Source organism: Pseudactinotalea sp. Z1748 (assembly GCF_049725185.1).
In the GTDB taxonomy this organism is placed as follows: domain Bacteria; phylum Actinomycetota; class Actinomycetes; order Actinomycetales; family Beutenbergiaceae; genus CALKWS01.
Genome location: NZ_JBMPQB010000002.1, coordinates 255,812 through 368,966, shown reverse-complemented (window position 1 = coordinate 368,966; position 113,155 = coordinate 255,812). Strand labels below are relative to the sequence as shown.

The 113,155-nt window shown below is 68.2% G+C and carries 112 protein-coding genes (1 of these 112 only partly in view); 30 read left to right on the top strand and 82 right to left on the bottom strand.

Annotated elements, in window-relative coordinates:
• Together ACO0LU_RS05995 and ACO0LU_RS05990 are read left to right on the top strand one after the other, a co-directional pair.
• On the top strand, positions 1-727 hold the 3' portion of the coding sequence (locus ACO0LU_RS05995; RefSeq protein WP_424790492.1) for an ABC transporter ATP-binding protein. Its footprint begins 1,007 nt before the window's first position; 727 of the gene's 1,734 nt are visible here — the last part of the coding sequence; the start codon falls outside the window, past its left edge; the stop codon is at positions 725-727.
• Positions 728-797: 70 nt separating this feature from the next.
• Complete coding sequence (locus ACO0LU_RS05990; protein ID WP_424790491.1) at positions 798-1,403, top strand: DUF1349 domain-containing protein; 606 nt, start codon at positions 798-800, stop codon at positions 1,401-1,403.
• A gap of 18 nt (positions 1,404-1,421) precedes the next feature.
• Here ACO0LU_RS05990 and ACO0LU_RS05985 read toward each other — a convergent pair whose 3' ends face one another.
• Positions 1,422-2,348, bottom strand: a complete 927-nt coding sequence (locus ACO0LU_RS05985) for an SURF1 family protein (protein WP_424790490.1) — start codon at positions 2,346-2,348, stop codon at positions 1,422-1,424.
• Between the two features lie 238 nt (positions 2,349-2,586).
• On the opposite strand from ACO0LU_RS05985, the gene pta reads away from it, so the two are divergent.
• The 5 genes from pta (at position 2,587) to ACO0LU_RS05960 (ending at position 7,735) form a co-directional block, all read left to right on the top strand.
• Positions 2,587-4,692, top strand: coding sequence for a phosphate acetyltransferase (gene pta / locus ACO0LU_RS05980; protein ID WP_424790489.1), 2,106 nt, complete (start codon positions 2,587-2,589; stop codon positions 4,690-4,692).
• Entirely contained in the window at positions 4,692-5,975 is a 1,284-nt protein-coding gene (locus ACO0LU_RS05975; protein WP_424790488.1) for an acetate kinase, read from the top strand. Before pta ends, ACO0LU_RS05975 begins: the two co-directional genes overlap by 1 nt.
• A gap of 180 nt (positions 5,976-6,155) precedes the next feature.
• Complete coding sequence (locus ACO0LU_RS05970; protein ID WP_424790487.1) at positions 6,156-6,647, top strand: GNAT family N-acetyltransferase; 492 nt, start codon at positions 6,156-6,158, stop codon at positions 6,645-6,647.
• A 67-nt stretch (positions 6,648-6,714) separates the two neighbouring features.
• A complete protein-coding gene (locus ACO0LU_RS05965) occupies positions 6,715-7,569 on the top strand; it encodes a sugar phosphate isomerase/epimerase family protein (RefSeq protein WP_424790486.1) in 855 nt (284 codons plus the stop codon).
• A 10-nt stretch (positions 7,570-7,579) separates the two neighbouring features.
• The gene (locus ACO0LU_RS05960; protein WP_424790485.1) at positions 7,580-7,735 is read left to right on the top strand and encodes a hypothetical protein; all 156 of its coding nucleotides are present in this window, start codon (positions 7,580-7,582) and stop codon (positions 7,733-7,735) included.
• Between the two features lie 83 nt (positions 7,736-7,818).
• On the opposite strand, the gene ACO0LU_RS05955 is transcribed toward ACO0LU_RS05960, so the two are convergent.
• From ACO0LU_RS05955 to ACO0LU_RS05940, 4 genes are all read right to left on the bottom strand, one after another.
• Positions 7,819-9,210, bottom strand: coding sequence for a class II fumarate hydratase (locus tag ACO0LU_RS05955; protein ID WP_424790484.1), 1,392 nt, complete (start codon positions 9,208-9,210; stop codon positions 7,819-7,821).
• Positions 9,211-9,350: 140 nt separating this feature from the next.
• Positions 9,351-9,872, bottom strand: a complete 522-nt coding sequence (locus ACO0LU_RS05950; protein WP_424790483.1) for a hypothetical protein — start codon at positions 9,870-9,872, stop codon at positions 9,351-9,353.
• A complete protein-coding gene (locus ACO0LU_RS05945; RefSeq protein WP_424790482.1) occupies positions 9,869-10,393 on the bottom strand; it encodes a hypothetical protein in 525 nt (174 codons plus the stop codon). Before ACO0LU_RS05945 ends, ACO0LU_RS05950 begins: the two co-directional genes overlap by 4 nt.
• Positions 10,393-11,517 carry a GuaB3 family IMP dehydrogenase-related protein gene (locus tag ACO0LU_RS05940; protein ID WP_424790481.1) on the bottom strand — a complete coding sequence of 375 codons (1,125 nt, stop codon included), beginning with the start codon at positions 11,515-11,517 and terminating at the stop codon, positions 10,393-10,395. Before ACO0LU_RS05940 ends, ACO0LU_RS05945 begins: the two co-directional genes overlap by 1 nt.
• Positions 11,518-11,668: 151 nt before the next feature.
• Between ACO0LU_RS05940 and ACO0LU_RS05935 the strand changes: the two genes are divergently transcribed.
• The gene (locus tag ACO0LU_RS05935) at positions 11,669-12,427 is read left to right on the top strand and encodes an exonuclease domain-containing protein (protein ID WP_424790480.1); all 759 of its coding nucleotides are present in this window, start codon (positions 11,669-11,671) and stop codon (positions 12,425-12,427) included.
• Between the two features lie 48 nt (positions 12,428-12,475).
• Here the strand turns inward: ACO0LU_RS05935 and guaB are convergent, their stop codons facing one another.
• Both guaB and ACO0LU_RS05925 read right to left on the bottom strand, forming a co-directional pair.
• Positions 12,476-14,002, bottom strand: a complete 1,527-nt coding sequence (gene guaB, locus ACO0LU_RS05930) for an IMP dehydrogenase (RefSeq protein ID WP_424788968.1) — start codon at positions 14,000-14,002, stop codon at positions 12,476-12,478.
• 27 nt (positions 14,003-14,029) lie between these two features.
• Complete coding sequence (locus ACO0LU_RS05925; RefSeq protein WP_424790479.1) at positions 14,030-15,178, bottom strand: MerR family transcriptional regulator; 1,149 nt, start codon at positions 15,176-15,178, stop codon at positions 14,030-14,032.
• 305 nt (positions 15,179-15,483) lie between these two features.
• Here ACO0LU_RS05925 and ACO0LU_RS05920 point away from each other — a divergent pair, with 305 nt between their 5' ends.
• Positions 15,484-15,774 carry a WhiB family transcriptional regulator gene (locus ACO0LU_RS05920; protein ID WP_424789016.1) on the top strand — a complete coding sequence of 97 codons (291 nt, stop codon included), beginning with the start codon at positions 15,484-15,486 and terminating at the stop codon, positions 15,772-15,774.
• A gap of 97 nt (positions 15,775-15,871) precedes the next feature.
• Here the strand turns inward: ACO0LU_RS05920 and groES are convergent, their stop codons facing one another.
• Positions 15,872-16,168, bottom strand: a complete 297-nt coding sequence (gene groES, locus ACO0LU_RS05915) for a co-chaperone GroES (RefSeq protein ID WP_424788970.1) — start codon at positions 16,166-16,168, stop codon at positions 15,872-15,874.
• 237 nt (positions 16,169-16,405) lie between these two features.
• On the opposite strand from groES, the gene ACO0LU_RS05910 reads away from it, so the two are divergent.
• From ACO0LU_RS05910 to ACO0LU_RS05895, 4 genes are all read left to right on the top strand, one after another.
• A complete protein-coding gene (locus ACO0LU_RS05910; protein ID WP_424790478.1) occupies positions 16,406-17,620 on the top strand; it encodes a class I SAM-dependent methyltransferase in 1,215 nt (404 codons plus the stop codon).
• A 4-nt stretch (positions 17,621-17,624) separates the two neighbouring features.
• On the top strand, positions 17,625-18,767 hold the full coding sequence (locus ACO0LU_RS05905) for a glutamate--cysteine ligase (protein ID WP_424790477.1): 1,143 nt from the start codon (positions 17,625-17,627) through the stop codon (positions 18,765-18,767).
• A 78-nt stretch (positions 18,768-18,845) separates the two neighbouring features.
• On the top strand, positions 18,846-19,232 hold the full coding sequence (locus tag ACO0LU_RS05900; RefSeq protein ID WP_424790476.1) for a PadR family transcriptional regulator: 387 nt from the start codon (positions 18,846-18,848) through the stop codon (positions 19,230-19,232).
• A gap of 3 nt (positions 19,233-19,235) precedes the next feature.
• Positions 19,236-19,793 carry a hypothetical protein gene (locus ACO0LU_RS05895; protein WP_424790475.1) on the top strand — a complete coding sequence of 186 codons (558 nt, stop codon included), beginning with the start codon at positions 19,236-19,238 and terminating at the stop codon, positions 19,791-19,793.
• 40 nt (positions 19,794-19,833) lie between these two features.
• On the opposite strand, the gene ACO0LU_RS05890 is transcribed toward ACO0LU_RS05895, so the two are convergent.
• From ACO0LU_RS05890 to glmS, 10 genes are all read right to left on the bottom strand, one after another.
• The gene (locus ACO0LU_RS05890) at positions 19,834-21,528 is read right to left on the bottom strand and encodes a glycoside hydrolase family 3 protein (protein ID WP_424790474.1); all 1,695 of its coding nucleotides are present in this window, start codon (positions 21,526-21,528) and stop codon (positions 19,834-19,836) included.
• 94 nt (positions 21,529-21,622) lie between these two features.
• Positions 21,623-22,672, bottom strand: a complete 1,050-nt coding sequence (tsaD, locus tag ACO0LU_RS05885) for a tRNA (adenosine(37)-N6)-threonylcarbamoyltransferase complex transferase subunit TsaD (protein WP_424790473.1) — start codon at positions 22,670-22,672, stop codon at positions 21,623-21,625.
• A 96-nt stretch (positions 22,673-22,768) separates the two neighbouring features.
• Positions 22,769-23,638 carry a sulfurtransferase gene (locus ACO0LU_RS05880; RefSeq protein WP_424790472.1) on the bottom strand — a complete coding sequence of 290 codons (870 nt, stop codon included), beginning with the start codon at positions 23,636-23,638 and terminating at the stop codon, positions 22,769-22,771.
• Positions 23,635-24,114 carry a ribosomal protein S18-alanine N-acetyltransferase gene (gene rimI / locus ACO0LU_RS05875; protein ID WP_424790471.1) on the bottom strand — a complete coding sequence of 160 codons (480 nt, stop codon included), beginning with the start codon at positions 24,112-24,114 and terminating at the stop codon, positions 23,635-23,637. The genes ACO0LU_RS05880 and rimI overlap by 4 nt, the downstream gene beginning before the upstream one ends.
• Positions 24,115-24,192: 78 nt before the next feature.
• A complete protein-coding gene (tsaB, locus tag ACO0LU_RS05870; protein ID WP_424790470.1) occupies positions 24,193-25,032 on the bottom strand; it encodes a tRNA (adenosine(37)-N6)-threonylcarbamoyltransferase complex dimerization subunit type 1 TsaB in 840 nt (279 codons plus the stop codon).
• On the bottom strand, positions 25,007-25,570 hold the full coding sequence (gene tsaE / locus ACO0LU_RS05865; RefSeq protein WP_424790469.1) for a tRNA (adenosine(37)-N6)-threonylcarbamoyltransferase complex ATPase subunit type 1 TsaE: 564 nt from the start codon (positions 25,568-25,570) through the stop codon (positions 25,007-25,009). The genes tsaB and tsaE overlap by 26 nt, the downstream gene beginning before the upstream one ends.
• A complete protein-coding gene (gene alr / locus ACO0LU_RS05860; RefSeq protein WP_424790468.1) occupies positions 25,563-26,771 on the bottom strand; it encodes an alanine racemase in 1,209 nt (402 codons plus the stop codon). Before alr ends, tsaE begins: the two co-directional genes overlap by 8 nt.
• Positions 26,768-28,381 (bottom strand): bifunctional ADP-dependent NAD(P)H-hydrate dehydratase/NAD(P)H-hydrate epimerase, encoded by a 1,614-nt coding sequence (locus ACO0LU_RS05855; protein WP_424790467.1) that lies wholly within the window; start codon positions 28,379-28,381, stop codon positions 26,768-26,770. The genes alr and ACO0LU_RS05855 overlap by 4 nt, the downstream gene beginning before the upstream one ends.
• The gene (locus ACO0LU_RS05850; protein ID WP_424790466.1) at positions 28,378-28,728 is read right to left on the bottom strand and encodes a holo-ACP synthase; all 351 of its coding nucleotides are present in this window, start codon (positions 28,726-28,728) and stop codon (positions 28,378-28,380) included. The genes ACO0LU_RS05855 and ACO0LU_RS05850 overlap by 4 nt, the downstream gene beginning before the upstream one ends.
• A 34-nt stretch (positions 28,729-28,762) precedes the next feature.
• A complete protein-coding gene (gene glmS, locus ACO0LU_RS05845; protein WP_424790465.1) occupies positions 28,763-30,622 on the bottom strand; it encodes a glutamine--fructose-6-phosphate transaminase (isomerizing) in 1,860 nt (619 codons plus the stop codon).
• A gap of 140 nt (positions 30,623-30,762) precedes the next feature.
• Between glmS and coaA the strand changes: the two genes are divergently transcribed.
• Both coaA and ACO0LU_RS05835 read left to right on the top strand, forming a co-directional pair.
• Positions 30,763-31,734: a type I pantothenate kinase gene (gene coaA, locus ACO0LU_RS05840; protein WP_424788988.1), complete on the top strand. Its 972-nt coding sequence runs from the start codon at positions 30,763-30,765 to the stop codon at positions 31,732-31,734.
• A gap of 7 nt (positions 31,735-31,741) precedes the next feature.
• Positions 31,742-33,274: a carboxylesterase/lipase family protein gene (locus ACO0LU_RS05835; RefSeq protein ID WP_424790464.1), complete on the top strand. Its 1,533-nt coding sequence runs from the start codon at positions 31,742-31,744 to the stop codon at positions 33,272-33,274.
• Between the two features lie 54 nt (positions 33,275-33,328).
• Here the strand turns inward: ACO0LU_RS05835 and ACO0LU_RS05830 are convergent, their stop codons facing one another.
• The 5 genes from ACO0LU_RS05830 to ACO0LU_RS05810 all read right to left on the bottom strand — a co-directional run bounded on the left by ACO0LU_RS05830 (position 33,329) and on the right by ACO0LU_RS05810 (position 38,689).
• Positions 33,329-33,976 carry a DedA family protein gene (locus ACO0LU_RS05830; protein ID WP_424790463.1) on the bottom strand — a complete coding sequence of 216 codons (648 nt, stop codon included), beginning with the start codon at positions 33,974-33,976 and terminating at the stop codon, positions 33,329-33,331.
• A 170-nt stretch (positions 33,977-34,146) separates the two neighbouring features.
• On the bottom strand, positions 34,147-35,499 hold the full coding sequence (glmM, locus tag ACO0LU_RS05825; RefSeq protein ID WP_424790462.1) for a phosphoglucosamine mutase: 1,353 nt from the start codon (positions 35,497-35,499) through the stop codon (positions 34,147-34,149).
• Between the two features lie 145 nt (positions 35,500-35,644).
• A complete protein-coding gene (gene rpsI, locus ACO0LU_RS05820) occupies positions 35,645-36,142 on the bottom strand; it encodes a 30S ribosomal protein S9 (RefSeq protein ID WP_424790461.1) in 498 nt (165 codons plus the stop codon).
• A 24-nt stretch (positions 36,143-36,166) separates the two neighbouring features.
• Positions 36,167-36,610 (bottom strand): 50S ribosomal protein L13, encoded by a 444-nt coding sequence (gene rplM, locus ACO0LU_RS05815; RefSeq protein ID WP_424790460.1) that lies wholly within the window; start codon positions 36,608-36,610, stop codon positions 36,167-36,169.
• A 261-nt stretch (positions 36,611-36,871) separates the two neighbouring features.
• On the bottom strand, positions 36,872-38,689 hold the full coding sequence (locus ACO0LU_RS05810) for an ATP-binding cassette domain-containing protein (protein ID WP_424790459.1): 1,818 nt from the start codon (positions 38,687-38,689) through the stop codon (positions 36,872-36,874).
• Between the two features lie 108 nt (positions 38,690-38,797).
• Here ACO0LU_RS05810 and ACO0LU_RS05805 point away from each other — a divergent pair, with 108 nt between their 5' ends.
• Complete coding sequence (locus ACO0LU_RS05805; RefSeq protein ID WP_424790458.1) at positions 38,798-39,199, top strand: hypothetical protein; 402 nt, start codon at positions 38,798-38,800, stop codon at positions 39,197-39,199.
• A gap of 58 nt (positions 39,200-39,257) precedes the next feature.
• On the opposite strand, the gene truA is transcribed toward ACO0LU_RS05805, so the two are convergent.
• Positions 39,258-40,139, bottom strand: a complete 882-nt coding sequence (truA, locus tag ACO0LU_RS05800; RefSeq protein ID WP_424790457.1) for a tRNA pseudouridine(38-40) synthase TruA — start codon at positions 40,137-40,139, stop codon at positions 39,258-39,260.
• 78 nt (positions 40,140-40,217) lie between these two features.
• On the opposite strand from truA, the gene ACO0LU_RS05795 reads away from it, so the two are divergent.
• Complete coding sequence (locus tag ACO0LU_RS05795; RefSeq protein WP_424790456.1) at positions 40,218-40,976, top strand: ROK family protein; 759 nt, start codon at positions 40,218-40,220, stop codon at positions 40,974-40,976.
• A 93-nt stretch (positions 40,977-41,069) separates the two neighbouring features.
• Here the strand turns inward: ACO0LU_RS05795 and ACO0LU_RS05790 are convergent, their stop codons facing one another.
• The 10 genes from ACO0LU_RS05790 to ACO0LU_RS05745 form a co-directional block, all read right to left on the bottom strand.
• The gene (locus tag ACO0LU_RS05790) at positions 41,070-41,912 is read right to left on the bottom strand and encodes an alpha/beta fold hydrolase (RefSeq protein ID WP_424790455.1); all 843 of its coding nucleotides are present in this window, start codon (positions 41,910-41,912) and stop codon (positions 41,070-41,072) included.
• A gap of 141 nt (positions 41,913-42,053) precedes the next feature.
• Positions 42,054-42,668, bottom strand: coding sequence for a 50S ribosomal protein L17 (rplQ, locus tag ACO0LU_RS05785; protein WP_424790454.1), 615 nt, complete (start codon positions 42,666-42,668; stop codon positions 42,054-42,056).
• A gap of 27 nt (positions 42,669-42,695) precedes the next feature.
• Positions 42,696-43,691, bottom strand: a complete 996-nt coding sequence (locus ACO0LU_RS05780; protein WP_424790453.1) for a DNA-directed RNA polymerase subunit alpha — start codon at positions 43,689-43,691, stop codon at positions 42,696-42,698.
• Between the two features lie 152 nt (positions 43,692-43,843).
• Positions 43,844-44,251 (bottom strand): 30S ribosomal protein S11, encoded by a 408-nt coding sequence (gene rpsK / locus ACO0LU_RS05775; protein WP_424789001.1) that lies wholly within the window; start codon positions 44,249-44,251, stop codon positions 43,844-43,846.
• Positions 44,252-44,314: 63 nt separating this feature from the next.
• Positions 44,315-44,692, bottom strand: a complete 378-nt coding sequence (gene rpsM / locus ACO0LU_RS05770) for a 30S ribosomal protein S13 (RefSeq protein ID WP_424789002.1) — start codon at positions 44,690-44,692, stop codon at positions 44,315-44,317.
• Positions 44,693-44,844: 152 nt separating this feature from the next.
• Positions 44,845-44,958, bottom strand: coding sequence for a 50S ribosomal protein L36 (gene rpmJ / locus ACO0LU_RS05765; RefSeq protein ID WP_424789003.1), 114 nt, complete (start codon positions 44,956-44,958; stop codon positions 44,845-44,847).
• A gap of 76 nt (positions 44,959-45,034) precedes the next feature.
• The gene (gene infA, locus ACO0LU_RS05760; protein ID WP_022917277.1) at positions 45,035-45,256 is read right to left on the bottom strand and encodes a translation initiation factor IF-1; all 222 of its coding nucleotides are present in this window, start codon (positions 45,254-45,256) and stop codon (positions 45,035-45,037) included.
• 257 nt (positions 45,257-45,513) lie between these two features.
• Complete coding sequence (locus tag ACO0LU_RS05755; RefSeq protein WP_424790452.1) at positions 45,514-47,946, bottom strand: hypothetical protein; 2,433 nt, start codon at positions 47,944-47,946, stop codon at positions 45,514-45,516.
• 253 nt (positions 47,947-48,199) lie between these two features.
• Positions 48,200-50,818 (bottom strand): LuxR C-terminal-related transcriptional regulator, encoded by a 2,619-nt coding sequence (locus ACO0LU_RS05750; RefSeq protein ID WP_424790451.1) that lies wholly within the window; start codon positions 50,816-50,818, stop codon positions 48,200-48,202.
• Positions 50,819-50,824: 6 nt separating this feature from the next.
• On the bottom strand, positions 50,825-53,290 hold the full coding sequence (locus ACO0LU_RS05745) for a LuxR C-terminal-related transcriptional regulator (RefSeq protein ID WP_424790450.1): 2,466 nt from the start codon (positions 53,288-53,290) through the stop codon (positions 50,825-50,827).
• 624 nt (positions 53,291-53,914) lie between these two features.
• On the opposite strand from ACO0LU_RS05745, the gene rfbA reads away from it, so the two are divergent.
• Complete coding sequence (gene rfbA / locus ACO0LU_RS05740; protein WP_424790748.1) at positions 53,915-54,781, top strand: glucose-1-phosphate thymidylyltransferase RfbA; 867 nt, start codon at positions 53,915-53,917, stop codon at positions 54,779-54,781.
• Between the two features lie 93 nt (positions 54,782-54,874).
• Here the strand turns inward: rfbA and manA are convergent, their stop codons facing one another.
• Both manA and ACO0LU_RS05730 read right to left on the bottom strand, forming a co-directional pair.
• Positions 54,875-56,068, bottom strand: a complete 1,194-nt coding sequence (manA, locus tag ACO0LU_RS05735) for a mannose-6-phosphate isomerase, class I (protein WP_424790449.1) — start codon at positions 56,066-56,068, stop codon at positions 54,875-54,877.
• 219 nt (positions 56,069-56,287) lie between these two features.
• Positions 56,288-57,937 carry an oligosaccharide flippase family protein gene (locus tag ACO0LU_RS05730; RefSeq protein WP_424790448.1) on the bottom strand — a complete coding sequence of 550 codons (1,650 nt, stop codon included), beginning with the start codon at positions 57,935-57,937 and terminating at the stop codon, positions 56,288-56,290.
• Between the two features lie 297 nt (positions 57,938-58,234).
• Here ACO0LU_RS05730 and ACO0LU_RS05725 point away from each other — a divergent pair, with 297 nt between their 5' ends.
• Complete coding sequence (locus tag ACO0LU_RS05725; RefSeq protein WP_424790447.1) at positions 58,235-59,545, top strand: polysaccharide pyruvyl transferase family protein; 1,311 nt, start codon at positions 58,235-58,237, stop codon at positions 59,543-59,545.
• Positions 59,546-59,567: 22 nt separating this feature from the next.
• The gene (locus tag ACO0LU_RS05720) at positions 59,568-60,761 is read left to right on the top strand and encodes a glycosyltransferase family 4 protein (RefSeq protein WP_424790446.1); all 1,194 of its coding nucleotides are present in this window, start codon (positions 59,568-59,570) and stop codon (positions 60,759-60,761) included.
• Here the strand turns inward: ACO0LU_RS05720 and ACO0LU_RS05715 are convergent.
• Positions 60,723-63,767 carry a hypothetical protein gene (locus ACO0LU_RS05715; protein WP_424790445.1) on the bottom strand — a complete coding sequence of 1,015 codons (3,045 nt, stop codon included), beginning with the start codon at positions 63,765-63,767 and terminating at the stop codon, positions 60,723-60,725. The genes ACO0LU_RS05720 and ACO0LU_RS05715 overlap by 39 nt on opposite strands.
• A 293-nt stretch (positions 63,768-64,060) precedes the next feature.
• Here ACO0LU_RS05715 and ACO0LU_RS05710 point away from each other — a divergent pair, with 293 nt between their 5' ends.
• Together ACO0LU_RS05710 and ACO0LU_RS05705 are read left to right on the top strand one after the other, a co-directional pair.
• Positions 64,061-65,113: a glycosyltransferase gene (locus tag ACO0LU_RS05710; RefSeq protein WP_424790444.1), complete on the top strand. Its 1,053-nt coding sequence runs from the start codon at positions 64,061-64,063 to the stop codon at positions 65,111-65,113.
• Positions 65,114-65,246: 133 nt separating this feature from the next.
• Complete coding sequence (locus ACO0LU_RS05705; RefSeq protein ID WP_424790443.1) at positions 65,247-66,062, top strand: phosphatase PAP2 family protein; 816 nt, start codon at positions 65,247-65,249, stop codon at positions 66,060-66,062.
• Here ACO0LU_RS05705 and ACO0LU_RS05700 read toward each other — a convergent pair.
• From ACO0LU_RS05700 to ACO0LU_RS05665, 8 genes are all read right to left on the bottom strand, one after another.
• Positions 65,959-66,210, bottom strand: coding sequence for a PqqD family protein (locus ACO0LU_RS05700; RefSeq protein ID WP_424790442.1), 252 nt, complete (start codon positions 66,208-66,210; stop codon positions 65,959-65,961). The genes ACO0LU_RS05705 and ACO0LU_RS05700 overlap by 104 nt on opposite strands.
• Positions 66,211-66,313: 103 nt before the next feature.
• Positions 66,314-67,081, bottom strand: coding sequence for a hypothetical protein (locus ACO0LU_RS05695; protein WP_424790441.1), 768 nt, complete (start codon positions 67,079-67,081; stop codon positions 66,314-66,316).
• 181 nt (positions 67,082-67,262) lie between these two features.
• Positions 67,263-67,700 carry a lasso peptide biosynthesis B2 protein gene (locus ACO0LU_RS05690; RefSeq protein WP_424790440.1) on the bottom strand — a complete coding sequence of 146 codons (438 nt, stop codon included), beginning with the start codon at positions 67,698-67,700 and terminating at the stop codon, positions 67,263-67,265.
• Entirely contained in the window at positions 67,681-68,871 is a 1,191-nt protein-coding gene (locus tag ACO0LU_RS05685; protein WP_424790439.1) for an asparagine synthase-related protein, read from the bottom strand. The genes ACO0LU_RS05690 and ACO0LU_RS05685 overlap by 20 nt, the downstream gene beginning before the upstream one ends.
• A gap of 66 nt (positions 68,872-68,937) precedes the next feature.
• Positions 68,938-69,069 (bottom strand): lasso RiPP family leader peptide-containing protein, encoded by a 132-nt coding sequence (locus ACO0LU_RS05680; protein ID WP_424790438.1) that lies wholly within the window; start codon positions 69,067-69,069, stop codon positions 68,938-68,940.
• A 185-nt stretch (positions 69,070-69,254) separates the two neighbouring features.
• Positions 69,255-70,337: an asparagine synthase-related protein gene (locus tag ACO0LU_RS05675; RefSeq protein WP_424790437.1), complete on the bottom strand. Its 1,083-nt coding sequence runs from the start codon at positions 70,335-70,337 to the stop codon at positions 69,255-69,257.
• A 186-nt stretch (positions 70,338-70,523) separates the two neighbouring features.
• The gene (locus tag ACO0LU_RS05670) at positions 70,524-70,643 is read right to left on the bottom strand and encodes a lasso RiPP family leader peptide-containing protein (protein WP_424790436.1); all 120 of its coding nucleotides are present in this window, start codon (positions 70,641-70,643) and stop codon (positions 70,524-70,526) included.
• Between the two features lie 123 nt (positions 70,644-70,766).
• A complete protein-coding gene (locus ACO0LU_RS05665; RefSeq protein ID WP_424790435.1) occupies positions 70,767-71,936 on the bottom strand; it encodes a nucleotidyltransferase family protein in 1,170 nt (389 codons plus the stop codon).
• Positions 71,937-72,134: 198 nt separating this feature from the next.
• Here ACO0LU_RS05665 and ACO0LU_RS05660 point away from each other — a divergent pair, with 198 nt between their 5' ends.
• From ACO0LU_RS05660 to ACO0LU_RS05640, 5 genes are all read left to right on the top strand, one after another.
• Positions 72,135-73,847: an ABC transporter ATP-binding protein gene (locus tag ACO0LU_RS05660; protein ID WP_424790434.1), complete on the top strand. Its 1,713-nt coding sequence runs from the start codon at positions 72,135-72,137 to the stop codon at positions 73,845-73,847.
• Between the two features lie 31 nt (positions 73,848-73,878).
• Positions 73,879-75,003 (top strand): glycosyltransferase family 4 protein, encoded by a 1,125-nt coding sequence (locus ACO0LU_RS05655; protein ID WP_424790433.1) that lies wholly within the window; start codon positions 73,879-73,881, stop codon positions 75,001-75,003.
• A gap of 122 nt (positions 75,004-75,125) precedes the next feature.
• Positions 75,126-75,767, top strand: a complete 642-nt coding sequence (locus tag ACO0LU_RS05650; RefSeq protein WP_424790432.1) for a PIG-L deacetylase family protein — start codon at positions 75,126-75,128, stop codon at positions 75,765-75,767.
• The gene (locus ACO0LU_RS05645; RefSeq protein WP_424790431.1) at positions 75,768-76,718 is read left to right on the top strand and encodes a glycosyltransferase family 2 protein; all 951 of its coding nucleotides are present in this window, start codon (positions 75,768-75,770) and stop codon (positions 76,716-76,718) included.
• Between the two features lie 39 nt (positions 76,719-76,757).
• A complete protein-coding gene (locus ACO0LU_RS05640; protein ID WP_424790430.1) occupies positions 76,758-77,924 on the top strand; it encodes a class I SAM-dependent methyltransferase in 1,167 nt (388 codons plus the stop codon).
• A 44-nt stretch (positions 77,925-77,968) separates the two neighbouring features.
• Here ACO0LU_RS05640 and ACO0LU_RS05635 read toward each other — a convergent pair whose 3' ends face one another.
• From ACO0LU_RS05635 to ACO0LU_RS05620, 4 genes are read right to left on the bottom strand one after another with little or no spacing between them, the layout of a single operon-like run.
• On the bottom strand, positions 77,969-79,162 hold the full coding sequence (locus tag ACO0LU_RS05635) for a polysaccharide pyruvyl transferase family protein (RefSeq protein ID WP_424790429.1): 1,194 nt from the start codon (positions 79,160-79,162) through the stop codon (positions 77,969-77,971).
• Positions 79,159-80,001 carry a sugar phosphate nucleotidyltransferase gene (locus ACO0LU_RS05630; protein ID WP_424790428.1) on the bottom strand — a complete coding sequence of 281 codons (843 nt, stop codon included), beginning with the start codon at positions 79,999-80,001 and terminating at the stop codon, positions 79,159-79,161. Before ACO0LU_RS05630 ends, ACO0LU_RS05635 begins: the two co-directional genes overlap by 4 nt.
• A gap of 27 nt (positions 80,002-80,028) precedes the next feature.
• Positions 80,029-81,279 carry a class I SAM-dependent methyltransferase gene (locus ACO0LU_RS05625; protein ID WP_424790427.1) on the bottom strand — a complete coding sequence of 417 codons (1,251 nt, stop codon included), beginning with the start codon at positions 81,277-81,279 and terminating at the stop codon, positions 80,029-80,031.
• On the bottom strand, positions 81,279-82,313 hold the full coding sequence (locus ACO0LU_RS05620; RefSeq protein ID WP_424790426.1) for an NAD-dependent epimerase/dehydratase family protein: 1,035 nt from the start codon (positions 82,311-82,313) through the stop codon (positions 81,279-81,281). The genes ACO0LU_RS05625 and ACO0LU_RS05620 overlap by 1 nt, the downstream gene beginning before the upstream one ends.
• 186 nt (positions 82,314-82,499) lie before the next feature.
• On the opposite strand from ACO0LU_RS05620, the gene ACO0LU_RS05615 reads away from it, so the two are divergent.
• Genes ACO0LU_RS05615 through ACO0LU_RS05605 form a run of 3 tightly spaced genes read left to right on the top strand, consistent with a single transcriptional unit; the run spans position 82,500 to position 88,053 of the window.
• Positions 82,500-84,536 carry a glycosyltransferase gene (locus ACO0LU_RS05615; protein WP_424790425.1) on the top strand — a complete coding sequence of 679 codons (2,037 nt, stop codon included), beginning with the start codon at positions 82,500-82,502 and terminating at the stop codon, positions 84,534-84,536.
• Entirely contained in the window at positions 84,533-85,870 is a 1,338-nt protein-coding gene (locus ACO0LU_RS05610) for an O-antigen ligase family protein (RefSeq protein WP_424790424.1), read from the top strand. The genes ACO0LU_RS05615 and ACO0LU_RS05610 overlap by 4 nt, the downstream gene beginning before the upstream one ends.
• Positions 85,867-88,053, top strand: coding sequence for a glycosyltransferase family 4 protein (locus tag ACO0LU_RS05605; protein WP_424790423.1), 2,187 nt, complete (start codon positions 85,867-85,869; stop codon positions 88,051-88,053). Before ACO0LU_RS05610 ends, ACO0LU_RS05605 begins: the two co-directional genes overlap by 4 nt.
• On the opposite strand, the gene ACO0LU_RS05600 is transcribed toward ACO0LU_RS05605, so the two are convergent.
• The 33 genes from ACO0LU_RS05600 to rpsL all read right to left on the bottom strand — a co-directional run bounded on the left by ACO0LU_RS05600 (position 88,013) and on the right by rpsL (position 112,636).
• Positions 88,013-89,149, bottom strand: coding sequence for a glycosyltransferase family 4 protein (locus ACO0LU_RS05600; RefSeq protein ID WP_424790422.1), 1,137 nt, complete (start codon positions 89,147-89,149; stop codon positions 88,013-88,015). The genes ACO0LU_RS05605 and ACO0LU_RS05600 overlap by 41 nt on opposite strands.
• Positions 89,150-89,217: 68 nt before the next feature.
• Positions 89,218-91,020 (bottom strand): hypothetical protein, encoded by a 1,803-nt coding sequence (locus ACO0LU_RS05595; protein WP_424790421.1) that lies wholly within the window; start codon positions 91,018-91,020, stop codon positions 89,218-89,220.
• Positions 91,021-91,031: 11 nt separating this feature from the next.
• Positions 91,032-92,201, bottom strand: a complete 1,170-nt coding sequence (locus ACO0LU_RS05590) for a glycosyltransferase (protein WP_424790420.1) — start codon at positions 92,199-92,201, stop codon at positions 91,032-91,034.
• Positions 92,202-92,656: 455 nt separating this feature from the next.
• Positions 92,657-94,093, bottom strand: coding sequence for a sugar transferase (locus tag ACO0LU_RS05585; protein WP_424790419.1), 1,437 nt, complete (start codon positions 94,091-94,093; stop codon positions 92,657-92,659).
• Between the two features lie 574 nt (positions 94,094-94,667).
• Positions 94,668-95,510 carry a type I methionyl aminopeptidase gene (gene map, locus ACO0LU_RS05580; protein ID WP_424790418.1) on the bottom strand — a complete coding sequence of 281 codons (843 nt, stop codon included), beginning with the start codon at positions 95,508-95,510 and terminating at the stop codon, positions 94,668-94,670.
• A gap of 11 nt (positions 95,511-95,521) precedes the next feature.
• Complete coding sequence (locus ACO0LU_RS05575) at positions 95,522-96,136, bottom strand: adenylate kinase (protein ID WP_424790417.1); 615 nt, start codon at positions 96,134-96,136, stop codon at positions 95,522-95,524.
• Positions 96,133-97,437, bottom strand: a complete 1,305-nt coding sequence (gene secY, locus ACO0LU_RS05570; RefSeq protein WP_424786286.1) for a preprotein translocase subunit SecY — start codon at positions 97,435-97,437, stop codon at positions 96,133-96,135. The genes ACO0LU_RS05575 and secY overlap by 4 nt, the downstream gene beginning before the upstream one ends.
• 182 nt (positions 97,438-97,619) lie before the next feature.
• A complete protein-coding gene (rplO, locus tag ACO0LU_RS05565; RefSeq protein WP_424790416.1) occupies positions 97,620-98,114 on the bottom strand; it encodes a 50S ribosomal protein L15 in 495 nt (164 codons plus the stop codon).
• A gap of 3 nt (positions 98,115-98,117) precedes the next feature.
• A complete protein-coding gene (gene rpmD / locus ACO0LU_RS05560) occupies positions 98,118-98,300 on the bottom strand; it encodes a 50S ribosomal protein L30 (protein WP_424786288.1) in 183 nt (60 codons plus the stop codon).
• Positions 98,297-99,025 (bottom strand): 30S ribosomal protein S5, encoded by a 729-nt coding sequence (gene rpsE, locus ACO0LU_RS05555; RefSeq protein WP_424790415.1) that lies wholly within the window; start codon positions 99,023-99,025, stop codon positions 98,297-98,299. Before rpsE ends, rpmD begins: the two co-directional genes overlap by 4 nt.
• A 37-nt stretch (positions 99,026-99,062) precedes the next feature.
• Positions 99,063-99,434, bottom strand: a complete 372-nt coding sequence (gene rplR / locus ACO0LU_RS05550) for a 50S ribosomal protein L18 (RefSeq protein WP_424790414.1) — start codon at positions 99,432-99,434, stop codon at positions 99,063-99,065.
• Between the two features lie 3 nt (positions 99,435-99,437).
• Positions 99,438-99,977, bottom strand: a complete 540-nt coding sequence (gene rplF / locus ACO0LU_RS05545) for a 50S ribosomal protein L6 (RefSeq protein WP_424786291.1) — start codon at positions 99,975-99,977, stop codon at positions 99,438-99,440.
• 16 nt (positions 99,978-99,993) lie between these two features.
• Complete coding sequence (rpsH, locus tag ACO0LU_RS05540) at positions 99,994-100,392, bottom strand: 30S ribosomal protein S8 (protein ID WP_424786292.1); 399 nt, start codon at positions 100,390-100,392, stop codon at positions 99,994-99,996.
• A 56-nt stretch (positions 100,393-100,448) separates the two neighbouring features.
• Positions 100,449-100,634 carry a type Z 30S ribosomal protein S14 gene (locus tag ACO0LU_RS05535; RefSeq protein WP_424790413.1) on the bottom strand — a complete coding sequence of 62 codons (186 nt, stop codon included), beginning with the start codon at positions 100,632-100,634 and terminating at the stop codon, positions 100,449-100,451.
• A 1-nt stretch (position 100,635) separates the two neighbouring features.
• Positions 100,636-101,220, bottom strand: a complete 585-nt coding sequence (gene rplE / locus ACO0LU_RS05530) for a 50S ribosomal protein L5 (protein ID WP_424790412.1) — start codon at positions 101,218-101,220, stop codon at positions 100,636-100,638.
• Positions 101,217-101,564 carry a 50S ribosomal protein L24 gene (gene rplX, locus ACO0LU_RS05525; protein WP_424790411.1) on the bottom strand — a complete coding sequence of 116 codons (348 nt, stop codon included), beginning with the start codon at positions 101,562-101,564 and terminating at the stop codon, positions 101,217-101,219. The genes rplE and rplX overlap by 4 nt, the downstream gene beginning before the upstream one ends.
• A 3-nt stretch (positions 101,565-101,567) precedes the next feature.
• Positions 101,568-101,936 (bottom strand): 50S ribosomal protein L14, encoded by a 369-nt coding sequence (gene rplN / locus ACO0LU_RS05520; protein WP_424790410.1) that lies wholly within the window; start codon positions 101,934-101,936, stop codon positions 101,568-101,570.
• A 91-nt stretch (positions 101,937-102,027) separates the two neighbouring features.
• Positions 102,028-102,336 carry a 30S ribosomal protein S17 gene (gene rpsQ, locus ACO0LU_RS05515; RefSeq protein ID WP_424790409.1) on the bottom strand — a complete coding sequence of 103 codons (309 nt, stop codon included), beginning with the start codon at positions 102,334-102,336 and terminating at the stop codon, positions 102,028-102,030.
• A 14-nt stretch (positions 102,337-102,350) separates the two neighbouring features.
• Positions 102,351-102,593 (bottom strand): 50S ribosomal protein L29, encoded by a 243-nt coding sequence (gene rpmC, locus ACO0LU_RS05510; protein WP_424786298.1) that lies wholly within the window; start codon positions 102,591-102,593, stop codon positions 102,351-102,353.
• Positions 102,593-103,012: a 50S ribosomal protein L16 gene (rplP, locus tag ACO0LU_RS05505; protein ID WP_424786299.1), complete on the bottom strand. Its 420-nt coding sequence runs from the start codon at positions 103,010-103,012 to the stop codon at positions 102,593-102,595. Before rplP ends, rpmC begins: the two co-directional genes overlap by 1 nt.
• Before the next feature lie 3 nt (positions 103,013-103,015).
• Positions 103,016-103,873, bottom strand: a complete 858-nt coding sequence (gene rpsC / locus ACO0LU_RS05500; protein ID WP_424790408.1) for a 30S ribosomal protein S3 — start codon at positions 103,871-103,873, stop codon at positions 103,016-103,018.
• Positions 103,873-104,244: a 50S ribosomal protein L22 gene (rplV, locus tag ACO0LU_RS05495; RefSeq protein WP_424786301.1), complete on the bottom strand. Its 372-nt coding sequence runs from the start codon at positions 104,242-104,244 to the stop codon at positions 103,873-103,875. The genes rpsC and rplV overlap by 1 nt, the downstream gene beginning before the upstream one ends.
• A 52-nt stretch (positions 104,245-104,296) precedes the next feature.
• Entirely contained in the window at positions 104,297-104,578 is a 282-nt protein-coding gene (gene rpsS, locus ACO0LU_RS05490; RefSeq protein WP_424786302.1) for a 30S ribosomal protein S19, read from the bottom strand.
• A 15-nt stretch (positions 104,579-104,593) separates the two neighbouring features.
• A complete protein-coding gene (rplB, locus tag ACO0LU_RS05485; protein WP_424786303.1) occupies positions 104,594-105,430 on the bottom strand; it encodes a 50S ribosomal protein L2 in 837 nt (278 codons plus the stop codon).
• A 39-nt stretch (positions 105,431-105,469) separates the two neighbouring features.
• Complete coding sequence (gene rplW, locus ACO0LU_RS05480) at positions 105,470-105,775, bottom strand: 50S ribosomal protein L23 (protein WP_424790407.1); 306 nt, start codon at positions 105,773-105,775, stop codon at positions 105,470-105,472.
• Positions 105,772-106,455 carry a 50S ribosomal protein L4 gene (gene rplD, locus ACO0LU_RS05475; RefSeq protein WP_424790406.1) on the bottom strand — a complete coding sequence of 228 codons (684 nt, stop codon included), beginning with the start codon at positions 106,453-106,455 and terminating at the stop codon, positions 105,772-105,774. Before rplD ends, rplW begins: the two co-directional genes overlap by 4 nt.
• Positions 106,456-106,460: 5 nt before the next feature.
• Positions 106,461-107,126, bottom strand: a complete 666-nt coding sequence (gene rplC / locus ACO0LU_RS05470; RefSeq protein ID WP_424790405.1) for a 50S ribosomal protein L3 — start codon at positions 107,124-107,126, stop codon at positions 106,461-106,463.
• A gap of 10 nt (positions 107,127-107,136) precedes the next feature.
• Positions 107,137-107,445 carry a 30S ribosomal protein S10 gene (rpsJ, locus tag ACO0LU_RS05465; RefSeq protein WP_424786306.1) on the bottom strand — a complete coding sequence of 103 codons (309 nt, stop codon included), beginning with the start codon at positions 107,443-107,445 and terminating at the stop codon, positions 107,137-107,139.
• Between the two features lie 338 nt (positions 107,446-107,783).
• On the bottom strand, positions 107,784-108,152 hold the full coding sequence (locus ACO0LU_RS05460) for a hypothetical protein (RefSeq protein ID WP_424790404.1): 369 nt from the start codon (positions 108,150-108,152) through the stop codon (positions 107,784-107,786).
• Positions 108,153-108,303: 151 nt separating this feature from the next.
• Positions 108,304-109,494 carry an elongation factor Tu gene (tuf, locus tag ACO0LU_RS05455; RefSeq protein ID WP_424790403.1) on the bottom strand — a complete coding sequence of 397 codons (1,191 nt, stop codon included), beginning with the start codon at positions 109,492-109,494 and terminating at the stop codon, positions 108,304-108,306.
• A 122-nt stretch (positions 109,495-109,616) separates the two neighbouring features.
• Positions 109,617-111,719, bottom strand: a complete 2,103-nt coding sequence (gene fusA / locus ACO0LU_RS05450; RefSeq protein ID WP_424790402.1) for an elongation factor G — start codon at positions 111,717-111,719, stop codon at positions 109,617-109,619.
• 72 nt (positions 111,720-111,791) lie between these two features.
• Positions 111,792-112,262: a 30S ribosomal protein S7 gene (rpsG, locus tag ACO0LU_RS05445; protein ID WP_424786310.1), complete on the bottom strand. Its 471-nt coding sequence runs from the start codon at positions 112,260-112,262 to the stop codon at positions 111,792-111,794.
• Entirely contained in the window at positions 112,262-112,636 is a 375-nt protein-coding gene (rpsL, locus tag ACO0LU_RS05440; RefSeq protein ID WP_424786311.1) for a 30S ribosomal protein S12, read from the bottom strand. The genes rpsG and rpsL overlap by 1 nt, the downstream gene beginning before the upstream one ends.
• Between the last annotated feature and the right edge of the window lie 519 nt (positions 112,637-113,155).

Sequence of the window (113,155 nt, the reverse complement as noted above, 5' to 3'; positions counted from 1 at the left end):
TCAGCAGATCAGGACCGAGGACCTGCGGTACGCCTACCGGGAAGGCCAGGATGTGCTGCACGGCATCGACCTGGACCTGCAGCCCGGTGAGCGGCTGGCGGTGGTGGGCCCCTCCGGGGCCGGCAAGTCCACCCTGGGCCGGATGCTGGCCGGGATCCACCCGCCCACCGGCGGCACAGCGGCCGTGGGCGGGGTGCGGCTGGTGGACCTGCCGCTGGAGGACCTGCGCAAGCAGGTGGCCCTGGTGACCCAGGAGCACCACGTGTTCGTGGGCTCACTGGCCCAGAATCTGCGCCTGGCCAAGAACGAGGCCGACGACGACGAACTGCACCGGGCCCTGGCTGCGGTGGACGCACTGGGGTGGGCCCAGCGCCTGCCACGCGGTCTGGACACCGAGGTCGGCTCCGGCGGAGTCGCCCTGAGCCCGGCGCAGGCCCAGCAGGTAGCACTGGCCCGGTTGGTGCTGATGGACCCGCACACCCTGGTGCTCGATGAGGCCACCTCGCTGCTGGATCCCCGGGCGGCCCGGCATCTGGAGCGTTCCCTCTCGGCCGTGCTGCACGGACGCACCGTGGTGGCGATCGCACACCGGCTCTACACGGCCCACGACGCCGACCGGGTCGCCGTCGTCGACGCCGGCCTCATCTCCGAGATCGGCCCGCACCACGACCTGGTCGAGGCCGGCGGGGACTATGCCGCCCTGTGGGAGTCCTGGAACCAGGAGTAGCCCGGCGACCGCCGGGGACGCGCTCTGGCAGGCTGTGCCCATGGACAACCGGCTACGCAAGGAGACACCGATGAGCGGCCCCCGCCTGGATGGCCTACCCGCACTCACCTGGAGCCACGGCCCCGGTCAGTGGGATCTCACCGACGGTGTCCTCACCCTGACCCCTGCGGCCCGGGTGGACTGGATCAACTATGCCTCCGTGGGTGACCAGCCCTCCCGGCAGACCGCCACCAGCCTGGGGTTCGTCCCGGAGGGGGACTTCCAATTCTCCGCCCGGGTGCAGGTCCCCGGTCCCCGGACCACCTTCGACGCCGGTGTGCTGACCCTGTGGGCCGACGCCGAGCACTGGGCGAAACTGTGCTTCGAGTACTCCCCACAAGGTGAGGCGATGGTGGTCAGTGTGGTCACGAACGGCTACTCCGACGACGCGAACTCCTGGGTGGTCGAGGGTGACACCGTCCATCTGCGCATCTCCCGGATCGGTCCGGCGTATGCCATGCACGCCTCCAGCGATGGAGACAGGTGGGACTTCGTGCGCGTGTTCCGGTTGGCCACCACCGACGCGGTGGCGGTGGGGATGCTCGCCCAGGCACCGACCGGTGACTCCGGCACCGCACTTTTCAGTGACATCACGTTCACCGAGACCACGCTCGCCGCACTCCGTGACGGCTCCTGACCGCGCCGCCGTTTCTACTCAGGGGGCGGGCACACGCGCGCGCACGGAGTCGTCGTCGGCGTGTTGTGTGCTGGCAGCATCGGTGGGTCCGGCCCGGTCTGCCTCCTCCCTCTCGTCGTCACCGCCGGGTGCACCACCGGGCCAACCGGCCGGAGCGGAGCCGTGGCCCTTCGCGGCCTGCTCGCGGTCGTACCGGACCTCGTCGCGCACCATGCGCCACCATAGGAACAGGGCGAACCCTCCGAAGATCCACCACTCGGCGGCGTAGGCCAGGTTCTGGACGTTCAGTCCGGCGTCGGCGATCTCCGGCGGGCCGACCTGTGCCATCGGTGGCCCGACCTCGGGTTCGGCGGAGATCAGGCGCAGGTGCGCCGAGTAGATCGGACCGCCCCACACGTTCACCAACTGGGCTGAACTCACCGCGTCCACCAGGTGTGGCTCGGGCAGCCGGGCCCCGGCCCCCTCCGAGGGCGCCAGGTGCGCGAGCACCCGCACCGGCTCGCTCGGCACCTCGGTGAGCAGGTCCGGATCGGCCTCGGGCACCCAGCCGCGCACCACCGGAACCACGGCTCCGGCGTGCTCGCCCTCACCGAGCACCAGCGCGGTGAGCACCCAGTACCCCATCTCACCCTCGTGGGAGCGTCCGACCACGAAGAACTGATCCTCCTGCTCGTACACCCCCTCGGCGATCACACGCACGCCCACCATCTCCTGGACGAGTTGGGTCTGCGGACCCACCACCTCACCCAGCGGCTGCGGCGGTGCGCTCTCACGTTCGGCCTGCTCCATCGCCGCAACCTGGTCCCCGCGGACCTGGGCGCGGTCCAGTTGCCACATCCCCAACCGTACGCACACCAACGCGCCGATCAGGAGGATCACCAGGATTCCGAGCAGGCGAGGCTTGGTCGCTGCTCGCAACCACTGCCGCCACAGCCCTTGATCCATCCGCCCAGCCTACGCCGCGTCGCAGCCGGATTCACCACGCCGAGGGCGTCACCGACGGACTGCCCCCACGCCGCCACCGCGCACGATTCCGCGTGCACCTGCGATCCACGCATCCGCTGGCCGCGGCGCCCCGCACACCGTCGGCCAGTCCACACCCGCTCCGGCCGCGTGAGCATCCGGTGGCCGATAGCCTGCGGGGTAGGCCGCCACACTGAACTCCACCCGAGGGGCAACTCCCATGGTCTCCAGCGTCTACGTCACCTCGCCCGAGGGGCACACCGGGAAGTCCTCGGTGGCTCTGGGACTGGTGGATCTGTTCGTGCGGCGGGTCACCCGGGTGGGCGTCTTCCGTCCCGTGGCCCGCAGCGGCACCGAACCGGACTCGGTGCTCCAACTGCTGCTCAGCCATGACGGCGTGGACCTGACCTACGACGAGTGCGTCGGGGTGACGTATGAGGACGTGCACGCCGATCCCGACGCGGCGCTGAACACGATCATCCACAAGTACAGGCAGGTGGAACGACAGTGCGAGATGGTGGTGATCGTCGGCTCGGACTACACCGACGTGGCCGGCCCGACCGAACTGGCTTTCAACGCCCGCGTCGCAACCAACCTGGGTTCGGCGGTCGTGCTTGTCACCTCCGCAGTGAACCGTCCTCCGGAAGCGGTGCGCTCGATGGTGGACGTGGCCACCGCCGAACTGCACTCCGCGCACGCCAAGGTGGTTGCGGTGGTCGCCAACCGCGCCGACCCCGACAAACTGCCCCAGGTGCGCGAGGCGCTGGCCGACCTGCCGCTGCCGGCGTGGGTGATGCCCGATATCCCGCTGCTGTCGGCACCGCTGGTGCGCGACCTGATGCAGGCCGTCGACGGCACCCTGATCGCCGGTGAGGAGGCGCTCCTGGAGCGGGAGGCCGAAGGGGTGATCGTGGGCGGGATGACCATGGAGCACATCCTCGACCGGCTCACCGAGGGGGCGATCGTGATCGTGCCCGGCGACCGCTCCGACGTGATCCTGGCGGTGCTGTCGGCGAACCGTGCCGAGTCCTTCCCCACCCTGTCCGGTCTGATCCTCAACGGCGGCTTCCGCCCGCCCGAGCCGGTCCGGCGGCTGCTGGACGGGTTGTCGCTGCAGCTTCCGGTCATCACCACCGACCTGGGCACGTACGAGACCGCCAGCGAGGTCGCCGGGACGCGGGGACTGCTCTCGGCCGGCACCCAGCGCAAACTCGACCTCGCCCGCGCCACCTTCGCCACCCATGTCGACGGCGAGCAACTCCTGGATGCGGTCGACATCCCCAGGACCGCCGTGGTGACGCCGTTGATGTTCGAGTACGACCTGCTCGAACGCGCCCACCGGGCCGGCAAGCACGTGGTGCTGCCGGAGGGCACCGACGACCGGATCCTTCGCGCCGCCTCCTCCCTGCTGGCCCGCGACGTGGCCGCGTTGACGCTACTGGGTGAGGAGTCCGAGGTGCGCGGGCGGGCGCGCCGCCTTGGCCTGGACCTGGACGCCGCGCAGGTGCTCTCCCCGACCGATCCCGACCTGAACGAGCGCTTCGCCGCCGAGTACACCGCGCTTCGCGCCCACCGGGGCATGACCATGGACCGGGCCCGGGAGATCGTCACCGACGTGTCCTACTTCGGCACCATGATGGTGCACCTGGGTCTGGCTGACGGGATGGTCTCCGGGGCACAGCACACCACCGCACACACCATCCGGCCGGCCTTCCAGATCATCAAGACCGTCCCGGGCGTCTCGATCGTCTCCTCGGTGTTCTTCATGGCCCTGGCCGACCGGGTGCTGGTGTACGGCGACTGCGCGGTCAACCCCGACCCGACCGCCGAGCAACTCGCTGACATCGCCATCTCCTCAGCCCGCACCGCCGCCCAGTTCGGGGTGGACCCCAGGATCGCGATGTTGTCCTACTCCACCGGAGAATCCGGGTCCGGGGCCGAGGTGGACAAGGTACGCACCGCCACCGAACTGGTGCGCGAGCGCCGCCCGGATCTCGTGGTGGAGGGGCCGATCCAGTACGACGCGGCAGTGGACGTGTCGGTGGCCAAGGCGAAACTGCCCGGTAGCGCCGTGGCCGGGCGCGCCACGGTGTTCATCTTCCCGGACCTGAACACCGGCAACAACACCTACAAGGCGGTTCAGCGCAGTGCCGGTGCGGTGGCGGTGGGACCGGTGCTGCAGGGTCTCAACAAACCTGTCAATGACCTCTCCCGCGGGGCACTGGTGCAGGACATCGTCACCACGGTGGCGATCACCGCCGTGCAGGCCGAGGCCGCTGCTGCAGGCCGGCCCGAGCAGGCGGCGCAGACCGAAGGGATCGGCTGATGGTGAACGAGGACGGTTGCGCCGGCGGCGCGACCCCGGGCGCGGACACCCGCGACGACGACGCACCCGCTGCCGGCAGCGCGTACGGACCCAGCGGGGTGGTCCTGGTGATCAACTCCGGCTCCTCCTCACTGAAATACCAGGTGGTGGACACCGGCACCGAGCAAGCCCTGGCTACCGGCCTGATCGAACGCATCGGCCAACCGATGGGCATCTGCACCCACTCCAACGGGGGCCGGGCCCAGCGCACCGAACAGCCGGTACCGGACCACGAGACGGCAATGGCGCTGATGCGGTCCGCTTTCGACGAGCACGGCCCGGATCTGGGCGAGGCGGACCTGGCCGCGGTGGGCCACCGGGTGGTCCAGGGCGGGGCCCGGTTCGGGGGGCCGGTGCTTATCGACGACGAAGCCGTCGACATCATCGAGAGCCTCGTCGACCTGGCGCCACTGCACAATCCCGCGAACCTGCAGGGCATCCGCGCCGCCCGGGAGTACTTCCCGCAGATGAGCCACGTGGCGGTCTTCGACACCGCGTTCCATCTGACCATGCCCGATTACGCCGCCACCTATGCCATCGACCGGAAGGTGGCGGCCGAGCACCGTATCCACCGCTACGGCGCGCACGGTACCTCCCACCAGTACGTCTCCCGGGAGGCCGCCCGGTTCCTGGGCATGGGGCCCGAGGAGGCCAACCTGATCGTGCTGCACCTGGGCAATGGGGCCTCGGCCACCGCGGTGCGGCAGGGTCGATCGGTGGATACCTCGATGGGCCTGACGCCCCTGGAGGGACTGGTCATGGGCACCCGCTCGGGCGATATCGACCCGGCGGTGGTGTTCCACCTGGCCCGCACCGCGGGGATGGGCATCAACGAGATCGACGAACTGCTGAACCGCCGCTCCGGCATGCTCGGCCTGAGCGGGCATGCCGACATGCGCGACGTGGACGCGGCGATCACCGCCGGTGACGCCGATGCCCGCCTGGCCCGTCAGATCTACACCTACCGCATCCGCAAGTATGTGGGGGCCTACACCGCGGCACTGGGGCACGTGCACGCGATCGTCTTCACCGCCGGGATCGGGGAGAACGACACGGCGGTGCGCGCTGAGTCCCTGGCCGGGCTGGAACGCATGGGCATCGAGGTGGACCCCCAGCGCAACACCGCACCGGTGCGGGGCACCCGGGTGATCTCCGCCGACGACTCCGCGGTGGCGGTGCTGGTCGTACCCACGAACGAGGAACTGGAGATCGCCGGCCAGGCGCTCTCGGTGGTGCACGGCTGAGGCCGGTATCTGCGCTGCGGTGCCGGGCACCGATGCGCCCCCTCCCGCGACCGGGGCACCGCCCGGTACGCGTGCCGCTACGGCCCGGGCGGTGGTCGCGATGAGGATGTCAGGCCCCGAGTTCGCTGCGCCGGCGTTCCCGCCGAACTACCATGGGGGTGATTCCAGGGAGGTGGCCAGGTGACCGAGGACAGGGCAGACGTGGTGCTTCGTGAGGTGACCGACTCGGATCTTCCGGTGTTCTTCGGGCATCTGCGCGATCCGCAGGCCGCCGCGATGGCCGCGATCGCCGATGATCACCCCAACGATCAGCACGCCTTCGAGACCAGATGGGCAAAGTTGCTCCGCGATCCCGAGGTGCATGCGCGCACCATCACCTACGCCGAGGGTGACGAGGTACTCGGCCACATCGTGGGCCTGCCTGTGGACGGGGAGTTCCGGGTCTCCTACTGGGTGGACCGGGCCCACTGGGGGCAGGGGGTGGCCACCGCAGCGCTGCGCGCGTTCCTGGACGAAGTGCCGATCCGGCCGATGGTGGCCCGCGCCCCGCGGCACAATGACGCCGCCGTGGTGGTCCTCAAGCGTAACGGCTTCCAGATGGTGGGCGAGGAGTCCGGGTACGTGCTCGAACGCGGCACCGTGATTGATGAACTGATTCTGCGCCACGCCTGAGACGAGCCCGGTGGCGCGACGCGTCCGGCCATTTTGATGCACCAGCCCCAGAAGCGAGAGGAAAATGATGCCCACGATCGGTGTGCAGGCCATGATGCTGCGCGACCACGCCAAGGAGCACGGCGTAGGTGAGTCCCTGCGCCGGGTGGCCGAACTCGGTTACCGCGCGGTGGAGATGTCCCAGATCCCGATGACGCCGACGAACGTGGAGGCGATGGAGCGAGCCCAGCAGGACCTGGGTATCGACATCGCCTCGCTGTCCGCCTCCTACCTGCCCCAGCGTGGTTCGGACAGTCTCAGCGAGGATCTGGACAAGATCAGCACCGACTGCGAGCGCCTGGGCGTGCGGTACCTCCGCATCGGGATGGCACCGCTGCAGTACCTGACCAGCATCAGCGATGTGGCCGACTTCTGCGCCGGTGTGGACAAGGTCGCGGTGGAACTGGCCCAACGGGGGGTGCGATTGTACTACCACAACCACCACGTGGAGTACGGACGCCTGGAGGGGCGCACGCTGCTGGACATCATCTACGATTCCGCGCCGAACCTGGGCCTGGAAGTGGACGTGCACTGGGTGCAACGCGGCGGGGACGACCCGGTGCGGGCGCTGCGCCGTTACGGTGAGCGCACCGAGTTGGTGCACCTGAAGGACTACCGGATCGCGATCATGCCGCCCGAGGCGATCGAGGCCCGCGCGGCCGGGGACTTCGCCGCCTTCGGTGAGGCCTGGCGGGACCTGGTTCAGTTCGCCGAGGTGGGGGAGGGCACCCTGGACTTCCCCTCGATCATCACCACCTCGGCCGAGATCGGCGCGGAGTACCTGTTCGTGGAGCAGGACCAGTTCTACGGCCGGGACGTGTTCGAGTGCCTGCGTATCTCCCGCGACAACCTCATCGCCATGGGCTTCGGGGAGATGTTCTGAAACTGGAGTGATGGACCGGTCCGGTGACTTCGACGCCGCCACGGTCTACCTGAACACTGCCTCGATGGGGCTGCCTCCGCGCACCACCCGGGACGCGTTGGCCCGCACGCTGCGGCAGTGGGCCGAGGGCAGGGCGGCTCGGCGACGTCTCGGTGCGCGCCGATGAGTCGGTGGCGCCCCTGGTGGCACCGCTGACGTCGGGCGGCCCGCCCGGGTGGGGCCGGCGCCGTCAGTGGTGCGTGATGGCGGTCAGGGGTGGGTCATCGTGGTGACGTCCAGGGCGGCGTCGAGTTGGTCCGGTGTCACCTCGCCGCGCTCGACGTAACCCAGGTCCTCCACGGCCTGCCGCACGGTGATCCCCGCGGTCACCGAGTGCTTGGCGATCCTGGCCGCCGCCTCGTACCCGATCAGCCGGTTCAGCGGGGTCACGATCGAGGGTGAGGACTCGGCCAGTTCCCGTGCCCGCTCGACGTTCGCGGTGATGCCGTCGACGCACTTGTGCGCCAGGTGCTCACTGGCCCGGGCCAGGATCGTGGTGGACTCCAGGATGTTGCGGGCCAACACCGGCAGCATCACGTTGAGCTCGAAGGACCCGGTGGTTCCACCGAAGGCGATCGCCGCGTCGTTCCCGATCACCTGGGCGCACACCATCAGCACCGCCTCGGGGATCACCGGGTTCACCTTGCCCGGCATGATCGAGGAACCCGGCTGCAGATCCGGGATGGCGATCTCGGCGAGCCCGGTGTTGGGTCCGGAGCCCATCCAGCGCAGGTCGTTGCAGATCTTCACCAGCGACACCGCCACGGTGCGCAGGTGCCCGGAGGCCTCCACCAGGGAGTCCTGGGCGCTCTGGGCCTCGAAGTGGTTGGGCGCCTCGGTGAGCGGCAGTCCGGTGTGCTCGGCGATCAACTCGGTGACCCGGGCGCCGAACCCCACCGGAGTGTTGATCCCGGTGCCGACCGCGGTGCCCCCCAGGGGCAGTTCGGCCAATCGGGGAAGGGCCGAGCGCACTCGCTCGATCCCGTTGCGGATCTGCTGGGCGTAGCCGCCGAACTCCTGCCCGAGGGTGACCGGGGTCGCGTCCATCAGGTGGGTGCGGCCGGCCTTGACCACCTCGGCATACTCGGTCGCCTTGGCCTCCAGGGAGGCGGCCAGGGTCTCCAGCGCGGGCAGTAACTCGGTGGTGACCGCCTGGGTGGCGGCGATGTGGATCGAGGCGGGGAAGACGTCGTTGGAGGACTGCGAGGCGTTCACGTGGTCATTCGGGTGCACCTCCACCCCGGAGCGACTCGCCAGCGTCGCGATCACCTCGTTGGTGTTCATGTTGGAGGAGGTGCCCGAGCCGGTCTGGAACACGTCGATGGGGAAGTCGTGGTCGAGGTCACCGGCGATCACTCGGTCAGCGGCCGTCACGATCGCCTCGGCCCGGTCCTGGTCCAGCACGCCCAGTTCGGCGTTGGCCAGCGCAGCGGCACGCTTGACCTGAGCCAGTGCAGCGATGTGGTGCCGGGAGATGGGGATCCCCGAGATCGCGAAGTTCTCCACCGCCCGCTGGGTCTGAGCGCGGTAGGTGGCGTTCTTGGGCACCCGGACCTCGCCCATGGTGTCGTGCTCGATCCGGTACTCGGTTTCCTTGCTCACAACTGTCGCCTTCACACTCGGGGAACGTCGCCGCCAGCCTATCTCGCAGGGCCCTGCGGCGGCGCCTCAGCGGTACCGGGTCGAGGCCTGGGCGGGGCGTACGCGACTACCGGTCGGAGCCTGCCTGATAGCGGCCCCGTTCACCGCTCGCGCCGGCCGGTCCCGTCGGCCTCGGTCAGCGGCCACAGCAACCGCAGTTCCAGAGCCGGGGCCCGAGAGGCACCCACATGCCAGGGCCGTGGCGATGCATCAGGCGGGTACCACCGGGCCCGGGAGCCGTCGCTGTCGATGACCACTCCGGGAGCGGTGCGGTAGTCCATGGTGCGGGTGAAGGCTCGCGGTGCCCAGGGACGGTAGGCCTGCGGCGGGTAGGTGCGGTGCGTGCGCAGGTGCACACGACGGGCGGTGGAGACCACCACCGAGTCCTCCTCGGACCACCACGCTCCGGCGTGTTCGACGGTGAGCACGTCCTGCCCCTCGTCAAGACTCACCTGCAGTGAACCGGCGCAGCCGCTGACTGAATCTGCGGTGAACCACTCATCGAGTGGCTTGCCGCCGGGCCAGTGCCCGAACATGACCGGGACACACGACGCCGGGCCCTCCGGGGGGAGTAGCAGGGCCTCGATCGCGGCGGCCAGCTCGCCGAGGTTGCCGGTCGTCATGGCGTACGCGTTCCGCGCTCGGAGGCACGCGGAGCGAGTGGATCCATCGAATCCCCGGTGAGCCACCGGCCCAGCGCCGTCACCGATTGGTCGGTGTAACCGTCTACGCCCACCATGGCGGTCGTCACGATGTCTCCGTGCTGGGGCGAGGCCTCCGGAGTCCCGGCCACCCGGTGCTGCTCGATCACCGCCGGCCCCGGTAGGCGGGCGACCAGCACGGCGGAGACCGGGCTGGTGCGGGCCTGGTCGAAATCGGAACGGGGATAATTCCATGGCCGGGTCCGGCCCGCGCGGTGCCACAGTGCGATGACCTCGGTAGCATCCAGTCGGTCCGCCTCGGTGATGCGCACCTGCGGGAGGTGTACGCCGCTGCTCCCGGCGTCGCCGTCGGCCATCACATCGGACCCGCGAGCCGCGCCGGCAGACCCCCCGGACGTCACACCCGGCGAACCCGGACCCGCAGCGGAGGAACCTCCACCGGCCGGACCCAGGCCGGCCGCATCCCCGCCGGGGGCGGACATCACCGCGGGTGGTAGGGCGAGACGACAACCTCCACGCGCTGGAACTCCTTGACGTCGGAGTACCCGGTGGTGGCCATTGCCCGGCGCAGCGCGCCGAACATGTTCACGGTGCCGTCGGCCTTGGTGCCCGGGCCGAGCAGGACCTCCGCCATGCTGCCCACCGAGCCCACCTGCACCCGCTCCCCACGGGGGAGCTGAGGGTGGTGCGCCTCCGGGCCCCAGTGCCACCCTCGGCCCGGCGCCTCATCTGCCCGGGCCAGTGCCGCACCGAGCATGACCGCATCGGCCCCGCAGGCGATCGCCTTGACCAGGTCGCCGCTGCGGCCCACACCACCGTCGGCGATCACGTGCACGTACCGGCCGCCGGACTCATCGAGGTAGTCACGCCGGGCTGCGGCCACATCTGCCACAGCCGAGGCCATCGGGGCGTGGATGCCCAGGGTGGTGCGGGTGGTGTGCGCCGCTCCCCCGCCGAAACCGACCAGCACCCCGGCGGCGCCGGTGCGCATCAGGTGCAACGCGGCAGTGTAGGTGGAGGCCCCGCCCACGATCACCGGCACGTCGAGTTCATAGATGAAGCGTTTGAGGTTCAGCGGCTCGGCCTGGCCCGAGACGTGCTCGGCGCTGACCGTGGTGCCGCGGATGACGAAGAGGTCCACGCCGGCCTCGATCACGGTGCGCCAGTGCTCCTGGGTGCGCTGGGGCGACAGCGACCCGGACACGGTCACCCCGGCGTCACGGATCTCCTGCAGCCGCTGGGTGATCAGTTCAGGAATGATCGGGGCCGAGTAGATCTCCTGCATCCGCTCCGTTGCGCCGGCGGCCGGCAACTCGGCGATCTCCTGCAGCAGTGGTTCGGGGTTCTCGTACCGGGTCCACAACCCCTCCAGATCCAGCACACCGATGCCACCGAGTGTGCCGAGTTGGATCGCGGTGGTCGGGCTCATCACCGAGTCCATCGGGGCGGCCAGCACCGGGAGGTCCACGTAGTAGGCGTCGATCTGCCAGCCCACCGACACCTCCTCGGGGTCCCGGGTACGCCGGGAGGGCACCACGGCCACGTCGTCGAAGGAATAGGCCCGCCGGCCCCGCTTTCCGCGTCCGATCTCGATCTCGATACTCACGGGTCAAAGGCTACTCGGTCCCGGTGCGGACGGGTGGGAGTGCACAGGGGCGTCGGCGATCCCGGTCCCCGCCGGGCGCGGCTCAGTGGCGATGTCGGTGCCCTGTGCCATGGTCGGGACATACCGATCCACCGGCACCAGCGAGGTTGACATGACCGCCCTCACCCAAGGCCCCCTCCTCGGGTTCGACACCGAGACCACCGGCGTGAACCCGTTCCGGGACCGAATCGTCACCGCCGCGCTGGTGGGACGGGGTCCGCACGGCACCGAGCAGCGCACCTGGCTGATCAACCCCGGGGTGGAGATCCCCGAGCAGGCGGCCGCGATCCACGGGATCAGCACCGCACACGCACGCGCCAACGGGATGGACCCGAAGCAGGCCCTGGCCGAGATCTCCGCCGAACTGACCGCCGCCTTCTCCCGGGACGTGCCGGTGGTGGCCTTCAACGCCACCTTCGACCTGACCATCATCGAGGCCGAACTGGAACGCCACCGGCTGCCCACGATCGGTGAACGGCTGGGCCGCCCGCTGTCGCCGGTGATCGATCCGCTGGTGCTGGACCGGGCACTGGACCGCTACCGCCGGGGCAAGCGCAAGCTGGTGGACCTGTGCCAGGTGTACGGGGTGGAGGACGCCGGCAACCTGCACACCGCCGACGTCGACGTCGCCGCGACCCTGGATGTCCTGGCCGCGCAGGCCCACCGCCACCCCGAACTACTCACCCAGGACCTGGACCAGCTCCACCAGTGGCAGGCCGGGCAGCACCGGGCCTGGGCGCAGAACTTCAACTCCTGGCGCGCCTCCACCGGGTTCGAGGGTCCCGGCGCCAGCCTGCACTGGCCCCTGGGCAGGGAGGACGACGACGCGCCGGCCGTGCCCATGGCCTCCCACGACCGTTCGGTCGCCTGAGCAAGTCCGACGGGGCCGGCGCCGGGAGTACCGCTCGAGCAGCCTGCGTCAGCGACGCCCGCCGTAGTTGGGTGCCTCGGCGATCATCTGCACGTCGTGCGGGTGGGATTCCTTCAAGCCCGCCGGCGTGATCCGCACGAACGATCCGCGCTCCTTCAACTCCGGAACCGTACGGGCACCGACGTAGAACATCGACTGGCGCAACCCGCCGATCAACTGGTGCACCACCTGGCTCAGCGGTCCCCGGTAGGGCACCTGGCCCTCGATCCCCTCGGTGATGATGTCGTCATCGGAGACATCGCCCTGGAAGTAGCGGTCCTTGGAGTAGGAGCGGCGCTCCCCCCGGGTCTGCATCGCCCCCAGGGAGGCCATGCCCCGGTAGCGCTTGTACTGCTTGCCGTTGACCAGCACCAGGTCACCGGGGGATTCGTCGGACCCGGCGAACAGACCACCGAGCATCACCGAGTCCGCGCCCGCCACCAGTGCCTTGGCAATATCGCCGGAATACTGCAGTCCGCCGTCAGCGATCACCGGCACCCCGGCCGGGCGGGCAGCCAGCGCCGCTTGGTGGATAGCGGAGATCTGCGGCACCCCCACCCCGGCCACCACCCGGGTGGTGCAGATCGATCCGGGGCCCACCCCCACCTTGACCGCGTCGACGCCGGCGTCCACCAGCGCCTGGGCTCCCTCACGGGTGGCGATGTTGCCGCCGACCACCTGCACGTCCTTGGTGGCCGGATCCGACTTCAGCCTGCGCACCATGTCCAGCATCAACCGGGCGTGGCCGTTGGCGGTGTCGACCACCAGCACGTCCACACCGGCTTCGGCCAGCGCGGTGGCCCGCTCCCAGGCGTCACCGTAGAAGCCCACCGCCGCTCCCACGCGCAGACGGCCCTCCTCGTCCTTGGTGGACAACGGGTACTGCTGGGACTTCACGAAGTCCTTGACGGTGATCAGACCGCGAAGCACGTTGCGGGCATCGACCAGCGGCAGTTTCTCGACCTTGTGCTTGCCCAGCAGCGCCGCGGCCTCGGCCCGGGTGATGCCCACTCCCCCGGTGACCAGCGGCATCGGCGTCATCGCCTCATGGACCTTGGTGGTCTCGAAACTCTCCCCGGGCACGAACCGTAGATCGCGGTTGGTGATGATGCCCAGCAGCACGCCCTCGGGATCGACCACCGGCAGACCCGAGATCCGGAATTGCGCGCATAGCGCGTCCATCTCCGCCAGGGTGGCGTCGGGGCCGATCGTGAGCGGGTTGGTGACCATCCCGGATTCGGACCGCTTCACCAGGTCGACCTGGGCGGCCTGGTCCTCGATGGCCAGATTGCGGTGCAGCACACCCAGCCCACCCTGCCGGGCCACCGCGATGGCCATCCGCGCCTCGGTGACGGTATCCATCGCTGCCGAGATCAATGGCATCGACAGCGGGATCCGACGCGTCAGGATGGTGGAGGTATCGGCCTCACTCGGGATGACGTCGGTCTCCCCGGGAAGCAGCAGCACATCGTCGTAGGTCAGTCCGACGAACGCGAAGGGATCAGGGGCGGTGGCGGCGGGCTGAGGTTCGGTCACACCCCAAGTCTACGTGGCCGTCGCGGTCTAGGGTCGGGCGGTCTGGGTGAGCAGGCTCATGATCTCATGTAGCGCCCCACTGAGGGTGCGGGCGCGGTGCAGGCCGTCCCGAGGGGCGATGGTGTCGGTGAGGGCGATCAGGAAGACCTCATCGCCCCGCTCGCACAGGACCCGCACCAGGTTCTCTGCGATCTCGGACTCCCCCAGGATCACTGTCAACATTCCCTGCTGGCGGGCTACCAGGTCCAGCAGCGCCTGGCCGCCATCAGCCTCCAGGCGTTGATGCGCCACCCGAACGTGCGCTCCACGCAGCGTCATCTCGGTGGCGAGCACGTGGGCGTCGGTACTCATCGACGGTACACACTGCACCAACGCCTGGATCCGATCCGGCTCCGGCTCGGAGGTGGCCTCGGCGAGCACGGTCAGCATCTGGGCACGCAACAGCCGTTCCGGGTCGCGCCCCGGGCGATCCGGCTGCGGGCGCTGGGCGACCATCTCGATCGCGGGGCGCACCGCCATCAGCCAGCCGTCCAGCAGACCGTGCTCACGTCCGGCTCGCCTGATCAGGCGCGCCAGCCGCCGATGATCCCCGTCGATCGCGGCCGCGGCCACGGTGAGCGGGTCGGCCACCATGGGCTCCTCGTCCTCCGGACCGGCTCCGGCCGGCGCATGACCCTTCCGGCCGTTCTGCGCAGGCGGACCAGCAGCGGGCGTGGTGTCTTCGGCCGAGCCAGGACGGCCGGCTGGTGCGGCACCGTTCCTCGCGTCCGGTCCCCCGGCTGGTGCGGCACCGTTCCCGGCGTCCGGTCCCCCGGCTGGTGCGGCACCGTTCCTCGCGTCCGGTTCCCCGGCTGGTGCGGCACCGTTCCCGGCGTCCGGTTCCTCGGCCTGCGCCTCACCGTCGGGCACATCGGTACCCCGCAGCGCAATCTCGGCGGCATCTGCCGGTGCCACACCCTCCAAGGTGAGGCGGCGCATCGTCTCCAGCCTGGCCAGGTCCGATGCCTCGTACCGGCGGTGACTGCCGGCCACGTGACCGGATGGCCCCAGTCCGTACCGCCGGGCCCAGGTACGCAGTGTGGGAGCGGCCACTCCCAGGCGGGCCGCGACCCCGGCAACCGTCAACCGGATGCCGTCGCCAAGATCCTCCGGGGGCCCCGGCGACGTTGATGACACCGACCCACCTCCCCTTCCTGTCCGGGCCCCCCACGGGCGACTTGTCCGGGCCCACCCCACACGGGCGTCCTGTCCGAGCCCACACGGGCGACCTCTTCGAGCCCGAGCACGGGCCATTCCTGCCCTAGAGACTAGGCGGCGGATCAGCTTTGAACAAGTTGGCTCGCACGCATGAACAAGCACCGGGTGCGACTGAACAATCTACGAGAAGGTTCGAATAGTTTGCGCATCACCCTTGAATAACTTCTGGAGCGGTTGTAGCGTGTGTCCCGTTGAACTCATCCACCACCGATGGAAGGACTGAGATGGCCGAACTATCCAGACTCCCCGGACCCGTCATGGAACGTTGGGAATGGCAGTACGAAGGCGCGTGCCGGGCAACCGGCTCCGAGCAGTTCTTCCACCCCGAAGGCGAGCGCGGCGCATCGAGGCGTCGCCGCGACGCCAACGCCAAGGCGATCTGCGCCGAGTGCCCGGTGATCCAGCAGTGCCGTGAGCACGCCCTGAAGGTGCGTGAACCCTACGGCGTCTGGGGCGGACTCACCGAGGACGAGCGCACCGACATCCTGGCCGCCCGGATGCCCGCCGCCAGCTGAGTACCTCCCGGACCCCGAACGCAACCGAGCCCCGGTTCCCACCGAAGGGAACCGGGGCTCGGTATTTTGCTCAGCAGCCGTAGCCGCTAGCGGCGGGTCACTTCTCGACAATCGCCAGAACGTCGCGCGCCGAGAGGATCAGCAGATCCTCACCGCCGTACTTGACCTCGGTGCCGCCGTACTTGCTGTAGACGACCTTGTCGCCAACCGTGACGTCCAACGGGACGCGGTTGCCGTTGTCATCGATCCGGCCCGGGCCCACCGCCAGGACTTCGCCCTCCTGGGGCTTCTCCTTGGCGGTGTCCGGGATAACCAGACCGGACGCGGTGGTCTGCTCGGCCTCGAGCGTCTTGACGACGATCCGATCCTCGAGCGGCTTGATGGAGACCGACACTACGGACCTCCCCTTCGCATGTGATGGGAACCAGGACAATGGACCGCTACCAACCACGCACCTCCGCCGTCGCGGGGGTCGGACATGCACCGCTGGTGAACGGTCGGGACCCCGGGTGGGGCCCCTCGGGGTCCAATCTAGATTGCCGTTAGCACTCGGTCAAGGTGAGTGCTAATCATGTGGTCCACGTCGCTCCACCGAACCGCTGCACCGGTGCGCCCTGGCAGAATCGTGAGTATGGATCCTGCCGCGCTCGCGCGCCTGCTCACCCCGGAAGGTTGGGCGCTGCTCGGCCAACTCCCCCCGTACTCCGAGGACGCAGCCCTGCGCATCTCCGAGGGCTTGCGCGCCCGGGGCCTGGACCCGGATCTGGTGGCGGCCGCCCTGACCCAGTCCAGGCTACGCGCCAAGGCGGTCGAGAAGTTCGGCGAGTTCGCCTCCGGCATGCTGCTCACAGCCGAAGGGCTGGAGCAGGCCACCCGGTTGGAGGTGGCGGCGCTGCATGCGCGCCGTTACGCCGAGGCCGGGGCCGGCCTCGTGGCCGATCTGGGCTGCGGTCTGGGCGCGGACTCCCTGGCGATGGCGGGCCTGGGCCTGCGGGTGCTGGCGATCGAGAAGGATGAGGCCACCGCCGCCTGCGCCCAGATGAATCTGCGCGCATTCCCCGAAGCACAGGTGCGCCACGCCGATGGCCTCGAACTGGACCTGCTGGCCGAAGGCGTCGACGCGATCTTCACCGACCCTGCCCGGCGCACCCGGCGCGGCAACCGCGTCTTCGATCCCAAGGCCTACTCCCCCGACCTGGACACGGTGCTCGCCCTGGCCGACACGATTCCCGACCTGGGCATCAAGGTCGCGCCGGGGATTCCCTACACCGCGCTACCCAGCCACACCCACGCCCAATGGGTCTCGGTGAACGGAGCGGTGGTGGAGGCCGGCCTGTGGTTCGGTCGGCTCGCCACCGAGGGCGCCGGCCGCAGCGCGATCCTGCTCACCGACGCCGGTACGCACCACCTCGGGTGGTCCGGAGATGCCGATGCCCGCGCGACCCAGGCGCCCGACGGCCTGCTCGCCGCCTATCTGCACGAACCCGACGGGGCGATCATCCGCGCCGGACTGGTCGCCGACGTCGCCGACCAGCTGGGCGGCCACCTGGTGGATCCCTCGATCGCTTACATCACGACCGCCCAGCCGGTAACGACTCCCTTCGCCCGCAGTTACCGCGTGCTGGACCATTTCGGTTTCGGCTTGAAGCGCCTCCGGGCCTACCTGCGCAACCGGAACGTGGGGCGGGTGACCATCAAGAAACGCGGTACCGCCGTCGTCCCCGAGCAGTTGCGTCAGCAACTGCAACTCTCCGGCGACGCCTCCGCCACGATCGTGCTCACCCGTCTACAGGGTGAGCAATCGGTGCTCGTGGTGGACCCGCTCGAGACCGCGGGACGAGAATGAGGGCGTGAGACTTGAGTTCGCCCCCTCGTCCCGGTCCAGCCTGGGGGTTGAGTGGGAACTGGCGATGGTCGACGCCGACTCCGGAGACCTGCGCCAAGTAGCCCAGACGGTGCTCGACGCGGTGGCCCCGGACGACGGCTCCCAGCACCCGACCATCCGTCAGGAACTACTCCTGAACACGGTCGAGGTGGTCACCGGGGTGTGCCGGACCACCCCGGAGGCGATGACCGACCTGGCCGGCTCGGTGGACCTGGTGCGTTCGATCACCGATCCGCTGCGGGTGGACCTGATGTGCGCGGGCACCCATCCGTTCGCCGACTGGGGCGGCCAGAAGGTCACCGACAAGGAGCGCTACGCCACCCTGATCGATCGCACCCAGTGGTGGGGCCGCCAGATGCTCATCTACGGGGTGCACGTGCACGTCGGCATCGAGGACCGGGACAAGGTGCTGCCGATCCTGGGGGCACTGCTCACCTTCTACCCGCATCTCCTGGCGCTGTCGGCCTCCTCGCCGTACTGGTCCGGCCGCGATACCGGATACGCCTCGAACCGGTCACTACTGTTCCAACAGTTACCGACGGCGGGGCTGCCGTTCACCGAGATCCGCACGTGGTCGCAATTGGAGCGGTACGTGGCCGACATGCTGCACACCGGCGTGATCGAGGACTTCACCGAAGTGCGCTGGGACCTGCGGCCGGCCCCGCAGTTCGGCACCATCGAGATGCGCATCTGCGACGGGCTGTCCAACGCCACCGAACTGGCCGCGATCACAGCGCTGACGCACTGCCTGGTGGAGTACTTCTCCCGGATGATCGATGCCGGTGAGGCACTGCCGGCGATCACCCCATGGTTCCTGGCCGAGAACAAGTGGCGTGCGGCTCGCTACGGCCTGGAGGCGATCATCATCCTGGACGCCGACGGCCGCGAGGAACTGGTGACCGAGCACCTGCAGCACGTGCTGGAGGTGCTGGCTCCGATCGCGGCGGACCTGGGTTGCGCGAGCGAACTGGCCGGAGTGCGCCGGATCATCGATACAGGTGGCGGCGCGGCCCGCCAGCGCCGGGTAGCTCGGCGCAATGACGGACGACTCGACGCGGTTGTGGCCCACCTGGTCGCGGAGTTCAAGGCTGGCCACCCGATCGACTGAGGCACCTCGGGCCGCAGGCGGGCCAACCGGAACTCTCAGTAGTTGACATTACCTACTAGCCGTCTTAGCCTCCTAGCCATGCAGGAGGACGTCACCCGGGACCCGCAGTTACTCAAAGGGGTGCTGCCGATGTTGGTGCTGGCCCTGTTGCACCGGCAGGAGTCCTACGGCTACGAACTGGTGACCCGGCTGCGCGCGGCCGGTCTGGAATCCATCGCCCCCGGCACGGTCTATCCGGTGCTCACCCGGTTGGAACGCGAGGGCAGGTTGGCCTCCCGACTGGAGGCCTCCAACTCGGGGCCCGCGAGGAAGTACTACCTGCCCACCGACGCCGGCAGCCAGGCATTGACTGCCGGCCGGGCATCGTGGGGCCATCTCTGCGACGTGGTGACGAAGATCCTGTCCGAGACCCCTTCGCCAGGTCGGACCGACCGCCCAACCACAACCATCCCATCTGGAGCGTGAGGTATGAACACCGAACCAGACGACCCAGCGGAACTGTCCCTGACCGACCGTTGGCAACGCTTCTGGTACCTGCAGACCGTGGGGCTGTGGCTGGACCCGATACCCCGTAGGCGGCGCAAGGGCGTGCTGCGCGAACTCAAGGCCAACCTGGGGGTGGCTGCTGGTCGCGACGGGATGTCCGCGGCGATCAGCGACCACGGCAGACCCCGTGCGCTTGCTCGCCAGTACCTGGACGCCGAGCCTCACGGCCGGCCCACCTGGCACCACGGGGCCGCGGCCGTATCCGTGGCCCTGGTGGCGTGGTTCTTCGCCTGCGCGACCTACGTGTTCGGGAGCCTGAACACCCTGCTCGGTGCCGGTCTGGCCGAGCCGGTCCGGATCTCCTTCCTCGGCGTCCAGATCACCACCGAGGCCCACGACGCCTACCTCGGGGCTACCTTCACCGGTGTCTCCTGGGGGAGCCTGATCGCGTTCGCACTCATCTTCGTCCTCGCTGCCCGCCTCTGGCGCCTCCTCCCCCGCCACCAGCACCGCCGCACCACCGCACCAGTCGCCCGCTGAGACCGGCCAACTGCGGTGAGACCGGCCTCGCACGCCCAACTCACGCACAGGCACTGGCGGGCAGGCCCTCGACGGCGAACGCGAGCCGTCCCGGGGCATCGACCGCACCGGTGAGCACGTCCACCAGCGCCTCCAGGCTTCCGGCGGTGCGCCCGTGGGTCGCGATCAAGGTAGGGGCGTCGGCGCCGGCCAGTTGCCAGGGGCCGTCGAGGGCGATCGCCACGTCACCACCGGCCGCCGACGTACCAGCGCTGATCAACCTGATCGAGGTGTCCGCGGGCTCCTCCAGGGGCACCACGTCCAGGCCGGCCCGCTCGGCGGCTTCGGCGAACGCGGTCCAGTCCGCACTCGTGCCGCCGCGCAAATGCAACCGTGGGCCCACCAGTTCCCCCGAGCACTCCCCCGCCGCCACGGTGATCGCCGCGGCGCTCAGATCCCGTGCTGCCTGCGCGGCCGAGCCCACGTCGCCGCCGTCGACCTCCCCGGCCTCCTCGGCCAGCCCGGCCTGCCAACGTTGCAGCGCGATCACCCGCCCTGCGGCCTCCTGCACCCGATCGCGGTCCAGCGAGCCGTCCTCGAGCGCGGCCATGATCGCCGCGTGTGCACCGGCGGTGTCGGCCGGGGTCAACAGCAGGTCCGCACCCGCGTCCAGTGCTTCCACCGCGATCTGCCCGGAGGTACGAGTAGCGGTGAGGGCTCCCATATCCAGCCCGTCGGTGATCGCCACACCGGTGAAGCCCAGGTCCTCCCGCAGCACTTCATAGGCGCGCGGCGACAACGTAGCCGGCACCCCCTCGTCCCAGGCCTGTGCCGCGATGTGACCGAGCATCACCATCGGTGCCCCCGCCTCGATCGCATCGGCGAACGGGACCAGGTCACGCTCGGCCAGGTGTTGCTCGCCCGCATCCAGTACCGGTAGGTCGTCGTGGGAGTCCACGGTCAGGGCCCCATGGCCGGGAAAGTGCTTCACCGAGGTGAGCACGCCGCCGGCGGCGAACCCGGTCAGCGCCGCTCGCACCGTCTCGGAGACCCGCTGCGGGTCATCACCGGCGGCACGCATGTTGATCGTCGGGTCCGCAGCACCGATCGAGACGTCAGCGACCGGGGCGAAGTTCATCGTCACCCCACTGGCACGCAGTTCGGTGGCCATCGCCGCCATCGCCGTGGAGACCGCCTCGGGATCGGCGGCCCCGGCGGCGGCGAACGGCGGGAACGTCGTCCAGTCCCCGCTCTCAGCCGACATCCGCTGAACCTGCCCACCCTCGTTGTCCACCGAGATCACCGCCGGCCAGTCCCGGCCCATCTCGGCCTGCCGCTCCTGGACGGCAGCGGCGGTGTCCCGGACCTGGTCGGTGGAGGTGATGTTCTCGGCGAACAGGATCACCCCGGCCAGGTGATAGGCCTGCACCAGCGCGGCGGCCTCGCCCGGGTGCGTCCCGGAGTACCGGGCGATGATCACCTGACCGGCCAGTTCGTCATCGTCCATCTGCTCGGCCACCTCGGTGGCCGCCGCCAGGTCGGACTCCGCGGGACCCCAGGTCAGCGTCGGTTCCGGGTCCGGCTCGGGCGACGGCGTCGGGGTGGGTGTGGGCTGTGCGGTTTGCTCGGGCGCGGGGTCGGTCGCGCCGGTGTCGGGTTGGTCGCCGGGCGCGGCGCACCCGGCGACCAGGATGAGCGCGGCGAGGCCGAGGGCGGCCACTGGGCTGCGCCGTGAGCGGGATCGACCGTGGTGCATGCCCCTACTCTCGCACCTGGTGCGCAGACCCGGCTGGTGTGACGAACGACGTCGACGCGCCACTACCCACGGATCCGGCACCCACCGGCGGCGCTCAGGTGCTCGCAAGTACCTGCGTCAGTTCCATCGCCGAGTCGGTGGTGAAGTCCCATGGGGACGGCTCCAACCCCGAAGCCACCACCGCCGAGCCCAGGGCGGCGATCATGGCGCCGTTGTCGGTGCAATAGCGCACCGGCGGCAGGCGCAGAGTGATCCCGGCCTCGGCGAACCGCTCGGCCGCCAGGGCGCGCAACCGGGAGTTGGCCGAGAAGCCGCCCCCGATCACCACGGTGTCGACCTCGTGCTCGCGGCAGGCGGCCACCGTCTTGGCGATGAGCACATCGGCGACAGCCTCGGAGAAGGAGGCGGCGATGTCGGCGGCCGGGACCTGCGTGGCGGCATCCTCGAAGGATTCCACCACCCGTGCTACCGCCGTCTTCAGTCCGGAGAAGGAGAAATTGTAGGCGTGCACGGCCTGGTCCTTGGGCCGGCTCAGCCCGCGGGGGAAGGCGAACGAGGTGCGGTCACCGTCCTGAGCGAGCCGGTCCACGTGTGGTCCCCCCGGGTAGGGCAGCCCGAGCAGCCGGCCGACCTTGTCGAAGGCCTCCCCGGCGGCGTCGTCCAGGGTCTGGCCCAGTTCCACCACATCGGTGGCGATGTCACGTACCAACAGCAGGCTGGTGTGACCACCGGAGACCACCAGGCCGATGAAGACCGGCGGGAACGGGCCGTGCACCAATGCGTCCACTGCGACGTGGCCGAGCACATGGTTCACCCCGTACAACGGCACCCCCAGGCCGAAGGCCAATGACTTGGCCGCGGCCACTCCCACCGTCAAGGACCCCACCAGCCCGGGCCCGGAGGTCACGGCGATCGCGTCGACCTCGCTCAGCGCCACCCCGGCCTGCTCGAGCGCGTGGTTCAGCGTCGGTTCGAATGCCTCCAGATGAGCCCGGGAGGCCACCTCCGGGACGATCCCGCCGAACCGCGCGTGATCATCCATCGAAGAGGCGGTGACGTCGACAAGCAGATCGAGCCCTCGCACCAGGGCGAGGCCGGTCTCATCGCAGGAGGTCTCGATGCCCAGAACCAGGGGAGTGTGCACCTGCCCAGGGTACGCATTCCGGCGGTGCCACCGGTGCGAGCGTGACCGAGGCCACTGAGGCGCTGCTTCCCCACGACGAACGGAGCCGGTGCCCTCTCAGGTGCCGGACGGCTCCAGCCCGGTGGCCACGGGCCGGTCGGAGTCGGCGCACCACTGAGACCATGAGCCGGGGTAGAGGGCGGCGTCGATGCCGATCGAGTTCAACGCCGCCACCTCGTGGGCCGCGGTCACTCCGGACCCGCAGTAGACCGCCACCTGATCACTCTCGCGCACCCCGACCTGCTCGAAGTGCTCACGCATCTCGGCGTCGGTCAGGAACGTCTGGTCCTCGTGCAGGTTCTCAATGGTGGGAGCGCTGCGAGCACCGGGAATGTGCCCGGCTACGGGATCCACCGGCTCGCGCGCCCCGGTGTAGCGGTCCCGGTCGCGGGCATCGAGCAGCACACCGCGACGGGCGATATCGGCAGCCCCCTCGGCATCGGTGAGCGGCATGTGCCCGGGCGAGAGGGTCACACCGCCTGCGGCCACCGCGACCGAGCCGTCCTCGAGAATGCCCCCGCTGCGACTCCAGGCTCGCAACCCGCCGTCCAGGATCCGCACGTCGGATAGCCCTCCCCAGCGCAGCAGCCACCATGCCCGTGCCGCGGCTGTGCCCCCGGAGTCGTCGTAGACGACCACGGCATCGCCATTGTTGATGCCCCAACGCCGGGCAGCGGCCTGCAGGTCGTCCGCGTCGGGCAACGGGTGGCGCCCACCCGGTCCCGGTGGGCCGGCCAGATCCCGTGCCAGATCCACGAAGTGCGCACCCGGGATGTGCCCGGCGATATAGGCGCGGTGACCGTCCGGCTCCGCCAGGGACCAGCGCACGTCCAGGACCACCAGGTCGGTGCGCATCGGTGACATCATCTGCGCCAGTTCCTCGGCCGTGACGAGAACGCCCCGGCGCAAGGTGGTGTGGTCACTCACGTCTGCCTCCTCTCCGATCCCACGGGACCCGGCCCGCGCAGCCGCAGCCGCATGGTCAGGGCGTCGGTGCCCTGATAGTAACCGCGCCGGCGCCCCACGGGCCCGAATCCCAAGGAAGCGTACAGGGCCTGGGCGCCCGGATCATCCGCACGAACCTCCAGGTACACCTCCGCGCACCCGGCCGCCTCGGCCTGGTCCAGCAGGGCCTGCATCAACGCCCGGCCGAGGCCGCGGCGCCGATGGGCCGGGGCGACTCCGACCGTCATGATGGTCGCCTGTTCGGCGAGGTCGATCCCGGCGTAGCCGCCGAGTTCCCCGGCACGCTCGACGACGACGTAACGTCGGCCGGGGATGGCAAGTTCCGTCTCGTAGGTGGCCCGGTTCCAGGCCCCGGTGCCGAACAGCACCGGCTCCAGATCGAGCACGTCGTCCAGGTCGGCGGGGGCCATCGGGCGGATCAGGGGCGCGGCAGACATGTGCCCATGCTGCCGCGCCCGGTGGCTCAGCGCTCTGCGGCAGGGCGGGTGTGCGGCATCCAGATCAGCTGGATCAGGTCAGGAGGCGCGCTTGCGGCCGGCGCTCTGGTGCACATCGGGCCGGCGCAGGTACCTCGGCTCCAGCGAGAGGTCCCCATCGTGGGAGCGCCGGTGCACCATGATCTGCGCGAGCAGCGCCGGGTCCACCGGCGCACCGGGTGCGAGCGCACCATCCGGAACCGGGCCGGCCTCACTGCTTCCGGCCGCACCGGCTGGTGTGGCGCCGGCGGCGGGTGTGAACACATCGGCATACAAAGCCGCGGCCGGTCCGAACACGGCACCGGCCTCGATCAGGTCGGCATGGTCGGCGGCTACCTGGGCCGGTGCCGCCACGGCCGGACCGGCCACCGCCGTCACATCCTCGGCGCCCACCCGGTACCGGGCGTAGTAGACCTCCCGGCGCTTGGCATCGGTGACCACCAGCACCTCCGGTGGGCCCAGCCCGCCCGTACCGCCGGCGCTGACAACCGACCCGCCGGCACCGGATTCGAGCGCCAGGGCGTCGAGCGAGCAGACCCCGTAGGCACTGATGCCGCGGGCACGAGCGAAACCGCGCGCGGTGACCAGCCCGACCCGCAATCCGGTGAAGGGTGCCGGCCCGGTGCCCGCCACCACGGCACCGACCTGATCGGCATCGGCTCCCGCCTCGGTGAGGACCTGCTGGATCATCGGGACCAGGGTCTCGGCGTGCCGGCGGCCATCGCCGCTGCGGGCCCGGGCGAGGACCTGCACCGGTTCCTCCCCCGGCCCGGTCCGGCACAACGCCACCGCGGCATCGCTGGAGGTATCCAGGGCCAGCACCAGGCCCTCGCCGGCGTCGGCCTCGGTGTGCTTACTCACCATTGTGTCCCTCGACATCGGTCCTCCCGGTCATGTCCTCCGGTGCCACATCGGCCCACCGGGCCCCATGGGCGCTGATCGTGGCCCACCGGGGTTGCTCTCCTACATCGCCGCCGGCGCCGCGCATCCGGTGGATGATGATCTCCAACCGGTCCTCGGCCAAGCCCTCCACCAGGCCCGCGCCCCATTCCACCACGGTGACCGCCTCGGCCAGGGTGGTGTCCAGGTCCAGGTCATCGACCTCGGCGAGGCTGCGCAGCCGGTAGGCGTCCACGTGCACCAGCGCGGGTCCGGGGCCGGTGGCGGCGTGGGTGCGGGCGATGATGAACGTCGGTGAGGCGATCCGCCCGCGCACGCCCAGACCGGACCCGATCCCCTGCGTCAGCGTGGTCTTGCCGGCGCCCAGGTCCCCGGTCAGCACCACCATGTCGCCGGCCCGCAGCATGCTGCCCAGACGACGACCGAACTCGGTGGTGTGGGCGCTGGTGGGCAGGTCCAGGCGATGCACCCAGCGGGCGCTGTCGCCACCGTCCGAGGCGGTCTCTGACTCACTCATCATCGACGCCGAGGGCGTTGAGGTACGTGCGCGGAATGCGGGCACCCATCCGCGCCACGATCTCGTAACTGATCGTGCCTGCGGCATCGGCCCAGTCCTGGGCGGTCGGTTCGCCGTTGGCACCGGTGCCGAACAGCACCGCCCGTTCCCCGGGTACCACCTCGGGGTGATCGGGCCGTGCGGGACCAAGGTCGATGGTGAACTGGTCCATGCACACCCGACCGGCGATCGGCACGGTACGCCCACCCACGCGCACCGGCCCGACGTTGGAGGCGTGCCGCGGGATGCCGTCGGCGTACCCTAACGGGATCACGGCCAGCCTGGTCTCCTCGGTGGTGGTGTAGAGGTGGGCGTAGGAAATGCCCTGGTCCGCCGGTGCGTCCTTGACCAGCATGACCTCGGACTCCATCCGCATCGCCGGGACCAGGCCGAACCCATCGGCGCTGCGGTACTGCGGCGCCGGCGTCAGCCCGTAACTGGCGATCCCCGGACGGACCAGATCGAAGTGGGTCTGCGGCGCGGTCAGGGTGCCCGCGGAATTGGCCAGATGGCGCACCAACAACCGGGCACCGGCGGCCTCGGCCAGGTGTACCGCGTCTGTGAACGCCTGCACCTGCGCCGCGATCGAGGGGTGACCGATCTCATCGGCTCGGGCCAGGTGGGACCAGACCCCCACCACCTGCACCGCCCCCTCGGCCTGGGCGCGCATGGCCGCGGCCACCAGATCCGGCCAGGCCTGGGCGAAGACCCCGCCACGGCCCATCCCGGTGTCGATCTTGAGGTGGATACGCGCGGTGCGTCCGCTGCTGCGCGCAGCCCGGACCACCTCATCCAAGGCCCAGCCGGCCGAGACCGACAGATCGATATCGGCCCGCACCGCCTGCTCCAGCGGTGCTCCCGGGGTGTACAACCAGACCAGCATCGGAGCGGTGATCCCGGCCTCGCGGATGGCCAGTGCCTCACTGAACTGGGCCACGCCCAGCCAGGTTGCCCCCGCCTGCAGCGCCGTGCGGGCCACCGGGAGCAGACCGTGTCCGTAGGCGTCCGCTTTGACCACGGCCATCACCTCGGCGGTGGGTGCCACCTCGGCCAGGGTGGCGACATTGGCGCGGATGGCTGCCAGGTCCACGATGACCTCGGCCGGATGGTAGTGCGCCCCACTCGCTGTGCCGGCGCCCGGCGCCGGGGTTCGGGTGCTCATCGGTTCGGGTCCGTCCGGAGCATATCGGCGATCGCGCGCGGGACGGCTGCGGCCAGGTCAACCGAACGCAGCGGACCACCGGCCAGGTGCGCGGCCCGCCCGTGCACGACGACGGCGGCTGCGGCTATCGCGGCGACGTCGCCGGGGTGGGCCTGGGCGAACATCGCCCCGAGAACCCCCGCCAGTGCATCGCCCGAACCGGCCGTGGCCAGCCAGGGCGTGCCATCGGCCTGGCTGTATCCGGGACCGCCGTCGGGCGGGGCGATCACGGTAATGGCGCCCTTGAGCAGCACGGTGGTCCCGGTGCGCCGGGCCGCCCGGTGCGCCCAGGTCCATGGGTCGGCCTCGATCTGTTCGCGCCGGACCTCATCCCCGAAGCGCCGCAGCAGCGTCTCCAGTTCCCCCGCGTGCGGGGTCAGCACCACCGGTTTGCGGGCCAGTACGGCCGGGGCGTCCGGCAGGTGGTCCAAGGCGCCGGCGTCCAGCACCACCGCCACCGCGGCATCGCCATCCTCGGGGCCCTCCTCGCCCAGGCCCCAACCGCGCAGGGCCCGGCGCATCGCCGCGGCGAGGTCGTCGTCGTCGGCCATCCCCGGTCCGATCACCAGGGACTGCACGCGCCCGTCCTCCGGCACCACCTCCGGATGGGCGCCGATCACCGCATCGGCTACCTCGCGGCGGCCCAGGTAGCGCACCATGCCCACGCCCACTCCCAGGGCGGCCGCCGCGCACAGCAGTGCGGCGCCGGGGAATCGCGGTGATCCGGCGACGAGGCCCACCACGCCCCGGGTGTACTTGTGGTCGGCTGGTTCGGGAACGGGCCACAGGTCGGCCACGTCGGTGGGCGTGAGCCGGTGCACGGTCGACTCCTGCGCGGCGAAGGACCCGCCAAGGCCCAGGTCCACCACCTCCACCCGGCCGGCGTGGTGGACTCCTGGGGGGATCAGCAGGGAAGTCTTCGGTGCACCCATCGTGACGGTGAGGTCGGCACGGAGCACGCCGCCGGCCCGCTCATCGTGGTTACCCGGTCCGCCCGGACCGGTTTCGCTCTCGCCGGTCGCAGGAGGTGGAGGGGCGGCTCGGACCGGGTCCGCTCCGACACCGCTCGGCACGTCCACCGCCACCACGAGCGGGTCCACCGGGGAACCGCTGCGGATCGGCTGCAGAGCCTGAACCACCTGCGCAGGTAGGCCGCGCAGCGCGCCCTGCACGCCGATGCCGGCCAGGGCGTCCACCCACACATCGGCCCACTGCCCGAGCCGGGACATATCCTCGGCGCCGACACCACCGGCGAGGTCCACCAGTTGCGCACCCGCCCGCCGGGCCGCGGCCAGCCCCTCGGGGTGGGGCCGCTCGTGGGCCAGGACGCACCGCACCTGAACGCCACGGTCGATCAGGTCCGCGGCCGCGAACAACCCGTCGCCGCCGTTGTTCCCCCCGCCCACCAGCACCAGCGCCCGTGCTCCCGGGACCGCGATGTGGTGACGGCGCAACAGCGCGACCGTGCGCGTGGCCAGGGCGAAGGCAGCGTTGCGCATCAGCGGGCGGCCCTCGGCCAGGGCCGGGGCCTCGGCGTCGCGAACCGCCTGGGCGCTGTAACCGCGGATCATCGCTGCGCCAGTGCCATCGCCGAGGCGATCCCGGCGTCGTGGGAGATGGACAGCAGCCAGTTGCGGATCCCCAGGTTCTGGGCGGCCGCGGCCACCGAGCCGGTCAGTTCCACCTGCGGTGGGCCACCGGCGATCCGGAGCACGGTGGCGTCCTGCCAACTCATCCCACTGGGGGCCCCCATCGCCTTGGCGATGGCTTCCTTCGCGGCGAACCTCGCCGCCAGGGATGCATCGGGCAGGTCCCGCTCGACGGGGGTGAACAGTCGCTCACGCAGTCCGGGTGCCCGGTGCAGGGTGGCCATGAACCGCTGCACGTCCACCACATCGATCCCCACGCCCACGATCACGTGTGTTCCTCTCCTCCGACGCTCGCCCCGGGGATCACTCCACGGTGACCGACTTGGCCAGGTTACGCGGCTGGTCCACGTCATACCCCTTGGCTGCGGCCAGAGCCGAGGCGAAGATCTGCAGCGGCACCACGGTCACCAGCGGCATCATCAGCGTGGGGGTGCGCGGCACCCTGAAGATGACGTCGGCGTAGGCGGTGACCTCCTCGTCCCCCTCCTCGGCGATCACGAGGGTGCGGGCGCCGCGGGCACGGATCTCGGAGATGTTGGACACCACCTTGGCGTGCAGGGTAGGGCGGCGCGGTGTGGGCACGATGACGAACACCGGCTGGCCCTGCTCGATCAGCGCGATCGGACCGTGCTTGAGTTCCCCGGCGGCGAACCCTTCGGCGTGGATGTAGGCGAGTTCCTTGAGTTTCAGCGCCCCCTCCATGGCCACCGGGTAACCCACGTGCCGGCCGAGGAAGAGCACCGAGGTCTCATCCTGCATCGAGCGGGCCACGTCGCGGACCTCGTGCTCGCGGTCGATGACGGTCTGGATCTTGGCCGGGATCGCCGCGAGTTCCTCGAGGTAGCCGGCGACCTCGTCGATGTACTTGTACCCGCGCAACTGGGCCAGGTACAGCCCGAGCACGTAACAGCCGGTGATCTGGGCCAGGAAGGCCTTGGTGGAGGCCACGGCCACCTCCGGGCCGGCGTGGGTATAGAGCACCGCATCGGCCTCGCGGGCGATGGTGGAACCGTGGGTGTTGACGATCGCCAGCACCTTGGCGCCCTGCTCGCGGCCGTGCCGGATGGCCATGATGGTGTCCATCGTCTCCCCCGACTGGGAGATCGCCACGATGAGCGTCTTCTCGGAGACCACCGGGTCGCGGTAGCGGAACTCGTGGGCCAGTTCCACCTCCACCGGGATGCGACACCAGTGTTCGATGGCGTACTTGGCCACGTGCCCGGCGTAGGCGGCCGTGCCGCAGGCCACCACCACGATCTTGTCCACGCTGCGCAGCACCGACTCACTGATGCGCATCTCATCGAGCATCAGGGTCCCGTCCGGGCCGATCCGGGCGCGCAGCGTGTCGGCGACCGCCTGGGGCTGGTCGTGGATCTCCTTGTCCATGAAGGTGTCGAACCCGCCCTTGACTGCGGCGTCGGCGTCCCAGTCGACGGTGTAACGGTTGGCGTCGGTGACCGGTTTGCCGTCGGCGTCGATGATCTGCACCTGATCACCGGTGATGGTGACGATCTGATCCTGACCCACCTCCATCGCCTCACGGGTGGAGGCGATGAAGGCTGCCACGTCGGAGCCGAGGTAGTTCGCCCCCTCCCCCAGGCCCACCACCAGGGGTGAGTTGCGGCGAGCGCCCACCACCGTGCCGGGTTGCTCGGCGTGCACCGCGAGCAGTGTGAAGGCACCTTCCAGGCGGGCGGTGACCGTACGCATCGCCTCGGTCAGGTCTCCGGTGTCGGCATAGGCCTGACCGAGCAGGTGGGCCACTACCTCGGTGTCGGTCTCGGAGGTGAAGGCCACACCCTCGGCCACCAGCGCCGTCTTGAGCGGGTGGAAGTTCTCGATGATCCCGTTGTGGATCACCGCGAGGCGTCCGTCCGCGGAGGTGTGCGGGTGGGCATTGGCGTCCGTGGGTGCCCCGTGGGTGGCCCACCGGGTGTGCCCGATGCCCGCACTGGCCGGCGGCAGCGGGTTCGCCTCGAGGTCACCGAGCAGGTTGGCGAGTTTGCCGGCCCGCCTGGCCGTGGCCAGTCCCTGCGAGTTCACCAGCGCGACACCGGCGGAGTCGTAGCCGCGGTACTCCAGGCGCTTCAAGCCCTCCAGCACCACCTCCAGGGGACTGTCATCAGCGGTAGGTGGGCCTGCATATCCGACGATTCCGCACATGAGGCACACTGTATAACCCGCGTCCCGGCGGTGCCGTGAAGCCGGGTACCACGATCGGCAACATCACACCGGAGGCGGCCCAGTCCGGTCCCCACCGGTCCCCACCGGTCCGCTCGGGGTGGGAGAGTAGGTGCGTGGTGATGACCGACTTCGCTGATCTGGCCGACCTGCCCGGGGAATCGGCAGAGCCCTATGTGGAGTTCGACCGGGCCAACTGGAGCCGGCTCTCCGCCTCCACCCCACTGCCCCTGACCGCGGCCGACGTGGACAACCTGCGCGGGCTGGGCGACCCGATCGACCTGGATGAGGTCGACACGGCCTACCGGCCCCTGTCCCGGCTGCTCAACCTCTACGTGGCGGCCAGCCAGCGGCTGCGCGAGGCCACCACCACCTTCCTCGGGGAGAAGAACGGCCCCACCCCGTTCGTGATCGGGGTGGCCGGCTCGGTGGCGGTGGGCAAGTCCACCGCCTCCCGGGTGCTGCGCGAGATGTTGGCCCGCTGGCCGGAGACACCCCGGGTGCAACTGATCACCACCGACGGGTTCCTGCACCCCAACGCCGAACTGGAGCGGCGCGGCCTGATGGAGCGCAAGGGGTTCCCGGAGTCCTACGACCGGCGCGCGCTGCTGAACTTCCTCGCCCGCGTCAAGGGCGGGGCGGACGCGGTGGCGGCGCCGGTGTATGACCACCTGACCTACGACATCGTTCCGGACAGGCAGATCGTGGTGCACCGCCCGGACGTGCTCATCGTGGAAGGCCTGAACGTGCTGGCACCGGCCCGGGTGAGCGCCGACGGCGAACCCTCCCTGGCGGTCAGCGACTTCTTCGACTTCTCCATCTACATCGACGCCAAAACCGCCCACGTGCGCGAATGGTACGTGGAACGATTCGGGCGGCTGCGCCGGACCGCGTTCGCCCAGGAAGCCTCGTACTTCCACCGCTACGCGGACCTGGATGACGCCCAGGCCCGCGCCAAAGCCCTGGACATCTGGAGCCGGATCAACGAGCCGAACCTGATCGAGAACGTCCTGCCCACCCGCGGTCGGGCCACCCTCGTACTGCATAAGGACGCCGAGCACCGCCTTGCCCGGATCCGGTTGCGAAAGATCTGAGACGTCCATGAGCAGCGTCAACCCCGCACCGGGCCCGGAGCCGAAGGAGCGACGGTGCGGCGGGCAGGTGCCGGACACCGATCCGGTGACCACGGAGGCCGGTTCGGTGGCGGGCAGGTCCGGACCGGATGTGCTGACGTTCCGCGGCATCCCCTACGCTGCGGCCCCCGAGGGTGCGGCCGGCTTCGCCGCCCCGCGGCCGCATCCGGGATGGGAAGGCGTGCGGCCGGCGCTGGCGAACGGGCCCACCCCCACCCTGGGTCCCACCCGGGCCACCCACACGGTCCCCGAGGTGCACGTACCGGGCTCGGAACGCCTCAACCTGAATGTCTTCACCCCCACCACCGACGCGGCAGCGAAGTTGCCCGTCTACGTCTGGATCCATGGCGGGGCCTACGTCGGCGGCGCGCCCGGGGGCGCCTGGTTCGACGGCACCGGCTTCGCCCGCCGGGGCATCGTCACGGTGTCGATCACCTACCGGCTGGGCTTCGAGGGATTCGGCCACGTGCCCGGGGCTCCGGACAATCGAGGGCTGCTGGACCAGATCGCCGCCCTGGAGTGGGTGCAACGCAATATCGCCGCTTTCGGTGGGGACCCCGGGCGGGTGACCATCGGTGGGCAGAGCGCGGGAGGTGGCTCCGTGCTGGCCCTGCTGGCCAGCCCGGCCACCGCGGACCTGTTCGGCAGGGCCATCAGCCACTCGGCACCACTGCCCGACATCACCGCGGAGACGGCCGCCGAAGTGGGGCAGCAGGTGGCCCGTGCCTGCGGGGTGGAGCATTCCGTGGCCGGCTGGTCCGCCGTGGCCCGGGAGCAGCTCGTGACCGCGGAGCGGGCGCTGATCGGCGGCGGGCTGTGGGAGGGGCTGCGGCACCTGGGACGGGTGTTGCGTGAACGGGAGAACGTCACCTGGTTCGGGCCGGTATTGGGAACAGAACCACTGGGTTCGGAACTGAGGACCGACCTGGCCGCAGCGCAGCGACCGTTGCTCCTGGGTGCCACCAGCCACGAGTTCAATCATCTCGCGACGCTGGTCCGGACCGACCTCGGCCCGGGCCTGACCTCCCGGCTGCTGCGTGGCCTGGGGATGCCTGCCGCCCGGGCCAGGGCGTACCCGGCCGCGTTTCCGGATCTGACCGGCACCGAACTGGTCGGCCAGGCCATCACCGACCGTCTGTTCCGGTACCCGGTGGTGCGCATCGGCGCCGCCCGCGCCGAGACCTCGGCTCCGACCTGGGCGTGGGACTTCCGGTGGCGCTCACCGCTGACGGGCCTGTCCTCGCACTGCCTCGACCTGCCCTTCGCCTGGCACAACCTCACCGCCGACCGGGTGGCCCGGGCCGCCGGTGCGGAACCCCCGGTGGGCCTTGCCGATGAGATGCACGGGGCGATCGGCGATTTCATCGTCGACGGTGATCCCGGGTGGGCCCCCTTCACCGCGACCGAGCCGATCGCGCGGGTGTTCGACACCGAGAGCTGGACCGGCCGGGATCCTTACCGCTTCGAGCGGATCGCGGTGCAGGTAGAGCGCGGCCGCTGAGGTCCTGTCGGCCTCGCCGGGGTGCCCGGACGGTCGGTGCGGCGTAAGCCCGTCTCAGCCGCCGTCACCGACGGCGACCTCCTCGCGGGGGTTCGGCAGCACCGGCGGCGCCGGCTCGGGCGGTGGGAAGAACCTGCGCATCCCCAGGTCGATCAGGGTTCCCAGGACCACCCCGGCCACCACGCCGACCAGCACGCCCAGCAGGGGCCGTCCGTACAGCAAGGCGCCGGCCCCCACGCCCAGCGCCACCGAGTACAGCGACCACATCACCGAGGCCACCGCGGCGAAGCCGATGAAGCGGCGCCGTGGGAAGCCGAGTGCGCCGGCGCTCAGGTTCACCGCCACCCGGCCTACCGGGATGTACCGGGCCGCGAGGATGAACGCACCGCCGCGCTGGTGGATCGCCTTGGACGCCCAGGCCAGGGTCCGCCGGCCGCGAGGTCCGCGGAAGAGGCGCAGGCTGTGCACCTCGACCTTGGTGCCGATCAGGTAGGCGAGAAGGTCCCCGCAGAAAGCACCGAGTGCGGCGGCCGGGATCAGCAGCCAGAGGCTCTGTCCTTCGCCCTGGGCGTTCAACGAGGCCATCGCGATGACCAGGGACTCACTCGGGACGGGCGGGAAGATCCCGTCGATCAGACAGAACGCAAGAAGGACCACCAGGGACCACGGCGACGCGGCACCCTCGAGGATCAGGTCGATCACAGATGAACTCCTCGAGCGTGGTGCCGATGACCATGACGCCACCGCACCCGGTGGCGACGCCGCCAGCGTATGTCACGGAGAGGTCTCAGGCACCACCAGTTCGTGTGCGAATCCCTGGTGCCGGCGAAACTCCTGGTCAGCGCGTACGGGTTGGGGATAGCCGATCCGCTTCAGGCCAGTGCCAGGCGCGCGCGGACCACATCGGCCAGTACCCGGGCCTCCTCCTCGGCCTGGTCCTGCTCGGCGGCCTCCACCATCACTCGTACCAGCGGCTCGGTGCCCGAGGGGCGCAGCAGCACCCGGCCGGACTCGCCCAACCGGGCCTCGGCGGCCGCGACGGCCGTACGCACCTCCGCATCGGAGTCCACCCGCGTCTTGTCCACTCCGCTGACGTTGATGAGCACCTGGGGCAGGCGCGGGACGGCACCGGCCAGGTCGGCCAGGCTACGCCCGGTCTGGGCCACGCGTGCCGCCAGGTGCAAGGCGGTGAGGAGGCCGTCCCCGGTGGTGGCGTGATCGGCCAGGACCAGGTGTCCGGACTGCTCCCCGCCCAGGCTGAACCCGCCGGCGCGCATCCGCTCCAGCACATACCGGTCGCCGACCCCGGTCTGCACCGTGGTGATGCCGGCCTCACGCATGGCCATCAGCAAGCCGAGGTTGCTCATCACCGTCACCACCAGGGTGTCGTAGGCCAGTGTGCCGGCCTCCTTCATGGCCTGGGCCAGGATGCCCATGATCTGGTCGCCGTCGACCAGTGCGCCGGTGTGATCGACCGCAAGACACCGATCGGCGTCACCGTCGAACGCCACCCCCAGGTGCGCCTCGGAGGCCACGGTGACCGCCTGGAGCTGCTCGGGATGGGTTGATCCACACATCTCGTTGATATTGCGACCGTCGGGAGAGGCGTTGATGACCACCACATCGGCACCGGCGTCCCGCAGCGCCTGCGGCCCGACCTCGCTGGCCGCGCCGTTGGCGCAGTCCACCGCGATGCGCAGGCCCCGAAGCGGGGTGGAGGTGGTGCTCAGCAGGTGCTGGACGTAGCGGTCGCCACCCACCCCACGGTCCAGCACGACCCGTCCGACGGCGTCCCCCACCGGAAGTTCGACCGGGGCGTGGAGGGCAGCCTCGATCGCGTCCTCCACATCGTCATCGAGTTTGTGCCCGCCCCGGGCGAAGAACTTGATCCCGTTGTCCGCCATCGGGTTGTGCGAGGCGGAGATCATCACGGCCAGATCCGCGTCCTCCACACTGGTCAGATGCGCCACCGCGGGGGTGGGCAGCACTCCCAGGTCCTCCACATCCACACCGGCGCTGGAAAGCCCGGCGATGGTGGCCGCGGCCAGGAACTGGCCGGAGACACGGGGGTCACGCCCCACGATCGCTTTGGGCCTGCGGTCCTCGAACCGGCCGTGCGCGGTCAGCACCGAGGCGGCGGCCATGCCCAGGCGCAGCGCCAACTCGGCGGTGACCTCCCGGTTCGCCAACCCCCGCACTCCGTCGGTTCCGAAGAGTCGAGCCATCGTTCACTGTCCTTCCGCTACCACGCCGCCGACGGCGCACGCGGGCCCCGCGCGACCACGCAACGCAGCGGCCCCGGCGGGTGGGTACCCGCCGGGGCCGATGATGCCACGTCCTAGCCCGCGAAGGCCCGCGATCGGGCGCTGATCAGCGCTTGGAGTACTGGGGAGCCTTGCGGGCCTTCTTCAGCCCGGCCTTCTTCCGCTCGATCACGCGGGCGTCGCGGGTGAGGTAGCCGGCCTTCTTCAGCACGGACCGGTTGGTCTCGGGGTCGATCTCGTTCAGGGCACGGGCGATCGCCAGGCGCAGGGCGCCGGCCTGACCGGAAGTACCGCCACCGTCGATCCGGGCGATCACGTCGAAGCGGCCGAGCATGTCGATGGCCACCAGCGGCGCGCTGACCGACTGCTGGTGGATCTTGTTCGGGAAGTAGGTCTGCAGGTCTCGCCCGTTGATGTTCCAGGTGCCCTCACCCGGGATCAGCCGGACCCGCGCCACGGCCTGCTTGCGCCGGCCCAGCGCTGCACCCGGTGCGGAGCGCGACGTGCCCTGCCCGGTGGGGGCCTCGGACTCGGAGGTGTACTCGGTGGGTACGTCCTCGACGTCCGCCACTGCGGTGTTCTCGGTCACTGGTTCTCCTCGCATCTACAGATCGCGCAACGCCGGGCGTTACTGCGCCACCTGGGTGATCTCGAAAGTCTGGGGCTGTTGAGCGGCGTGGGGGTGCTCGGCGCCGCGGTAGACCTTGAGCTTGCGCAACTGCGCCCGGCCCAGGCTGGTCTTGGGGATCATGCCGCGAATGGCCTTCTCGACCGCTCGCTCGGGGTGCTTGTCCAGCAACTCGGCGTAACTGGTGGCGCGCAGACCGCCGGGGTAGCCGGAGTGCCGGTAGGCCGTCTTCTGCTCCGCCTTGCTTCCGGTCAGGGCGACCTTGTCGGCGTTGATGATGACGACGAAGTCACCGCCGTCGACATGCGGGGCGAAAGTCGGCTTGTGCTTACCACGCAGCAACGTAGCGGCATGGGTTGCGAGCCGACCGAGGACGACGTCGGTAGCGTCGATGACGTACCAGGCGCGCTCGGTCTCGCCTGCCTTGGGGGTGTACGTACGCACGGTGTTGGCCTTCGTTCTGGATCGGTGCTGCGGTCTGGTCGGTCCGGGCGTCACGGGCCCGTCTGGCTGGGCACACATCCGCCCCGCCGAACCGGTGGTCGGTCGTTAGCGTCGATGCCCGCGCGTGGTGGTGAGTGGGAGGCACCGACCGGCAGCACGGACGCACAACAACACGTCACTGTACTGCCAGGCCGGCCCGGTGGTCAAAGCCGCAGGGCCGTCCAACCGGCCCGCACGAGCGATATTGCTCACGTTCTGCCCTCAGCGGCGGCGGGCTGCGCCGTCATCGTCCCATACCGGGGCGGTGGTCTCGCTCACCCTGCCATCGGCGCCGACGTGCCAGAAGCGGTCGAAGGAGCGGGTGAACCACCTGTCGTGGGTGATGGCCAGGACCGTTCCGGTGAACGCCTCCAGCCCCTGCTCCAGGGCCTGGGCCGAGTGCAGGTCGAGGTTGTCGGTGGCTTCATCGAGCAACAACAGCGTGGCGCCGGACAACTCCAGTAGCAGGATCTGGAACCGGGCCAGTTGGCCGCCGGAGAGGGTCTGGACCTGTTGCTCGGCCGCGGCGGCCAGTTCGTACCGGTCCAGTACCCGGCCGGCATCCTCACGGGCGATTCCGTTCCGGGTGCCATCACCGCGGTGCAGCACCTGCAGCAGGGTCCGTCCGACCAGGTGGGCGGGGGCGTCCTGCTGGGCGAACCAGCCCGGGCGTACCCGGGAACCCAGCCGCGCGGAGCCGCTGTGCGCGACGGCGGCGGGTAGGTGCTCGCTGGCTGGGGCGTTACCGGTGTCGGGATCGGTACCACCGCCGGCCAGCAACCGGAGCAGGTGGGACTTACCGGTGCCATTGGCCCCGAGCACGGCGACTCGCTCACCGAACCAGACCTCGGCGTCGAAGGGTTCGGTCAGGCCGGTCAGGGCGAGCCGGTCCAGCACCACTGCTCGCTTGGCGGTGCGTGCGCCCCGCAACCGCATCTGCACGTGCTGGTCACGAGTCACCGCCTGGGGTGGCCCCGCCTTCTCGAACGCCGCGAGGCGGGTGCGGGCCGCTTGCAACCGAGAGGCCATATCGGAGTTGTAGCTGGCCTTCTGCTTGTACATCTGCACCAACGTCCGCAACTGGGCGTGCTCGGAGTCCCAGCGCCGGCGCAGTTCGGCGAGCCGGCTCATCCGATCCGCGCGCGCCTGGGCATAACCCGCGAAGCCACCGCCGTGGCGCCATGCGGTGGACCCGGCCGGCCCCGGTTCCAAGGTGAGTACGGCGGTGGCGACCGCCTCGAGCATCTCGCGGTCGTGGCTGATGAAGAAGACGGCCTTATCAGTTTCACCCAGCCGGGCCTCCAACCACCGCTTGGCAGGCACGTCAAGGGCATTGTCCGGCTCGTCCAGGATGAGGATCTGCGCGCTGGAACGCAGCAGCGCCGAGAGCACCAACCGCTTGGACTCACCACCGGAGAGGGTGGACAGGCCTCGGGACGCGGCACGATCCCAGGACTGGGCGAGCACGTCGGAGCAGATCTCATCCCACTGCGCCTCGAGCTGGTACCCGCCCACGTCGGCCCAGTCTGCCAACGCCTGGGCGTAATCGAACTGGGCGGCCTGGCTCTCGGCCCCGGTCATCGCCGCCCCGGCTCGGGCCAGCCGCTGGGCGACCTCGCACGGACGCGCCGGCGCATGGGCCGTCAGCAGGTCCTGCACGGTCGGTTCCCGCTCGGAATCGGGCGGGCCGGGCAGCGGGGCGGCAGCGCTGCCCGGGACCTCGTCGCCGCCTGGGTGACCCGCACCCCGGGCGCCAGCCATGCACGCCCCGGGCGCCTCGTCGTCAGCCGTCGCAACCAGTGTCGCCGCGCGGCGACCCACCCACTGGGCCATCACCCCGATCTCGCCCGCCGTGGTCACCGCTCCCCCGTGCGGCGTTATCTGCTTGGTGGCGATCCGGATCAGGGTGCTCTTGCCCGCGCCGTTCGGACCGATCAGCGCCACCCGCTGGCCCTCGCCCACGTGCGCGGAGACCTCGTTCAGCAGCACCCTGCCGTCGGGGAGGTGATAGGTGATCCCGGCCAGATCGAGGTGCGCCATGGCCCCAGGATGGCGGTCCGGTGGCGGTGGGCCAAGCCGTTTTACCGGTGCCGGTGCGCCGTACCGTCTGCGGATGCGCGGCCGTGCCGGCAGTGTCAGTGTGGGTGGATGGACGCGAGCACACCCATTCCCGAGGAACTCTCCCCGGCCGAGCCCAGCCCGGAGGAATTGGCCAACGCCGATCAGGTCTCGGACCTGCCCCCGTCGGACACCACCGCCTCCCCCGAAGAGGATGGTGAGCCCGAACCCGATGACACCGGTGAGGCCGATCCGGATGTCGGGGCCACCGGAACGATCCGGCAGTTGCCCGCCGAGGACACCCTGGAGGACACCGGCGGTCGGGACCTGGTGGACGAGGGTTTCAACGCTCCGGACGCACCGGGGCCCTTGTATGAGCAGACCGTGGCGGATGAGATGAGCCCGGACGGCATCGATGAGCGCGTGGAGATCGAGGAGCCGGAGGTGTGGGAGACACCGGCATCCGACGACGAGGCCGACCCCGCGCTCTGACCCCCGGTCACCTACTGCGACACCGGGAAAGCCGCCGCGGCACCTCCCGCTCGAGACCTCAGGGGAGTTCGCGCACGGCACGGGCCTGCGTGGCGCGCGCACCCAGTTCATGCGTGGGCGGGTAGATGATCTCCTCCAGGCACAGTCCGTGCGCGGGCATCACCATCACCGCCGGGTCCCGTCTGCGGGCAGCGAGCACCGCGGCGGCCCATCCCGGTTCCTGGCGGCCCTGCCCGATGGCGACCACCGCCCCGACCAGGGCACGCACCATCGAGTGGCAGAACGCATCGGCCACCACGGTGCCCTCCAGCACGCCCTCGGTGGGACGTTGCCAGGAGAAGCCCTCCAGTGTGCGGATCGTGGTGGCCCCTTCCCGTGGTCTACAGAACGCGGCGAAGTCGTGTAGTCCACAGAGCATGTCGGCTGCGGTGTTCATCGCCTCGCAGTCCAGTGGTCTGGGCACGATCACCGTGTCCCTTCGGCGTAGCGGATCGGCGAGGGCGGGACGGTCGCACAGCCGGTAGGAGTAGCGCCGTCGCAGGGCGGAGAACCGGGCATCGAAGTCGGTGCTGACCACGGTGGCGCGGCGTACCACGATGTCCGGTGGCAGCACACCCGCCAGGCGGCTGAGGGCCGCCTGAGCGGGGGCCCGGTCGGAACGGCCGGGTAACGACTCCCACGCAGCCGCGTCGACGTCGGTGTGGACCACCGAGCCCCTGGCATGCACGCCGGCATCGGTGCGCCCACCCACCACCAGCCGCGGTGGTTCGGTGCGCAGGATGGTCCCCAGCCCGCGCCGCAGTTCCCCCTCGACGGTGCGCAACCCTGGTTGGGCGGCCCACCCGGAGAACTCGGTGCCGTCATAGGCCAGGTCCAGCCGGATGCGCACAGCCGGTTCGTTGCCGGCCGGTGGCGCAGCGGGCCTGTCTGGTTCGGACACGGGAACAGTTCATCACATCGTGTCCGCTCCGCACGTTCACATCGGGCCCGCTTCACGCTGCGCCAGTAGCATCAGGGGGTGACTTCCGACCCGGTGACCCTCTCGGTGGATTGCGGGGGCGGCGGCATCAAGGCCTCGGTGCTGGACGGGGTCGGCACGATGCACGCCCAGCCGGTACGCACCGCCACGCCCTACCCGCTGCCACCGGAGAGCCTGCTCGAGGTGATCGCCGACCTCGCCGAACGGTTGCCCCCCACCGACCGGATCACCGTAGGCATGCCGGGCATGATCCGCCACGGTGTGGTGGTGCACACCCCCCACTACATCACCCGGGCCGGCCCGCGCACGAAGGTGCTGCCCGAACTCAGAGCGGCGTGGACAGGCTTCGACATGCGCCGCGGGGTACAGGAGCGGCTCGACCAGCCCGCCCTGATCCTCAACGACGCCGAGGTGCACGGAGCCGGCGTGATCGCCGGCGCAGGCCTGGAACTGATGCTCACCTTCGGCACCGGGCTGGGCAACGCAGTGTTCGACGGCGGCCGGCTGGCCCCGCACGCGGAGCTGTCCCAGAGCCCGGTGCGCTGGGGCCTGAGTTACGACGAGTACGTCGGCGAGCACGAACGGTTGCGGTTGGGGGATGCGATGTGGTCGCGGCGCGTCCGCCGCGTGATCGACGCGTTGCGCCCGGTGTTCCTGTGGGACCGGCTCTACCTGGGCGGTGGCAACTCCCGCCGGATCACCCCGGTGGTGCTGGCGAAGGCGGGCGACGACGTGGTCGTGGTGCCCAACAGCGCTGGAATCGTGGGAGGCGTGCGGGCCTGGTCACTGCCGGGCTGAGGCAGGGCCTGGTCACTGCCGGGCTGAAGCAGGGCCTGGTCACTGCCGGGCTGAGGCAGGGCCTGGTCACTGCCGGGTTGGGACAGGGCCTGGTCACTGCCGGGTTGGGACATCCGGACCAGCACTCGGGGCGAGGTCCGGACCGGACTCGCGCACCTGGGCCACCAGCGCGGCCAGCACGGCGTTGAACAAGTCCGGGCGCTCCAGACTGACCAGGTGCCCGGTACGGGGCAGGACGATCAGCCGACCGGTTCGCACTGCGGCCCAGAACCGGGCCTGTTCCGCCCGGAAGTGATCCCATGCCCCGTTGACCAGCCACACCGGGGCCTCGATGCGGCGAAGATCCGCGATCGGATCCACCTGCGCGATCGCCGTCAGCGCCGGCACCATCACCTCCAGCGCCACCCCTCCGGCAGCGACGTCCCGGGCGGCGTCCGGGCTCAGCATCCTGGTGGTGAGCGTGTCATTCAGCCAGCCACCCCGGTCGGGCAACCGATTGATCAGCCCGGCCAGGCGCCGGTAGGCCGCCAGCGGCGCCCCCCGCGGACGCACGCTGCACCCGGCCGCGAGCACCGCATCAACCGGACTCGCTGTTCGAGCGGCCCAATCCAGCGCCAGATAGCCGCCCAGCGACAGCCCGACCAGGATGCGTCTCCCGGCGGGCAGTTCCTGCCACGCCTGCTCGATCACCTCCCGGCACGCCGCGAGCGAGAACGCACTACTGATATGCGTGCCGTGGCCGGGAAGGTCGATCGCGCGTGCGGTCACCCCCAGCGCCTCGAGGTGCTCCAGTTGCGCCCGCCACATGGTCCCCGAACTGCGAATACCGTGCACGAACAGCACCGACGGTTGGGCGGGCTGGTCCTGCTCGCCTGGCTGGGCGGGCCCCACGTCGAGAGCCGGTTCGCGCTCAGGGTCTTGCTGGTCCACGGCCATGGCACCACTGTGCCACGCCCTTCACGCCGCCCCCCGAACCATCGAACGCGCTCAGCGGTCAGCGGTCTGGGGACAGAACACGCAGGCCCGCTGCCGGAGTGGTCCGGCAGCGGGCCCGCGAAAGCGCTGACTAACGTCGGGTCAGGACTTGCTGGCCTCGCCGGCGTCGTCCTTGGCTTCGGTCTCGTCGGCCTCGGCGGGTGAGTCGGCCGACGGGGCCGAATCCGGGCTGTCCGCCGACTCCGGGGAATCGGGGCTGTCCGGGCTGTCCGTAGTGTCCGGGCTGTCCGTGGTCTCCTCGGCGGAGGGGGCCTCGGCGGCCTGCTTGGCGGCGGCTTCCTTCGCACCACGCTTGGTGGCGCCCTCAGCCTCCTTCACGGTGGCCTGCTTCGGGCTGTAGGGCTCGGTAACGAGTTCGATCACGGCCATCGGCGCGTTGTCACCCTTGCGGGGGCCGACCTTGATGATCCGGGTGTAACCACCGGGACGTTCGGAGAATCGTGGAGCGATCTCGGTGAACAACTCGTGCACCACGTCCTTGCGGGACAGCACGGCGAGCACCTGACGACGGGCAGCCAGGTCACCGCGCTTGGCCTTGGTGATCAGTCGCTCGGCGAACGGGCGTAACCGCTTGGCCTTGGTCTCGGTCGTGCGGATGCTGCCGTGCTCGAACAGCGACTGGGCCAGGTTGGCCAGCATCAGGCGCTGGTGTGCCGGGCTACCGCCGAGACGGGGCCCCTTCGTGGGCTTGGGCATGGGAATCTCCTAGGGTGCGAGCGACGCTCAGTTGTAGTCGTAGTCGTCGCCGTCGTACGAGGCCACGAGGGAGGGGTCGAAGTCGCTCGGGCTGTCCTTCAGGGACAGACCCAGACCGACCAGCTTCTCCTTCACCTCGGTGATCGACTTGGCGCCGAAGTTGCGGATGTCCAGCAGGTCGGCCTCGCTGCGAGCCACGAGCTCGCCGACGGTGTGGATGCCCTCCCGCTTGAGACAGTTGTAGGACCGGATGGTCAGATCCAACTGCTCGATCGGCATCGCCAGGTCCTCGGCCAATGCGGCGTCGGTCGGGGAGGGTCCGATCTCGATCCCCTCGGCCTCGGTGTTGAGTTCGCGGGCCAGCCCGAACAGTTCCACCAGGGTGGAACCGGCCGAGGCCAGGGCGTCACGCGGGGACATCGAGCGCTTGGTCTCCACGTCCACGATCAACTTGTCGAAGTCGGTCCGCTGCTCCACACGAGTGGCCTCGACCTTGTAGGTCACTTTGAGCACCGGCGAGTAGATCGAGTCCACCGGCACACGACCGATCTCGGCGTCGGCCTGCTTGTTCTGCACCGCGGAGACGTACCCGCGGCCCCGCTCGACGGTCAGTTCGATCTCGAGTTTGCCCTTGGCGTTGATGGTCGCCAGGTGTAAGTCCGGGTTGTGCACCTCCACACCGGCCGGGGGCGTGATGTCGGCAGCGGTGACGGTGCCGGGGCCCTGCTTGCGCAGGTACATCACCACAGGCTCGTCGTGCTCGGAGGAGACCACGATGTCCTTGACGTTCAGGATGATCTCGGTGACGTCCTCCTTCACACCGGAGATGGTGGAGAACTCGTGCAACACCCCGTCCACGCGGATGCTGGTCACGGCCGCACCCGGGATGGAGGAGAGCAGCGTACGACGCATGGAGTTACCGAGGGTGTAACCGAAGCCCGGCTCAAGAGGCTCGATGACGAAACGGGACCGGAATTCGTCGACGACTTCTTCGGTCAGTGTGGGGCGTTGTGCGATGAGCACTGGTGATTCCTTTCAGCAAACGTCCGCTATATGACGTCGTGCAAGACCCCGGCCCATCTGTCCGAACCGGGGGTGAAACTAACGGTGGTGGGTGGGCCGCCCCGAGGGCGGCCACACCGACGGTGCAGGCTTGCGCCCGCACCACACCGGACTCAGACCCGGCGACGCTTCGGCGGGCGGCAACCGTTGTGCGCTTGCGGGGTCACATCCTGGATCGATCCGACCTCCAGGCCGGTGGCCTGCAGCGAGCGGATTGCGGTCTCCCGGCCCGAGCCGGGGCCCTTGACCAGCACGTCCACCTTCTTCATGCCGTGCTCCTGCGCCTTGCGGGCGGCAGCCTCGGCGGCGAGCTGGGCAGCGAAGGGCGTCGACTTACGCGATCCCTTGTAGCCCACCTGGCCGGAGGAGGCCCAGGAGATCACGGCACCGGTGGGATCGGTGATGGTGACGATGGTGTTGTTGAAGGTCGACTTGATGTGGGCCTGACCGGCGGAGATGTTCTTCTTCTCCTTGCGGCGCGGCTTACGCGCACCGGCGGCTTGGCGAGTCTTGGGGGGCATCTACAAATCTCTTCTCTTCGAGGTCGTCGATCCGCGTCCGCTCGGAGGCGGGGAGCGGACTGCTTAGCGAGCGGCCTTCTTCTTGCCGGCCACGGTGCGCTTGGGGCCCTTGCGGGTCCGCGCGTTGGTCTTGGTGCGCTGTCCGCGCACCGGAAGGCCACGGCGGTGCCGCAGGCCCTGGTAGGTCCCGATCTCCACCTTGCGGCGGATGTCTGCGGCCACCTCACGGCGCAGATCACCTTCGAGTTTGTAGTTGCCCTCGAGGTAGTCGCGCAATGCGACCAGATCCGCGTCATTGAGGTCCTTGACGCGCAGGTCCGGACTCAGGCCGGTGGCCTCGAGCGTCTCGGCAGCGCGGGTGCGGCCCACGCCGAAGATGTAGGTGAGCGCTACCTCGAGCCGCTTGTCGCGGGGGAGGTCGGCGCCGACGAGTCGTGCCATATTGTCTTCTCACTCCTGTGAGTCATCGGAGGTCTTCCACATCGCCGTCCCGCGGGCTGCGGGCCCCGGCCTCCGAGCCGAGGGCTGCGATCGACGGGCGATCGCTGGCGGTGTGCAGTTGTGGTGGCCGCGGACGGCCCGAACGCAGGGTGTCAGCCCTGGCGCTGCTTGTGACGCAAGTTGGTGCAGATCACCCGCACGACGCCGTTACGACGGATCACCTTGCAGTTGTCACAGATCTTCTTGACGCTCGGCTTAACCTTCATGATGCTTCCTCTGCACCGCCGCGCACGCTCGGGAACTCCATGGGGGTCCCATTCGCGGCGGCGAGATCGTGGTCTGTTACTTGTAGCGGTAGACGATTCGACCGCGGGTGAGGTCGTAGGGGCTCAACTCGACCACCACACGGTCCTCGGGGAGGATCCGGATGTAGTGCTGCCGCATCTTGCCCGAGATGTGGGCGAGTACCTTGTGGCCGTTGCTCAACTCGACGCGAAACATCGCGTTGGGCAACGCCTCGACCACGTGGCCTTCGATCTCGATGACCCCGTCCTTCTTCGCCATATCCTCCGCTAACTGCAGTACCTGTCTGGATCCGATGAGGCGCGTGCGTATGACTGTGCTCCGTGTGCTTCCGGGCCCGGTCACCCGGGGCGGGAGCGTGGCGGAGCGCGCCCAACGGTCAATCTTACGGCATGATCCGCCCGGATGGAACCGGCCCCGATCGGTTCCGATGCGGTCTACCTCACACCGCCGTGCACCGTCGTCCCGGCGGAGCGACGACGCAACGCGCCCGGGCCGGTCAACGCACCTCGACCCGGTCAGACCAACCAGATCACGCTGCCCTCCCAGGAGAGTTCCGCAACGGTGTGGGTGGCTTCGCGGTCGCCGTAGGTGATGCCGAAACTGTTCGCCCCGGCGGTGATCGACGTGGCGAGTTCAGCCCCCGCCTCGACCTCATCGTCGACGATCACACTGAAGGACACCTCAGCGGTCTCGTGCGCGGCCAGGTCCGGCACATCCCACCTCACGATCGTCGATTCAGTGATCCCGACCAGACGCAACCCCTCAGCCAGCGGCTCCACCAGTTCGGCGTGCTCGAGCACATCACGCAACTGGGCGGTCACGGTGGCACCGGAGATCTGCGCGTGGGAGGTGTTCTGCACCGTCCAGGTGTAGGTGATCTCATCGCCGGCCTCGACCGCACCGGCAGGCGGGTCAGTGCTCATCGAGGCCTCGAACCCGGTCGCGTAATGCACCAGTTCACACCCGGAGACACACTCCCCACCGGCACCCTCAGTGCTCACCGACAACGGCAACACCGCATTCGGGGCATCCGCGAACCGCAGGTTCGCCCGGAACCGCACCGACGCCGACTCCTCCGCAGCAAGCTCGGGCACCGACCACCGCACCACCCCGGCGTCGGCATCGAACTCCGCACCCTCCCCGACTGCCTCGATATCAGCAAAGGGCATCAGCCTGGACACATCGGCAACCACCACCCCATCGGTGATCAACACACCAGAGACGTTCTGAGCGCTCAGGTGGTAGTTCAACTGCCCGTTCGGGCGCACCGTGCCCTCATTCGGGATCGTCACCGCATTGGCCTGCGCCGCCCGAGCACTGACCTCCCACGCAGGCTCAGCAACCGAGTGGGTGAGCGTGCAGCCGGTGCACAGCGCGCCGGCCCGTTGTGGCGTCGCCACGCTGGTCAGGGTGGCCCCGGAAGCGTCGTCGTCCACGGTCACGGCGTAGGAGACCGAGGCGGGATGGCCCCGGTGCACCGGCGGGCGAACCGTCCAGGTCAGGACATCCCCGTCCAGGCTCAACCCCGCCGGCAACGGCTCGACGAGGGTGGCACCACTGCGCACCTCCGAGAGGTCCACACTCGCCGCGACCCTGGTCACGGGACGCAGATCGAGCGCAGCGGCGGTGAGGGTGTAGGTGATCTGCTCACCCGGTGTCACGGTGGATCCGGACGCCGGCTCTGCGCTGTGGGACAACTCCCAGGTGGGCTCGGCGACGGTGTGCACCAGGGTGGCGGGGTCCACCAGCGACCCACCGTGGCGGGCCGTCCCGGCACTGATACCCATCCGGACCATCTCGCCCGGGGTCGCGTCCTGGTGAACCTGCGCGACGAAGGAGATCTCCGCGCTCTCCCCCGGGGCCAGGTCCGGGATGTTCCAGTGCAGCACCGACCCGAACATCTCCAGCGCCTCATCCAGAGGTTCCACCAGATCCGCGGCCTCCAGCAACGGACCGCTCTGGTGGCGCAGGTTCGCCCGCATGTGCGCTCCGGTGAGCTGGCCGCCGGAGATGTTCTGCGCTGTCCAGGTGTAGGTGATTCGCTGCCCGGCGGTCACCTCACCGGCCGCCGGGTCGGCGGTGACCGAGGCGTCGAACCCGACCACGTGGTAGCCGAGTTCGCAGCCCGCCACGCACTGCCCGCCGGCACCCTGGGCGATGAAGCCGAGCGAGACCTCGCTCCCACGCGCTGGGGCCCGGAGTCGCACCTGGAAGCGCTGGGTGAGGGACTCACCCGGCTCCATCTCGGGCACGTCCCAGGTCAACCGGTTGGTGTCGGCGTCGTAACTCACGCCCTCCCGGAGGGTGCCCAGGTCCCAGTGCTGGCCCATCCCGGTCAGGTCCGCTACCACCTGGGCACCGGAGACCGTGACATCAGAGGTGTTCGTGGCCGTCATCGACGGAACAATCGCCGCGTTCGTCAGCAGGGTCGAGCCGGGCTCCTCATTCGGGGTCACGCTCAGGTCCCACGAAGGCTCGCCAGGCACTGCGTGGGTCATGGTGCAGTCGGTGCAGGTACCGCCACTGCTCTGCGGCGCGGCCACCGAGGTCAGCGTGACGCCGGAGGCATCGGGGTCGACCACCACGGAGAAGGACACCGAGGCTGGGCGGATCTTGTGCACCGGGGTGCGCACCTCCCAGATGAGGTCATCACCGGTCAGGCTCAGCTCGCGATGCAGAGGCTCGACCAGGCTCGCGTGAGCCAGCACGCCGGACAGGTCCACAGTGGCCGCCACCCCCCTCACCGGGCGGGTCTCTCGCGCGGCGGCGGTCAGGGTGTAGGTGATCTGCTCACCTGCTTCGACCGTGGCACCGGACGTGGGCGTGGCCTGCTGGGACAACTGCCAGGCACCGTCCTGCGCCGGGGCCGCCTCGGCGTCGTCGATCGCATCCGCCGACGCCGTCGTGATCCCGACGCCGAGCAGGAGCAGCGACAACAGTGCTGCCATGAACGTGCGAACTCTGCCGCATGCTGAAGGAGCCGACCGGTGTGACATCTGTGTCCTTTCCTCTCGCGCCCGGCGATGTTGCCGGGCGCCGGTGACGCCGGCCAGAAGCGAGGGCAACGGCGCACCACGGGTCGGACACAGACTAATCGCACCGGTCTGGCCGACGGCGCAAAACAAGGATCACAGGATGGTCACGGCCCGCCGGGCAACGATGATCGGCAAGGTCGTCAACGAACAGCCGGCGACAGTCGCCTCAGATGGCCTGCGTGCGCCGGTGTGCGTGGGCGCCTGCGGTCCCCGGACTCTCCCCCGGGCGCCCGTCGTCGTCGGTGAGCAGTCCCAGCGACTTCGCGCGCTGGAGAGCATCTTCGCGGGCATGCACCCCGAGTTTGCGATAGATGTTGCGCACCTGGGACTTCACCGTGTTCTCCGAGACGAACAGCCGCCGGGCCGCCTGGCTGAGCGGTGCACCGGTGGCGATCTGGCGCAGCACCTCCAGTTCCCGTTCGGAGAGCCGGACGGGTTCGCGCGGCTCGGGAAAAACCTCAGCGCCGGCAGTCACGGCCTGCACTGCGCCCGGCGGTATCACATGGGGAAACTCCTGGTCCAAGCCCACCAGGTCGGCTCTTGGCACCAACGCGAAGAACCGCACGATGCCGGAGATCTCAGCCAGGCTGGCGGCCGCCTGGAGTTCATCGCCCGCGACATCCATCCGGTGCAGGCGTCGCGCTGCGCAGGCTCGCATGAGGTGGAGTTGCAGACTATGCCGGATGTCGGCGACCGATAGTCCATCTATGTGCTCGGTCATCGTGAGAACTGCGTCATTGCGCCCCTCGAACAAGGCGAGCCGGGCACGGCATACGATCGCCCAGACCTGCTCGGCATCGACGCCCTCCAGCACGCGGTAGGCGCGTTCGAACTGGCTACGAGCGATGCACAGGTCCACGATGGCGTTGCGGGCCGCGGCTCCGGTGATCCGGGCCCCGTGGCGATGCGGGGTCAACGTAGCGAGCGAGCGCTCCAGCATCGACAGGGTCTCTTCCTGCACCCGTGCGTCCCCCCGGTGCAGCGCGTATCCGGCGTGCAGATACTGCTGGATCGCCTCCAGTCCCGGCAGCGCCGGGACGTGCTCGACCGCCGCGGGCTCGGTGTCGCCGGCTTCCAGCCGGTCCCCGGCGATCAGTTCTCTGACGAGCACACTCGCGAGGCGTTCCAGATCAGCCGGGACGCCTCGGGACACAAGCCCGGCGACCCGGTCGAGCCACTTCTCGGCGGAGTTGAGATGACCGAGCATGGCCAGGCACAGTGCCAGTCCACTGCCGGCTTCACGCTTGGCTCCGGTCATCCCCCGCTCCCGGGCCCACTGGTAGGCCTGCCTGAAGACATAGGCCGCACTGGGCACATCCCTGGTCAACAGCAGAGTGATGCTCCACTGCAGCAGCATCTCCGGCATCTGCTCCAGCACGCTGTCTGCCCACGCCGAACGCTCCACCCCGTGCCCGGACTGCTCTATCACCTGCCGGAACGTCTCGTACTCCCCGGAGACGCGCATCTGCAGGGTTTGGCTGAGGGTGAGCCGCTGATTCTCATAGCGTGCGGCGAAGTCGGCCTCCATGTGCCCGGACCGGAACGCGTGCCAGGCACGCTGCCTCGTATCGACGTTCAGGATGTAGTCCCGGACCACCAAGAGCTTGGCACTGGCGCGCACGATCTCATCGGGAAACTTGCGCAGGATCCGCCGGGCCTCGTCGGTAGGACCGGTGACGAACTCCAGCCAATAGTCCTCCACGAGGACGGCGGCTCGTGCCCAGTCCTCGGCTTCGACGAAGTGGGCGATGGCGGGCTCGGCGATGTTCCGCCGGTCATACCAGTCAGCCAGGATGCGATGGTAATGGCGGTAGTTCACCGGGTCATGGCGGCGGGTGACGGCCTGGACCGCGGCACGCAGTCGCGGGCGGATACGATAGGCCTGCCCGCTATCGGACTGCACCTGGTCGATGATCCCCGCCTGGTGGATCACCGGGAATACGGTCTGCCAGTTGTCCTGACCGATCAGTTTCCGGCCGAGGTCAGGACCGAAGGTCTGCGCGCAACTGAGCGCCGCCAGCACCGGCCGGAAGCGCTGCATGTCCGGATCCTCCAACACGATCCTGCAGTAGCGCTCGATACCGTGCCAGTCCGGGACCAGCGCGCCATCGGCGTCGCGCGACCCATCGCGCAGGAGTGCCCGGATCACAGCGGGCCAGCCGACGACTGCCTCAGCGATCTCGCGGGCCTGGGTCCGGGTCATCGTGTAGCCCGCCTCGGTCGCCATCGTGGCTACCCCTCGAGCGTCCAGGGCGAGTTGGGGCATCCGCAGTACGGCGGACTCCGCGTGGGCGTTGGCGATCGCCACGATGGCCCGCTCCATCCGCACCATGACCACCACACGCAGCCGTTCGAACTGGTTGAGCAGTTCACCCAACTCATCGTCTACGCTCTCGTCGCTGACATAGGTGAAGTTGTCCAGCACGAGCGTGGTGGGCTGCAGCGTACGGCCCAGCACCTCGTAGATGAGCGTCAACGGGTCGGTCCCGGCCGGCGGGCTCGTCCCGGTGAGGGCGCGATGCACCTCGGACCAGAACTGCTCCGGGCCGGTCGCGTGCATCGGCAGGCCCACCCAGACGTAGCGGGTGTGCGCCCCGGTCTGGCCGCGAACCCAGGAGGCGACCGCACTGGTCTTACCGAATCCCCTCGGGGCGCACAGCACCGCGATCGCGGGGGCATTCTCCATCGTCTCGCGCAGTGCGCGGCTGATGGCAATGGTGGAGGTGACGCGCGGGAGGCGAGGTGGTTGGCTGGTTGCGGCTTCTTCCTGGACCTTGCGTATCAACCGCGATCAGCCTTCGTATTCGGTGTGGATGCCACCCCGGCCGGCGACGTCCAGTGCCTCGTTTCGGCTCGCGACACCAAGCTTGCGATAGATCGAGCGCAGATGGGTCTTAACGGTGTTGGCCGACAGGTCGAGGGATCGGCCGATGCCGACCGGCCCGGCGTGCCGCTCCAGCGCCCGCAGGATCTGTGCCTCCCGCATGGTCAGCGTCGGCAAGTCCGCCGCATCGGCCGCGTCGGCCTTGACCGCGTTCGGGTTGGTACCCGGCCACAACGCGTGCGCGCCGGGCATACCGTCAGCGAGCGAGTCGAACACGTACCTGTGCATCAGTTGGAAGGGGCGGCGCTGCCCGGTCGCCCGGGCCAGCCGCACGGCACTCTGGAAGGCCTGGCGCGCCTCGCCCGGGGCATTCATGGCGTGCATGGCACTGGCCATGATCACCATGGATTCCAATTGCGAACGCAGCGAACTACCCGGGGCCGATAATGAGCGCCTGGCCAGTTGGACGGCCTGGCGGTAGTCCTGCCGGGCGTTGTGCACTTTCGCCTGAGCGGCCCAGGCGATGGCGTTGTCCCCGAGGTGGTCGGCGACCTCACCGGCTACACCGATCATCCGGGCGATCAACAGCAGTTCGACCAGCACGCTTTGCAGCACCGCGTCCGCCAGGGAGTTCCTGGGGACGTGACGCAGCGCTGCCCGCAACTTGTTGGCTTGACGGAAGACCTCCTCGGGGTCATCGGCGAAGGCGGCATAGTGAGCACGGGCGAACTCCCCCACCACCCACAACTCGGTGCGGTGGCGGGGCTCGACGATCGCGGCCACGCGCATCGACGCGTCCGGCGCGCCGGCATCCACCGCGATCAACGCCTCCGCAAGGCGCACGGCGACGCCAGCCAGGTCACTGGGATCAACGACGTGACTATCGGCGAGGTACGACTGCAATGCCGCATCCTGCAGGGCGGTGCGCGCGAGGTCCGGCTCCCCGGCCAGCGCGTGCACCAGGGCGACACCGGCTGCCCCCAACGTGGTCGCCTTAGTGCCATGGTCCAGGCCGAGTTCACGTGCCTGACCGAAGGCGTAGATCGCCGCGTCGTGGTGGCCGCTCAACATCGCGGCCACACCCCACTGGATCAGCACGATGGACTCCGCGTCGGCAGGGTCGGCAGCGCCGCCTGCCTCACTGATGACGCCGGAACGGCTGAGCAGTGCCTCGGGCACCACCCAGGTGTGTCCGCTGATCAGGCGCTCGTGCATTGCCGCAAGGTGCTGGCGGGCCACGCGGATCCAGGGGTCGTGCTGACCGTGCGGCAGCGGGAGGTGGTGTATGGCCTCGACCAGAGTCTGCGGCGTTTCGGTGAGCAAGTGGAACCACTGCCGGTCGATGACGTCCAACGCGGTGGACCACTCCTGGGCATTGACGGCGTGCGTCAACGCTTCACCGGGGTCCTGCTCGGCACCGGGGGCGGTCAGTAACGCCCGGTGCACCTGCCGCCCGATGTCCGGCGCGGTCTCGGCCATCACCTGTAGCAGCGCCCGGCGAATCGCGGCCGGATAACCATATCGGACCCCACCTTTGTCCCGATCCTCCCAGAGCAGGCCGGTATTCCGTATGTGGGCGAGTATCGCGGCGGCATCCTGCTCCGAAGCACCGTCCTCAGCCTTGGGGGTGATCACCCGGAGCATGTCGATGTCGAACCAAGCCGGAACCGCGGTGCGCAGCAGAAAGGTGCGAATATCGCTGAACCGCAGGTCCAGGACCATCGCGCCGATGTACCCCTGGATCAACTGCTCGTCGATACCGCCCTCGACGGTGGCGCCCCGCAAACCGGCCCGAATCGCCGCCGGCCAGCCGCCGAAATCGGTGCTGATCTGTTGGGCCTGTTCCCAGGCGAGGTCCAGGCCGGCCATGGCAGCCAGTTGCTGCACCTGCTCAGGACGCATGCGTAGGTCGGAGGGACCAACGATGCTGCCATCGACCGACAGGCTCCCCATCGTCTCGAGCGTCCGGAGGGTACGCCCGGCGGCCACCAGGTAGAACTGTTCGTTGTTGCGCACCAGTTCGATCAGGTCGTCGTCGATTCGGGCAGCACCCTCGGTCAACCCGGCCTCGTGGAAGTTGTCCAGCACCAGGCGCAGCGGCTGGCGCAGCGCGCTGATCCCATCAAGCACCCGGCTACGGGCGTCATCCGTTCCGGTCACCTCGGGGAGGGTGCCGGCACTGCGCAGAGTCTTCTCGAGGCCCGCCCAGAACTCAGCCTGGGTGTTGCTGCGGGCGTCCAGGGAGCAGTACACCGCCGTGGCCGCGTCGGTGTAGTGGCGCAGCCAGTACACCAGCACGGACGTCTTTCCGAAGCCGCGCGCGGCTCGTAGCACCGTCAGCGGCTGGACCTCCCGGAGCGTTTTCAGAGCGATGTCGCTGACCATCGCGGGCTCGGTCACCCGCGGCAACCGGCCGAAGACGTTCGAGGCCATGCCAAGAGCAGACATTCAGCACACGCCTGATTGCAGCGGTGCCGGTGATTCCGAGCAGCACCCCGCCCGCAGCCGGTCCGCCGATGCAGACCGCCGATTCTGGGTCGTCGCTGCCGTTGTGATGGTCCTACCCCCGATACTCATTGATCCTCGCTAATCGCTCCCCTGCCAACAGGGTTCGCTCTCTGCTATAGTCCGCCGCTCGCGCACTCACGGCAAGGGCTATTGCTCGATTCGTAATTACTGTTTGCGTATCCATGACGTGCACAGTCGCTCCACGGCCCATCGCGGCGGGGCCAGCCGTGCTGGAGGTGCTGCGCTCCATCCAGGAGAGCCCGCGATTCGACTGCTACCGCGTCATCCGCCCTCGGACCGATCCACATGCGCCACGCTCCACTCAGATCAAAGCGTCGGCAGACACTCCGCCAACGATCCTTGACTAATCCTATTGTTTCCATTTCTGCCCCGAGTGTTCTCTGTCACGAATTCGGGGTGATTCCACCCCGGGAGGAGGGTGATGCCGCGGAGCCGGGAGGGTGAACCGGGGGTGAGGTAGCGGATCACCCGCTAACTCCGCTTTCAGCACTAAGGACACCGCTGATCCGGATGCGGAAGACTAAAGGGATGCGCGGAATCATCCTGGCCGGCGGGTCCGGCACACGCCTGCATCCGATCACCCTGGGAGTCAGCAAACAGCTCGTCCCGGTCTATGACAAGCCGATGATCTACTACCCACTGAGCACGCTGATCCTGGCTGGGATCCGGGATGTGCTGGTCATTACCACCCCGCACGATGCCAGCCAGTTCCACAGGCTGCTCGGCGATGGCTCGCAGTTCGGTATCAGCATCTCCTACGCGGTTCAGCCCGAACCGAACGGTTTGGCGCAAGCCTTCGTCCTCGGAGCCGACTTCATCGGCGATCAGAGCGTCTCCCTCGTCCTGGGCGACAACATCTTCTACGGGCCCGGACTCGGCTCCCAGTTGGGCCGCTTCGAAGGAGTCGAGGGCGGCGCTGTCTTCGCCTATCGGGTTTCCGATCCCACGGCCTACGGGGTGGTGGAGTTCGACGAGGACGGCCGGGCGCTCTCCTTGGAGGAGAAGCCTGCTCGTCCCAAGTCGAACTACGCGGTGCCGGGCTTGTACTTCTACGACAACGACGTCATCGAGATCGCCCGGAACCTGGAGCCCTCCGCCAGGGGCGAGTACGAGATCACCGACGTCAACCGCACCTACCTCAGCCGGGGATCACTCCAGGTCCACGTCCTGCCGCGGGGTACCGCGTGGCTGGACACCGGTACCTTCGACTCACTGCTCGCCGCTTCGGACTACGTCCGCACGATCGAGCACCGGCAAGGATTGAAGATCGGGGCGCCGGAGGAAGTGGCGTGGCGGCGGGGCTTCCTGAGCGATGAGGAACTCCGCGAACGCGCGGAGCCGCTTCGCAAGTCCACCTACGGCGACTATCTCCTGGGGTTGCTGGACTCCCCCTGATGTGGCTCGATCCGCGCAGGCTCGCGCTACCTCTCGTGCAGGTACTGCCCCGCCTTGACCATCATCACCCGGGCCCTCGTACGCCGTCGGCAGTCAGGGAACGGTGGCCTGCACCACTTCCGCACTGCCCATAGCCTGCACCGGCTCTGCGGTGGCGGGAACGAAGAATGCGTCGCCAACCCCAGCCGCAACCGTTTCAGACTCGCTGGTGCGGAATCGACCCGCTCCGGAGATGACGAGCACCAACCGCGGTCCGTGGCCGGGAAAGTCCGTCCAGCCTTCGTCGGTCAGCGTGGTCACCGACAATTCGAAGTCCTCCACCGGGGCATAGAACACCCGGGTGCGGCCGACGACCTCCGGCGCGATACGCACGGGCGGAGCGGCGACGCAGTCGAGCACCTCCAGCAAGCCTTCCGGGTCGATGTGCTTGGGCGTCAATCCGGCACGCAAGACGTTGTTGGAGTTCGCCATCACCTCCACGCCCAGGCCGTCCAGGTAGGCGTGCGGAGACCCCGCCGGGACGAACATCGCCTCCCCGGGCTGGAGCAGCACCGGGTTCATCAGCAGCGCGACGACGGCGCCCGGGTCACCGGGGTAGGCCTGTCCGAGGCGGGCAACGGTGCGGTCGATGCGCACCGAGGCGCCCCGGGTCCCCATGCGCTGCGCGCAGGCATCGACGACGGCGCTCACCTCCTCGGCCCTGACCTCGCCCGGAGTGAGAAGCATCGTGACGGCCCGGCGTACGCCATGGGCAGTGGGGTCGGCCTGCAGGATCTGCGCCAATCGATCGGCTATCGCCACATCCAAGCCGCTGACCAGTTCCAGTGCTCGGCGGGGGGTGCGGAACCCGGACAGCGCCCGGAATTCGGTCAGGGCGTAGAGCAACTCGGGTTTGTGGTTCGGGTCAGGGTAGAGCCGCTCGGGCGCCTCACGCGCGATGCCGGCGGCCTCCTCCCTGTCGAACCCGGCTCGTGCCTGCTCGAGGTTGGGGTGCACCTGCAGCGACAGTGGCGCCACAGGAGCGATGAGTTTGAGCAGGTAGGGCAGGTGCGGGCCGAACCGTGCCAGCACCTGCTCCCCTAACTGGTCCCGCCCCGAATCGGTGTCCAGATGCTCACGTAGGTCTAGGGCCCCGCCCGGAGCCAACTTGGAGGGCGCCGCCGGATGGGCGCCGAACCACAATTCCGCGAGCGGGCGCCCGTCGGGCGGGCAGCCGAGGAGGTCAGGAATGGCTGTGGCCGACCCCCACGCATAGTGCTGGCTGCTTCCGCGAAGTTGGATAAGCACCGGCGCCTCCTTACCACCAGACGCTTCAGAGTAGTCCGGCCACAGCACGTCCGCCCGGGGTTTGGGCGGCCCGGCACCGCGTCGTTCGATCTGGGTCTGGTCGGCTTCTCCTCCAACTGCTCGAACAACCGTGGCCCGTGGCAACACGCGGAGAAGTTTCATCCCCCGGCAGACGCCCACCATCTTCGCTTCGGCCAGGTTCCCCGCCGGGCCCGTCCTTCACAGTTCGGTCAGCCGCGCGCCCGCACACAGGTTCAGCATGAAGCGGCCCACGCCGCGCACGGGCTTGGGAAGGGCTGTCACGATCACTTCGGTGTCAGCCGAAGTCAGGCCCACCCGGAAAAGTCGCAGTGCACCCACCAGCAGGACCAGACCCGTACCCACTGCTGTGATGGCCGAAGGAACCGGGTTCCACTCCAGCGCCGATACCGCGAACCACACCGTGACGCTGACCAAGGCGCCCAGGAGGTACGGCGCGATCCCCGCCAGGGTCTGACCGAAGGTGAGCCGGAGCATCCGGGCTTCACCGCCCAGCACCAGGACGATCTGCGTCAGCGCAGCGCCCGCGTTACCAATGACCGCACCCCAGACCCCCAGATGGGGCACCAGGATCAGCATCAAGGTGATGTTGACCGCCAGGGCGACCACGTTGAACACCAGCAGTCGGACACCGTGGAGCCGGGCCATGATGAATGCCTTCAGCGGACCGACGATCACCACCAATGCGCCGGCGATCCCCAGCGCGAGCAGCACCTCGGAGGCCTCCCGGAACTCCTCTCCGTAGAGCACCGGGGTCAGGAACGCAAAGAACGGCACCAGCCCCGCCACGATGAGGGCCAATGCGGTCGAGGAGGCGCGTAGCGTCCGGGTCAGGGCCCGCGCCACCGCGGGCCGGTCGACCTCGTGCAATCCGGAGACCGCCGGGATGAGTGGCCCCACCAACGACTGGGCCGGGCTGAACAAGTGCACCGCCAGACCAAACGCGAGCGCGAAGACCCCGGCCGCCTCCATTGCGGACATCCAGGTCAGGACGATTACCTCGACCCGGGACATGACCATGGCGCCCACTGCGGCGGCGGCGCCGGCAGGCAGTGTGAACCGCCAGAAGCCTTTCGGGAGGCGACGTAGCCGCGGCCGCAGCACCGCCCTGCGGTAGGCGGGTGCGACCCAGAACATCGCGAGAGCCGCACCGATTCCACCCATCACCAACCGCGCTCCCCAGACCGCATCTGCGGTCTGGGCGGTGAATATCGCCACGAGGACCGCTCCTTGCGTCAGCAGGTTGACGATCATGGCGTGCTTGGCGCCCTCGGCGGTCTTGTTCTCGATGGCGAAGCAGTAGGTCGCGTTGCCCAGCACGGAAGGCAGGAAGACCCCGAACAGCACGGCCACCAGCAGCAGCACCGGACCGACTTCGGCGATACTGACCACGACCAAGGTCATGACCGGCCCCGCCGTCAACATCCGGATGGCCTGCGAGGTGGACAGCAGGTCCTTGACCTCCTGCCCTCGTCCCGTGGCGTGCGCTTTCGCGCCGTACTGGACCGCCCCAGTTCCCACACCCATCGAGATGATGCTCCCGACGATGGCCATGATCGAAGTCAGGTACGCCAACCGGCCGTAGTCGACCGCGCCGAGCGTGCGGGCGAGGACGATGTTGACCGCAAACGCGACCGGCAGCGAGATCAGGGTGTGCAGGAACGTCCAGTAGGCGCCTCGGACTGCGAATCGTTGCAGTTGCCCCCGGGAGAATTGCGGTTGAGCAGTCTCCGCAGCGAATCCGACGTCTGGTGCGGGAGGCTCGACGCCCGCTGCGGGATCGACGTCGTCCGATCCGGGCTCATCACCCACCGCAGGAGGGCTATCCATACTCGAGGTTCTGGGCGCGTTGCTGTATCGACTCCAGCAGGTCCGTTACGCCCCGGGCACATCGAGACCAGGCAAACACCATGAGGCGATCCTAGTTGCCCCACGTGCGGGGTTCGGTGGGTTGTCGACGTTTCTCGAGCAGGCATGAGGATCAGCCCCAGCCCGCTCGAACATCCTTCGCGATGGGCCTTCGAAGGGGGGCGGATCGACTATCGTGGGGTTGCGGTGTGGCACACACGCGGCAAGCAGGACCCGGCCGGCCGACCTGTTCCCCGGCCCGAATCAGGAGGTCCCAGCATGACGCGGGTGGGTCGCGAGAAGACCGTGAACGTGCTGTGCGCACCCCCCGCGGCACCGAACGCCGGAATGACGAGCGTAGACCTGGCCTTCGACTCGGTGGCGAAGCGGCTGGGTCTGGAGCATGTGCAGTACTGGCGCTTGTGGGATCAAAGCGAGTGGATCACGCCCGTTGGCGGCTCACAACCGACAGCGAATGGCGGCTTCCTGGACGACAGCACCCAGATCACCTATCAGAACCTGCGTGGGCGATTCGATGAGTTCCTCGATGCCGATGCAGTGGTCTACTGGGGCGACTTCCTGCACATGGCCTTCTATGTGGAGTCCAACGTCGACATCCTCACCAACAAGACGGGGCTGATCAGCGACGTCACCGAGGCACGGGACCACGTGTACCGGACCCTGCTGCTTCGCGGGGTGGCGGATGAGCATTTGTCCCGAGTGATCTCCTACGGCACCACGTTGAGTTTCAACACTCCCGCTGACTACGCCGGTGAGTACGGCCCGGCACTCGACGCCTTCCTATCGCGCGCCCGCCGGGTCTGGTTCCGCGACACGTACTCGGCTTGGGTCTCCCAACTCGCGCGCGCCTCGGACGAACGGCTCAGCAAGGGCACCGACGCGGCGTTCCTCTGGGAGCCTGAAGTCAAGCATCGCCCCGCGGGGAACCTGGGGGTGTTCTTCGGGCGCTCGGCACTGCCGCCGGAGGCGCTGGCGCACCTGGGAAAAGCGCTCACCACACAGACCGGCCTACGCCCGGTCTGGCTGCCCTGGGGCCATGAGCCCGGGTTCTGGCCCATCGACGACCGCCGGCGTTTCCGCGCCGCCTGGCCGGGACTGGAGCATCGGGAACGCTCGCCGTCGTGGGCGCTGCGGGCACGGACCCTGAGCGAGGTGGGGCGGGGCGTGCGCCTCGGGCCGACACACCGTTCCTTCAGCGAACTCATCACGCAGTTGGCGCAGTGCGATGTGGTCCTCACCGATACCTACCACCTCGCCATCAACGCCTGGCGGATGGGCATCCCCACCATCGCCGTGCTGGACGAGCCCGGCACGTGGTCGGTGAACTCCGGATCGGCCGGGGCGCGGCGGGACAAGAGGGCCGAGTTGTACTCCCAGATCGAAGCGACGGGACTGCTCGTCGCCGGCCGGGATGTACGCCGTGGCGGGCGGCGCACCGCCCGGTTCCTCGTGGACTACCTGGCGGACGAGGCGGCCCTGGCAGTCACCCACGAACGGATCTCCCGACTGACCCGGGGGGGCCGGCGAATGGTGTCGGAAACCCTGAGCGACCTGTTGGACACCCCGTGACTGCGAGCCGAGGCGGCGGACCATGAACCGGGTCGCTCTCATCGCCAGTTCATTTCTGCCCCGATTCGGTGGGGTCGAGCGCCACGTCCTCGAAGTTTCCCGGGGCCTGCGGGACCGGGGGTACGAGGTGACTATCTGGGCAGTCGACCAGGGCGATGAGGTGCCCTCGTCGGTCGACGGGATTCAACTTCGCTACCTGCCCTGTCCGCTTCCCGCCCGCGACCTCGGCAGCCTCGTGTCGTTCTTGCGCAGGCTCCCGGCGGCAATCAGGGCGTGGCGGCGCGCGGTCAGGACCGATCGCCCGCAGATCCTCAACGTCCAGTGCTTCGGGCCGAACGGGGTTTACGCCACCGTCCTCTCCAGGTTGTGCGGCATCCCGCTGGTGTACAGCGCTCACGGCGAGACGTCCGGCGACGCCGACGACGTCTTCACCTCCTCCAGGCTGATCCGTCGAGCACTGGCGGCTGGGATCAGGCGCTCCAGCGCGATCACCGCCTGCTCCCGGTTCGCTGCCGATGATCTGCTCAGGTTCGCGGCTCGAACACCGCCCGTGCACATCGTTTTCAATGGCGTCGATCGCAGCCCGCCCCGTCCGGCGACGATGCCGCCGCTTCCCTCCCGCTTCATCGCCGCAGTCGGGCGCCTGGTACCGAACAAGGGATTCGGTGAGCTCATCGCAGCCTTCGCCCCGGTGGCCGCAGAAGACGGCGACGTGGGTCTGGTGATTGCGGGCGACGGGCCGGACCGCCAACGCCTCCAGGAGCTCACGGACCGGCATGGCCTGACCCAGCAGGTCAGACTCCTCGGCCAACTCTCGGCCGGGCAGGTCCACCAACTGCTCCAGCACGCCGAGATGCTGGTGGTGCCCAGCCACGTCGAGGCTTTCGGGATCGCGATCCTCGAAGGGTGGCGGGCCGGAGCGCCCGTTATCGCCACCTCCCGCGGTGGCACCGCGGAGTTCGTCCAGGACACGGTGAACGGCCTGCTCGTGGATCCGTTCGACGCCGCGGCACTCAGCACCGCGATGCGGTCCCTGCTCCGCGACCCGGTCGGCGCGGCGCACCTCGCCCGTGCCGGGAGCGCCGCCTTCGGCCCGTTCACGTGGGACGCGGTAGCCGACCGCTATCAGGCGGTGCTGGATCGCGCCCTGGGCGCCAACGGTCCGAGCCGTCCTCGGTCACCTAGCAGGTTCCCACGCCGACACGGCGGCGATTGACACCACGTAATCACTCTCCGTCTGCAGCCCCATGAACGGCGGCGGGTGACCGCCGGCCAGGTCGGTGTAGTTCACGCTGAGCATCTCCACCCCGCGAATGGTCCGCCACGGCACCTCGATGCGGATGGCGACTGCCTCGACCGGGTCGAACCCAACCATCGCCACCCGCTCCCAGAACTGGTCCTCGACCTGCGCGACCTCCACCCACTGCTCGTCGGGGGTCTGCACCGACACCGTGTAGTCGCGCAGGCCGGCTTCACAGCAGACGATACTGCCGCTGGCCACCGCGACCCGGTCGATCACGGTGGGCTCCTCCAATGCGATATCCACATGCGGGCTCGGGTCCACCGCCCCACCGACCCGCCCGGAGCGCCATGGCCGGTGCGGGTTCACCGTTCCCGACGTGATGACCTGAGGGTCGGACTCCTCATGAGTTGAGCTCGGTTGGACCTCCGCGCCGACCAGCACGTCGGGGCCGAACTCCTCCACCGGCTGGAACTCGATCGTCCCGGCAGAGGCAACGAAGAACTGGGGCGCCCCGGTCAGGGTGACCGTGACCCGGCCGTCCTCAACCGGGAGGGATCGCTCGTGACCGTAGTGGTCAATGACGGTGAGTTCGGCCGCATCGGTCCGAGCCACCGCCTCCAGCCGCATCCCATCGGTCCAGATGGCTACGGTCTCCACCTCACCGCCCAGCCGCATCGCGTGACTGAACGGTATGGGCGTCTCGACGACCTCGGGTGCGCCTGAGTCCCCCAACAGCCTCGAGGTGGTGGCGAACGCCAGTGCGCCCGGCTTGACGTACGACTGGTGCTGAATGAGCGACCAACTCAGGTCGAACTCGCCCCACCCGCCCTCACTGAAGAAGTACGTCCAGCCCGCCAGGTCCTCACGGGTGTACCAGAGAAGTTTGCGCGCCACGTTCGCACCCTGGGACCACAGCGACAGTGCGCCATCGGAGGTCCAGCCGGTTTCGGTGTCCCAGACCGGCAGCGCCGCACACTCAGGACCGAGGGCGTCCCGTAACTCGTCGAAACCCGAGCCCTCCTGGATGAAGCCCTCCTCCTCCCAGGATCGGTTCCAGCCGGTGTACGGGTGGACCGCGATGGCATCGACATGTTCACAGAGGTTCGTGGTCGCTGCCGAACGCCACCAGTCGAAGGCGAAACCGAGGCTGTTTCCCGCCAGCACCTGGGCCCCGGGATTCGCCCGGTGCGCCGCCAACGCAAACGGGATCTCAACGTCTTCGGCGTACTCGGCGCCATCGTCAAATGCCATGTTCGGCTCGTTCCACGGCGACCACAGGATGACCTCGGGCACGTGCTCGGCCACGCCTGCCACGATGTACTCCGACCACCCCTCCCACGTACCCGAATCCACTGCGGCCCGCTCAGCCTCACCGTTCTGGCCGAGTTGGACGATGAGGTCCACCCCTTCCTGGGTGGCAACCTGCGCGGCTGCACGGATCTGACCAAAGGCGCCGGCGTCGTCGTCCTCTTCCCCCGCGCCGGGCAAGCCTTGCCACCTGATGCCCGACGGCGAAGGTTCAGCAGCCGGGTCGGGCACCAGGGAAGCGAAGTCCAGTTGCACTCGATGGCTGCCGATGCCCAACCGTGCGGCGATCTCCACGCCGCGTAACGGCCCCGGCCCGCCCCAGTCGGCACCATCGCTGAGCGTCCCCAGACGGAGCGGGGATGCCTCTGGGCTGATGCTGTAACGCAGGCAGGCACCCGACTGCGGCTCAGTGCTGCCGGGCTCGACGAGCCACAGACTCACCTCGTACACCCCGGGTCGGCGCTCCGGTAACTCCAGTGCACTGCGGCCGCCGCCGAAGGGAATCTCGGCCCGGCGCTGCTCCTGCACGACAGGATCCGCCAGCGTCGGATCACCGGTGACGGTGTAGTGCAGTTGCAGTTCCGAGTTCCCTGCGTCGCTGACTCCCCAACCCTCCTCCGTCTCGATGAAGACCTCGGGAACTTCCCCGGCGTCGAAATGGTTGAACGGCCTATCCGTGGTCGGTCCGATGCCGATTCCCAGTTGCGCCAGGGACGCCTCCCGGGAGGCCTTCGGCTCCACCGGGCCGAGCAGCATCGCCTGCATCTCCTCGCTGCTCAACGACAGCACCCGGTACTCCCCCTCGAGGAAGGACAGCACCCAGTAGTGCCCGTCCCGCTCGATCAGGCGACCGGCCTCCGCCAAGGTCATCCCCCCGCTGCCGTTCATCCAGAAGCCCTGGCGTGCCCCGTGGGCGTCGACCCATTGGATCCCATCGGCACTCGCCACCAGGAACCCCTCTCCCCGCGGGCCAGGGGTAACTCCGCGCGGCCGTTCGATGCGTGGGGGGCCCGAGACAGCGAACTCACGGTCAGCCAGGCTGAAGGGCACGTGCAGCACCGTGGCGCCCGTGGCGAGATCGTGGACGCGAAGGTGGGCGGTGCCACCATCAACGGTGAGACCGGCGACGCTCGTGTTGCCCACCGACCCCAGGAGGGTGTCCGGGAGGCCAGGCAGCACGCCGAGGTAGTCACCGTTCTCGCGGAACCCGTACACCGTGCGTTCTCCTTCGCCGATCAGGAGCGCTGGCGCCCCGTCGAGATCCGCGACCCAGTGGATGCCCTTCAGGTCCAGCGGATGCCCGGTGCTCTCCTCACCGGGTGGCACCTCGAAGGACGACGAGGTACTGCCGTCGGCGTCGAGTTGGACGACCTGGCGGCGCCCGTCGTAGGTGTCGATTGCATAGACCACCCCATCCGGGGACACGGCGGGCGAGCCGTTATTGTGCGGCGGTTGGTCACGTTCGTGCTCAAACAGGGTCGTGTCCAGGCTGCGACCATCATGGTCAAATCGCTCCAGGATGGTCTCGCCGTCTTCTCCCTCTCCTTCGACCAGGATCGCCTCGGACGTGGCCGCGATTCCCCACACCCCGCCTTCACCCGGGCTCACGGTCCAGTACTCGGGTGCGAACGGTTCCTCATCGCTCGGCCGGTCGGCGGTGATCTTTTCCACCAGGCGGCCTTCGAAACCGCACACCGGCGTGAGAGCAGGAGCCGGATGCTGTGCAGCGGGCTCGGTATTCCCGCCGGTGACAACCAGCACGGTTGCCGCCACAAGTCCCGCGACCGCGACGACACTTCCCCCGAGAATCCACGCGCGTCGAACCATGGCACGCCTTTCCTGGAAGTACGGCCCAGAGTACCTTGCGAGTCGGTCACGATCGGAGAACTCCCAGCTATTTGTCACAGTCCGCCCGATACAGTGATCGCGGTGGCGGCGAGGCCATCCGAGAAAGGGGAGCGCCGATGCAGCGTCTGGTCATTGCGACGACGGCGACGTCGGCGCCGATGGGGGCCCAGGTGTACCAGGAAGAGGTCGCGGCCCGCGCCGGTGAGGCGCTCGAAGCCACGGGCGGGGGATGGACGGTTGATCGGTTCATCGCGCGCTCGCTGCGCTCCCCGCTACCCGGGACCGCCCGTCTGCCCTTCGGCAGACTGCGTCACGCCGGGCGCCGCGAGCGCCGCGCTATCGGCGCCGTGGTCTACCCGCGCGATGCATTGCTGCACCGGATGGAACTGGAGCTGCCGCCGGCGAGGCACGAGGTGCTGACCATGCACGACACCGTGGCGTGGCGATACCCCGACGAGGGCCAGCCGGTCGCCGCTGCCGCCGAGGAGCTTCGGGCTGCCGCAGCGGTCATCTGCGTCTCGCGCTACACCGCCGAGGACATTGCCGAGAGGTTCGGGGTGGATCGCCTGCACGTGGTGCACAACGGGGTGGATGACCGGTTCCGCGGTGCCGAACCACTGACCTCTGCCGAACTCGCTGCTCTGGGCATCGAAGGACGCTACCTGCTGCACGCCGGAGGGGCCGCGGCGCGAAAGAACCTCGAGGGACTGGCCGCAGCGTGGGACCTGCTTCACGGCAGCCACCCCGATGTTTCACTGGTGCTGTCGGGCCCGCAGCACCCGCGCCGGGACCAACTCTTCAAAGACCTGCCCCGGGCGATCCGCGTTGGTCGTCTTCCTGAGAACGTACTGCCCCCACTGATGTCCGGGGCGCAGGCCGTCGTGGTGCCGTCACATCATGAGGGGTTCGGCCTGCCCGCCCTGGAGGCGATGGCCGCGGGGGCCCCGGTCGTGGTGGCTGCGACCAGTTCGCTTACCGAGGTGGCTGCTGAGGCAGGTGTCATGGTGGGCACCACCGGCGCTGAGATCGCCGAAGGACTGGACTACGTGCTCGGGTCCGATTTTCCCCGGGACCGCTACGTCGCTGCCGGGCGCAGGCACGCTGCCCCGTTCACCTGGGAGCGCAGCGCGAAGGGGCACGCGGAGGTATGGCGCAGCGTGGGAGGCTGAATACCGGAGGCCGCGAAGGCCACCAAGCCACAAAGCCGCTCGAACGCGCTGTCCACCAGAACGCGCCTCTTGTAGGCTGACCGGATCACATCGCGTGAACTCTCGGGGGGTACACAACCGCTGGGAGTGAGGAATGGTCGACGAAGGCCGCCACGCAGCGCGAGTGCAGCCATTCGGAACCCGGTTTCGGTACTGGGCCGCTTTGCTCTCGATCCTGTTCGCAGCTGCGCTGCTGGGGCTGTACACAGTGGCGGTTCGGACGCATACCGGCCAGGTCGTCGATGTGACCGTGTACCGATGGTCGCATGGGCTGAATCACGGCGGCGGGCTCAGCGGCGCCCTCCGCTCCAACTTGCACGTGCCGCTTCTCGCGGCCTGCCTGGTCCTGGTAGCGCTGGCGCTCGGAGCGCGGGACTGGCACCGGGTCGCCGCCGCGCTAACCGTCGCGGCGGCCACCCCCGTAGCATCCCTGTGGTTGCGCGATGAGGTCTTCGACCGGCCCTATCTGGGTGATCACGCCTTTGTGATGAACACCTTGCCCTCCGGGCATGTCTCCCTCAGCGCTGCTCTGGCGGTCGCCATCATGATCCTCTGGCCCTCCCGGGCGCGCTGGCCCATCGTCGTCGCAGGCGTCCTGCTGGCGACGGCTAGCCTGGCGTCCGTGGTCGCGCACGCGCACCGCCCCAGTGACGTCGTCGCCTCTGTGCTGCTCACCGGTGCCGTCACGTGCGCTGCGCTGGCTCTGGGTGGCCCGCTCGCCGCCCCCCGAGTCATGCGGAAAGCCGTGGTGGTTCCGTCGACGGAATCGACCCCGCCGCCATTCTCCTCCTCATCCGCGGACTGGTTCAGGCGAGGAGATTCTGGTCCTTCAACTGGGCAACGAAGGCGTCAACGTCCCGCTCGGCTGTCTCCCGATCAATCCGGTACTCGGCAATCAAGGCATCAGTGAGCTCACCCTCCGACCGTTCCTCGGTGAGCAACTTCGTCAAGAAGGCCCCAGCGGCGTTGGTGGTCAGGTACACCGAGCCCTGCAGGTCAAGGATCACCAACTCCCCGTCGATCTCCTGCCAGGTCAGATCGTCCATGCGCAACTTCATTGCTTCGCTACCTTCCGCGTCAGTTCCTCACAACCCGCCGTCGGATCCCGGAACGAGACAAGCGTATCTGGCCAGAGGGCCACACACTGCCACGACCCCAGGATCAGGCGTGGGCCAAGGCAGTACCCGCGTCCACAGCATTCAGGACCCGCGAGCCGAGATCGTCGGCGAAGGGGGGCCCCCACGGGATCTGCGCACGGAAGACCGGGACTCTACCGGCCACTGCAGCGGCGTTCTCAGTCAATTGCGCCAGAATCCGGCGGTCCTGCCACCCCAGCAGACGTGGAAACCGCAACAACTCGATCACTGACATCGCCCCGGAGAGACGATGGAGTCGGACCTCGTCGGCCTCCCGGTCGGGGATCGGGATGAGGATCGCCCGCAGCGGCATCCGATCGGTGGCCCGCTCCGGGGGGCTGAGGACCTGGCGAGCATCGACCGTCTCCCTCCGTGCCAGCGGGACGGTGAATCTCCTCGAGAGCGCTTCGGCACCCTTGCGCAGTCGCAGTTCGGTCGCACCTAGCCGGGCCAGTGCTTTGCCCTCATCGAAGTCGACCCGCAGGACGTCGTCGGTGATGAGCGCGCCACCGGCAGCGCACAGCAGGGTCGCGACGGTGGACTTACCCATCCCGGAGAACCCGACACATGCGATCGCCTCATCACGCACCTGCACGGCGCTGGCATGCAGGACCGCGTGGCCTCGCATATGCAGAATGAACGACAGCACCGAGCCGGCCAGCAGCACCACGGACAGTTCCGGGTCGGCTCCCTCGAACGGATAGGCCGTCACCGACGTCAATTCGGCGTCGATCTCGAAGTCCGCCGCCGTATAGCATCGGTAGGTGTAGCCTCCATCCGGTCGCCGAACCACGTCCTGCCACCGTCGCCGCGCAGTATACGTCAGCAACGGCTCCCCAACCGGGGGCCCGGCCGGTTCAGCCCGAGGTGCGCGCCACTGCACCTCGACATCCACCCTCGCGCCAGGGGCAGCCGGCCGAGCCTGCCACAAGGGTCGTTCGGAGGAGACGACGAGGCCGTAAAGTTCCTGCAGATCACTCACGTTCAGCCTCCAGAGCCGTGAAGGCGAGCGGTTCGAATCCGGCCTGGCGTTCCAGGTCCAGGTCGGCCCCGTCGACGCGGATCCAGGCATGTGCCTCGACTTTGCCGTCCGTCTTCCGGACGCCGATCACCAACTCCGGACACCGCTCGCGCAAGGTATACCCGGTCATCACCGAAGTCCGCAGACAGGTCCCGTTGATAAACGGCAGAGCGAGAACCCGGCGTTGGATCTGCAACTGGCGCACCTCGCGGGCGCTGAGTTGGGTCATCGGTAACACCGGCGCCTGCGAACTCCTCCTCTCCCCGACGAGAGGCGCGCCGAATCGCCGCGCGACGACGTCGACGGACGTGGTCCGCAGGCTGAACTCCACGGCCAGCCATAACAGCGCCAAGCGCATCGCCGTGCCATAGTCACGCAACCTGTGGTGCACGTCGGCCCTCCTCGCCCCTATCGGCCGATAGTACCCCCGTCTGTTGCGCGAGCCACGCCTGCTGCAACAGCAGAACCACGAGGGCCGGCACTAGATCGGCCAGCCAGGCCTGACGCAGTTTCTCGACATCGACCAATTCCGAGTCGACGCCAGGTCCATTCCAGTCCCGGGCAAACTCTCGAGTCGAACGGCCGAAGTATGCAGTATTGAACCGCGCCTTGCTCGCTCTGCTCAAGACCTCATCGGGCAGCACGCGGCCGAAGACGGCGGTCATCGCCTCAGTTCGGTCGGCATAACCGAAGTAGGGCGCGTGCCGACTGTAACTGGCCAGGAACTGCGGGTGCCAGAACGGATCCGCGACGACGGAACCATACTCAGCAGCAATGGTGGTCATGGTCTGCACATAGGCTCCCCGGAACCGCGCGCTGCACAAGACTTCCAAGCCCCCCCGAAGAGATAGGGGCTCGTGCACCCGGTCCCGCAGCGCGTCCGACCAGAACTCCCGGCGTGCCGAATCGGTGAGCCAGGGCATGTCGAGCATCGAGGCGCCCCTGGCTCTGCGACGTCGGATTCGTTCGGGCGCCAAGGACCACAGTGCCTCCCGTCGCGGACTCCCGGGACGGAATCGGCCCCGGACGCCAGCAACCAGCGCACTCGCGCGTTTAGGCAGGAACACATCGTCGCCACCCTCGCCGGTGAGCACCAGCCCACCTGCGGTGCGTTCGAACATGTCAGCCCACAGGTGGGCAGCCGCTGGAAAGACGAGCCCTCTGCGGAGGAGGCTCTGGGAACAGCGCGGGCCCAAGTACTCGTTCTCGCCGTCGACGACCTCGAGGCGCATCCAATCCCGAACACCGAGGTGCTTGACGACCAACTCCTGCCATTCAGTCTCATCGGATTCGTCGAGACCCGGGTAGACGTAGGTGAACGGGACCGCGGCGGGGATACGACGTTCCTGGGCCAGGCTCACGGCTGCTGCGAGGATCCCGGAGGAATCCCGGCCACCCGAGAACGTCACGTAGACGACCCTGCCATCGGCCGCGCGTTCGATCGTGGACTTCAGGGCCTCGAAGGGGTGGCGAGCGGCCGAACGCGGAAACGGCCTGCGCCTATGCAGCCCAGTCACCACATTGCGGCTGATCTCTTTGTCATTCGGCCGGTAGTAGCTCACGCCGATCCCCTTACAGGCCGCGGTCCGGCCGAACTGGCCGGACCGCGCCTTGATGGTCGAAGGTGCTCAGGAGGTGGGCGCGTCCCGTTGAAAGATGAAGGGGAACGTACCGTCGAAATCCAAAGCAAATTCCTTCCCCCTAGCCAAGGTGAGGTCGTGGACCGAGCCGGCCTCGGTGATTCGTGGTGCTTCGTACATGACACTTCCTTCAGTAGCGGTGCAATTGCGGTTGAGCCTTCTTAGGCTAGGGAGCCGACGTCCGCCCTGCCGAGCAAAGTGCATGTTTCAGCCGGGTGAATCTCGCCCCGGCCGGGTGACTCGCGTCAGGATGAGTGGATCGCCCCTGGGGTGAGATGGCACTCAACTCGACTCGCGCAGCGGTCTCATACCCCCTCGCGCGCGTGATCGCTCTCCTCTGCCGTCCCGCTGTCCGGGCAGGTGGACTGTTGCGCGAGCCAGGCTTGTTGCATGAGCAGGCCCACCGGAGCCGGGACGGGATCTTGGAGCAGTGCCAGGCGCAGTTCCTCGACGTTCACCACGTCGGCGTCCACTCCCGTACCGTCCCACTGCCTGGCGAACTCCTGAGCCGAACGCCCGAAGTACGCAGAGTTGAAGTGTGCTTTGCTGGATCTGCGCAGGATCTGCTTCGGCAATACCTGTCCGAAGACCGCCGTCATCGCCTCGGTACGGTCGCCATAGCCGTAACGCGGGGCGTGCCTGATGTAACTATCCAAGAACTCGCCGTGCCAGAACGGATCCTCAACGGTCGAGCCGTACTCGGCGGCCATGGCCGTGTAGGTCTGCGCCAGCGCCGCACGTGTCCGCGCGCTGCACTGGACCTCGAGACTGCTCCGTAAGCACAGCGGCTCGTGCACCTCCTCACGCAGAAAATCGTTCCAGAACTCACGCGCAGCCGCGTCCGTCAGCCATGGCATGTCCATCAGAGGACGGTTGCTAGCCCGCCGAAAGCGGAGCCGCTCGGGGGCCAGGGACCACAGCGCCTCCCGGCGGGGCGTCCCGGCACCGAAACGTCCCCGCCCGGCCCGGACCAGGGCACCGGCACGCTTCGGGGAGAAGACCTCGTCGCCACCCTCACCGGTCAGGACCAATGAACCCCTGGTGCGGTCGAACATGTCCGCCCAGAGATGAGCGGTGGCGGGAAAGACCAGGCCCCGCCGCGCAAGACTGTGGGTCGCCCTGGGGCCGAGGAACTCGTTGTCGCCCTCACGAACTTCGATTCGCATCCATTCCGCGACGCCGAGATGGCGGACAACCAAGTCCTGCCACTTACCTTCGTGAGTCTCGGTCAACCCGGGATAGACGTATGTGAACGGGACAGCGGCCGGTATTCGACCCTCGCGGGCGAGGCTCGTGGCTGCCGCGAGGATCCCGGAGGAGTCCCTGCCCCCGGAAAAAGTGACGTAGACGGATCGACCATCGGCCGCGCGTTCGATGACAGTCTTCAATGCCTCGAACGGTTGCCTGACACTCGACCTGGGAAATCGCCTGCGTCGCTGGCTCCCGGTGACGAAACCGCGACTCGTTTCCGTCGCGTCGGGACGGTAGTAGTCCACGTCTCACACTCCCACCGTGGCCCGGTTCGAAACGAACCGGGCCACAGCCGTCAGAAATTGAGTCTCGAGAATCGAGGCTCAGGAAGTGGGCGTCTCAGGCCATCCCATGTGGCTATTGCCATCGCCGTAGTAGACGCCCTTTTGGAGGGTGACGTCGTGGACCGAGCCGACCTCAGTGATTCGTGGTGCTTCATACATTGGAGGATCTCCATCCTTGATGAGGTTAAGCACCTCGAAGAATACGGGGCTGCGACGTCCTGCGCCGACGGCAACCGGGTGAATTTACACGCTCCAGGTTCTGTCAAAGGGTGAGGCCGGGGCTCACCCCCGTAGGGTGGCGCGCGATCCGCCTGCGACCTCCGTCACGGCGGCGAGGTAGTCGCGCCGTCCGCGTTCACCTCCGATATCAGCGGAGAGGGCTCGCGGTTGGCGCCCGCGTCGTCGGACGCGGGCCTCGTGCACCCGCGCCATCACCATCTGACGTGCCAGTTCCACGCCCGATCCGGCCAGAGTCGCCCGGGCGCTGGCATACAACCCGCCACCGATACTGCGATCGTGTGGGAGACCGGGGAACTCATATCGATGGTCGCGCCGAGCGGCCAGGTGCGACCACACACGCCCGCGCCGCGCGCTGAGGCCTGGTGGCATCGGCGCGCCGGACACCCTCGAAACACGCTCCAGCACCAGCGCCACCGGTACGGCAGTGCGGGCCGCCAGACATCGGCGGCGCAATTCCACCGGGTCGAATCCGGGCCGGTGTGTGGCGAAGTGCAGATCGCCGAGCCACATCAGGCGGTTCGCTCCGGCCTGCGCAGCGTGGAACGCCAGATGATGGACTGTGTCCACCGCATCGAAGGTGGGCACGACATCACCGGAGCTGAACTGCACCTCCACCCGTCGCTCGAGCATGCCGGCGGGGTCCGTTCTATAGGCACGACGTAACTGCTTGGGTACTGCGATGTCCCAGTGCAGGTCCAGGTGTGTGCCCGCGGGACCGATGAGCGCCACCTCGGCGCGCATGGTCTTGCGGATCAACGCCCAGTTACGGTCCACCAGTGTGAACCCGGCATCTTCCAGCGTGGCCAGGGCTGCCGGGAACCGGCTCCCGTGGACGAAAACGTCCAGGTCGTAGTACTCGCGCATATCCGGGCTCGGCCACAGCACCTCAGAGGCCACCGGGCCCTTGGCCACCACCCACGGGATGTCTGCGGCGCGCAGTGCGCCGGTGGCCGCGCGAAGGTCGGTCAGGTTGAGCAAGTGCCGCAGGATCTGACGCTCTCGGAACGCTGACAATTGCTCGACCCAGTGCGCCGGCACGCCCTCCGCGGCACGTAGCCGCCGTATCACAGCGGGGGTGATCCTGTGCAGACCGCCGGCCTCGAGCACCTCCTCGACGGAATGCTCAATGACGCGTGGCGGCAGGACGGCAGAACTCGAGTCGAAGACACTCTCGATGAGAAGCTGCGCTAACGGGCGCCGCGGATTTGTCACGGACCACACGGTACCTGTAATTCCCGCTCGAAATGAGGGCATTCACCACAGTTGGGAACGTTATCCGGATACGATTTGGATGTGACGTCCAATGGTGGTGCGGCCCCGACTCCCCCGAAATCCCTCGGCCGATTCTTTTCCCTCATCCGGTACAGCATTCGGCTGGTGTGGGCTGCCGCACGCGCACCATTCTGCTGGATGGTGGCACTGCAACTCATGGCCGGCGGGGTCCTGGCCGGCCAGGTCCTCACGATCGAGATGACCCTCAACGCGATCCTGGACATCGACCAGGGTGGCCGCCTGGCTGCGCTGCTGCTGCCGGTGGGACTGCTCGCGCTGCTCACCGCCCTTGGTGCGCTACTGGGTTCACTGCAGGGATCACTGCGCCGCCTGGTCGGTGAAAGGGTCGCACTCACCATGTGGCACCGTGTGCTGGAAGTCTCCACCACGGTACCCCTCAAGCAATTTGAGTCCACAGACTTCTACGACCGCTTGGAACGGGTCCGCTCGCTCGCCCTCACACGCCCGTTCCAGGTCACCAACGGCGTGCTGGCCTGTCTGGGCGCACTGGCGGCGAGTATCGGCGTCGGTAGCGCGCTGTTCCTCATCCACCCGGCACTCATCCCGCTGCTCGTTCTCGGCGGGATCCCGCTATTGATCACAAGTCGGCGCGAATCCCGCCTGGAGTTCAACTTCAATGTCGCCCAGACGCCCCGGAACAGGCGCCGCACCTACATCTCCTTCCTGCTCACCCAGCGTGACGACGCCAAGGAGATCCGTGCGTTCGGGATCGGCAGGATGTTGCGCGAACGGTTCGACGGGCTCTACCGGGCGTACCTGACCGACCTCAGCCGCCACATCCGTATCCGCGCACTGTACAACGCCGCGGGCAATATCGGCTCGGCGCTGATGCTGGGACTGACCCTCTTCCTGGTCGTCTGGTTGATCTCTCGGGGCGAGGTCACCGTCGCCGGTGCCGGTGCGGCGATCGTGGCGATCCGGATGCTCGCCGGCCAGGTCCAGGCGTTCTTCGGCGGCACCCAGACCATATTCGAGTCCGGGTTATTCATCGACGACCTCGAGGAGTTCATGCGGATCGCACCGGCGCCCGAACTTCCCGGCTCGACCAGCAGCGCTCCCCCGGACTTCACCACCCTGACAGCCCAAGACGTGCACTTCACCTACCCCGGCCGCGAGGAGGCCGCCCTCAACGGCGTCACGGTAGACCTCGCCCGAGGTGAGTTGGTCGCCCTGGTCGGTGAGAACGGTTCCGGGAAGACGACGTTGGCCAAACTCATCGCGAACCTCTACCACCCCGACAGCGGGGCCATTCTCTGGGACGGCGTGGACACCGACTCCTTCGACCAGAACCAGTTGCGCTCGCGAATGGCGGTGATCTTCCAGGACTTCGTCCGGTACGCCTTCGACGGCACTGAGAACATCGCCATCTCGAGGCCCGATCAACCACCCGATGAGGACGGTGTCCGCCACGCGGCCCGGACCGCCGGTGCCCACGACTTCCTGGAGGCGCTACCGCACGGGTTCGGGACGAACCTGTCCCGGATGTTCGACGATGGGCACGAATTGTCCGGCGGACAATGGCAACGCGTGGCGATCGCTCGAGCGTTCTATCGGGCAGCGCCGCTGATCATCCTGGACGAACCCTCCGCCGCCCTCGACCCACGCGCCGAGGCAGAGTTGTTCTCCAACCTGCGCCACACCCTGCAAGGTCGAACCGCCCTGGTCATCTCCCACCGCTTCTCCACCGTGCGCAATGCCGACCGGATCTATGTGCTCGACCAGGGGCGCGTGGTCGAGCACGGCTCACACAACGAGTTGATGCGCAACCAGGGTCTGTACGCCGAACTCTTCACGCTGCAGGCCTCGGCCTATACCGACGGCCATGCCTGAACACATGGGCACGACCCGTGAGTGAGTACAGATGCAGCACATCCACCTGATCACCCCGGGCGACCACTTCTCCCCACGAACGGGCAGCGCCATCCCTACCGTGGTGCACGGCCTGGCGGGCGCTGCCTGCCCGACCGGAGTCCGGCCCGCGGTGCTCCTGGCGCGGGGCACCTACCCGGACCGCTACCAGAGCGCAGAGATCATCGAGTTCGACCAGGCTCCTGCCCGTCGCTTCGACGGGCACCTCGACGTGATCGCCGGACGCCTCGGGGTGAGACGACCGAGTCGACGCACGTACGCTGCCTCGCTGCGTTCGCAGCGAAGGTGGGAACAGGCGACGCTCCTGGCGCACAACGCCCCGCAGGCGATCCCGCTGGTCGACCCCAGGCATCAGGCCGTGCTGTATGCCCATAACCAGCTCCTGCGCACCTACTCCCGCCGGGAGAGTGGCCGAACGCTTGACGCAGCCGCTGCCATCATTTGCGTCAGCGAACACCTTGCTCAGCAGACCGCCGATCTTCTTCCGCAACACCTTCGGCCACGAGTCCGGGTAGTCCACAACGGGGTAGACACCGCGTTCTTCAGCGAGGTCAGGCACCCTCGCGCAGACCGACTGCGCGTGGGCTTCCTGGGGCGCGTGATCCCTGGTAAGGGTGTGCACGTCCTGTTGGAGGCCGTCAACTCCCTGGCCCGGCCCGACATCGAGGTCACGGTTATCGGCAGACCCGGCTTCGCGGCCGACGCTCCACTGAGTAGGTATGAACGGAAGTTGCGGAAGTTGGCGGCAGTGTCGACGGCGGCGGTGTCCTTCGCCTCGTTCCTGCCCAGGCAGACTCTGCCGGCAGCGCTCAGTGACGTCGACGTGCTCGTCGTCCCCTCGGTGTGGCCCGAGCCGTTCGGCCTCACCGCCCTCGAAGGCATGGCTGCCGGGGCGGCAGTGATCGCCAGTGACGTCGGCGGGCTCCCGGAAGCGGTGGGCGCCGCCGGCATGCTCGTCCCGCCGGGCGACGTCACCTCCCTCGCTGCTGCTCTAGCCGCACTGGCTGACGACCCGGGGCTGCTCGCGAGCACCCAGGACGCCGGGGGCGACCGCGCCAGGACCATGACCTGGGCCCACTCACGCGAGAGCCTCGAGAGGGTGCTGGCCGGAATCTGACCTCACACCAGAACCATTGCGGGACGGCTCCCAGCCGGCGGTCGGAATACCACATTCGGAGACGAACTGACCTGTAGGCTGGCCCCAGGTGGACCGTCCACTGGCCACAGAACGAGACGCTCATGACAATGCTGTTGATGCCTGACGGCCCCCTGGTCGTGTTTGCTGTGGGAGCGCACCCGGACGATATCGAAATCGGGTGCGGAGGCACACTCCTGACGCTTGCCGAGCGCAACACAGCCGAGATTCGCACGCTCGTACTCACCGGGACCGCTGAACGCCGTGAGGAGGCCACGCACGCGGCCACCGCCTTCGGAACTGCTCATCCTCCCAGATTCGCAGGCCTACCCGACGCCCGCCTGCCACAGCACTGGGGAGAGGTGAAGGAGGCGCTGAACACATTCCGCGCCGACAACCCCACGCCGGATCTCGTATTGGTGCCACGCGCCGACGACGCACACCAAGACCATCGACTGCTGGGACGAATGGCTCCCACCGTTTGGCGCGGGCCGCTTATTCTTCACTACGAGATCCCTAAATGGGATGGAGACACCGGCCAGCCCAACCTCTACCTGCCACTTCGTCCCGATATCGCCGAGCGCAAAGTTGCTCTCCTCAACGAGTGCTACCCCTCGCAACACGACTGTCACTGGTGGGACGACGAACTGTTCTTCGCGCTGATGCGGCTCCGGGGCGTCCAGGCCCAGTGTCGCTATGCCGAAGCGTTCACGGCGCCGAAGATTCTGATGTCTTTAGGAGAATGAATGACTCGTCTCAGTTTCGGGATCCCCGTCTACAACGGCGAGCCCTACCTCGCACCTGCGTTGCGTTCCATTCAGGAGCAGGACACATCCGACATCCGAATCATCATCTCCGACAACGGCTCCTCCGACGGAACCCAGGAATTCTGCCGTGCAGCGGCCGCGGACGACGACCGTATCCGGTACTACAGGTACGAACAGAATCGCGGTGGCACGTGGAACTTCCAGAACGTGGCACGGCTGTGCGACACCGAGTTGTTCAGTTGGATGGCCGCCGATGACATCAAACTTCCGGCGTTCTCCAGCGCAGCCCTTCGCGCTCTCGACAACGCGGGCCCGGGCACTGTGTTCTCCTACCCCCGCACACGGCTCATCGACGGTGAGGGGGTTGTTTATGAGGACCTCAACGACGCCGACCTGGGGATGGATGCGCTGAGCGCACACGAACGTGTGCGCAACATGTTGCGTGCCCAGGCCTCCCAGCCGATGTACGGCGTCATCAGGATGTCCGAACTGCGCAAGACCCGCGGGTTCCGATCGCTGCTCGGTCCAGACATCGTGCTCCTGACCGAACTGCTGTGCTTGGGCGGGATGGCCACGGCGGACGAGCAAGCATTCCTGCAGCGCCGTCACGACACTCAGGTTTCGGTGCAGGGGGCGGAGGCTTCCTGGTGGTTCGCACCCGGGCAGCGCGGGCATCGTTCGTTCGCCGAAACGCGCACGAACATCGAGATCTACCGAGGCGTGCTGCACATCGACCTTCCGTTCGCCGAGAAGTTCCGAACCTGTGCCACCGTCGGGCCGTCATGGGTGTTTCCACGATGGCGGGCGATGGCCCGTGATGTGGCCAACGCCATCGGCATCAAGCCGAGCGCCGGCAGGTTGCGAGCACAGCAGGAGGCTCAGTCCGCCGCCCGCCGGATGCCAGGATCCGATGAACGCCGATCTGCATAGTCGACGAATCCGGCGCTTGCGGGCACTCCAGGATGCGCCATGACCACCGGCGACGCCGAACCGGCCGAGGGTTGGCGAGATCGATGGTCGGGCTCGCCCGAGGGGGTCGTCGTCCTCGATATCGGGGAGCAGCCGCCGTCGGATCTCTTCCCGTGGCCTACCGACCCTCTCCCCGACCCTCGGTACCCGCTCCGCATGGTCCTCGGCAGCACCAGCGGCCTGCTGCAACTGGAGCATGACCCGACCACACCGGAGGAGATGGTGGGAGTTGAACCTGCGGCGCTGGTACGACAGGCCGAGATGTGCGTCGCCGATGCCGTGACTGCCGGTCTGATCCGCCCCGGAACCCGCGTGATTCACTACCCCAGCCCCCACGGGGGGTCATGGCATAGACAGTTGGAACCATTCGGGCTTACCGACGTGCAGACCGGGGACGCTGACCTCATCGTCGACGTGCACGGAATGATGCACGCTCCGGACCAGAAACGGGCGTTCCTCGAACGTCGGGACCGCCTCACCGACGGCGGGGTGCTGCTGTTCATGATCCACAACGCCTCTGCCATGGTGCGCGAGGGCATGTGGAACACGCTGAAGAGCGGGCACTTTGCCTACTACACCACGCCCTCACTCGTGCGCATGGGTCACGAGATCGGACTTACGGCCATCGGTGCGTGGTCGTACTCGCTCTACCACCATGGAACCACGATGCTGGCGTTCGCCAAAGCAGACGGACCTCTGGGTAATGCCCGGGCGACGTCAGTCACCGAGCTCGTGAGGAAAGAGACCGAACTCGGCGTCCTCCAGCCGGCACGATTGCGATCGGCGCTCCACACGGCGTTCACCCACTCGGCGAATACGCTCCGCGCCTACCTGGATAGCGCGAAGGTTGACGGTTTGACCCTCGCAGGCTACGGCGCAGCCTCTCGCACGGCGGCGTTGCTCACCTCCGCAGGTGTGACGGTGGAGGACCTGGCGATGATCGCCGATGCCTCACCCGCTAAACACGGCCGCACAATGCCGGTCAGCCGTATCCCCATCATCGCGCCGCATGACCTTGCCGAAACCCGGCCCGACCGTGTGCTGCTTTTCATCTCCGACCTCCTGCCCGAGGTACGAGCGGCACTACCCGAGATCGAAGCCTCCGGCGGGCGTTGGGTCATCGTCGACCCAGTGCCGACCGATGTGCAACCTGACCGTCCTCGCTGATCAGAACCTATCGGAGCATGGGCCGGTGGATGCCGGCTGAGGTGTCAACCACGACTTCGGCGAAGTGCGGTCCGGACGTGGATCCACTCCTCCTCCAGTCGCGCCGCCGCATCGGCCACGGCAGCGGCCGCGCGCTCACGGCCGGCCGCATCAACTATGGCGGCCTCGACCAGGTCAGCCACATCGTTGACCTGGAAGGACTCGACGTGTCGCACCCGCTCGGGGTTACCCAGCATCGTCATCAGACTCTGCTGCTTCTGACCGTATGCGATGCCGACCAGCGGAACTCCTGCCAGCGCACCCATGATGAGTGAGTGGTATCGCAGCGCCACCACCGCGCTCGCCGACGTCATCAACTCGGTCAGCCCGGCGACCGTGCCGACAGTGTCGACCCGCACGGCCTCATCTGCGAGAGTGTCCCGCACGTCAGCCGCAGTGCGCAGGTCGTCCTCGTCACCGCCCACGAGCACGACGCCGTAGTCGCGCCTGCGCAGTTCGCGCACCAACTCAGTCGTGCCTCGACGGTAGGACCCTTGCACGTCCTCGTTCGTCCTCGGGTCATCGGCGAGGCCGTAGTAGGTCATCACACCCACGATGACGGTCGCCTCCTGACCACCGTCGCCGGAGCCACTAGGAGCCCCGTCGGCCGCGAAGCCGAAGACGAGGTCGGCGACGACGGGGTCGGAGTCGAGCGCTGCCCGCATCTGCCTCATCGCCCGCAGCGACTCCACGTCCCGGAACGAGCGGTAGTCCGCCCAGGACGCACTCCGGCGAATGAACCACCGAGCCATCATTCGATCCTGAACTTCCACTCCGATATTCCAGAGCAGGAACGGACGACGACGGACCTTGGCCGCGAGAGCAAGCGCCCACAGTTCATAGGTCAGGGCGAACGGTCCTGCGCCATACCGTTCCCACGGTCCGGTGCCAGCGACCACGACTGCGTCCAGTCCGCCCACTACTTTCATCGCTCGCAGCAGCACTCCGATCCGGTTTCTCGCGAGAACAGCCAACCGAACCCACTTCGAGCCCGCTCGGGGGGTTACGACCGTGCTCAGCGCGACCGCCGGCACCCCCCGATCGGAGTGCACCCGGGCCGCGCCTTCGGCGATGACGACGACGTCGTGCTCATCGCCCAGCCGTTCCAGTGCTGCGGTGAGAGTTGCTTCATTACCGAAGTTACCCGTGCCGAACAAGCCGGCGACGCCCACCCGCGGACGTGGTTGCGGGCGCGTCATACCGGTGTCACGCCCGGCACGGTCACCACCGGGAGCCCGTTAGCCCGCTTCGTTGCCGGCGCCGACTCCCATACCGCCCACGGCCGGTCTGCCCTGCGGTTCATGTCCTCGAGGTAGGCCCGCTCCTTGAGCGTATCCATCGGTGCCCAGAATCCGTCATACGGCCGGGCACGGAACCTGCCGTCCCGCGCTGCCCGTACACAGGCATCCATGACGAGGTCCTCGCCCTCGTCGAGGTAATCGAAGATGCCCTGACGGAGCACGAAGTAACCACCGTTGATTCGCATCTGAAGGCCGCCGACGGCCTCAAGACCCGTCATCCTCCCTTCCTCGGTCATCTGCACGACGTGGAACGAATCCGGCGGGGGTACCGCCAGCAGGGTGCCGACTGCATCGGTGGTGAGGAAGTCGGTGATCATCTCGTCCAAGGGCGAGTCGGTCAGTACATCTCCGTAGTTCGCCAGGAAGACCTCGTCATCGTCCAGGTGAGGGCGGACCCGACGCAGCCGTTCACCGATGGCGGTATCCATGCCGGTATCGACGAATGTGATCCGCCAGTCGCTGATATCGCTGGAGAGCAGGTTGACCTGCCGTCCGCCATGGGTCAGAACGAAGTCGTTGGACCGGGTCTCCTCGTAGTTGAGGAAGTACTCCTTCACCGCGTTTGCGCCATACCCCAGGGCGAGGATGAAGTCCTTGTGACCGAAGTGGGCGTAGTACTTCATGATGTGCCACAGCACCGGGCGAGACCCGATCGGCAACATCGGCTTGGGCTGTGACTCGGAACTGGAACGAATCCGCATGCCGAGTCCGCCACAGAACAACACGACTTTCACCATGCCTCCTTACCTTGATCGATCTCCTGGTCAGCCAGGTGGGCTCCCGGGTTCGATAATGTCGAGGTGTGGCAGGGCGACGACGAGTTTGCCACCCCAAGCAGCGACATATTCGAGTTGCGCGCTGATCTCTGCTCGCAAGTTCCACGGCATGATCACCACGTAGTCGGGGCGGGCAGATTCCAGGGCCGCAACCGGATGGACCGGAATATGGGTTCCGGGCAGGAACCGACCGTGCTTATAGGGATTGCGGTCCACGGCAAAGGAAATGAGGTCGGAGCGCACCCCGCAATGGTTGAGCAGGGTGTTGCCCTTCCCGGGTGCACCGTAGGCGACGACGGTGCTACCTTCCCGGTCGCGGGCGATGAGGAACTCGAGGAAATCGTTGCGGACGGCGGCCACCGCAGCGGCGAAGCCACCATGCCCCGCGACGGTGTGCAGGCCAGCGGCTTCCTCGACCTCCAGCACGCGGGCCACTGCAGCGGTAGGCGTCGGGGCGTGCTCGGTCGGCGCCGACCATGTCCGCAATGAGCCACCGTGGCTCGGCAGTTCCTCGACGTCGACCACCGTCAGCCCGGCAGCGGCGAGGACCCGCTGGGTCGTCAGCAGCGAGAGGTATGAGAAATGCTCATGGTAGATCGTGTCGTACAGGTTGTCCTCGATGAGGCGCGCCAGGTGCGGAACTTCGATGCTCACCCGGCCTTCGTCGGACAGCATCGCACGCAACCCTCTGGCGAAATCGACGATGTCCGGCACGTGCGCGAAGACGTTGTTGGCAACGACCAAGTCAGCACGGCCGTGCTCGCGGGCAACCTGGCTGCCTGTCTCTTCGCCGAGGAAGGCCACCAGAGTGGGGATCGATCGGTCAATAGCCGCTTGCGCCACGTTCTCGGCCGGCTCGATGCCGAGGCAGCGGATCCCACGTGCGGTGACATGTTGGAGCAGGTACCCGTCATTGCTCGCCACCTCGACGACGAACGACTCCGGGCCGAGACCGAGTGTGACTGCGCTGTCGTCAACGAACCGGCGGGCATGCGCCACCCATGAGTCGGAGTACGACGAGAAATAGGCGTAGTCGGTAAAGATCTCCTCGGCAGGAACGTAGGTGGGTAATTGCACCAGCAGGCACTCACCACAGATCCGCACGTGGAGTGGGTAGAACGTCTCGGGCTGGTCGAGCTGATCTGATCGGAGGAAATTCTCGCAGAGGGGCGACATCCCGAGATCCACGAACGTGTGATCGAGTTCCGCTGTGCACAGCCGGCAACGTGGGGCCGGCATCAGCGGGCAACTTCGTTCATCCGCAATGTCGTCAGGTCGAGTTGACCGGCTTCTGCCAGTTCCTGGATACGGCGCAGACGCACGAACCTGGGACCTTGGAAGTCTTCGGAGGTCAGGCCCCGTGTCTTGGCGTCGCGCCAGATCTCCCGGATCCCGGCGGGAACGGTCCACTGTGGCTTGAACTCGGGCAGGAGACTGCGGATCTTCGTGAAGTCGACCCGGTAATTCCTCGTGTCCGGGCCAGCGTCAGCAGCGAAGGTCACAGGGGCCCCGGTAATCTGGCTCACTTGCTCGGCGATGGTACGGATCTGCACGACGTCCTCATCGCGGCCCACGTTGAAGGCTTGGTCGTGCACGAGGTCACGGGGCGCCTGCAGCACTGCCAGGAAAGCCCGGGCGATGTCTTCAGCGTGGACCAGGGGTCGCCACGGAGTCCCATCGGACTCCAGGCGCACCTCACCCCGGGTGAAGGCCGTACCCGTGAGATTGTTCACGACGATATCGGCGCGAAGCCTGGGCGAGGAGCCATAAGCCGTGGCGTTGCGTAGGTAGGTCGGTGCGAAGTCATCATCGGCCAGCCGGGCGATGCCCTCCTCCGCCCGGACCTTGCTCTCGCCGTACGGGGTGACCGGATAGAACGCACCATCCTCATCGATCGGCCCTGCACTGCCTGACCCATAGAGCGAACATGACGATGAGAACAGGAAGCGCGCAACCCCGGCCTCCTTGGCGGTGCGAGCCATATGGATCGCACCCGCGGTATTGACGTCAAAGGTGGCGGCCGGGTTGAGGTGACCGATCGGATCATTGGAGATCGCTGCGAGGTGAACCACCGCGTCGAAGCCGCGCAACTCCGCCGGCTGAGCGTCGCGGATATCGCCGGTGCGTTGCTCATACCCCTGCGGTTGTGCCCCGAAATCGCAACCGTCGTACCAGCCGATATCGAGCCCGACAACCTCGTGTCCGGCGCGCTGGAGCAATGGCACCAGGACGGAACCAAGGTACCCGCGGTCGCCGTCGACCAGTATGCGCATCGTGCACCCTTCGCCGCGTGAGAGATCCCCCGGAGTCGAAGATACTCCTATTCAAGGCTGTCGTGTTCTGGTCCTGGGGAGATTCTGAAAAGGGGCTCGATAAACCTGCCACATGGGAGACAAACCTCGCCGACGTGCGGGAGAATTAGCATTATGAAGGTGCTTCGCATCTCGCACAGTGCGGTCGTGGATGCATGGCGAGAACGGGAACGAGTGCTGCTCTCCCACGGGGTCGATGTGCGGCTGGTCTCTGCGCGAGAGTGGAACGAGGGAGGGACTCAGGTACGGCTGCAGCCCAAGCCTGGCGAGAAGGTCCGGGGGTTAGCCACGTTCGGTTCTCACCCGGCCTTGTTCGTGTATGAGTTCCGCCGGTTGTGGCGCACTCTTGGCGAGGGCTGGGATCTGCTGGATATTCACGAAGAACCTTATGCATTGGCCACCGCGCAGATCTTGTTCATGCGTACGTTGCAGCAAATCCTGCCTCGCTTCCGGACGAACCCGCCATCGCCGTACATGCTGTACTCGGCGCAGAACATCGAGAAACGCTACCCCTGGCCCTTCCGGACGCTCGAAAGACGCGCTCTACGCCACGCCTCGGCTCTCTCGGTCTGTAATCGAGAGGCGGGAAGGATCCTTCGGTCAAAAGGCATGGTGGGGCGGATCGAAATCATTCCGCTCGGAGTGGACCTGGAGATCTTTGCTCCGGGTCCATCACCCGAGGAACGGCAGGCGCCCCCGTCCAGGGGACAGGAGGCTCGCCCGCCCGAGGGAGAGGCCACAGCGGGCGGTGTAGTCGTGGTGGGTTACGCCGGCCGGCTGGCCGAACACAAGGGTGTCGATGTGCTGCTGCGCGCCGCCCTGGACGACGAGCGCCTCCACCTGCGCATCGCTGGGGCCGGGCCGCTGGAGCACCAGTTGCGCAGCCGGACTGCGGGCCTCGGAGACCGGGTGAGGTTTCTCGGCGCGCTGAGCGGGGAGGAACTGCCCTCCTTCTACCGTTCCCTGGACGTGCTCGCGGTCCCGTCCGTGCCCACCCCGGGCTGGGTCGAGCAGTTCGGACGGGTGGCCGTCGAGGCGATGGCGTGCGGCATCCCTGTTGTGGCGAGCGACACCGGAGCCTTGCCCGACGTCGTAGGAGACGCCGGGTTGCTCGTCCCTGCTGGTGATTCGCGCGCGTTGGGAGATGCCCTGCTCACGGTGGCGGACGAACCGGGCTTGGCCGAACAATTGCGAGCTGCGGGCTCCGCGCGCGCCCGCGCGTGTGCCTGGCCGGAGGTGGCGCGCAGGTATCGCGAGTTGTACGAGCACTGCATCACGGGCCCGCAGCGCCCAACCTCAGCATTCGCTGCATCCGCGAGGGAACGCAGCGGTGAGGCGCTCCGCCCGGAAGTGGTGCTGGTGGCCTACGGCGCTCCGGACATGGTGCGCTCCGCGCTGGCCCCGCTGGTGGGACACTTCCCCCTGACCGTGGTGGACAACTCCTCGATGCCGCAGATCCGCAGCATCGCCATCGACGCCGGGGCGCGGTACCTGGATCCCGGCCGCAACGGCGGGTTCGCCGCCGGGGTGAACTACGCCCTGGACCGGCGGGACCACCCGGAGCGGGACGTGCTACTGCTCAACCCCGACGCCATCATCTCCCCCGATGACGTCACCCTCCTGCAGCAAGCGCTGCATGCCGACCCGGCACTAGCCAGTACCGGGCCGAGCCAGGTCGATGATGACGGCGTCGCGGCCACTGTGACCTGGCCTTTCCCCACCCCGGCCGGGGTGTGGATCCAGACGATCGGGCTCGCGCGTCTGCGGCGGGCCAGGCCCGGCAGGTCGTTCGTCATCGGCTCGGTGCTGTTGTTGAAGGCCGCCGCGATCGCCCAGGTCGGGCGGTTCGACGAGCACTTCTTCCTGTACGCCGAAGAGACCGACTGGGCCTTCCGTGCTCATCGGCAAGGCTGGCGGCACGCGCTGGTCCCTGCGGCCACGGCCCTGCACCTGGGGGGCGGGACGAGCAGCGACCCGCATCGCCGCGACATCCACTTCCACGCCTCCCAGGAGCGCTACCTGCGCAAGCACTTCGGGGCCCTGAACTGGCAGCTCGCCCGAGCCGGAGTACTTGCCGGTGCCCTCCTGCGATCGGTCCTCCTGCGCGGCGCTGCGGCGCAGAGTGCTCGATGGCGCCTGCGGACCTACGCCAAAGGCCCGGTCCGGGCGGAGGCATCGTTGTGATCGTTCGTTCCACTGCCTGGCTGGTCGTCACCGGACTTGGCGCGGCCCTGTTGCTGGTGATCGGGTTCCTGGTGCCGGGAAACTCGCTCGTGGCGATCGCGATGGCGGGTCTGGTCCTGCTCGTGGGGCTGACAGCCCGCCAGCCGGCGACCCTGCCGATCCTGGCGATGCCGGCCTCGGTGATCATCCAGCGCGTCGGCGGCGGGGGCGTCGACCTGTCGGTGTCCGACTTCGCGCTGTTCGGAGCCTTCTGGGCCGCTGTGTTCCTCGCGCCGCGGCCGTTCTCCAGACCGATGCGCTCGATGCTGTGGATCTCGGCCATCTACCAGGTGGCCACCCTGTTCACGGTCATCGCCAACCCGTTCCTGGCCAACACGGTCGAATGGTTCCACGCCTGGCTGTTGGTCGGCGGCTCCCTGGTGGTGGGATGGGCGGTGGGGCGGGGTGGGCGCGCACGGCTCGGGCTGACCCTGTTCTTGCTCCCGTGCATCGCGATTGCGGTCATGACCCTCAGCACGGCGGTGCAACAGTTCGGGACCGGGTACGCCGGGGTCTACCTCTTCAACATGCACAAGAACTTCATCGGTACCGTCCTCGCGTTCGCGGCCCTGGTCGCCTATGTCAATCCCCACTGGCTGGACTGGCCCCGCCGACTCGCACAGGCCACCTTCCTGCTTCTGGCGCTGGGCGTGGTCGCCTCTGAGGCCCGCCAGGCGCTCATCGGCCTCGCAGCGGCCATCGTCGTTGTCATCCTGCGGCCGGACCCGGAGCGCAGACGATCCAAGGTGGTTCTGTTCGCCATCATCCCGGCCATCTTCTACGTCGGTGGCGCGGCGCACGAGCAACTCACCGAGGACAACCCCTTCAACTCGGCGTTCCAACGGCTCGCCTGGTACGACGACGCGATCGAGGTGTGGCGGCGCAGCCCGTGGGTCGGGATGGGGCTGCGCTACTGGACAGCGGGCCGGACGGAGTTCGGTTTCCAGCCGCCGAACGCCGAACTCGAGATGCTGGCCTCTGCCGGCGTGATCGGCCTGGCGGGCTTCCTTGTGCTGTTCGGCGCCAGCCTGGTCGTGCTCTGGCGGGTCGACCCCCGGTTCGGCACCCTCGCCTTCACGATGGTACTGATGCGCTTCGTGCAGGGGCAGTTCGACCTGTTCTGGGTCTCGGTCCAGGCGTCCGTGCCGTTCCTGATCGTCGGTGTCTGTCTGGGGGCGCACGCATACGCGCACGCACAGCAGGGCGGTGATGTCGAGGACGGTCCCCCACTGCCGCTGGACGTCCGCCCTGCGACTGATGTGGGGCCAGCGGTGAGCAAAGCAGCGACGCCGTGAGGGTGCTGCACGCCATCCGGTCCGGCGCGTTCGCCGGGGTGGAACGCCACGTGGCCGCACTCGCCCGGGCTCAGGTCATAGCCGGACACGATGTGGCGATCATCGGAGGACGGCAAGAGTCCATGCGGGCGGAGGTGACCGGCCACAGGGTGCGGCTGTGGCCCGGGGAGACCACCCTGGAGGTGGCTCGCCGACTGCGGCGGGTAGCGCCCGGTGCGGACATCGTGCACGTGCATATGACCGCCGCCGAGATCGCCGTCACTCTCGCCGCGGCCGGCCTCCGCGACTTCCCTGCGGTGGTAACGACGCGGCACTTCGCCCGGGCTCGGGGCAGCGGCATCGGGAAAGCGCTGCGGGCGGCACTGGCCCGCCGGCGGCTCAGCACTCAGATCTCGGTCAGCGGATACGTGGCCGAGCATGTCGACGGGGCCAGCGTGGTGGTGCACCCGGGCATCCCGCCGGTGCCGGGGAGCCGACCCGCACGTGACCGCGATCCCGTGGTACTCATCGCCCAGCGCCTGGAGGCCGAGAAGCGCACCGATCTGGGGGTGCGCGCCTTCGCCGCCTCGGGGCTGGCGCAGGCAGGGTGGTCGCTGCAGATCGCCGGTGACGGCTCCCAGCGGACGGCGCTGGAGGACCTGGTGGGCAGCCTCGGCCTGACCTCGCAGGTCCGATTCCTGGGTCACCTCAACGACGTTCCCGGCCGGATGGCCAACGCCGGCATATTGCTGGCCCCCTGCCCCGTCGAGGGACTGGGCCTCAGCGTGCTGGAGGCGATGGCCCACGGACTGCCGGTGGTCGCAGCCGCATCCGGCGGGCATCGTGAGTTGCTCGCCGGTCTGGACCCTCTAGGCCTGTACCCACCGACGGATCCCCGCGCAGCGGGTGAGTCCTTGGCGGCACTGGCGACGGACCCGGCGCGGCGAGACGTCTACGCAGCCGCGGCCCGGTCGGCCCAACAGCAGCGTTTCAGTCCGGCAAGACAGTCCCGGGCTACCGAGGACGTCTACCGGTCCGTCCTGCAAGGTTCCTCGCCGGGCCCGGAACTCGTGGTGGTCTCACTGGAAGCATGGGATGAGATCTGGCGCCGCAACCAGTACCTGATCGCCGAACTCCTGGGAGACGACCCCGGCCTACGCGTGCTCTTCGTGGAGCCGCCTGCCGACCCGTTGTTCCAACTCTCCCGACGGCGACTGCCCCGATGGGGAGCAGGATTGCGCCCGCTGCAGGCCACGGGTGACCTGAGGAGTGGCCAGGTTCTGCTGTTCCAACCAACGAAGGTGTTGCCGCGCAGAGTTGACCGGCATGCCGACCAGCGGCTCGCGACAACCGTGCGGCGGGCCGCCCGCCGGGCGGGGTTCCGCAGCCCGACGCTGTGGGTCAACGACCCGGCCGCCTCCGCGATGATCACGAGCACACCCTGGCCATCGCTGTACGACATCACCGACGACTGGCTGGCCGCCGACCGGGACGCCGCCGAGCACGAGCGGCTCGTCGCCAGTGAGCGAGTCCTGCTAGCCCGTTGCGACGAGGTCACCGTCTGCTCTGCGCACTTGGCCCGCACCAAGGGCGACCAGCGACCGGTCACGCTCATCACCAACGCCGTGGACCTGGACCGGTACCGCCGGCCCCAGCCACGCCCCGAGGACCTACCGGCCGGGCCGATCGCGCTGTACCTGGGCACGGTGCACCCGGACCGGTTCGATGTTCCCCTGGCTGTGCGCACGGCTCGTGCGATCGGAGATTCAACCACGCTGGTGCTGGTTGGACCGATCGTCGACATCACTTCCGACGAGCAAGCCCGGCTGGAGCAGGCCGGGGTCGTCGTCCTCGGCGGACGACCGTGGCGTTCGGTTCCGGCCTACCTGCAGCACGCCGACGTGCTCTTGGTCCCGCACGTCGTGAGTGAGTTCACCGACAGCCTGGATCCGATCAAGTTCTATGAGTACCGAGCTGTTGGTCGCCCGATCGTGGCCACACCCGTTGCGGTGTTCAGGGACAGCGAGGACCCGTTGATCACCGCGGTGGACGCCCACCACTTCCCGCAGGAGGTCGCCCGCGTCCTGGAACGTGAACGTCCGCCCGCGGACCTGCCCGCCGGGATCCCGACCTGGCGAGATCAGGCGATCCTCATGGGTGAGGTCATCGCACGCTTGCAGCCGCACGGCGCCACGTCGCGGTGACCGTGGCAGCCGTCTGCGCCACCGAGAACCGCTCACGCGCCGACGCCCACGCCTGCTCCGCCGTCCTCGCCGCGCCCTCGGGATCGGCCAGCGCTGTGCTGATCCCCCGGGCCAGGTCGGTCACGTCCCCCGGTTCCACCAGGATGCCGAGCAACTGGTCGTCGTCCCGCAGGATCTCCGGCACCCCGCCGGCACGGGTGGCCACCACCGGCACGCCCCGGATCATCGCCTCGACCACCACCTGCCCGAAGGGCTCGGGAACCGGGGAGGCGTGCACGAAGACGTCCAGGGCGTCCAGCTGCGCGCCGACGTCGTCGGTGAAGTCCAGCCACGTGATCCGGTCGCCCAGGTCTTCGGCTTGGCGACGCACCTGCCTAGCGTAGTCCTCCGCACCGAACATCGCCGCGCCGACGATCCGGATCTGCGCATCGGGGTACTCCTCGAGCACGAGCCGGGCGGCAGCCACGAACTCGGCCTGGCCCTTGGTCGGGCTGATCCGCCCGATCATCCCCACCACCCGCCCGGCGGCCTTCCGGGGCGGTGCCGCCAGGGCCTGCTCCTGCTCATAGCCTGGGTAGGCGATCACCACCGGCACCCCCGGGAGCGTGCGCGCGGTGGCGTGGGAGTTCACGATCACCGCAGCAGGCACTCGGGAGAGCAGGCGGACCAGGCGCACCATCGTGACCGGCAGGTAGTCGGGGCTGATCCGGTCATGCACGTGCCACACCAGCGGCCGCCGGGTCAGCGCGGCCACAGCAATGCCGATCAGGTCCGCCTTGAGGGAGGTGGTGTAGATCAAGTCGGGTCGGAGCCGGCGCACCCGGCTGGTCAACCGGATGGTGAACCGGGTGACCTGTGCCGCCACCCGTGGACACCCGGAGAGCCGCCCGGCGCTGCCCCGGTCAAGTTGCCCGAGCCGAGGTGACATAGGTTCGATGCCCACCGGCACACCAGTGCGCCGAATGCGTTGATGCAGCGGGCCGTCCTCGAACAGCAGCGCTCGCGGATCGACGACCTTGCGGTCAAGGGCCTTGCACAGACGTTCCAGCGCCAACTCTGCCCCACCGAGGCGGGCGGTGTGATCCAGGATCAGCACCCGCAGAGGCCGGTCTCCTCCACTGGGGGCACCTCCACCGGGGGCACCTCGACTGGGTGCACCCGTGCTCATGACCGCCCGGCCGGGCTCCCCACCCCGCTCTGAACCTCCCGTCGCGACAGGACCTTCGACGGCACTGTCACGTCGGTTGCGGAGGGCGGACTACCGGGCGTGGCGGGGTTATCCGGCCTCGCTGCGGCCTGAGCCCCGGAGTCCTCCCCGGTCGAGCCGGGCCCGGGCGTCTGCGCATCGGCTGCGGCCTGGTCGACCCCAGCGGCCTTCGGAGCGGGCCGGCCGGCTGCAACGGTTTCCGCACCGGCTTCGCCGGCCTCAATCGCCGCCGCCCGCGGCTGCTCGCCGCGGCGGCGAGCAGAGAACCGTTGGCGCAATTTCCCGGCACGTCCGGTCAGTTCATCGCTGCCGTAAGTGGAGGCGTACATAAGCCGGCGATCGCGGGCGACCCCGACCAGAGCAATGCCGACCAACGGGACCTGATTCGTTCGCAGCCGGTCTACCGCCTCGGTCAAGGCGTTCCGTTCGGTCTTTCCCGTCGTAGCGACCAGCACCACACCGCTGGCGTACTGGCCCAGAATCGTGGCGTCTGCGGCCGCCAGCACCGGAGGTGCATCGATCACGAGCACCTCACAGGCGTTGCGGAACTCCTCGATCATCGCCCGCACCCCGTCGGTGGCCAGATAGTCCGCCGGGTCCAGTCGCTGCTGCGGCAGTGTTCGCACCGAGAGGTTGGCGATCTCACTACGCTGTGGGTCCGATTCACTGCTGGTGCCGACAGACTGGAAGAGCCGATCGAAGTCAGGCTGGCGTAGGTCACCGGACAGCGCAATCGTGCTGCGGCCACTCAGGGCGAACGATGCCGCCAGGTTCGCCGCGCCGAACGAGCGCGAACCGTGGCCGTCGACCGCGGTCACCACCACGACCTGATGCTGCTCCGGTGGCATGGTGACCGCGACAGCGGTGCGCAGTTCCCGGATCGACTCGGTGAACGGGGTGGCCACATGGCGTGTCACCGGGAGCATGCGCGTGGCACGGAAGTCCCTGGTCGCCTGACGCAGGCCGTAGATATGTGCCAGCACCGGGGCTCCCGCTAGATCGGCGACCTCGCCATCGATGCGGAGGCGTTGGTCGAGACTCCGACGCAGGAAGGCTAATCCCACCCCCGCGACCAGCCCGCCGAGCCCCGCGAGGGCGATCACCTGCATGTCGGGCATGCCTTGAGGCGTGGCGAACTCGGCCCGGCTCGTGATGATGGCCAACTCGGGGTTCGCCTGCAGGGTATTCAATCGCACCGAGAGGGCCGTGTACTCCTCTACGATCAGGTTCTGCTCCGCCAGGGCCAGGGCGTCGTCCTCATCGACGTTGAGGCGGTCGGTCACCTCGGTCAACTGCTCGGAGAGCGCCTCCTGGCGTTCCTCGACATACTCGATCTCAGCAGTCCGATACCCGGCGAGATTGTCGATGTAGGCCTGAGCGAACGCATCAGCCATGTCCATTGCCTGCTCCGGGCTATATCCCTCAGCAGTGACGTCGACCATGGGGCCGAACTGTTCCGCGGAGACCATCGATGCCAGCAACGTCGGCGGTGCTGAACTGTCCAGCAGCGCCGCAGCCGCCTCCGCCACAGAACTCGAGCGGAAACTGGCGCTGACATCACCTTCTGAGCCCGCACCAGCCGGGGTCCCCTCGCTCAGTTCAGTTGCCAGGTCCTCCTGCAACTCGAGCCTCGTCACGGACTCGAACATCGGCATCTGACGGTCAAGGTAGAACCACGCGCCAGTCAGGGCCACGACCATGGCGAGTAACACCAGGTACCACCCAGACCGAATAACCCGGCCGAACTCGCGTAGTGTCATCCGGGGCCTCCTCAGGCTGCCCGGGGCCGCTTCGCCCCCGAAGAATTAACGCATTCCAGCGTCACGGTGCGCAGCCGGGAGATGAACCGGTCGAGCCCGAACCCCGCGACATGCGCTCTGATTACGTCAGTATCCCACGTTTGTGCTGTGACATCAGCCACAGCAACTGCGATCTTTTCGGCTTCCGGAGCGGCGAAGAATGCTCCGGTGACGCCATCGATCACGGTGTCCAGGTAACCACCGTCGCCCAGAACTACCGAGGGCTTGCCGAATGCCCCGGCTTCCAGGGGCGACAGCCCGTAGTCCTCGTAGGAGGAAGCAACCAGCGCACCAGCGCCCTGATAGAGCCAGCGCAGTTCGGCGTCCGCAACCCGGCCAAGCAGCACCACACGCCCCGCACCGGAGGCGTTGACCTGCTCGGCCATCCTCTGCAGTCGCATCCGGTCCGGCCCGTCACCCACGATGACCAGAGTCTGTCCATCGAGCAAACCCATCGCCTCGACCAGGACGTCGACGTTCTTGTACGGCAGCAGACGCGCGACACATAACAGAAAGCCCGAGTCCAGGTCCGCCACCGGCTGCACCTCGCCGCCGGGCAGCATTGCCGGTGGGGGTGGCAGCACCTCTGCTTCGATCCCGTAGACCTCGCGGATCGCTCGGGCGGTGACGGTGGAGTTCGCCAGATACACATCGGCCCGGTCCGCGGCCCTGCGGTCCCACCCGCGCAGTGCCGGCGTCAGCGCGGTCAGCGCTCCGCTCGCCAGGACTCGGCGGGCGCGGTTGGCCAGGCCTGCTCCGTCCCGACCGCTGAGGTAGCGGGAGCGCTGATAGAGCCAACGGGCGGGGGCGTGGCAGTAGACGACGGTGCGCTCCGCACCACGGTAGCCGTGCGCCCAGCCGGTGGAACTGGTCAGCAGGACGTCGGCCTGCACGCGTTGCGCGGAGACAGCCGGCGCCAGCAGCGGTAACGCCAGGCGGTGGTGCCGGCGAAAGGCTCCGATCCTGTTCAATCCGGTGGTTCGCAAATCCAGCGCGCCGAACTCCGGGAACGTCCCCTCTGGGTCGTACAGCGTGGTGTACATCGGAGCATCCGGAAATGCCTGAGCGAGCCACAATGCCACCCGCTCGGCTCCACCGCGCTGGGTGGCGTAATCATGGGCGAGGGCCACCGGCACACTCATCGGGCATACCCCTTCAGTGTTGACGAACTCGTCCGTGACGCCCCGGCACATGGCAGCGATGCAACGACCAGCAGCGCCCTGGGTCCACCCGCTCGTGCGGGAGATTGCCGTGGCATGGCCACCCGGTGCACGTCGTTGCCGCACATGTCATCGCCCCCGAACACGACGGCTACCTCAGCAGCATGGTCGCCGCAGGTCGCCTGGCACCATGTGCTGGTCCGGCGAGGAATGGGCGAACGTGGCTCGGTGTCGTTCGCGCCGGCAGGAGGAAGTGCGCCCCCGTCGGGGGTCCGGGAGCGCACTCCCTCCAGCCGGCGCGAACGGGGCGGAAGCGACGGAACCGACGTTTGTTCGGCTGACCCGACCGCTCGTGCCGACAAGCGGAGGTACGCCCCCGTCGGGGGTCCGAGGGCGCACCTCCTCCAGCCGGCGCGAGCGCACGGCAGTTCGTGACGTCAGTACGCACCTCGACCCCCGACCACCGCGCCCGCGGTGCGGGCGAGGATCTTCAGGTCGGCCCGCACACTGCGGTTGTCCACGTACCGAAGGTCCAGTCGGACCGACTCGTCCCAATCAAGATCGGAGCGCCCCGAGACCTGCCACAGGCCGGTCAGCCCGGGCTTGGCCAGCAGCCGGTGGTAGGCGCGGTCGTCGTACTCGGCGACCTCCCGCGGCAGCGGCGGACGCGGCCCCACCAGGGACATGTCGCCCCGCACCACGTTCCACAACTGGGGCAACTCATCGATGGAGAAGCGGCGCAGGATCCGGCCCACGGGTGTGACCCGGGGATCCTCGCGCATCTTGAACAGCACGCCGTTGCCATCGCTCTGCTGGACCAGTTGGGCCAGACGCTCCTCGGCGTCGAGGTACATGGTGCGCAACTTCAGCATCGTGAAGGGCACTCCGTCCTCACCGACCCGGGTCTGACGAAAGAACACCGCGCCGGGACTGGTCACCTTGACCGCCAGCATCGCCGGGACCAGGACGGCCATCGCCAGGACGGTCAGCATCAGGCCCAGGCAGCGGTCCATCGCCGCCTTCAGCAGCATCGTGACCCGGGAGGGGCCGAGCGCGATCCGCACCATCGGGGTGCCCTTGACCGAGACCAGTTCGGTGCGGTGTGAGGCGACCTCGGCGACGTCCGGCGCGACCAGAAGGTTCACACCGAGCGGTTCGAGCCGCCAACTCAACTGCCGCAGTTCCTCCGCGGTGAGGGCGTCTGCGGCCACCAGCACCGTGTCCGCACCGAGTTGCCGCACCAGTCCGGGTGCCTCGGTTACGCCGCCGAGCACGTCGTCGTCCTGGTCCGGTGCGCCCCCAGGCCGGCATCGGCCCAGGATGGTCACGCCCTGCCCGCCGTGTTCACGCATCAGACCAGCGAGCCCACCGAAGGAATCGGCTGCCCCGATCATGAGCACCCGGCGGTCCAGATCGCCGTCGCGGCGCAGGCGTCGGATCAGCAACTGGTGCACCCCGCGCATCAGTGCCGCCATTGCGACGCTGACGCTCACCGAGTACAGGAGCAGTGGTTGCGGGATCTCCACCACACCGAAGTAGGCCAACCCCATCGCGACGGCCGCTGCCACGAGGATCCCGTTGAGCAGTGCCCGCAGGTCCTGGCGGGCCAGGCCCCAGTGGTGGCGCCGGTACCCTCCGCGCAGTGCGACCACACCGGTGATCACCGCGCCGGCGCAGGTTCCGGCAGCCAGAGCGTGCAACGGGGAGTACGTCAGCCCGGTGACGACGGCGACGGCGATCGAGACGGCCATCAGGTCCACCGCAGCCATCCCGATGGTGAGCACCGAGGCCTGTGGCCGCAGCGTCTCCCGCAGCCATCCGGTGCGCCGGTTGACCAGGTCGAAACGATCCAGAACCGCCGAGTAGACGCTCATGAACTCATCCCGGCAGGTGCGGTCCGGAGGCCGGAGGTGCAAGGGGACCGGCGCGTCGATACGACCATCGCGATCCCTCCGATTCCCTCTGGAGGGCCCTAGTTGCCCCGGATCCGATACCGAGTGGGCGCTCCCCCGAACACTGTTGAGTCAACTCTCATCGGCACCCGGGTTCCAGGACGGGACCGGATGATTCCGGCCGGACGCCGGGTGAGGCGCGCGAGGCTCCGACGTCGCCGCAGGACGAGGGGGTTGTGGACTCGGGGTGATCAGAAGCGTGACGGGAGCCGAACAAGGGTCGACGGCGGAGCGAATCTCCGCGCAACGGGCGGGTGAGCCCGCCTCACCCCCGGCTCACCCGCACCGTCAGTGCGCCGGGTACCGCCGTCCTCGATGGCGGGGCCAGGGACGGACGCGTCCGGCCGCGGGCCGGTGCGGGGGACGTCGCTCGGGCGGGTCCGATGATCGGGGCGGTTCAGCCCGCCTCCGTCGTCCATAGGGCATGCCCGACGACGTGGGCGGGGTGGGTTGGTCGGCCCCGGCCAGTGCGTGGTGGCTGCCCGCAGCACGAGTGTCAGTCCAGTGGTGCGGCGGCGACACCGCGGGCGGCCAGCTCGGCTGCTCCGCCATCGGGTGCGGTCAGCACCCAGATCCCGCCATCGTGCACCGCCACGGTGTGCTCCCAGTGGGCGGCGCGGGACCCGTCCGTGGTGACCACGGTCCAGTCATCGGCCAGCACCTTCGTCTCGGCGCCGCCACGGGTGATCATCGGTTCGATCGCCACGCACAGGCCGGAGCGGACCTTGGGTCCCCGGTGGGTGGAGCGGATGTTCAGCACGTCGGGAGGCTGGTGCATTGCCGACCCGATGCCATGGCCCACGTACTCGGCCACGATGCCCAGCGTCGTGTTCTCCCGAGCCGCGACGTGCTCGATCTCTTCCTGGATGGCGTCGCCGACCACGCCCAGGCGTTGCCCCTTGGCAAGCGCGGCGATCCCGGCCCACATGGCAGATCGCGTCACCTCGCTCAGCAGGTGGTCACCCGGGTCTGCGGGATCGGGGTCGCCGGCTCCCACCACGACGGTGAACGCGGCGTCGCCGTGCCAGCCGTCCACCACGGCGCCACAGTCGGCCGAGAGCACGTCGCCTGCTTCCAGGACCCGCTGCCCGGGGATGCCGTGCACCACCTCATCGTTGACCGACAGGCACACATGCGCGGGGTAGCCGTGGTAGCCGAGGAAGTTCGAGACGGCACCGGCGCGCTCGAGCACTCCGGCAGCGACCGCGTCCAACTCGCAGGTGCGTACTCCGGGCACCGCCGCCGCGCGGATCGCCGCATGGATCTCGGCCACAACCAGGCCCGCCTTGCGCATCCGACGGATCTGATCAGTGGTCTTGTACTCGATCTTCGAGAACAACCGCCTGGCGCCTACTCCCGGGGGCCGGCGGCGTCGTGGCCGGGAGCGTGGTGCAGCCGCGGGTTCAATGCCGCCAGGATCCGCTCGGTCACCTCATCGACAGCGCCCAGACCGTCCACCTGCACCAGCAACCCACGCTCTTCGTAGACGCTGGTCAGCGGCGCGGTCTGCTCGGCGTAGACCTGCATCCGGCGGCGGATCACGTCCTCGGTGTCGTCGCTACGACCCTGCTCGGCGGCACGGCCCAGCAGCCGGGCGATCACCTCATCGGTGCCCGCAGTCAGTTCGACCACCGCATCCAGGTTCTTGCCCGCCTCGGTGAGCATCCGGTCCAGTTCGGCCACCTGCACACCGGTGCGCGGGTAGCCGTCCAGGAGGAAGCCCTCGGCGGCGTCCGGCTGGGCCAGGCGGTCGGCCACCATCGCGTTGGTGACCTCATCGGGTACGTACTCACCGGCGTCCATGTACCGCTGGGCGCGCTGGCCGAGTTCGGTGCGCTCGGCCACGTTGGCCCGGAAGATGTCTCCGGTGGAGACGGCCGGGATGTTGAGTTGCTCCGCCAGGCGGGCCGCCTGGGTGCCCTTGCCCGCTCCGGGCGGGCCGAGCAGGATGATGCACTTGCTCATCGCAGGAACCCTTCGTAGTGACGCTGCTGCAGTTGTGCGTCGATCTTCTTGACGGTATCGAGGCCGACGCTGACCAGGATCAGGAGTGAAACCCCACCGAAGGGGATGTTGGAACTGACACCCATCAGTTTGAACGCGATGGTGGGGATCAGCGCCACGATGGCCAGGTAGATCGCTCCCACAGTGGTGATCCTGGTGATCACGTACCGCAGGTACTCCGCGGTGGGCCGGCCGGCGCGGATCCCCGGGATGAAGCCACCGTAACGCTTCATGTTGTCCGCCACGTCGTCGGGGTTGAACGTGATCGAGGTGTAGAAGAACGCGAAGAAGATGATGAGCAGGGTGTAGATGGCGATGTGGATATTCGCCGCTGGGTCCTGCAGGTTCTCGAGGACCCACTGCACCCAGCCGGTGGTCTGGTCCTCGGCGAACTGCACCGCCAGCGTCGGCAGCGCGAGCAGCGAGGACGCGAAGATCACCGGGATCACACCGGACATGTTGATCTTGATCGGGATGTAGGTGGAGGAACCGCCGTACATCCGCCGGCCCACCATCCGCTTGGCGTACTGCACCGGGATCCTGCGCTGGGACTGTTCCACGAACACGATCAGCACGATCACCACCGCACAGATCAGCAGGAACAGCACCACATTTAGCACGCCGTCCTCGGCGGCCGCGATCTGCTGGACCGCACTGGGGAAGCTGGCCGCGATGGAAGTGAAGATCAGCAGGGACATCCCGTTGCCGACACCACGCTCGGTGACCAGTTCGCCAAGCCACATGATCAACCCGGTCCCGGCGGTCATGGTCAGGATCATCAGGACCAGGGTGGACCAGTTGTCGTCCGGAATGATCGGGACCTCACAGCCCGGGAACAGGTTCCCGGTGCGGGCCACGGTGATGATCGTGGTGGCCTGCAGCACGGCCAGGAAGATGGTCAGGTAGCGGGTGTACTGGGTCAGCACCGCGGTGCCCGACTGTCCCTCCTTGTGCAGTTCCTCGAACCGCGGGATCACGACCCGCAGCAGTTGCACGATGATGCTCGCGGTGATGTAGGGCATGATGCCCAGCGCGAACACGCTCAACTGCAGCAGGGCGCCCCCGCTGAACAGGTTGATCAGTCCGAGCACGTCCCCGCCCTCGGTGGGCTGACCGGCAATGCAGACCTGCACGTTTCCGTAATCGACCCCCGGGGTGGGGATGAAGGAACCAAGGCGGAAGAGCGCCATGATCCACAGCGTGAACAGCAACTTCCGCCGCAGATCAGGTGTGCGGAAAGCCCGCACGAATGGGCTGAGCAATGGTCCTCCTGCTACATCGGCCGCGCACGGCCCGGTCCGGGCGTGGCGGTGTGCTCCACTACGACCCTACCGGGCATCACGCATCGACCATGATGGGTTGGTCGGGTCGCCAGCGGGCCTCGGGACGCCGAATGCGGCGGCTCGGGACATGACTCCCGATGCCGCCGCCTTCACGCATCGTCTCAAGCCTGCTCGACGCTGCCGCCGGCCGCCTCGATCTTCTCCTTGGCCGAGGCCGAGGCCGCGTCCACGGTGATGGCGATCTTGACGTTGATCTCGCCCGAGCCGAGGAGCTTGACCGGGTGACCGCCGCGCACAGCGCCCTTGGCCACCAGGTCCTCCACGGTCACGGTGCCGCCGTCGGGGTACAGGGCCGACAACCGGTCGAGGTTGACGACCTGGTACTCGGTCTTGAACGGGTTGTTGAACCCGCGCAGTTTCGGCAGTCGCATGTGCAGCGGGGTCTGACCACCCTCGAACCGGGCCGGAACCTGGTTACGGGCCTTGGTGCCCTTGGTCCCCCGGCCGGCGGTGGTGCCTCGACCGGAGCCGTCACCACGTCCCACCCGCTGCTTGCGGGTCCTGGCACCGGGTGCGGGACGCAGGTGGTGCACCTTCAGCGCCGGCGCCGGCGACTCGGTGGACTCGCTCGCCTGCTTGTCGTTCTTCTCGGCCATGGCCTACTCGACCTCCTCAACGGTGACCAGGTGGGCCACCTTGTCGACCATGCCACGGATCTCCGGACGATCCTCCTGCACCACCGTGTCACCGATGTGCTTGAGGCCCAGGCTCCGCAGCGTGTCGCGCTGGCTCTGCCGCCCGCCGATGGCGGACTTCTTCTGGGTGACCTTCAGTTCGCTCATGACGCCACGCTCGCGGAGGCGTCGGCCGAACCTTCACCCGAGGCCGCATCATCGGCGTTCTGCCCACGGCCCTCGGCCTGGGCGCGCAGCAATGCGGCCGGCGCGACGTGGTCCAGGGGCAGGCCCCGGCGTGCCGCGACAGCCTCAGGCTGCTCCAGGGACTTCAGCGCCGCCACCGTGGCGTGCACGATGTTGATCGCGTTCGTGGAGCCCAGGGACTTGGACAGCACGTCGTGGATCCCGGCGCAGTCCAGCACGGCGCGGACCGGACCACCGGCGATAACTCCGGTACCGGGGGACGCCGGGCGCAGCAGCACCACACCGGCGGCGTCCTCACCCTGCACCTTGTGCGGGATGGTGTTCTTGATCCGGGGCACGGGGAAGAAGTTCTTCTTCGCCTCGTCCACGCCCTTGGCGATCGCGGCGGGCACTTCCTTGGCCTTGCCGTAGCCCACACCCACGGTGCCGTCGCCGTCACCGACGACGACCAGTGCGGTGAAGCTGAACCGGCGGCCACCCTTGACGACCTTGGACACGCGGTTGATGGTCACGACGCGCTCGACGAAGTTCTTCTCCTCGTTCCCACCACGGCGGCCATCGCCACCGCGGCGGTCGCGCCGACCCCCGCTGCGGGAGTCGGCGCCACGGGAGTCAGTGCGCTCGGATCGGTTGTCGGCGCTCCCACTGCTACTGCGCTCGTTCCTACTGCGCTGCGGTGCAGCCATCATCGATTCCTTTGCTTGTCGGTGCGGATTCGGTCGGTCACAGGGACAGACCTCCTTCACGTGCGCCCTCCGCGAGCGCGGCCACACGGCCGTGGTAGCGGTTACCGCCGCGATCGAACACCGCGGTCTCGACACCGGCGGACTTGGCGCGCTCGGCGATCAGTTCGCCGACCCTGCGGGCCTTGTCGGTCTTGACTCCGTCGGCGGCGCGCAGGTCGGCTTCCAGGGTGGAAGCCGAGGCCAGCGTGGTGCCGGTGGTGTCGTCGACCAACTGGGCCACCATGTGGCGCGCCGAGCGGTTGACCACCAGGCGGGGACGCTGCGGCGTGCCACTGATGCGCTTGCGCACCCGCAGGTGCCGGCGGGCGCGGGCGTTCCGCCTCCCGGTTCCCTTAATGGAGACAGCCATGGCTTACTTACCAGCCTTTCCGACCTTGCGGCGGACCTGCTCGCCCTCGTACCGCACACCCTTGCCCTTGTAGGGCTCGGGCTTGCGCAACTTACGAATGTTCGCGGCGACCTCACCGACCTGTTGCTTGTCGATGCCGGAGACGGAGAACTTGGTGGGCGATTCCACCGTGAACGTGATGCCCTCGGGGGCGGTGACCGTGATGGGGTGGGAGAAGCCGAGCGCGAACTCCAGGGTGGAGCCCTTGGCCACGACGCGGTAACCGGTACCGACGATCTCCAACTTCTTCTCGTACCCCTGCGTGACCCCCTGGACCAGGTTGGCCAGTAGGGTCCGGGTCAGGCCGTGCAGGGCGCGGGACTCCCGCTCCTCGTCCGGACGGGACACCACCAGGGCGCCGTCGTCGTCCCGGACCACCGTGATCGGGTCCGGCACGGTGTGGTTCAGGGTGCCCTTGGGGCCCTTGACGGTGACCGCAGCGCCGTCGATGCTGACATCGACGCCGCCGGGCACGGCTACTGGGACCTTTCCGATGCGTGACATGTTCCGATCCCTCCCGTCACCAGACGTAGGCGAGGACTTCCCCACCCACGCCTTTCTTCTCGGCCTGCTTGTCGGTGAGCAGACCCGAGGACGTGGACAGGATCGCCACGCCCAGGCCGCCGAGCACCTTGGGCAGGTTGTTGGACTTCGCGTACACCCGCAGACCCGGCTTGGACACGCGCCGCACACCGGCGAGCGAGCGCTCCCGATTCGGCCCGAACTTCAAGTTCAGGGTGAGGGTCTTGCCGACCTCGGCGTCCTCGACGCTCCAGTCGCTGATGTAACCCTCCGCCTGCAAGATCTCGGCGATGTGGGCCTTGAGTTTGGAGTACGGCATCGCAGCCGACTCGTGGTACGCCGAGTTGGCGTTGCGCAACCGCGTCAACATGTCGGCGATGGGGTCTGTCATAGTCATGGGCTCTGCGCCCTTCCTCGTCGTGGTTTCCTACCCGGACCTTCGACGTAGTCGTCTTACCAGCTGCTCTTGGTCACGCCGGGGAGCTGGCCCTTCAGGGCCATCTCCCGCAGGCAGATACGGCACAGGCCGAACTTGCGGTACACCGAGCGCGGACGGCCGCATTTGGTGCATCGGGTGTAGGCGCGCACGCCGTACTTGGGCTTGCGATTGGCCTTGTTGATCAGTGCAGTCTTGGCCACGTCAGTTCTCCTTGAACGGGAAGCCGAGACGACGCAACAGCGAGTGTCCCTCGTCGTCGGTGTCGGCGGTGGTCACAACCGTGATGTCCATGCCGCGGACCCGGTCGATCTTGTCGGGGTCGATCTCCAGGAAGACCGACTGTTCGTTCAGCCCGAAGGTGTAGTTGCCGTGCCCGTCGAACTGCTTGGGCGGCAGCCCGCGGAAGTCGCGGATCCGGGGCAGGGCCAGTGTCAGCAACCGGTCCAGGAACTCCCACATCCGGTCACCACGCAGCGTGACACTGGCGCCGATGGCCTGGCCCTCGCGGAGCTTGAACTGGGCGATGGACTTGCGGGCCCGGTTCACACGAGGCTTCTGCCCGGTGATCTGGGTGAGGTCGTTGATCGCGCCCTCGATCACCTTGGAGTCGCGGGCCGCGTCCCCCACGCCCATGTTCACCACGATCTTGACCAGACCGGGCACCTGGTTGATGTTGCCGTAACCGAACTCGGTCTGCAGTTCGCTCAGGATCTCCTGGCGATACTTGCTCTTCAACCGCGGCAGCACGGCTGCGCTCTGGGTGGCGGAGTCGGTACTGGTGCTCATGAGATGTCCTTACCGGAACGCTTGGCGACGCGGACCCGGGCGGTGCGCGTGCGGCCGTCGCGCTCGACTTGCTCGCTGCGGTAGCCGACCCGGGTGCCCTTCTTGGTCTCCGGGTCGACCAGCATCACGTTGCTGACGTGGATCGGGGCCTCGATGGTCTCGATACCGCCGGTGGTCGAACCGCCGCGGCCCGCCTCGGTGACCTTGGAGTGACGCTTCACGCGCTGCACACCCTCGACCACCAGGCGTCCGGTCTCGGCCTGGACTTCCAGTACCCGGCCGGTCTGACCCTTGTCCCGTCCTGAGATGACGACGACGAGGTCGCCCTTCTTGATCTTTGCCATTGCTTACAGCACCTCCGGGGCGAGCGAGACGATGCGCATGAACCGCTTGTCCCGCAACTCACGGCCTACCGGGCCGAAGATTCGGGTTCCGCGCGGCTCGCCGTCGGCCCGCAGGATGACAGCGGCGTTCTCGTCGAAGCGGATGTAGGAACCGTCGTTACGGCGGCGCTCCTTGCGGGTGCGCACCACAACCGCTTTGACGACCTCACCCCTCTTGACGTTCCCGCCGGGGATCGCGTCCTTCACGGTGGCGACGATGACATCGCCGATGCCGGCGTAGCGACGCCCGGAACCACCGACCACCCGGATGCACAAGATCTCCTTGGCCCCGGTGTTGTCGGCGACCTTGAGTCGCGACTCCTGCTGGATCATTCGTTCTACTCCTGTCGTCGTGCCGGTTCTCGACTACTCCTCGAGCCTGGCCGAACGGATTGGTGGACTTAGCGGGATCAATCCCTGATGGTCACTTGGCCTTCTCGACGATGGACACGATCCGCCAGCGCTTGGTGGCGGACAGCGGCCGGGTCTCCATAATTCGGATCAGGTCACCGACACCGGCCTCGTTCGCCTCGTCGTGCGCCTTGACCCGGGTGGAGCGACGGATGACCTTGCCGTACAGCGGGTGCTTGACCCGGTCCTCCACCTCGACCACCACGGTCTTGTCCATCTTGTCGCTGACCACGTAACCGCGACGGGTCTTGCGGTACCCGCGCGGGGTGGCTGCGTCCTCTGCCGGCGCCTGCGGCGCCGGTGTCTCTGTGACTTCGCTCATCGTCGCCTCTTCGTTCACTTCGCGTCAGCGGTCGGCGCGGTCCGGATTCCCAGTTCGCGCTCCCGCAGGATCGTGTAGATGCGGGCGATGTCGCGCCGCACGGTCTTCAGCCGCCCGTGGTCCTCCAGTTGCCCGGTGGCAGAGGAGAAGCGGAGGTTGAACAATTCCTGCTTGGCCTTCTTGAGCTCACCCAGCAGGATCTCGGAGTCCATACCGTCGAGCTGATCGGGCATCAGGTCCTTGGAACCGATCGCCATCAGACGTCACCACCCTCGCGGCTCAGGAACCGCGTCTTCATCGGGAGCTTGTGCTGCGCGCGGCGGAGCGCCTCGCGAGCAAGGTCCTCGTCAACGCCGGCGAGCTCGAAGAGCACGCGTCCGGGCTTGACGTTTGCGACCCACCACTCCGGGGAACCCTTACCGGAACCCATGCGGGTCTCGGCAGGCTTCTTGGTCAGCGGCCGGTCGGGGAAGATGTTGATCCACACCTTTCCGCCACGCTTGATGTGCCGGGTCATGGCGATACGGGCGGCCTCGATCTGGCGGTTGGTCACGTACGCAGGCTCCAGGGCCTGGATGCCGTAATCACCGAAGGCGATCGAGGTGCCACCCTTGGCCACGCCGGAGCGCTTGGGGTGGTGCTGTTTACGGTGCTTGGTGCGCCGGGGGATGAGCATGGCTCAGGCCTCCGTCTCAGTGGCTGTTTCGGTGGCGGCCGGTGCCGCCTGGCCGGTGGCTGGAGCGCCCGCAGCCTCGCTGGGCTGCGATCCGGGCGCGGGCTGGGATGCCGGTGCTCCCTCACGGGGGCGGCGGCCACGGCCCCCGCGCTCGCCACGGTCACGGTCACGGCCGCGTCCACGCGCGGGCGCTGCCGAGGCCTGCGCGGCGGCGAACTCCTTCTCGGTCTGGTCGCCCTTGTAGATCCACACCTTCACGCCGATACGACCGAACGTGGTGCGGGCCTCGAAGAAGCCGAAGTCCACGAACGCACGCAGCGTGTGCAGGGGCACCCGGCCCTCGCGGTAGAACTCGCTCCGGCTCATCTCGGCGCCACCGAGCCGACCGGATACCTGCACCCGGATGCCCTTGGCGCCGGCCCGCTGAGCGGACTGCATGCCCTTGCGCATCGCACGACGGAAGGACACGCGCGAGGCGAGTTGCTCGGCGATACCCTGGGCCACGAGTTGGGCGTCGATCTCGGGGTTCTTGACCTCGAGGATGTTCAACTGCACCTGCTTGCCGGTGAGTTTCTCCAACTCACCGCGCAGGCGGTCGGCCTCGGCGCCACGACGCCCGATCACGATGCCCGGGCGAGCGGTGTGCAGGTCCACCTGCACCCGGTCGCGGGTACGGACGATGTCGACCTTGGAGATCCCGGCGCGCTCCAGCCCGGAGGCCATCAGTTTGCGGATCTGGACATCCTCGTTCACGTAGTCGCGGTAGCGCTGGCCCTTGGTGGTGGAGTCAGCGAACCAACGCGACCGGTGGTCGGTGGTGATGCCCAGGCGGAATCCGGTGGGGTGTACCTTCTGGCCCATCAGCGAGGCCCTCCCTTGATCTGACGCTCATCGGCCACGATCACGGTGATGTGGCTGGTGCGCTTGAGGATGCGGTTCGCTCGCCCCTGCGCGCGGGGGCGGAAGCGCTTGAGGGTCGGGCCCTCATCCACGTACGCCTGGGAGATGACCAGGTCGCCGGCGTTGAACGCCACCGACTGCTCATCCGCCTTGACGCGGGCGTTGGCGATCGCGCTCTCCACGATCTTGCGCACGTCCTGCGCCACTGCCTGCGGGGCAAAGCGAAGAACGTCGAGGGCCTCATCGGTCTGCTTGCCGCGGATGATGTCCACGACCCGCCGAGCCTTCTGGGGCGTGACGCGCACGTATCGCGCCTGCGCCTTGGCTTCCATCGTTAGTCCTGCTTTCTCAATCACAAGTGTTCGGTGTCCTCGGGCGCGCCTCTCAGCGACGCCGCGCCCTACGGTCGTCCTTGTCGTGCCCTCGGTAGGTACGGGTCGGGGCGAACTCGCCCAACTTGTGGCCGACCATCGACTCGGTGACGAACACCGGGACGTGCTTGCGACCGTCGTGCACCGCGAAGGTGTGGCCAAGGAAGTCGGGGGTGATGACCGACCGACGGGACCAGGTCTTGATGACGTTCTTCGTGTTGGCCTCGTTCTGTGCGTCCACCTTCTTCTGCAGGTGGTCGTCGACGAACGGGCCCTTCTTCAGACTACGAGGCATGATCGTGGCTCCCTATCAGCGCTTCTTGCCAGTGCGACGACGGCGCACGATCTGGCTGTCGCTCGGCTTGTTCGGACGGCGGGTACGGCCCTCTTTCTGGCCCCAGGGACTGACCGGGTGGCGACCACCGGAGGTCTTGCCCTCACCACCACCGTGGGGGTGGTCCACCGGGTTCATCGCCACGCCGCGCACGGTGGGACGCTTACCCTTCCACCGCATCCGACCGGCCTTGCCCCAACTGATGTTGGCCTGTTCGGCGTTGCCGACCTCACCAACGGTGGCGCGGCAGCGGGCGTCCACGTTGCGGATCTCCCCGGACGGCATCCGCAACTGGGCGTTGCCGCCCTCACGGGCCACCAACTGCACCGAGGAACCGGCCGAGCGGGCGATCTTGGCGCCCCCACCGGGCTTGAGTTCGACTGCGTGGATCACGGTACCGACCGGGATGTTACGCAGCGGCAGGTTGTTGCCGGGCTTGATGTCCGAACCGGGACCGGACTCGACCATGTCGCCCTGCTTGAGCTTGACCGGCGCCACGATGTAGCGCTTGGCCCCGTCTGCGTAGTGCAGCAGCGCGATGCGTGCGGTCCGGTTCGGGTCGTACTCGATGTGTGCGACCTTCGCGGGCACGCCGTCCTTGTCGTTGCGACGGAAGTCGATCACGCGGTAGGCCCGCTTGTGACCGCCGCCGATGTGCCGGGCGGTGATCCGCCCGGAGGAGTTGCGCCCACCGCTCTTGCTCAGCGGTCGGACCAGCGACTTCTCCGGCGTGGTTCGGGTGACCTCGACGAAGTCGGCGACGGAGGAGCCGCGTCGGCCCGGTGTCGTCGGCTTGTACTTACGGATGGCCATGAAGTGTCTTCCTCAATCTCTTACTGGCTGCCGGCCTTTTCAGACCGCGCCGCCGAAGATGTCGATGGTGCCCTCGCGCAGCGTCACGATCGCGCGCTTGGTGTCCTTACGCTTACCCATCCCGAACCGGGTCCGGCGGGTCTTGCCCAGTCGGTTCGCGGTGTTGACGCTGTCGACCTTGACGTCGAAGATCTTCTCGATCGCGACCTTGATCTCGGTCTTGTTCGCACGCGGGTCGACGAGGAAGGTGTACTTGCCCTCATCGAGCAGGTTGTAACTCTTCTCCGAGACCACCGGGGCCAGGATCACGTCCCGGGGGTCCTTGTTCACGGTCGGCGTGCTCACTGGTCCTCCTCAGTGGTGTCCGTCGAGCCGGCGCCGGGGGCCCGGCCGGAGACGAAGGCCTCCAGTGCCTCGGTGGTGAAGACCACGTCGTCGGAGACCAGGACGTCGTAGGTGTTGAGCTGATCGGGGTGGATCAGGTGCACAGTGGGTGCGTTCCGCAGCGACTTCCAGGTCAGGTCGTCCCCGCGGGCCAGAACAACCAGCACGTGCCGGCTGGGGGCCACCTGGTTCAGCAGGGCCACCGCGGTGCTGGTCGAGGGCACATCGGTCTCGGCGAAGGCGCTCACCACGTGCACACGACCCCCGCGGGCCCGGTCCGACAGCGCCCCACGCAGGGCGGCGGCCTTCATCTTCTTCGGGGTGCGCTGGCTGTAGTCACGCGGCACCGGGCCGTGCACGATGCCACCACCGGTGAACTGAGGGGACCGGATCGAGCCCTGACGGGCGCGGCCGGTACCCTTCTGGCGCCAGGGCTTACGACCACCGCCGCGCACGTCGGCGCGGGACTTCGTGGCGTGGGTGCCCTGGCGGGCTGCGGCCAGTTGGGCCACCACGACCTGGTGGATCAGCGGGACGTTGGCAGCCGCATCGAAGATGGCGGCGGGCAGTTCGGCGGAGCCGGTTGCCTTGCCGGTGGCGTCCAGCACGTCCACCGTTCGGGAAGCAGTTTGGGTAGTCAAGACGTTCACGCACCCTTCGCAGCGGTACGGACCATGACCAGGCCGCCCTTGGGGCCGGGAACCGCGCCGGTGATCAGCAGCAAGCCCTTGTCGGCATCCACGGCCTGGACGGTCAGGTTCTGTGTGGTCTGGCGTTCGTGGCCCATCCGCCCGGCCATACGCAGGCCCTTGAAGACCCGGCCCGGGGTGGCGGCGCCACCGATCGAGCCGGCCTTGCGGTGGTTGCGGTGCGCCCCGTGGGAGGCCACCGCACCGGCGAAGCCGTGCCGCTTCATCACACCGGCCGTGCCCTTGCCCTTGGTGGTGCCCACGACGTCGACCAACTGGCCGGTCTCGAAGGTCTCCGCGGTCAGTTCCTGGCCGACGCTGTACTCAGCGGCGTCGGAGGTGCGGAACTCGGCGGCGTGGCGACGAGGAGTCAGGTCGGACTTCTCGGCACGCACGCGCAGCGGCTGGGTCACCTTGCGCGGGTCGATCTGGCCGAAGCCGATCTGAACCGCTGAGTACCCGTCCCGCTCCGGGGTGCGGACCTGGGTCACCACGTTGGTGTCCACCCGCACCACGGTGACCGGGTGCAGACGACCGTCGTCGTCCCACACCTGCGTCATGCCGAGTTTGGTGCCGAGCACCGCCTTGATGGCGCGCTCGGAAGCCTGGGGAAGTGAAGTCATGGGTGCGTCCTCAGAGCTTGATCTCGATGTTGACGTCCGCAGGCAGGTCCAGGCGCATCAGCGAGTCCACAGCCTTGGGCGTCGGGTCCACGATGTCGATCAACCGCTTGTGGGTCCGCATCTCGAACTGCTCGCGGCTGTCCTTGTACTTGTGCGGTGAACGGATGACAACGAACACGTTCTTCTCGGTTGGCAGCGGCACCGGGCCCACGACCGTCGCACCAGCGCGGGTCACCGTGTCGACGATCTTGCGCGCCGAACTGTCGATGACCTCGTGGTCGTAGGACTTGAGCCGGATGCGGATCTTCTGTCCCGCCATGCGTCGTCTGACTCTCTCTCTCGTACCGCTTGACCGACCCCCGCGCTCGGGCGTGTCGCTCTCGCAACACTCCACACCGGCAGGCACCATGAAGGTGATGGTCGGAGATGACTGGTGAAGTTCGTCCGCCTACCGGAGGGCAGTCAGCCGATCTTCTGATTGGTTACTCGTCGGTTCCGGACCCGAAAGCACCGACTCACATCAGATGCACACCGAATCAATCACCCGCGACGAGGCAACTTGACTAGTTTGCCACAGCACGGTGGAGAACCCAAGCCGCAGATCGGATTGGCCGCCGTGGGATAGGCCACACCTGCCCCGGACCAGACCGAGGATCATCAGATACCGGTGATCCGACACCCCTCGTCCAGGCCCAGGATCTCCAGGCGAACACTGATGTTGCGCACCTGCACACTCACGTAGGCACGGGCGGCGATCTCGCTGATCTTCCTGGGGCCGTCGGCGATATCGCCCAGGACCCCCCGCGCGAAGCCGGACCTGCCGTGGATCAGCACACCCTGCCCCTTACGGAAGGTGCCGTTCTCCACCCAGCCGGTGAAGACAACCGGCTGACCGGCCGCCTGGAAGGCGCCGACCAGACGCAGCACCCCGGTGTCCCGTCCCGGTGCGGGCGGCTCGTCATCCCAGAGCGCCTCCGCCTCTGCGGCCGTGGGGCTGACCTGCGTGCCGGTGGTGAACCATGACATGGGAGCGATCCTACTGCTCACACGGCCCGAGCCACCGCCCTTGGCGCCGCCGCCGTAACCCGGCACGGGACGGGCATGAGGCAGGGCCCGCCAGCCGAGGCTGACGGGCCCTGTGGGACTCACTGTGCCGGACGGGGCGTCCAGCGCTGGATCACTTGGTGATCTTGGTGACCCGACCGGAGCCGACGGTGCGCCCACCCTCACGGATGGCGAAGCCGAGGCCCTCTTCCATCGCGATCGGCTGGATCAGCTCCACGGACATCTCGGTGTTGTCACCGGGCATCACCATGTCGGTGCCCTCGGGCAGGGTGATCACGCCGGTCACGTCGGTGGTGCGGAAGTAGAACTGCGGACGGTAGTTGGAGTAGAACGGGTTGTGCCGTCCCCCCTCGTCCTTGGCCAGGATGTAGACCTGGGCCTCGAAGTCGGTGTGCGGGGTGATCGAACCCGGCTTGGCGATGACCTGCCCACGCTCGACGTCCTCACGCTTGGTGCCGCGCAGCAGCAGACCCACGTTCTCGCCGGCCTCGGCGTAGTCCATGAACTTCCGGAACATCTCCACACCGGTGACGGTGGTCTTCTGCGGTGCCCGGATGCCGAGAATCTCGATCTCGTCGTTCACGTTCAGGGTCCCGCGCTCCACCCGGCCGGTCACCACGGTGCCGCGGCCGGTGATGGTGAAGACGTCCTCGACGGGCATCAGGAACGGCTTGTCGGTGTCACGCACCGGGTCCGGCACGGACTCGTCCACCGCCTCCATCAGTTCCTCGATGGACTTGACCCACTTCTCGTCACCCTCCAGGGCCTTCAGGCCGGAGACCTTGATGACGGGCACGTTGTCGCCGTCGAAGTCCTGGCTGGAGAGCAGTTCACGGACCTCCATCTCGACGAGCTCGAGGATCTCCTCGTCGTCGACCATGTCGGCCTTGTTCAGGGCGACCAGCAGGTAGGGCACGCCCACCTGACGGGCGAGCAGCACGTGCTCACGGGTCTGGGCCATCGGGCCGTCGGTCGCGGCGACCACCAGGATCGCGCCGTCCATCTGGGCGGCACCGGTGATCATGTTCTTGATGTAGTCAGCGTGACCGGGGGCATCGACGTGCGCGTAGTGGCGCTTCTCGGTCTGGTACTCCACGTGGGAGACGTTGATGGTGATCCCACGCTGACGCTCCTCCGGAGCGTTGTCGACCTGATCGTACGACTTGAACTCGTTCAGGTCGGGGTACTTGTCGGCCAGCACCTTGGAGATGGCAGCCGTCAGGGTGGTCTTGCCGTGGTCAACGTGACCGATGGTGCCGATGTTGACGTGCGGCTTGGTCCGCTCGAACTTGGCCTTCGCCACTGTGGTTCCTCCTGGAACTCGGGTAGTTGTACGCAGCTTGCGGATCGAGGTTCTCGATCTTTCCGGCTTCGCAGATCCTACGGGTCGGTTTGGGTTGTTGTGTTACAGGTCGACCAGTGGGACTACTCGCCCCGGGTCTTTGCCACGATCTCCTCGGCAACACTCCGAGGAACTTCGGCGTAGTTGGAGAACTGCATCGCGTACACCGCGCGACCCTGGGTCTTCGACCTCAGGTCACCGATGTATCCGAACATCTCCGACAACGGCACCAAGGCTCGAACAACCTTGACGCCACTCGCGTCCTCCATTGACTGGATCTGGCCGCGACGGGAGTTCAGGTCGCCGATCACTTCACCCATGTACTCCTCGGGTGTGCGTACCTCGACATCCATCACTGGCTCCAACAGCACCGGGCTGGCCAGCCTGACGCCTTCCTTGAAGACCATGGAACCAGCGATCTTGAACGCCATCTCCGAAGAGTCGACGTCGTGGAACTGACCATCCAGGAGGGTCGCCTTCACGCCCACCATCGGGTAGCCGGCCACGACACCGACCTGCATGGCGTCCTGGATACCGGCGTCGACGCTGGGGATGTACTCCCGCGGGATGCGACCACCGGTGACCTTGTTCTCGAACTCGTAAATCTCACCGGACTCGGTGTCCAGCGGCGCGAAGGTGACCTGCACCTTCGCGAACTGGCCGGAGCCACCGGTCTGCTTCTTGTGGGTGTAGTCGACCTTCTCCACGGTCTTGCGGATGGTCTCGCGATAGGCGACCTGGGGCTTACCCACGTTCGCCTCGACCTTGAACTCCCGCCGCATCCGGTCCACCAGGATGTCCAGGTGCAACTCGCCCATTCCGGCGATCACGGTCTGGCCGGTCTCCTCATCCAGGCGCACCTGGAAGGTGGGGTCTTCCTCGGCGAGCTTCTGGATCGCCTCGGAGAGTTTCTCCTGGTCACTCTTGGTCTTGGGCTCGATGGCCACCGAGATCACCGGCTCGGGGAACGTCATCGACTCCAGCACCACCTGGGAGTCCATCGCGGAGAGGGTGTCGCCGGTGGTGGTGTCCTTCAGGCCGATGACGGCGTAGATGTGTCCGGCCGAGACCGTGTCCACCGGGTTCTCCTTGTTGGAGTGCATCTGGAAGAGCTTGCCCAGCCGCTCCCGCTTGCCCTTGGTGGAGTTCATCACGGGCTGGCCCGAGGCGATCGAGCCCGAGTAAACCCGGATGTAGGTCAGTTTGCCGAAGAAGGGGTGCGAGGCCACCTTGAACGCCAGCGCCGAGAACGGCTCGGTGGCGTCGGCGTGGCGCTCGATGACCGTGTCGGGGTCCCCGGCGGCGTGCCCCTCGATGGCGGGCACGTCCAGGGGCGAGGGCAGGTAGTCCACGACTGCGTCCAGCATCGGCTGGACGCCCTTGTTCTTGAACGCAGAGCCGCACAGCACCGGGTAGGCCTCGCTGGCCAGGGTGAGTTTGCGGATACCGGCCTTGATCTCGGCCACGGTGAGCTCTTCGCCGTTGAGGTACTTCTCGAGGAGTTCCTCATCGGCCTCGGCCACCGCCTCAACCAGTTCACTGCGGTACTTCTCGACCTTGTCGGCCAGGTGCGCCGGGATCTCCTCGACCTCGTAGGCCTCACCCAGGGAGGTCTCCCCGCGCCAGGTCAGCGCGCGCTCCTCCACCAGGTCCACGACGCCCTCGAAGTCGCTCTCCGCACCGATCGGCAACTGGATCACCAGGGGCTTGGCCTTGAGACGGTCAACGATCGTCTGCACGGTGTAGTAGAAGTCCGCACCGAGCTTGTCCATCTTGTTGACGAAGCAGATGCGCGGCACGTCGTACTTGTCCGCCTGACGCCACACCGTCTCCGACTGGGGCTCCACGCCCTCCTTACCGTCGAAGACCGTCACCGCGCCGTCGAGCACCCGCAGGGAACGCTCCACCTCAACGGTGAAGTCCACGTGCCCGGGGGTGTCGATGATGTTGATCTGGGTGCCGTCCCAGAAGCTGGTCACCGCGGCCGAGGTGATCGTGATGCCGCGTTCCTTCTCCTGGTCCATCCAGTCGGTGGTGGACGCACCATCGTGTGTCTCACCCATCTTGTAGTTCACCCCGGTGTAGAACAGGATGCGCTCGGTGGTGGTGGTCTTACCGGCATCGATGTGGGCCATGATGCCGATGTTGCGGACCTTATTCAGGTCGGTCAGCACGTCGAGTGCCACGTTTGCTCTCTTCTTAGTCGTCTGAGCTCAGGTCAATCATCGGTGCCGGCGGACCGGCCCCGGAAGTGGCGTCTACCAGCGGTAGTGGGCGAACGCCTTGTTGGACTCGGCCATGCGGTGGGTGTCCTCGCGGCGCTTCACCGCGGCACCCAGTCCGTTGGAGGCATCCAGGATCTCGTTCATCAGACGCTCGGTCATGGTCTTCTCCCGGCGCGCCCGGGCGTAGTCGACCAGCCAGCGCAGCGCCAGGTTGGTCTGGCGGCTCGCGCGGACCTCGACCGGCACCTGGTAGGTCGCACCACCCACGCGGCGCGAGCGCACCTCCAGGGTGGGGCGCACGTTTTCCAAAGCCCGCTTGAGCACCACGGTCGGCTCGGTCTGGGTCTTGTCCCGGACGCCGTCGAGCGCCCCGTAGACGATCTGCTGCGCGGTGTACTTCTTACCGTCCACCAGGACCCGGTTGACCAACTGGGTGACGGTCGGGGAGTCATAGACCGGGTCGGCGACGACCGGCCGCTTCGGCGCTGGGCCCTTACGAGGCATTACTTCTTCTCCTTCTTGGCGCCGTACTGGCTACGAGCCTGCTGACGGCCGCGCACACCCTGGGTGTCCAGCGCACCGCGCACGATCTTGTAGCGCACACCCGGCAGGTCACGCACACGACCGCCACGGACCAGCACGATGGAGTGCTCCTGCAGGTTGTGACCCACGCCCGGGATGTAGGCGGTGACCTCGATACCGCTGGAGAGCTTCACACGCGCGACCTTACGCAGCGCGGAGTTCGGCTTCTTCGGGGTGGTGGTGTACACACGGGTGCACACGCCACGTCGCTGCGGGCTTCCCTTCAGGGCCGGCGTCTTGCCGTGACCGGTCCTGGTGCTGCGGCCCTTGCGGACCAACTGCTGGATGGTGGGCACTTAATCTCCGTCTCGAAAATTCGGTTGCTTCGTGGGGGTGATCTGCCGATCGTTGCCGGCGGTTCCGGCATTCCACCCCGTTGGACCCCCGCGCTCGGGTGTGTCGAGCCCCGGCACCACAGCGCCACCGTGAGAACGATCCCGGTGGGTGTCGGCAGGTGCGACATACCTGGCGGCCGACTCGGTGGATGAATGGCTCATCCACACATGCCTGCGCACGCACGCAAAGGCCCGACGAAGCGGGCACTGGCGACAAGAGTACTCCCCGCGCCCGGCCTGGTCAAAGGCGTCATCGTGCCTGCGGGCTGTGGTCTTGACCACTTCCCGCCCTCTGGCGCGGCGGTGAACGACCTCAACGCCCAGGCGACGGGAACCGTACCCGGCCGTTCGTCACGGTCGATCGGCGGCGACAGACAGCACCCTAGTGGCTCCACCGCATGCCCCAACCCGCCGCCGACGACGACCCGGCGGGCTATTGTGCTCTGGACGGGTTCGCAGCGGGCGCACCCGCCGAGGTGA

Coding starts and splice junctions, on each gene's coding strand:
- rpsJ (WP_424786306.1), bottom strand. CDS start 107,445: ATGGCGGGACAGAAGATCCGCATCCGGCTCAAGTCCTACGACCACGAG.
- rimI (WP_424790471.1), bottom strand. CDS start 24,114: ATGTCTGCCGCGCCCCTGATCCGCCCGATGGCCCCCGCCGACCTGGAC.
- ACO0LU_RS05920 (WP_424789016.1), top strand. CDS start 15,484: ATGGCCGAACTATCCAGACTCCCCGGACCCGTCATGGAACGTTGGGAA.
- rpsC (WP_424790408.1), bottom strand. CDS start 103,873: ATGGGCCAGAAGGTACACCCCACCGGATTCCGCCTGGGCATCACCACC.
- ACO0LU_RS05650 (WP_424790432.1), top strand. CDS start 75,126: ATGACAATGCTGTTGATGCCTGACGGCCCCCTGGTCGTGTTTGCTGTG.
- rplV (WP_424786301.1), bottom strand. CDS start 104,244: ATGGAAGCCAAGGCGCAGGCGCGATACGTGCGCGTCACGCCCCAGAAG.
- rpsK (WP_424789001.1), bottom strand. CDS start 44,251: ATGCCCCCCAAGACTCGCCAAGCCGCCGGTGCGCGTAAGCCGCGCCGC.
- ACO0LU_RS05645 (WP_424790431.1), top strand. CDS start 75,768: ATGACTCGTCTCAGTTTCGGGATCCCCGTCTACAACGGCGAGCCCTAC.
- rplC (WP_424790405.1), bottom strand. CDS start 107,126: ATGACTTCACTTCCCCAGGCTTCCGAGCGCGCCATCAAGGCGGTGCTC.
- ACO0LU_RS05810 (WP_424790459.1), bottom strand. CDS start 38,689: ATGGCGCACCTCGATCTGGCCGGGATCACCTATCACCTCCCCGACGGC.
- tsaB (WP_424790470.1), bottom strand. CDS start 25,032: ATGTCGAGGGACACAATGGTGAGTAAGCACACCGAGGCCGACGCCGGC.
- ACO0LU_RS05805 (WP_424790458.1), top strand. CDS start 38,798: ATGGACGCGAGCACACCCATTCCCGAGGAACTCTCCCCGGCCGAGCCC.
- rpsG (WP_424786310.1), bottom strand. CDS start 112,262: ATGCCTCGTAAGGGCCCAGCGCCGAAGCGGCCGGTCGTCGCCGACCCG.
- ACO0LU_RS05935 (WP_424790480.1), top strand. CDS start 11,669: ATGACCGCCCTCACCCAAGGCCCCCTCCTCGGGTTCGACACCGAGACC.
- rpsM (WP_424789002.1), bottom strand. CDS start 44,692: ATGGCACGACTCGTCGGCGCCGACCTCCCCCGCGACAAGCGGCTCGAG.
- ACO0LU_RS05960 (WP_424790485.1), top strand. CDS start 7,580: ATGGACCGGTCCGGTGACTTCGACGCCGCCACGGTCTACCTGAACACT.
- rplR (WP_424790414.1), bottom strand. CDS start 99,434: ATGGCTGTCTCCATTAAGGGAACCGGGAGGCGGAACGCCCGCGCCCGC.
- infA (WP_022917277.1), bottom strand. CDS start 45,256: ATGGCGAAGAAGGACGGGGTCATCGAGATCGAAGGCCACGTGGTCGAG.
- alr (WP_424790468.1), bottom strand. CDS start 26,771: ATGAGCACCCGAACCCCGGCGCCGGGCGCCGGCACAGCGAGTGGGGCG.
- ACO0LU_RS05720 (WP_424790446.1), top strand. CDS start 59,568: ATGAACCGGGTCGCTCTCATCGCCAGTTCATTTCTGCCCCGATTCGGT.
- ACO0LU_RS05855 (WP_424790467.1), bottom strand. CDS start 28,381: ATGATCCGCGGTTACAGCGCCCAGGCGGTTCGCGACGCCGAGGCCCCG.
- ACO0LU_RS05585 (WP_424790419.1), bottom strand. CDS start 94,093: ATGAGCGTCTACTCGGCGGTTCTGGATCGTTTCGACCTGGTCAACCGG.
- ACO0LU_RS05590 (WP_424790420.1), bottom strand. CDS start 92,201: ATGAGTGTGCCGGTGGCCCTCGCCCATGATTACGCCACCCAGCGCGGT.
- ACO0LU_RS05985 (WP_424790490.1), bottom strand. CDS start 2,348: ATGGATCAAGGGCTGTGGCGGCAGTGGTTGCGAGCAGCGACCAAGCCT.
- ACO0LU_RS05640 (WP_424790430.1), top strand. CDS start 76,758: ATGACCACCGGCGACGCCGAACCGGCCGAGGGTTGGCGAGATCGATGG.
- ACO0LU_RS05910 (WP_424790478.1), top strand. CDS start 16,406: ATGGATCCTGCCGCGCTCGCGCGCCTGCTCACCCCGGAAGGTTGGGCG.
- ACO0LU_RS05990 (WP_424790491.1), top strand. CDS start 798: ATGAGCGGCCCCCGCCTGGATGGCCTACCCGCACTCACCTGGAGCCAC.
- glmS (WP_424790465.1), bottom strand. CDS start 30,622: ATGTGCGGAATCGTCGGATATGCAGGCCCACCTACCGCTGATGACAGT.
- pta (WP_424790489.1), top strand. CDS start 2,587: ATGGTCTCCAGCGTCTACGTCACCTCGCCCGAGGGGCACACCGGGAAG.
- rplX (WP_424790411.1), bottom strand. CDS start 101,564: ATGGCAAAGATCAAGAAGGGCGACCTCGTCGTCGTCATCTCAGGACGG.
- ACO0LU_RS05710 (WP_424790444.1), top strand. CDS start 64,061: ATGCAGCGTCTGGTCATTGCGACGACGGCGACGTCGGCGCCGATGGGG.
- rplO (WP_424790416.1), bottom strand. CDS start 98,114: ATGGCCGAGAAGAACGACAAGCAGGCGAGCGAGTCCACCGAGTCGCCG.
- ACO0LU_RS05460 (WP_424790404.1), bottom strand. CDS start 108,152: ATGTCATGGTTCACCACCGGCACGCAGGTCAGCCCCACGGCCGCAGAG.
- ACO0LU_RS05630 (WP_424790428.1), bottom strand. CDS start 80,001: ATGGTGAAAGTCGTGTTGTTCTGTGGCGGACTCGGCATGCGGATTCGT.
- ACO0LU_RS05660 (WP_424790434.1), top strand. CDS start 72,135: ATGGTGGCACTGCAACTCATGGCCGGCGGGGTCCTGGCCGGCCAGGTC.
- ACO0LU_RS05680 (WP_424790438.1), bottom strand. CDS start 69,069: ATGTACGAAGCACCACGAATCACCGAGGCCGGCTCGGTCCACGACCTC.
- rpmC (WP_424786298.1), bottom strand. CDS start 102,593: ATGGCGATCGGTTCCAAGGACCTGATGCCCGATCAGCTCGACGGTATG.
- ACO0LU_RS05900 (WP_424790476.1), top strand. CDS start 18,846: ATGCAGGAGGACGTCACCCGGGACCCGCAGTTACTCAAAGGGGTGCTG.
- ACO0LU_RS05950 (WP_424790483.1), bottom strand. CDS start 9,872: ATGACGACCGGCAACCTCGGCGAGCTGGCCGCCGCGATCGAGGCCCTG.
- rplB (WP_424786303.1), bottom strand. CDS start 105,430: ATGGCCATCCGTAAGTACAAGCCGACGACACCGGGCCGACGCGGCTCC.
- rpsQ (WP_424790409.1), bottom strand. CDS start 102,336: ATGAGCGAAGTCACAGAGACACCGGCGCCGCAGGCGCCGGCAGAGGAC.
- rpsI (WP_424790461.1), bottom strand. CDS start 36,142: ATGCGAGGAGAACCAGTGACCGAGAACACCGCAGTGGCGGACGTCGAG.
- rplF (WP_424786291.1), bottom strand. CDS start 99,977: ATGTCACGCATCGGAAAGGTCCCAGTAGCCGTGCCCGGCGGCGTCGAT.
- glmM (WP_424790462.1), bottom strand. CDS start 35,499: ATGGCTCGACTCTTCGGAACCGACGGAGTGCGGGGGTTGGCGAACCGG.
- ACO0LU_RS05705 (WP_424790443.1), top strand. CDS start 65,247: ATGGTCGACGAAGGCCGCCACGCAGCGCGAGTGCAGCCATTCGGAACC.
- rplE (WP_424790412.1), bottom strand. CDS start 101,220: ATGAGCACCAGTACCGACTCCGCCACCCAGAGCGCAGCCGTGCTGCCG.
- ACO0LU_RS05835 (WP_424790464.1), top strand. CDS start 31,742: ATGAGCAGCGTCAACCCCGCACCGGGCCCGGAGCCGAAGGAGCGACGG.
- ACO0LU_RS05895 (WP_424790475.1), top strand. CDS start 19,236: ATGAACACCGAACCAGACGACCCAGCGGAACTGTCCCTGACCGACCGT.
- coaA (WP_424788988.1), top strand. CDS start 30,763: ATGACCGACTTCGCTGATCTGGCCGACCTGCCCGGGGAATCGGCAGAG.
- ACO0LU_RS05635 (WP_424790429.1), bottom strand. CDS start 79,162: ATGACGCGCCCGCAACCACGTCCGCGGGTGGGCGTCGCCGGCTTGTTC.
- ACO0LU_RS05655 (WP_424790433.1), top strand. CDS start 73,879: ATGCAGCACATCCACCTGATCACCCCGGGCGACCACTTCTCCCCACGA.
- rplQ (WP_424790454.1), bottom strand. CDS start 42,668: ATGCCCAAGCCCACGAAGGGGCCCCGTCTCGGCGGTAGCCCGGCACAC.
- rpmD (WP_424786288.1), bottom strand. CDS start 98,300: ATGAGCGAACTGAAGGTCACCCAGAAGAAGTCCGCCATCGGCGGGCGG.
- ACO0LU_RS05575 (WP_424790417.1), bottom strand. CDS start 96,136: ATGAGCAAGTGCATCATCCTGCTCGGCCCGCCCGGAGCGGGCAAGGGC.
- ACO0LU_RS05595 (WP_424790421.1), bottom strand. CDS start 91,020: ATGACACTACGCGAGTTCGGCCGGGTTATTCGGTCTGGGTGGTACCTG.
- rplN (WP_424790410.1), bottom strand. CDS start 101,936: ATGATCCAGCAGGAGTCGCGACTCAAGGTCGCCGACAACACCGGGGCC.
- ACO0LU_RS05965 (WP_424790486.1), top strand. CDS start 6,715: ATGCCCACGATCGGTGTGCAGGCCATGATGCTGCGCGACCACGCCAAG.
- ACO0LU_RS05730 (WP_424790448.1), bottom strand. CDS start 57,937: ATGGATAGCCCTCCTGCGGTGGGTGATGAGCCCGGATCGGACGACGTC.
- rpmJ (WP_424789003.1), bottom strand. CDS start 44,958: ATGAAGGTTAAGCCGAGCGTCAAGAAGATCTGTGACAACTGCAAGGTG.
- rplP (WP_424786299.1), bottom strand. CDS start 103,012: ATGCTCATCCCCCGGCGCACCAAGCACCGTAAACAGCACCACCCCAAG.
- rpsE (WP_424790415.1), bottom strand. CDS start 99,025: ATGGCTGCACCGCAGCGCAGTAGGAACGAGCGCAGTAGCAGTGGGAGC.
- ACO0LU_RS05755 (WP_424790452.1), bottom strand. CDS start 47,946: ATGGCAGCACTGTTGTCGCTGCTCCTGCTCGGCGTCGGGATCACGACG.
- rfbA (WP_424790748.1), top strand. CDS start 53,915: ATGCGCGGAATCATCCTGGCCGGCGGGTCCGGCACACGCCTGCATCCG.
- ACO0LU_RS05975 (WP_424790488.1), top strand. CDS start 4,692: ATGGTGAACGAGGACGGTTGCGCCGGCGGCGCGACCCCGGGCGCGGAC.
- ACO0LU_RS05625 (WP_424790427.1), bottom strand. CDS start 81,279: ATGCCGGCCCCACGTTGCCGGCTGTGCACAGCGGAACTCGATCACACG.
- ACO0LU_RS05700 (WP_424790442.1), bottom strand. CDS start 66,210: ATGAAGTTGCGCATGGACGATCTGACCTGGCAGGAGATCGACGGGGAG.
- ACO0LU_RS05890 (WP_424790474.1), bottom strand. CDS start 21,528: ATGCACCACGGTCGATCCCGCTCACGGCGCAGCCCAGTGGCCGCCCTC.
- rpsH (WP_424786292.1), bottom strand. CDS start 100,392: ATGACTATGACAGACCCCATCGCCGACATGTTGACGCGGTTGCGCAAC.
- ACO0LU_RS05790 (WP_424790455.1), bottom strand. CDS start 41,912: ATGGCCGTGGACCAGCAAGACCCTGAGCGCGAACCGGCTCTCGACGTG.
- tsaE (WP_424790469.1), bottom strand. CDS start 25,570: ATGAGTGAGTCAGAGACCGCCTCGGACGGTGGCGACAGCGCCCGCTGG.
- ACO0LU_RS05725 (WP_424790447.1), top strand. CDS start 58,235: ATGACGCGGGTGGGTCGCGAGAAGACCGTGAACGTGCTGTGCGCACCC.
- ACO0LU_RS05620 (WP_424790426.1), bottom strand. CDS start 82,313: ATGCGCATACTGGTCGACGGCGACCGCGGGTACCTTGGTTCCGTCCTG.
- ACO0LU_RS05670 (WP_424790436.1), bottom strand. CDS start 70,643: ATGTATGAAGCACCACGAATCACTGAGGTCGGCTCGGTCCACGACGTC.
- ACO0LU_RS05745 (WP_424790450.1), bottom strand. CDS start 53,290: ATGGCCTCGAACGTCTTCGGCCGGTTGCCGCGGGTGACCGAGCCCGCG.
- ACO0LU_RS05945 (WP_424790482.1), bottom strand. CDS start 10,393: ATGTCCGCCCCCGGCGGGGATGCGGCCGGCCTGGGTCCGGCCGGTGGA.
- rpsS (WP_424786302.1), bottom strand. CDS start 104,578: ATGCCTCGTAGTCTGAAGAAGGGCCCGTTCGTCGACGACCACCTGCAG.